Origin of the sequence: Streptomyces mangrovisoli, assembly GCF_000974985.2 — a bacterium.
GTDB lineage: Bacteria > Actinomycetota > Actinomycetes > Streptomycetales > Streptomycetaceae > Streptomyces > Streptomyces mangrovisoli.
In genome coordinates, this window is the sequence record NZ_LAVA02000090.1 from 1 (window position 1) to 114446 (window position 114446).

The window sequence follows — 114446 nt, forward strand, 5'->3', positions numbered from 1 at the left end:
AGATTCACCCTGGCGAGCCGAAGTCAGTAAACGTCGCACACCGCGAGCAGTTCGACCGCTGCCCCGGACGAATCCAGCAGCGGTGCGGCGGCGGCACGCCGGGGATCCGCCCGGTAGGCAGCGAGATCCTCGTCGCTGGGAAAGGTCATGAGGTGGGCCTCGACCTGTTCATCCAGCGTGCGCAGTCGGCGCTCCAGGCGACCGCCGTACTCGGCGAGGAGCGGCAGAACAGCGCTTTCATAGGCGTCGAAGTCACCCAAACCCCCTTCAGGCAGCCGCGCGATCATCAAATAGGTGACGGCCATCGCTCCCTCGAAGTGGTCCGTGAGCAGTGATCTGCCGAGCCTAATGGGCGTACATGCGCCCTCGACGCCGCCCGGGCGATGCCTGCCCGCGCCCGGTGACCGCCTGTCGACCGCCCGTCGACCACCGGGCGCGGCAGCCCGCTCCGAAAGAAGGTCCCATCGGTCCCGGTCCGGGCCTTTCGGCCACTGGCGGGAGACCGCATACCCGGCCCAGGGTGGAGGGGTCGGTGGGGTGCCGGGCGCGTCGCCCTCGGCGCGGACGCCGCCCGTCGCGGCCGAAGGGGCACCCCTTGGCGAAAGGAGGCCGCCGTGAACGCTCAAGCCGTCGACCTGTCCCTCCTCCAGTCGCTCGTCACGGATGCCACCGCGGCCCCCTCGCTGCACAACGCCCAGCCCTGGCGGTTCAGCTGTCCGCGCGGCTCCGATGTGCTGCGCCTGTACGCCGATCCGGATCGGGCGCTGCCGCACATCGATCCCGACGGGCGGGGCCTGCATCTGGGGTGCGGTGCGGCACTGTGCAACCTGCGCGTGTCCGCCGCCGCGGCCCGGCTCGCGCCGGAGGTGGCCCTGCTTCCGGACCCGGCCGACCCCGACCTCCTCGCGGAGGTACGGCTGCGCACCGCCGGGCCCCGCGACGAAGCCCTCGCCCTGCTGCGCTCCGAGATCGGCCGCCGGCACTCCAGCCGGGCGCCGTTCCGCGAGGACGACATCCCCGGCGCCGTACGCGACCACCTCGTCGAGGCGGCCCGCAGCGAGGGCACCCAGCTCACCTTTCCCGGGTCCTGGCACGTGCAGTCGATCCTGACCATGGTGCGCGACGCCGAGGAGGCTGAGTGGCTGGACGACGGGATCCGCGGCGAGACACAGCGGTGGGCGCACATCGATGCGCCGGACCCCGCGGGCGCCCCGGACACCCCGGGCGCCACGGACGGCATACCGGCCGCGGCGTTCGGTCCCGCCCCACGTCACGCCGGCGCCGCCGTACGCGACTTCGCCGCCGGTCGCCCGATGCCGGGCCGGGCGCAGAAGGAGTTCGAGCGGCTGCCGCACCTGGCCCTGCTGGGCACGGACGGCGACGGGCCCGTGCACTGGCTGCGCGCCGGGCAGGCGCTGCAACGGGTACTGCTGCAGGCCACCCGAGACGGTCTGGTGACCTCGATGGTCTCCCAGCCCCTGGAGCGGCCGGAGCTGCGGTGGGCGGTGCGTGCCCCGCTCTCGGCCATGGCCCATGTGCAGATGGTGATCAGGATCGGCTACGGACCCACGGGCGTACGGAGCCCGCGCCGGCCGGTCGAGGAGGTGCTCGACATCGTCTGAAGCCGCCCGGCGCCGGGACGCCGAAGCCACCCGAGCCGCCGCACCGTCCGTACCGTCAGGACCTTCCGGACCGTCCGGGGAATGGAGAGATGCCGTATGCGGGTGTCCGACATGATGGCCGCCCCCGCGGTGTGCGTCGCGCCGCGGACCCCGATGGAGGAGGTGGCCCGGCGGATGGCCGAGCACGGCGTCGGCTGTGTCCTCGTCGTGGAGAACGGCACCCTGCGGGGGATCGTCACCGACCGCGACCTGGCACTGCGCGGGCTGGGCGGTGGCCTGGCCCCGACGACACCGGTCCAGGAGGCGATGACCGCGCGGGTCGTCGCCGTCGACGCGGACGACGACGTCAAGGCGGCGTACCAGGCGTTCCGCCGCACGGGGGTGCGCAGGCTCCCGGTCCTCCACGCCGGACGGGTCGTCGGCGTACTGACGGTCGACGACCTCTTCCTCGACGTCTTCGGACGGCTGGGCGACCTGCTGGGCCCCCTGTCGTCGAGCGTGCTGCGGGAGCCACCCGGCCCGGCGTCGCGTCCCGAGAACCCGCGCGTGCCCTGAGCCGGGCTGCCGACGCCCGGCCGCTCCGCGTGACGGCGACCCGCCCGCCGGCACCGCGAGCGCGCCTGCCGCACCGACGGACGACCACATCGCCCCGGGCCGACCGCACCGCCGCGGGCCGACCACACCGCCGGGGGCCGTTCGTCACGTGCCCCGGACCCGGGCGAAGGGCCGTGGCCGAGCACCCGACGGTCAGGGGTGCGCGGCGCCACCGTCGAGGCTCCGGCGCACAGGGTCCTCGTGGACCGCTCGGCCGCCGCGGACCTCGTGGTCGTCGGCGCCCGGCACCCACACCGCCCGGTGGGTGCGCAGCTGGTCCGCGTCACGCACGCCCTGCTCCATCACGCGGACTGCCCGATGGCCGTCGTCCCGTGGACGAGGTGACGCGCTCGGAGCCTGTGAACCGCAGGCGACGCGGGCAGGACACCGGTTTCAGACCCGGTCCCGGCCCGAGTCCGACCACGAACCGCGCGGGCGACACGGGACCGTCGGCAGCCCGGGCGGCGCAGTCACCTCACGGACGGCGCCGCCCCGGACACCGCGGCACCGCAGCGCCGCGGCACCGACATGCGACGGCTTCCGGGCGGTGCTGAAATGGAAGCGGTGTCCGTTCGATCACCGTGAGCATCCAGGGGTGAAGCTGTGGGCGATGAAGAATTCGTCGAGATGGGACCGATCGACTACCTGGTCGTCGAATTTCCCGGCAACCGTATGACCGGCGAGGCATTTCCCATGCTGGTCGAGCTCGTGGACCGCGGCATCATCCGCATCCTCGACCTGTTGTTCGTCCGGAAGGAGGACGACGGATCGGTGGTGGGCATCGAACTCGCCGACCTCGACGCGGACGGCAGCCTCGACCTGACCGTGTTCGACGGCGCGTCGTCGGGGCTGCTCGCGGAGGACGACATCGAGGAAGCGGGCAAGGCCCTGCAGCCCGGAAACGCCGCCGGGATCCTCATCTACGAGAACGTGTGGGCGGCGCCCTTCGCCGGTGCCCTGCGCCGCAGTGGGGCTCAGCTGATCGCCTCGGGACGCATCCCGGTGCCGGCCCTGGTCGCCGCGCTCGACGAGACGGACGCCTGAGAAGCAACTCGCCTACGACGTTAGGAAGCCGCCATGCCAGGTCTACTCCGCGGGATGGCCCGTACCGCCGTGGTGGCGGGTACGGCCACCGCCGTGTCGAACCGTGTGTCGCGCCGGCAGGCAGGGCGCTGGGCCGAGCAGGACGTGCAGGCTCAGTCCCAGCACTACCAGTACGAGCAGCCCGCCCCCGCCCCTGCCCCCGCCGCCGCTCCGCCGGCGGACGACATGAGCAGCAAGATCGATCAGCTCAAGCAGCTGGGCGACCTGAAGGACCAGGGCGTCCTCACCGAGGCCGAGTTCGCGGAGCAGAAGCGCAGGATCCTCGGCTGAGCACGCGGTTCACCAACTGGGCGGCCCCGCACCTCCGAACGGGTCGGGGCTCGCCCGAGCCTCGATGCTCAGAACGTTGCCGACCGGAGCCTGACGGCGTGCGCCGCCCAGAGGTACGGCGGGCCGCCATCATGCCGTTCCGCTCCCTCCGTCCTGGTCTCACCCTGGGGCGAAGACGCGCGGCGTCACTCCGGGATCGTGCGCAGGTACCGGGTGAGGGTCCGGCCGGGAATCGACCCGGAGGGAACGCGGCCCGCGGGGACGCCTCCCATGGCCTCGTAGAACGGTTCGGCGTTCGGGTCCGCATCGATGGTGAACCGCGTGAACCCCAGCGCCCGGGCGGTCTCCACCACATGTGTGAACAGCAGACGGCCGACGCCCTGCCCGATCGCGTCCGGATCGACGAACATCATGCCGAGGACCCCCTGCGGCGGCTCACCTTCGAGGGTCGTGAAGCCCACGATCCTGCCGTCGCGCTCCGCGACAGCCGTCCGCCGACCGGCGAGCTCCGGACCGCTGAGGCTGAGTTCCTCGCGGCACGCGGCAAGAAACTCGGCGTCGTATCCCCAGTGAGCCTTCGACCGAAGCGCCAGATCGGACAGGAAGCCCGCTTCCCCGTCCCGAGCGGGCCGGATCGACATCGTCACTCGACACCTCCACGGAGCCGTCCTCTTCACTGCATGATCCACCCACGCGGTCTCGCACCACGGCCGATCCGGAGAAGGCACGTGCCCGCCGAACTCGGACGGACACGCTGCTCGTCCTTCAACTCCCGACATGGTCAGCTCAACAAGGCATCCGTGAACAGCTCTCGGTGAGCCACCAGCCACCCCTGAACGCGATCCCACCGTTGCCAACCGCCGCGCTCGGACCACGCCCGGACATGGACGGGGTCACCGTCCGCCACTCGGTCGGCGACGAAGGCCCGACAGGATGCCGTGGCCTGCTCGATGACCTCGGGCAGCTCAGCGCGGTCCTGCCGCGAGAGGCCGTAGCCGTCGGCGAGAATCCGCAGTCGCGTCGGCGCATCCAGCCCCGCGGGACAGGAGTGCGCCGCGGAGGCGGGATCGAGCATCGGCACCCAGTAGCGGGCGGTCATCGCGACGTCCCACACCGCTCGGCCGGGGGCCGCCAAGTCGAAATCGATCAGGGCCGCGGCTCGGCCGTCACGGAAGACGACGTTCTCCGGACACACGTCGTTGTGGCACAGCATCGTTCCTCCCGCCGGGTCGGCCAGGGACCGGGGCCACTCGACGGACGGGTCCACCGCGATGGCCGCGCCGGCATCGTGCAGGCGCCGCAGCAGGCTTCCCACCGACCTCAAGGCGGTCTCCGTCGACGCCCAGCGCGGAAAGGGCGGGAGAGCGACGTCACCGGGGACGAAGGTCAGCTGCTCACGGCCGTCCGCGGTGAGACGCACCGGCCTCGGCGCCGCGTCGAATCCATGCTCTGCGAGCGCGAGGAGATGGGCGTGCAGGGCGCGCGCGGTACGCGGGGCCGGGCGTTCCACCACGGAACCGCGACGGAAGACCGCGCCCGCGTTCGCCATGCCGCCGGACAGGGCCTCGCCGTCTTCCGTCTCGCCCTCAGCCGTCATGTCGATCACGCTACCGTCGGGTCATCCGTGCGGGCGACGGTCCCGGAACGTGCCGCGAGGCGCTGTCCGGGAGGGGGCATGCCTACGCTGGCGGCGTGACGTTGGTGTGGGTGACGGGCAATTCCGGCACGGGCAAGTCCACGGTCTGCAGCGTGTTGCGGGCGGGTGGCCATGTGGCGCTCGACGCCGACCACGACGGCTTCAACCGATGGATCGACCGCGTCCAGGGCGAGGTTGTGGTGGATCCGCCGGATCCGGTTCCTGAAGGATGGCTCGACCGGTACGGGTGGGCGATCGTCCGTGAGCGCGTCGAGGCCCTCGCCGAGGAATCCCGTTCCCGCGTCGCGTTCCTGTGCGGATCGGCGGAGAACGAGGCAGACGTCCGTGATCTCTTCGACCTCACCGTGTGCCTGGTGATCGACGAGGAAACCCTCCGCCACCGGCTCGCGACCCGCACCACGAACACCTTCGGTCGACATCCCGAGGAGCTCGCGGCGGCCCTGAAGTGGAACCCCCGTATGCGAGCCGTCTACGAGAGGCACGGCGCGACGATCATCGATGCGTCCAAGCCGTTGACCGAGGTGGTCGACGGTGTGCTCGGCGCGGTTCAGAGACTGCCCGGGGTGCGGGACCTGCGGTCCCCCTGACCTCCTGACCCGCGCCTTCGCTGCTACTGGGGCCTTCGTACGGCGAACTCGTTGCCGTCGGGGTCGAGCAGCAGCGCCTCGACGCCCTCGCTCGCACCGGTGCCCGTGCGCTTCGCGCCGAGCGACACCAGGCGGTCGACCTCCGCCTCCCAGTCGACGCCCGCGGGGACCGTAAGTTCGAAGTGCAGCCTGTTCGGGCCCGCCTTCGGCGCCACCGGAGGACCTCCCCACGTGATCTTCGTACCGCCGTCGGGCGACTGGATCGCGGTCTCCTGGTCCTGGTCCCAGACCAGCGGCCACCCCAGCGCCTCGCTCCAGAAGTAGCCGACCTCTTGCGTACCGTCGCACGCCAGCGCTCCGATGAAGCCGGTGTCGGCGAGGAACCTGTTGCCCGCCTCGATCACGCAGAACTCGTTGTCGTCCGGATCGGCGAGCACCACGTGCTCCTCTTCCGGGAGTTGGCCCACATCGATGTGGCGCGCGCCCAGTTCCAGCGCCCTGGCCACCGTCTGCTGCTGATGCTCCGCAGAGGTGCTCGTCAGGTCGAAGTGCGCCCGGTTCTGGCCGGTCTTCGGTACCCGGCCCGGCAGGAAGCGGATGCGGAACCCGGCGGAGTCAGGCGGCAGGAGCAGGGCGTCGCCGTCGTCACCCTCGGTCGACTCCCAGCCCAGGACGCCGGACCAGAATCGCGCAAGATCCGACGACCGGGTGGCGCGGAAACAGATCGCGAACAGCTGACTGCTCATACCCCGTGCATCTCCGATCCATCGACGGTCGATACGGCGCCTCGCCCTTCTCGCGGGCCCAGCCTAGGGGTCGGCGCGCGGCACCCGCATCCGAGTTTCCGGCGCGGGTCGGGATCGGCTCGGACCACCACCCGGGTCAACCAACCACGGCTCGGCGGGAAATGGCTGACGTCACACGCGATGCTGATGTCAGCACGCCGGCGGCTTGGCACATCACCGCCTGCCAGGATGGACGCATGGGGAAGAACACGGCGGTGCGCCGGCTCGACCTGGGGTACTTCGTGCGGCCCGCCTCGGAAACAGGCGGCCCGCAACCGCGAGTTGAACCCGTACTCGCCTATCTGGTGCGCCACGAACAGGGGTTGATCCTCTTCGACACCGGCATCGGCGCCGCCGATCCCGAAACCGAAGCGCACTACCGACCACGCCGCCGTGCACTGCGGCAGGCACTGTCCGCGGCCGGAGTCACCCTCGCCGACATCTCCCTGGTCGTGAACTGCCATCTCCACTTCGACCACTGCGGCGGCAATCCGCTCCTGGCCGGACGACCGATCCTGGTCCAGAAAGCCGAACTGGCCGCCGCCCGCCGGGGCAACCACACCATCGACGAACTGGTCGACTTTCCCGGCGCCGCCTACGAGGAACTCGTCGGCGAGGCCGAGATCCGGCCGGACGTCTGGATCATCCCGACACCCGGGCACACCGCAGGACATCAGTCCCTGGCGCTCCGTCAGGACGACGGGACCGTGATCCTCGCCGGGCAGGCACACGACTTCGCATCCCAGTTCGCGTCAGCCCAACTGGCCCGCCAGGCCGCGCTGGACGGCGTCGAACAACCCCTTCCCGCCTACGAGCCCTGGCTGGAGCGGCTCGCGGAATTCGACCCACGGCGTGTGCTCTTCGCTCACGACTGCTCGGTCTGGCAACCCGCAGAGAGCCCCTTCCACAGCGAGTCCCTCCATGCCGACCCTCGTCCGCCTCGGGAGCCGAGGACGCGTTAGACGACCGCGGCCCCATGGTGGCGGCGGCAGCCCCGGAACGGCGCGGGCGGTGCGCCAACGAGGCCGGCTGGGGCCGCCGGGCCGGATATCCCGGCGGCGGCCAGTCCGATGCCGTAGGGTGGAGGTACCGACGCGGGGTGGAGCAGCTCGGTAGCTCGCTGGGCTCATAACCCAGAGGTCGCGTGGTTCAAATCCCGCCCCCGCTACCACTATCCGGCCCCCTCCGGCATCACGCGGAGGGGGCCGGAGCCGTAGACGCGTAATTCGATGGCACACACGATTCAGTGTGTTCACCCTGGTCACCGTGACAGAACCCACGTATCAGATCCGCGCCCAATACACGGACTCCACAGTCACCGTCTACCAGGCGTACGCGCCGGAGATCGGTCTGCCAACAGCCCGCGAGGGACGCTTCCCGACGGCGTGGCAGCGGGACCGGATGACGTGGATCAAGCCGAGCTTTCTGTGGATGATGTACCGCTGCGGATGGGGCACGAAGGAGGGTCAGGAGACCGTTCTGGCTGTCGAGATCACGCGCGTGGGCTTCGACTGGGCGCTGCGCAACGCCTGTCTGTCGCACTACGCGCCGGGGATACACACCGACCAGGCCGCGTGGAAGCGGCAGTTGCGGCGGGCGCCGGCCCGGGTGCAGTGGGACCCTGAGCGCGACCTGCGGCTCGGTGCGCTGCCGTACCGTTCGCTCCAGCTCGGCGTTGCCGGCGAGGCCGCGCGGCGGTACGCGGACGAGTGGATCGTGCGGATCGAGGACGTGACCCCGCTCGCGACCGAGATCCACGGCCTCGTCCGCGCAGGCGAGTTCGACGAGGCCGGCGCTCTGCTGCCCGAGGAACGAAGCTATCCCGTCGATGCGGAGGCGCTCGCGCATCTGCGACGGTCGAGTGATCGATAGGTCCCGTCAGGCGCGATTTCCCGTCACGCGGGTTTGCCCGTCAAGCGGGCTTGTCCGTCGCGCATCGAGCCCCGGCGTCCGTGAGGGCCGGCCGTGCCGTCAGCCGGCGCGCAGCCCGGCGAGGTGGATGCGCAGGAAGCGGCGCCATGGGCCGTCGTCGCCGTCCGGTGAAGCGGCGACCACTCCGCGCACCGCGACGATGAGCGCCTTGATGTCGTCGGCCGTCACGTCCTGCGCGAGATACTCCGCGTCGACGGCGTTCCGCGTGAGTTGGCGGACCCGGTCCGCTGTCCGCGCGCTCACCTCGTCGTCCGCGGAGACCCGGTCGGTCAAGGCTGCCGCGTACCGGCGCTTCTCCGCATTGAAGACACCCACGAAATCGAGGAATCCCTCAAGGCCGGCGGCGGGGTCGGGATCCGTGAGCGCGGCCGCGGCGGCCTGGTCCAGTTCCTCGACGAAGAGCTGCGCGATGGCGTCGAGCAGGGCGTCCTTGCCGGCGAACCGCCGGTAGATCGTGCCGACGCCAAGGCCTGCACGGGAGGCGATGGCCTCCATGCTGGCCTGCGGTCCCTGCTCCGCGAAGACCGCGCGGGCGGCGCTGATGACGATCGCGTCGTTGCGCAGTGCGTCCCGGCGCGGAGCGCGGCGGGTGCTCGAAGGGGTCGGTCGTGGGCTCACGGGGCCAGTGTACTCAAAACGGAACCTGCATTCCGCAGCGTGTTAAGGTGAATGGAGATTCCGTTTTGATGAGGAGGACCTGCTCATGAGGACCACGACCGGCTGGCAGAGCCTTGACCCGGACAGCAACGCACTGACCCGCGTCACCATCGAGCGGCGCGACCTGCGCCCCGACGACATCGCCGTACGGATCGACTACTGCGGCGTCTGCCACAGCGACCTGCACCGCATCCACGGCCTGCTCGGAGAGAGGGACCTCGTCCCCGGGCACGAGGCGACCGGCGTCGTCGTCGCCACCGGAGCCGAGGTCACCGGGTTCGCCGTGGGCGAGCGCGTCGCCATCGGCACGATCATCGACTCGTGCGGCGAGTGCGCCATGTGTCTGGCCGGGCAGGAGAATTACTGCTACGACCACCCGACCACCACCTACGGCGGCACCGACCGCATCGACGCCACCCCGACCGTGGGCGCCTACAGCCGCGAGTACGTCCTGCGCGAGAAGTTCGCGTTCCACCTGCCCGACTCCCTGGCCCCGGCCGCCGCGGCGCCTCTCATGTGCGCCGGTGTCAGCGTCTGGGAGCCGCTGCGGGCCGCCGGTGTCGGCCCGGGCAGCCGGGTGGCCGTCGCCGGTCTCGGAGGGCTCGGCCACCTCGCGGTGAAGCTCGCCGCCGCGCTCGGAGCCGAGGTGACCGTGCTCAGCCGCAGCACGGCCAAGGAGCGGGACGCGCTGCGCCTCGGGGCGAGCGGGCTGGTCGTGACCACCGACGAGGCCCAGGTCGGCGCCGCACGGGGGCGCTTCGATCTCATCCTCGACACCATCTCGGCCGACCACGAATTCACGCCGCTCATCAGCATGTTGGGCCTGGACGGGACCCTGTGCGTCGTCGGAAACCCCCTGTTGGCCGGGCCGAAGCTCCGGGAACTCGGAACCGGCCGCAAGAAGCTCACCTCCTCCGGCACGGGAGGGCTGCGGCAGACCGCCGAAATGCTCGAATTCTGTGCCGCGCACGACATCACGGCGGACGTGGAGACCCTTCCCTCCAGCGAGGTCGAAACCGCCTTGAACCGCCTCGCCGACGGCGACGTCCGCTACCGGTTCGTGCTGGACCTTTCCGACCTCGACACGTAGCCGCACCCCCCACCCGAGGGGCCACCGTCGGGGCCGCCCTGTCGAGGCGTGGATCATGGCCCCATGACGAAGTGGACGAAGGAGACGTCAGCGGCCGGGCAGGCAGAGATCGAGCCGCAACTCTCCACCTACCAGCGGGCGATGCGGGAACGACTGCTCGCGGCCCCCGTGGTGCCCGCGCCCGGACCCTGGCGGCCCGTCTTCGCGTACGAGTACGGCATCCCCGTCGGCGGACTGCTGGGCATCGGCTTCGCGACCGCCCCCGCCCCAGACCCCGGCACCGGCACCGGCACCGGCACCGGCACCGGGCACGATCTGGTGATGGTCGTCTCCAGCGACGGGCACGGTCTCTTCGACGCCGTCACCGGCGAGAAGATCGCCCGGGACCGCGACCCCGACCCCCAACACAGCACACCTGACGCGGTCCCCGACCTGTCCTGCCCGGGGCTGGGGCCGATCACCGGAAGCCGCGTACGCATCGCCGGGCTCTTCGGCGGCGGACTGCACACCACCACCGCGGACGGCTGGACCCTGGAAGTCGTCACCCCGGCCTGGCCGAACGAACGCATCCTGCTGTCGACCGACGGCGGACTCCCCCACGCGGGTCCGCACGGAGAGCAGTGGTGGCACATCTTCCACGCGAACCGCTCCACCTTCCGTGCGGCCGGCTTCTCCCCCTCCGGGCGAACGATCGCCGTGGCGACGAGCAGTGACCTCTCCCTGTGGACCCGCGAGGGCTTGGGGGGCCGCGTGAGCCGCCGCGCTACATCGGCTCACGTGTCGTACAGCCCGTCCCGTGACTCCTCCCCCATCTAAAAAGGTGGGGGCTTCTCGCTATGCCGGGTTGGCGTCGCGACGGACCAGCCCGGCCCGTAGAACGTTCAGGGCGCCCACCGAGTGGACGTGCCGTCCTTCGAAGTCGAACCGGTGGAGCACGGCGTAGAGGCGCTGTCGCTCCTCCCACCCCTCACCGAAACCGCTCCCCCGGGGCGATGCGTAGGTGGCTGAGGCGAAGAACTGGCCTTGCGCGTACCGGCCGATGGTCGCCGTGCGGTGGCCGGGCTCGTGGGTGATCGGAACGATCTCGGGGACTGACATGGCGAGACCCTAGAAGCAGCCACTGACACCGCCGGTCTCGTGCGGGTCCGGGACGGCTGACCGGCGCCGCGCTCTCATGACACTCCCCCGTCGGCGACCGGTCGGGCGGCCCACCCCGGCAGCGGCTGCCTGCGGGCACGGTACGCACGTGCCAGGGCGTTCCGTGCGCGTTCTGCGCCGTCTTCGGTGATCCGGTAGAAGCGGCGGCGGGGACGGCCCGCTGTCTCGTGCACGGCCGGGTCCTCCCAGGTGCTGTCCACCCAGCCGACCTGCTCCAGGCGGGCCAGGATCGGATAGATCGTGCCCGACGGCAATCCCGCCAGCTCGCACAGCTCGAGGCCGTAGCGCTGCTTGGCGGGGTCCTCCAGCAAGGCCCGCAGGACCAGTTGGGTCTGCAGGGTCATACGCGGACTACCCATACTCGTACTCTACATAGCCCATATATGGGATATCCAGACGCGGAAATGGTCTGAGGGGTGCGCAAGCACCCTTGTCTGCGCAGCAGTTGGCGTCCGGTGACGCGTGATCTCCCTGTGCGAGGCCGTGGTGGCCCTGCCTGCCGGGACCCGCAGGGTTCACGGACACGGACAGGCCGCCCGGCGCCGCGAGGAAACCCCCGCGGCGGACCGCCGCCCCGCCCACCCCGACCGCGCCCGATTGCGCAAGGTGGAGCACATCACGCTCCCTTCACGTTGGCCGGCCCCCTCCGGAGGGGTAGGTTCCAGCGATCAAGGGAGACGGGCGTCCACGACGACCGCGAGCACGAGTCCTCCCCCGGGAACCCTCCTCAGACGAGAGATACAGGACATGTCGGCTCAAGCACCTTCGCATCACCCTCCTCAACTCATCGGCGTGGTGGCCGAGTCCGCCTCCGGGGAGACGCGCGTCGCCGCGACACCGGCGACCGTGCGTCTGCTCCTGAAGCTCGGCTACCGGGCCGTCGTCGAACCCGGCGCCGGTGAGGCGTCGGGCTTCGACGACCACGCGTACGCCGAAGCGGGCGCGGAGATCGGGGAAGCCTGGAACGCGGACGTCGTTCTGAAGGTGAACGCCCCCTCCCCCACGGAGATCCGCCGGCTGCGCAAGGGCACGACCGTCGTCGGTCTCCTCGCGCCCGCGCAGAATCCGGAGCTGCTGGAGAAGCTGTCGGCCGCCGGGGTGACCGCCCTGGCGCTGGACGCGGTGCCGCGCATCTCGCGCGCCCAGTCGATGGACGTGCTGTCCTCGATGGCGAACATCGCCGGATACCGGGCGGTCATCGAGGCGGCGCACGTCTTCGGCAGGTTCTTCACCGGCCAGGTCACCGCGGCCGGCAAGGTCCCGCCCGCGAAGGTCCTGGTGGCCGGTGCCGGGGTGGCGGGGCTCGCGGCCATCGGCGCCGCCTCCAGCCTCGGCGCCGTCGTACGGGCGACGGACCCGCGCCCGGAGGTCGCCGACCAGGTGAAGTCGCTGGGCGGCGAGTACCTGCCGGTGGACGTCGCCCAGGAGGCGAGCACCGACGGCTACGCGAAGGCCACGTCCGTGGACTACGACCGCGCCGCCGCCGAGCTGTACCACGAGCAGGCCCAGGACGTCGACATCGTCATCACCACCGCGCTGATCCCGGGTCGGCCGGCGCCGCGTCTGCTCACCGCGGCCGACGTGGCCGCGATGAAGCCGGGCAGCGTGATCGTCGACATGGCGGCCGCGATGGGCGGCAACGTGGAGGGCACCGTGCCGGGCCGCGCGGTCGTGACCGGCAACGGCGTGACCATCATCGGCTACACGGACCTCGCCTCCCGGCTGCCCGCCCAGGCGTCGCAGCTGTTCGGCACCAACCTGGTGAACCTGATCAAGCTGCTCACGCCCGAGAAGGACGGCCGGCTGACGGTCGACTTCGACGACGTCGTCCAGCGGGCCGTGACCGTGGTGCGCACCGGCGAGGTCACCTGGCCCCCGCCGCCCGTCGCGGTCTCGGCGGCGCCCGCCCCGCAGGCGGAGGCGGAGGCGGCGCCCGTCAGGATGGAGCCGGAGCAGCCGAAGCTGACGGCCGCGGGCCGCTTCGGCCTGATCGGGCTGGGGATGCTCGCGCTGTTCCTGCTGGTCGCGTTCGCTCCGGCGCAACTCGCGGAGAACTTCACGGTGTTCGCGCTGGCCGTGGTGATCGGCTACTACGTCATCGGCAAGGTGCACCACGCGCTGCACACGCCGCTGATGTCGGTGACCAACGCGATCTCCGGCATCGTCGTGATCGGTGCCCTGCTCCAGATCGGCCACGAGAGCACTCTGGTCACCACGCTGTCCTGCGTGGCGATCCTGCTGACGAGCGTCAACATCTTCGGAGGCTTCGCCGTCACCCGCCGCATGCTGTCCATGTTCTCGAAAGGCTGAGCCGAGATGACCTCTTTGACGGCCTCCCACGCGGCCGATCTCGTCGCCGCGCTGCTGTTCATCCTCAGCCTGGCCGGCCTGTCCCAGCACCGCACGTCGCGGGCCGGCGTCGTCTACGGCATCGCCGGCATGGCGCTCGCGCTCGTCGCGACCATCGTCGTGGCGGCGCAGAGCATCTCCGGCGGCGCGGTGGCGTTGATCCTGCTCGCCACCGCCCTGGGCGCGGCGATCGGCCTTCAGCGCGCGCGCAAGGTCGAGATGACGCAGATGCCCGAACTGATCGCGGTGCTGCACAGTTTCGTCGGACTCGCCGCCGTGCTGCTGGGCTGGAACAGCTACCTCGAGGTGGAGTCGCACGGCGACGCGCAGACCCGGATCACGTCCGATCTGCTGGGCATCCATCACGCCGAGGTGTTCATCGGCATCTTCATCGGCGCGGTCACCTTCACCGGCTCGATCGTCGCGTTCCTGAAGCTCTCGGCGCGCATCAAGTCCCGTCCGCTGGTGCTGCCGGGCAAGAACGCGCTCAACCTCGGTGCGCTCGGCGCCTTCGTCGCGCTGACCGTCTGGTTCACGATCACCCCGAACCTGCCGCTGATGATCGCGGTGACCGTGCTGGCGCTGGCGCTCGGCTGGCACCTGGTCGCCTCGATCGGCGGCGGCGACATGCCCGTGGTCGTCTCCATGCTGAACAGCTACTCGGGCTGGGCGGCCGCGGCGGCCGGCTTCCTGCTCGACAACAACCTGCTCATCGTCACGGGCGCGCTGGTCGGCTCCTCCGGCGCCTACCTGTCGTACATCATGTGCAAGGCGATGAACCGCTCCTTCCTCTCCGTCATCGCGGGCGGCTTCGGCATCGAGGCGCCGTCGGGCGGCGAGGCGGAGGAGGGCGAGCACCGCGAGGTGCGCGCCGCGGAGGTGGCGGAGATGCTCGCCCACTCCCGATCCGTGATCATCACGCCCGGCTACGGCATGGCCGTCGCCCAGGCCCAGCACCCGGTCGCGGAGCTCACCCGGCGGCTGCGCGAGCGGGGCGTCGAGGTCCGCTTCGGCGTGCACCCCGTCGCGGGGCGCCTGCCCGGTCACATGAACGTGCTGCTGGCCGAGGCGAAGGTGCCGTACGACATCGTCCTGGAGATGGACGAGATCAACGACGACTTCGCCGCCACCTCCGTCGTCCTGGTCATCGGCGCGAACGACACCGTCAACCCGGCCGCCATGGACGACCCGAGCAGCCCGATCGCCGGTATGCCCGTGCTGCGCGTGTGGGAGGCGGAGCAGGTCGTCGTCTTCAAGCGGTCGATGGCGTCGGGCTATGCCGGGGTGCAGAACCCGCTGTTCTTCCGGGAGAACAGCAGCATGCTCTTCGGCGACGCCAAGCAGAGCGTCGAGGCGATCCTGCAGGCCCTCGGGACCGACGGCCGCCACGAGGCGATCCCGGCCGCGTCCGGCACCACGATGGCCGACCGCTGAGGCTGCCGGTTCGTGGGGTGATTCCTTGAGCCCGCCGGGGCCGGTGACTGCGCACCGGGCCCGGCGGGTTCGTCATGTCGGCGACTCCCCGCCCACGGGGGCGGCACCGTGGGCCGTGGGCAGACGGCAGACGGCAGACGGCAGACGGGCCACTCCAGACAGCGAGCAGAGTCCGGCCGTACCTCGTTCGTGTGGATCCGGCGATCTCGGAAAGGCCGGGCGGCCGTGCCGGGAACACCCGGTCCGGTCGCCACGGTTGCATCGGAAGAGGACCGGCGCCACAGCGGCGGGGCACACGGGCACGCCACGTCGTCCGCCCGCCGGGATCCGGGCCTCGCGACGGCGGTACGCCCGCCGCCTGTTCGGACCACGAAGCAGTGCGCAGGAGGAAACCTTTCATGACCGACCGGCCCCTGACCCTCATGGCAGTGCACGCCCACCCCGACGACGAGGCCACCGGAACCGGAGGGGTGCTCGCGCAGTACGCGGCCGAAGGAATCCGCACGGTGCTCGTGACCTGTACCGACGGCGGTTGCGGTGACGGGCCGGGGGGCGTCAAGCCGGGCGACCCCGGGCACGATCCCGCGGCGGTCGCCTCGATGCGCAGGCGGGAACTCGAGGCCAGCTGCGAGGTGCTGAAGATCAGCGATCTGGAGATGTTGGACTACGCCGACTCCGGGATGATGGGCTGGGAGAGCAACGACGCCCCCAGTTCCTTCTGGCGGACCCCGGTGCAGGACGGCGCGGCCCGGCTCGCGGAGCTCATGCGGCACTACCGGCCCGATGTGGTCGTCACCTATGACGAGAACGGTTTCTACGGCCACCCCGACCACATCCAGGCGCACCGCATCACGATGGCGGCGCTGGAGATGACCGAGCTGACACCGAAGGTCTACTGGACCACGATGCCCCGCTCGGCGATGCAGCGGTTCGGGGAGATCATGCGCGAGTTCCACGAGGACATGCCGGAACCGGATCCCGCCGAGGCCGCCGCGCTCGCCGAGATCGGCCTCCCCGACGACGAGATCACCACGTGGGTGGACACCACGGCGTTCAGCGGTCAGAAGTTCGACGCGCTGGCCGCGCACGCCAGTCAGGGCGAGAACATCTTCTTCCTCAAGATGGGCAAGGAGCGGTTCGGCGAGTTCATGGGCATGGAGACGTTCGTACGGGTCCGGGACACGACCGGCGCGGCGACGCCCGAGAACGATCTCTTCGCCGGGCTGCGCTGACCCGCGGACCGTGCCGACCCCCCGCTCGGCCGCGGGGCGGTGCATCGGCGGCAGGCGGCGCGAGACCGGAGTTCCGCGTCACGTCGCCTCGGGAGGGTGGCTCCCGGCGTCTGCGGCATCCCGTGAGACCGTGGTGCGGAAGCGGGCCCGGTAGGCGCCCGGGGTGATGCCCAGGTTGCGCACGAAGGCCCGGCGCAGGGACTCGGGCGAGCCGAAGCCCGTGCGCCGGGCCACCGTCGCCATGGGGTCGTCGCCGAGTTCCAGCAGCGCCTGGGCCGCCTCCTGGCGGATCTCCTCCACGTAGCGGGCCGGTGTCGTGCCCAGCTCGTCGTGGAACAGGCGGGTGATGTGGCGCGAACTCACGCCCGCCCGGCGCGCCATGGCCGCGACGGTGTGGTTGGCCGAGGGGTTCCCGGCGACGGCGTCCAGGACCTGGCGCAGCGCCTCCTGCCGGACGTAGGGGGTACGGGTCCGGACGCTGAACTGGGACTGCCCGCCGGGGCGTTGCATGAAGACGACCATGTCCCTGGCCACCGTGCGGGCGGTCTCGGCGCCGAGGTGTTCCTCGACCAGGGCGAGGGACAGGTCGATGCCCGAACTGACCCCCGCCGAGGTCATGACGTGGCCGTCGCGGACGAAGAGCGCGTCGGGTTCCACGGTCACCGTGGGGTAGCGCAGGGCGAGTTGGTCGGCGAAGCGCCAGTGCGTGGTCGCCCTGCGGCCGTCGAGGAGGCCGGCCGCGGCGAGCAGGAACGCACCGGTGCAGATCGACACCGTACGGCGGCTGCGGGCGTCGAGCGCCCGGACTGCGTCGAGCAGGGCGTCGTCCTTGATCAGGGAGGGCCATTCCGGACCGCCGGGGACGACGACCACGTCGCTGTCGTAGGACACCTGCGCGGCGGGCAGGTCGACGCTCAGGCCCGTACCGGCGGCGGTGACCACGTCCGCGCCGTCCGGGGAGACGAGCCGGACGCGGTAGCGGCCGCCGAATTCGTCGGCCGTCGCGAACACCTCGATCGGCCCGGTGACGTCGAGGAGCCGTACTCCCGGGAAGACCAGGACCGTCACCAGCAGCGGATCACGGACGGACGGTCTGGCCTGCATCGCGTGCCTCCATGTCTGGCGGACACCCCTCAGGGTATCGCCCGGCAGGTCTGATGACTGAACTCACAGGGTCGGAGGGGTGGCGACACCTGTGTCCGGGCCGCTCGCCTCCCCCGTTCCCCCGCCCGTGTTCAGCGGCCCGCCGCCGCCCCCTCATGGCGGGAAAGAGGGACACGACACCCTCGGATCCGGACCTGCGCGGCCACGGCCGCTCCCGTAGCGGCGGTCGCGCGGCGCGGGTGTCCCGGAGTGAGGGCGTTGTGGCGCGTGACGGCCTGTGGCACGGCCCGCGCGCCCCATAGCTTCGTCGACGCCGACAGGCCGACGGTCTCGCCCGCGCCCCGCGAGCCGGCCCGGTGCCTGCCGGCCTTCCGTCGTTCACCGCCTGCGCTCACCGACCCGGCCACCGGGCGTGACCGGAGCCGGTGACGCCGCCTCACCAGAACAGAAGGCTCTCCGCACCGTGACATCCCACGCAGCTGCCGACCGGCCGGTCCCGGCCGAGACCGATCCGGGTCCGCGACGCCCCGAAGAAGCCCCAGCCCGCCCCGATGGGAGGCCGAGCAAGCACCGCGAACGGGGTCGGCTCGCTCCCGGCTGGTTCGCGGCCGTCATCGGCACGGGGATCGTCGCCGACGCCGGGGCCACCCTGCCGCGCCAGATCCCCGGGCTGCGCGACGCGGCCACGGTGCTCTGGGCGGCTGCCGCGGTGCTGCTGGTCGTCCTCGCGGTCGGCTATCTGCGACAGCGCACCCTGCGCGCGCACGCCGGCGATCCTGTGCAGGCCCACTTCCTGGGGACGCTGCCGATGTCCCTGCTCATCGTCGGCGCCGGAACCCTGCTGCTCGGCCACCGGCTGATCGGCACGCGGGCCGCCGTGGACGTGGACTGGGTGCTGTGGTCCGTCGGTACGGCGCTGGGGCTGGTCACCGCGTGCACCGTGCCGTATCTCATGGTCACCCGGCACCGCTTCGCGCCGGACGCGGCCTTCGGCGGCTGGCTGCTGCCGGTGGTGCCGCCACTGGTCGCCGCCGCGACCGGCGCGCTGCTCGTGCCGCACGCGCCCGCCGGACAGGCACGTCTGGCGCTGCTGCTGGGCTGCGCCGCGATGCTCGGGCTCGGGCTGATCGCCGTCCTGCTGGTCCTGGCCATGCTGTACAGCCGCCTGGTGCATCACGACGCGCCCGCCGGCGCCCTGGTGCCCACCGTGTGGATCGGCGTGGGAGCGCTGGACCAGGCGGTGACGGCTCTGGGCGCGCTGGCCACCGCCGCACCGAGCGGACTGCCCGCCCCCGACGCGCGCGGGGCCGCGGTCCTGGCCCTGCTGGGCGGCGTCGGGATGTGGGGGTTCGCGATGCTGTGGCTGGTGCTCGCCACGGCGCTGACCGTCCGGGCCGTACGCGGGGGGCTGCCCTTCACGCCGACCTGGTGGTCGTTCATCTTCCCCCTCGGCGCGTGCGTCACCGCCACCGGCGGCCTGGCCGTACGCTCCGGCTCGCGGCCGCTCGTGTGGATCACCGTCGTGGTGTACGTCGTACTCGTCGCCGCGTGGGCGGTCGTCGTCCGGCACTCGCTGCGACACGCCCTGCTCCGGGCGCGGGGCTCGGGGCGGAGCTGAGCCGACGTGAACGGAGCCGCTGCCGGGCCGCCGCGCTCGGCGGCGGCTACACGGCGCTCCCCGGGCCGGGTGCCCCCTCCGCCCGGGGACCCTGCCCGGGCGGCTTCGGGCGACGGAAACGCAGCAGGGTCACCGCCATCGCGGCGAAGGTGATCGCCCAGACCACGGCCGAGACCCAGATCTCCCAGCGGCCCGCGGTGGTCATCCAGGACGTTCCGCTCGCCCGTCCCAGTTCGTGGGTGGTGACCGCGTACATTCCGATCGGGAAGACCAGGTTCCACCAGCCGGTCTCGTACCGCAGCGGAATGCGGCGCACCACGTGCCGCCAGACGCCGAGGGCCAGCAGCAGCGGGATGAGCCAGGTCGAGAACGCCCACAGCACGACGCAGGATCCCATCAGGACGGACCTCGGCAGCAGGGTGGCGCTCGTCGGCAGGGCGGCGATGCGGACGCCCGCCAGCACGGTGATCGCCGCGGCCCCCATGAAGATCCAGACCGACGTCATGAGGCCTTCGGGCCGCACCGGGCGGGCGAGCAGTCGGGCCAGGACGATGCCGGCGGTCAGCAGGTACTGGACGATGCCGATGGCCCAGCACACCGCGGCAAGCACGGGGAGCATCTGTCCGGCGCCGGTACGGGCCAGGGAGGCCGCGCCCACCGCCACCGACTCGGATCCGACGGCCCACAGGAACCATGTGCCGTTGACCTGGTCGAACGACGGGTTCCGTCTCAGCGTGGTGATGAGCGCGAGCGGAATGCCGTAGTCGAGCAGCAGCCAGCCCACGGCGCCGAACGCCAGGAACGCGGCGGCAGCCGTGGTGTGACCGTCCGGCACCAGGCGGGCGGCCAGTACGTTCGCGGAGATGGCGACGGTGAGGAAGACGAAGGCACGGGGGCCGAGCAGTTCGGTGACGAAGCGCCGCCTTCGACGCGCGAGCCGCCAGCCCTGGGCGGCCAGGAGCACCGCGTACCCGGCCAGGGCTGCCCAGAGCAGCACCGTGGAGGCCGCCTCGGCGCCGTCCAGGTACAGGGCCGTGGAGACGATGCCGGTGCCCATGACGTAGGCGAGTGATCCGGCGTTGAGATCGGTGACCGCCGCCGCAAGAGCGGAGCGGAAGCCGGAAGGGGTCGACGCGGAGGCGGTGTCGGCCCGCGCCGCGTTCCCGGGGGCGGGAGTGGGCCGGTTGCCGTCGCCGCGGTGGGCCCGGGGGTCCTCGGCCCGGCGGGCGGGGCGAGGGTCCTCGGCCCGGCGGGCAGGGCGGGGGCCGTCGGCCTCGGCACCGGGGTGATCCGGGTCGGCGAGCCACTCGGCGAGAACGGCGGCGTGACTGTGCTCCGTGTCCTGGGTGGCGGTCAGCAGGGTCAGGCCGTGGTCCTGGGCCAGGTCGTGCAGTTTCGCCGCGGCCCGTCTGTGCCCCGGGTCGCCGAGTTCGGCGAGATAGCGGCGACGGAACTCGGCGAAGCGCTCCGGGTCGTATCCGTACCAGCGTTGGAGCTCCGGCGACGGGGCCACCTCGCGCAGCCATGCGTCGAGGGGCGCGCCGAGCCGGCGGATGCCGCCTGGCCAGGTCCGGTCGACCAGTACCCGCTCGTCGCCGTCGCCGCCGGCCCCGGCGGACTTCTGCTCGTAGATCCTGCGGTACGTGATCCGCTTGGTCATGAGATGCCTTCCACCCGCACGTGCGGTTCCCATATTTTATGGAATACGTCTTTTGTTCGCACGGGTTCTGGCCCTGGCGGGGACGGCCTCTCGTCTCCGATCACGCGAAGGCCCGGGTGAGCAGGGACTTCTGCTCCATGCGATGCCGACGCGCGGACCCCACGGCCGGAGCGGACGCCTCGGGCCGGCTGACGTGTTCCACGCCCCGCCCCGTCGATTCCATGAGACGCGGCGCGACGAACGACCAGGCGCCTTGGTTCTCCGGCTCCTCCTGCACCCACCGGACCCGGGCGCTCTCGGGGAAGCGGGCGAGCTCGGTGGCCAATTCCCGCCCCGGGAAGGGATAGAGGCGCTCCACGGCGACGATCGCCGTGTCCGTCAAACCCAGTTCGCGGCGGCGCGCGACAAGTTCGTGGCTGACCTTGCCGGAACAGACCAGGATGCGGGCGACCCCGACGGGGTCGGCGGTGGTGTCCGGCAGGATCGGACGGAACCCTCCCTGGGTGAAGTCGGCCAGTGCGGAGGTGGCCGCCCTGGAGCGCAGCATGGACTTCGGGGTGAAGACCAGCAGCGGGCGGCTTCGTTCGTCGAGCGCCTGCTGCCTGAGCAGGTGGAAGTAGTTGGCGGGCAGAGTGGGTTGGGTGACGGTCATGTTGTCCTGGGCGCACAGCTGCAGGAAGCGCTCGATACGGGCGGACGAGTGGTCGGGCCCCTGCCCCTCCAGGCCATGCGGCAGCAGCAACGTCACGCCCGAGCGTCTGCCCCACTTCTGCTCGGACGAGGCGATGTACTCGTCGACGACCGTCTGGGCGCCGTTGGCGAAGTCTCCGAACTGCGCCTCCCACAGCACCAAGGCCTCGGGGCGTGCCGTCGCGTAGCCGTACTCGAAGGCCAGGGCGGCGAGTTCGGACAGCATCGAGTCGTGCACCGCGAAACCGCCGCGCCCCGTGGCGAGGGAGTCCAGCGGAGTGTGCTCCGCGCCGGTGCGCCGGTCGGTCAGTACGGCGTGCCGCTGGCCGAAAGTGCCGCGCCTGGAGTCCTGGCCGGCCAGCCGCACCGACACGCCCTCCAGAAGCAGCGAGCCGAACGCCAGCCTCTCGGCGGTCGCCCAGTCGACGGCGCCGGTCTCGACCATCTCCATGCGACGGTGCAACTGGGGCAGCACGCGCGGATGCACCGCGAAACCCGGGGGGAGTTCGATCTGCGAGGCGACGACCCGACGGACGGTGGACTCGTCGACGGCGGTCACCGCCGGGCGGGCCGCGCGGGCCTCGGCCGGTGCCGTCCGCGCGGGGGCGTCCGTTGCGACGACGAGCGGCTCGGCCTCGGTCGGCCGCCCGGTGCGGGGCGAGGGCAGCGCCCGGGTCTCCGCGAACGCCCGCTCCAGGTGGTCCCGGTGACCGCGACGGGCGGCCTCCACCTGCTCCTCCTCCAGTTCACCGCGGCGCATCAGCGCGTCGGCGTACAGGCTGCGCACGGAGGCCCGCGCGTCGATGCGGTCGTACATCAGCGGCTGGGTGACGGACGGGTCGTCGACCTCGCTGTGCCCGTGCCGCCGGTAGCAGACCAGATCGACGACGACGTCCCGGTGGAACGTCTCGCGGTAGTCGAAGGCCAGTCGCGCCACCCGGTCCACGGCCTCCGGGTCGTCGCCGTTGACGTGGAAGACCGGGGCCCCGACGGCACGGGCCACGTCGGTGGCGTACGTGCTCGAACGACCGCCGACGGGCAGGGTGGTGAAGCCGACCTGGTTGTCGACGACGACGTGGACGGTACCGCCGGTGCGGTACCCGGGCAGCTGGGACATGTTGAGGGTCTCCGCGACGACGCCCTGCCCGGCGAAGGCGGCGTCGCCGTGCACGACCACAGGAAGGACGGGAAAGGCCCCGGCCGCCCCCGCGGACAGGTCCTGCTTGGCGCGCACGACGCCCTGGACCACCGGGCCCACGATCTCCAGGTGCGAGGGATTGGCCACGACCGAGACGGCGATGCCGCGGCCGTCGGGCGCCCGGTAGCTGCCCTCCGCGCCCAGGTGGTACTAGACGTCCCCGGAACCCTGCTCCGGTCTCGGGTCCTCCGCGTCCTCGAACTCGCCGAAGATCTGGGCGCAGGACTTGCCGACGACGTTGGCGAGGACGTTGAGCCGGCCGCGGTGCGCCATGCCGATGACGGCTTCCCCGAGCCCGCTGTCCATCGCGCGCAGGAGCAGGGCGTCGAGCAGCACGACGGCCGACTCGCCGCCTTCGAGCGAATACCGCTTCTGACCCACGTACTTGGTCTGCAGGAACGTCTCGAAGGCCTCCGCGGCCCCCAGCCGGTCGAGGATGCGCAGCTGTCCGGCGGGGTCGGGACGGCGCCAGGGACGCTCGACGCGCCGCTGGATCCACTCGCGCTCACGGGAGTCCTGGAGGTGCATGTACTCGAACCCCGCGGTACGGCAGTAGAACTCCCGCAGCGCGTCGAACACTTCACCGACGGTCATCAAGGACCGACCGGCGAACCCGTCCACGACGACCTTCTCCGCGCGGTCGGCCTCGTCGAGGCCGAAGGCGGCGACGTCCAGCTCCGCGTGGGCGGGCGGCTCGGGGGTGAGCGGGTCCGTGGCGGCCATCAGATGGCCTCGCACGCGGAAGGCGTGGATGAGTGCCGCCACCCGGACGGCCTTGAGCTGCGCCCCGTCGTCCACGCGTGGGGCGACCGCCGGCGCGGACGGCCCGGACCGCGCGGCCGGGACTCGCGGGGACGCGAAGAACTCCCGCCAGGTGCGATCGACCGAGCCCGGATCGCGCAGCCAGCGCTGCCGCTGCTCGTCCACGACCCATTCATTGATCCCGAACTCCGCTTCGTTGATCCCGCACTCCGTCCGGGGCGACACCACGCGTGCGGTGCCCGATTGCGACGTCATGACGCAGAACGCCTTCTTCCTCACTCGAAACTCGAACGCTTCGGATGCGACGCGGCCGCGGGCCGCCCCGCGTGTCCGGCCTCGGGGTTCGGCCCGGACCGCAGACTCCGGCGGAGCATGAGACCGACCGACCGGCCGCACCGGACCGACCGATTCGACCGCATCGCCCTGACGACGCTAGGACGACGGACGCCCGAGGGCGGACAGCCGGGCGGGCCACGACGACCTCGATCCCGGACATCCGCGCCCGACCCCGACCCCGCGCGGCGCGGCGCGGCGGCCCACACGACGGACGGTCCGGATCCGAGGGTCTTCTGTCCGCCCCTCCGGCGATCACCGCCGCGGACGGACGGGTTGTGAGCCTTGTGGTCGCGTGGTGCGGCCGAGACTCCGACTCCGGGACGGAACATGATCGACCGCGATCCGCCGGGCACGACCTGGCAAGAACCCCCGCGCATTCTGCGGACCTTGGGCCTCCTCCACGGCGAACTGCGGGTCCACCACGGGCTGTCGCTCCACGACTACCTGGTCCTCGGCGCGCTCGCCGAAGCCCCCGCACATCCCCTGCCCGTCGCCCACCTGACGGAGTTCCTGAGCGAGTCCGGAGACCGGATGTCGTACCTCCTCAGAGGACTTCAGGCGGCCGGGCTGATCGAACGCCGACGCCGTACCGCGGACCGGAGAACCGTCGAGGTCTCGCTGACCGAGGCCGGGCGCGCCAGGTTCGGCGACGCCGAGCGGACCGCGCGGACCCTGCTGGGCCGGCACCTCGGCCCCAGGAAGGAAGCGGCGTGAACCCGCACGACCACCCGGGGTGCTTCCGGCCGGAGCTCGTCGTCATCCCGTGCGGCAGCCGCAAACTGAGCCGCCCCGCGCGAGCCGCGGACATGTACGTCGGCTCGTACCACCGCGCCTGCCGCCGGACCGCCGAAGCGCTGCGGCCGGAACGCCTGCTCATCCTGTCCGCGCGATACGGACTGGTCGATCTCGACGACATGATCGAGCCGTACGACACTGCGCACGGCACGGCTCGGGCGACGACCAGGGAACGGATCCTGCGCCAGGCGCGGGACCGCGGCATCGTCCGGCTCGATCCGGTCGTCGCTCTCGGCGGCGGACGGCACACGGCATTGATCCGCGGCGTCTCGCCGCACGCGCACGCACCACTGGCCGGCGCGGGCTCCCTGGGCGCACAGATGGCCCGCCTGGCGGCGCTCCGCGAGGGGCGGTCCGGGCGGTGAGGTTCGGCCTTGCGCCGCTTCGAAGCCCATCCCGCCTCGGCTCAGTCGCGGGTGGCGACCAGGACGCGTACGCGAGGCACGGGGGCGGGCGATGCACCGCGACTGCGCGACAACGCAGCGACGCAGCCCGGCCCTCCGTCCCACCTCACATGCGCGCTTTCAGCACGTCGACCTCGCAGCCGGGTGCGAAGGGGTCGAAGCCGTGCTCGTTCAGCCAGCGGACGATGAGGAGGCTGCGCAGCGACCACCACGCGTGGATCACGTCGACGTCGACGTCGACGTCGGTGCCGTAGCCGGCGAGGACGCCGTCGAGGTGTTCCTCGTGTCCGAGGGTGAAGGTGGCGAGGTCGTAGAGGGGATCGCCCTGGCCCGCCTCGGACCAGTCGATGATGCCGGTGACCTCGTCGCCGTCGACGAAGACGTGCGCGATCTGCAGGTCACCGTGGGTGAACGCCGGGGTCCACGGACGGAGCGCGGCCTCGGCGACCTGCCGGTTGCGGGTGACGAGGTCGGCGGGCAGGACGCCGCTGGTCACGAGCGCCTCGCACTCGTCGTCGAGTGCCGCCGTCAGCACGGCGGTGTCGCGCCCGGCCTGGCCGGGCCGGGGCGGCAGCGGGGCTTCGTGCAGCGTGCGGATGGCGGCGCCCGCCGCGGCCCACGCCGTCGGGGTCCCGGTCGACGGCCCGCCGAGGCGCCCGAGCGTCGTCCCCGGGAGCGCGGCGATCGCGAGCACGGGCGGCTTGCACCACAGGATCCGCGGGGTCGGGACCGGCGCGAGGGCCATCGCCTCGACCTCGGCGTCGAGGCGCGCCTGGTCGGCATCCACCTTCAAAAAGACGTCACCGACGCGCAGGGTCGCGCGCTCGGAGTGGGCGACGACGACCTCGACCTCATCCATGGGCGACGAGTATCCCGGGGACGATCGCCGGTGTCGCCGGATTTGCCGCAGCCCGCCGCCCGTCTCTCTCCCGGCGGCTTCGGCCGCCAGGTGCTCGTCGCCCTCCGCGGGCAGCCCTTGGAGTTGATCGTCTAGCCGTCGGTCAGGTCGACCAGGAGATCGCAGTGCGGGTCGTCCGGCGCGGGCCGGCGATGCCGCTCTTGCGCGACGAGAGAGGGCAGCGCGGCGACGAGCGCGGTCGGGGGCGGCCCGACGACGCGCACGTCGACGCCGATGACGCCGGGCCGGTCGGGGCGCCGCACGTACAGCCGCAAGAGGCTCTCGCCGTGCAGCAGGAAGCCGATCAGGAAGGGGTTCTCGTCGTCGGCGGGGCCGGTCAGGGAGCGCAGGAACGCCAGTGCGCGGCCTTCTTCGGTCTCCGATGCCGGGCCGATGTCCCGCGGCCGTAGACGCAGCAACGTCATCCCCATGGCCTCACCGACATCGCTGCTGCTGTAGAGCTGGGGTCCGGCCAGGACGGTGCGCAGCAGCCCGGGGATGTCGTCCGGGGACACGGTGTCGTGGGGGATCTCGTACAGGAAGTCCCTCGTGTACGAGTCCTCTCCGGCGCGGACGGCGATCCGTACGGCGCCGGGCGCGGGCAGGACGCCGCGCAGCCGGCAGTGCGCGGCGAGCGGGGCGTCGAGGCGGTACAGCAGCGAGCGGGTGACCTTCGCCTGCTGCTCCCGGTCTTCCGGATCGGTCACGGACGCGTCCATGCGCGGCACTTGGTGCTGCGGTGGTCGGGGCGGAAGCCGCTGATGTCGTACGCCGGTCCGTCGTCCCTCGGCGGCATCACAGCGGCATCACAGCGGCAGGTGCTTGCCGTAGCAGATCTCGATGTACGGACCCGCGCAGTACGCCGGGATCTCACGGTAGCCGTGGCGGACATACAGCGAACGGGCCTCGACCAGGTCGAGGCGGGTGTTGAGGACCAGCCTGGACGCCCCGAGCAGGCGTGCCTCGCGCTCCAGCAGTTCCAGCAGGAGGTCGGCGCCCTTCTTGCCGCGGAAGGCGGGACGCAGGAAGACGCGGGTGAGTTCGGCGCGGCCGGAGTCCAGCATCAGCAGCCCGCCGCAGGCGGCGGCCTCACCGTCGAAACGGCCCACGACGAACTGGCCCGTGGGCGGCGTGAGCAGCTCGACGCCGTCACCGGCCAGGCCTTCGTCGATCTCCTCCGTGGTCGCGGGCCGCTTCCAGTAACGGCTGGCGACCTCGTCGTAGTAGTCGCGGCGCAGACCGGTCGCGGCCGCTGTGTCGAAGGCTTCGGGGGCCAGATGCCAGGTCATGTGAGTTCTATAGCCGGGGTGCACCGATTGCGCCAAAGGGTTTTCGGAGCGGAGCCGAGTGAAAGGCCCTCTCCGGGAGACGCACTCGATCTGGACGGGGCGACTCACGACGAACTTCGCCCGCTGATCGCCGCGTTCCCGCGGTGTCGGTGGCGGGTTGTTGAATGTGCGCCATGACCGTTCGTGACCTGGTGCCCCTGCTGCCCGAGCCCGCCGAGCTGCGCGCCCGCTGCCGGGCCATCGCTCTGCTCGACGCCATCCTCGGCCCCTACGCCCCCACCCACACGTACCGGCCGAACTGGCGGGACGGGGTTGATCTGGCGTGCATGGACAACGGCGGGGGCGACCAGTACGCCATCGTGTTCGACCCGGCCGGCGTGTTCCTCTACGGGTTCGACCACGAGAGCACGGCCACGCCGTGGCGGGAGGAGGAGCGCGCGCACTGGCCCGGTCTTCTCGACGGCCTGCCCGCCTCGCTCGCCGGCTATCCGGAGACACCGGAATTCCAGTGCGCCGGGTTCTTCGACGCCACGGTGTGCGTCTGGCGCGAGACCGGCGACACCGAATGGCGGTGCGGTCCCGTGGAGTTCGCCCCTGACGCGTCGGACGGCGCGGATTGGCTGTTCGACGTCGTCGTGGACCGAAGCCCCCGTGCCTACCTCCGCTTCGCCGAGCAGTATTTCGAACGTTCCGTGGACCCGGACGCGGTGGCGGCGATCCTCGCGGGCTCCCCGCTCACCCGCCGCACCGTCGCCTGCCTCTCTCCCACCGTGGACTACGGCGCCGTCGCCGAACGGGCCCGCGGACTGGGCCACCCCCTCCTCGACGACCCCCGGGACTGACCGGGAGGCAGCGGTCCACCCGTGGGCGAGCCGGACGGTCGCCGCTCTCCACGCCGTCACGGCTCGGAGCCACGGTGCGGCCCCGCGGCGATCGAGCTCCTGGCGGAATGCGGCACCGCTCCGGTGAACCCCGGCGCGCGGTGGTCTCGTACGATGCGCCGCGACGGCGGCCGCGTCCGGGCCGCCACTTCCGCACGATCCCCCGGAGTTCGCCATGCACGACGCATCCGCCCTGCCCGCACACGCCTCTTCCACGCGGCAGCCGCTCGCCCGCCCGGGTGCCACTCCGCAGGACGAGGCGGCCGTCTGGGCGGTCGTCATCGGCATGTACGCAGCGTACGAAGCGGGAGACCGGGCGCGGATCGACGCGCATCTCGACCCGGAGGCGACCGTGTGGGACTCGGCGGCCGAGCCGTTGCTGTTCGGCAAGGCGGATCTGGACCGGATCCGTGACGAGCGGCCGGGTGCCGGCGAGGGGCCGCGGGAGAGCGGGCTGCACGCCCACAACCCCGTCGTCGACGTCTTCGGAGACCTCGCCTTGCTGCGCTACCTGCTCCGCGTCGACTTCGACCCGGACGCCGACGGCCGCCCGCTGCGCGCGGAGATCGTCCGCAACACCGCCGTACTGCGCCGGGGCACGGACGCCGTCTGGCGCATCGTGCACCTGCACGAGGACGTCCGGCAGACCGGCGGTGTCCCCGAGCCGGGCACCGCCTGAGACACGCGCCTGTGCGCCGTGCACGGACGGACGGGCCACCCCGTGCGCCGTGCACCGCAGGCCGCCCGCCGACCCTGGCTAGCGTCCGCTCATCCCCGAAACAGCTGGGAGAGGGCATGACTTACAGGGTGGCCATGGACATCGGTGGGACCTTCACCGACGTCGTCGCCTACGACGAGACGAACGGCACCTGCGTGGCGGCGAAGGCGCCGACCACACCAGGTGACCTGGCGGAGGGCGTCTTCGCGGCGCTGGGACGCGTGGTGGACGACCCCGCCGCGATCTCCTTCTTCGTGCACGGCACGACCCAGGGGCTCAACGCCCTGCTGGAGCGCAAGGGTGCCCGCGTCCTGCTCCTGATGTCCGAGGGCATGCGGGACGTCTACCACATCGCCCGCGGCAACCGGGACCGCATGTTCGACCTGCACTACCGCAAGCCGGTCCCGCTGGTCGAGCGGTACGCGACGGCGGAGGCGGGCGGGCGGCTCGACTGGCGTGGCGAGGAGCTGCGCCCGCTCGACGAGGACGCCGTCCGCGCCGCCGCGCGGCGGGTACGCGCGGAGGGCTTCACCGCGGTCGCGGTCTCCTTCCTGTTCAGCTACGTCGACCCCGCGCACGAGCTGCGCGCCGGGCAGATCCTCGCCGAGGAGCTCGGCGACGACGTGATGGTCGTGCTCTCCCACCAAGTGGCGGGCGAATGGAGGGAGTACGAGCGGACGTCCTCGGCCGTGCTCGACGCCTACACCGGTCCGGTCGTGCGGAAGTACCTCGGGCACGTCACCGACCGGTTCGCCGAGCGTGGACTCGGTGTGCCGGTGCAGGTCATGCAGTCCTCCGGCGGGATCGTCAACGCCGGTCACGCGCGCAGCCGTCCGCTGCAGACGCTGCTGTCCGGGCCGGTCGGCGGCACGATGGGCGGAGTGGCGGCCGCCGCTCTGCTGGGCCGTCCGAACGCGATCTGCGTCGACATGGGCGGCACCTCCTTCGACGTCTCCTTGGTCATCGGCGGGCGGCCCGACATCTCCAACGAGGGGACGGCGGACGGCTTTCCGGTGCTGATGCCGCTGGTCAACCTGCACACGATCGGTGCGGGCGGCGGCTCGCTCGCCTACGCCGAGGGCGGCGGGCTGCGGGTCGGCCCCGAGTCCGCGGGCGCGGTTCCCGGTCCCGCCTGCTACGGCCGCGGCGGCGTACGCCCCACCGTGACCGACGCCAACGTGGTCCTCGGCCGGATCGATCCCGAGTGGTTCGCGGGCGGCCACATGACGCTCGACGTCCGCGCGGCCCACCGGGCGCTGGAGCCCCTCGCCCAGGAACTCGGCCTGAGCGTCACCGAGTTGGCGAACGGCATCTGCGAGGTCGCCAACGCCCGGATGGCGCAGGCCATCCGCACCCTCACCGTTGAACACGGCCTGGAGCCAGGCGAGTTCACGCTCCTCGCGTTCGGCGGGGCGGGCCCGGCGCACGCCGTCGAGATCGCCCGGGAACTCGGGGTGGGCGAGGTGGTGGTGCCGCGGTTCCCCGGCGCCTTCTCCGCCTGGGGCATGCTGGGCACGGAGGTCCGCCGCGACCTCACCCGCCAGTTCTTCACCCCGGGTGACGCGCTCGACGGCACCGCGATGGCCGCCGCCCTGGCCGCCCTCGGCGAGCAGGGGCTGGCCGCGCTCGGCGAGCAGGGTGTCGACGCCGTCCGCCGGCGCGTGGAGCACGCCGTCGACATGCGCTACGAGGGCCAGGACTACACCCTCACCGTGCCGCTGCACGATGCGGCCGAACCGTCCGCCGAGGGCTTCCTCGGCCGGGCCGCCGCCCGCTTCGCCGCCCTGCACGAACGCCGCTACGGGCACGCCACCCCCGACGCGCCGGTGGAGTTCGTGACCCTGCGCACCGCCGCGCTGGGCGCCCTGCCGGAGTCCGTGCCCGCCCCGTACACGCCGGACGGCGACGACGGCACGTGGGCCGGCCGGGTCGGCCGGGTCGTCTTCGACGGCGTACGCCACGACACGCCCGTCCTGCGCCGCGAACACCTGCCCGCGGGCGAGGAGTTCAGCGGCCCGGCGATCGTCGTCGAGGCCACCTCCACCACCGTCGTCCCGCCGGACGCGCACGTCACCGTCGACGCGAACGGCTTCCTCGTCATCAAGCTGGGAGAGAGCGCGTGAGCAAGCCCACCGAAGCGACCGGGCGACCGACGATCGACCCGGTCACCACGGAGATCATCCGCTGCGCCCTGCTGCAGGCCGCCGAGGACATGAACACCACGCTGATCCGCTCGGCGTACACGCCCACCATCTACGAGGCCAAGGACTGCGCGGTCGCCCTGCTCGACCGGGACCACCAGGTGCTCGGCCAGTCCTCCGGCCTGCCCATCTTCCTGGGCAACCTGGAGGAGTGCACTCGCGCCACCGAGCGGATGTACGGCCGCGACGTGTGGCGCGAGGGCGACGTGTGGGTGCTCAACGACTCCTACATCGGCGGCACCCACCTCAACGACGTGACGGTCTACGCGCCGATCCACGTGGCGGGGGAACTCATCGGCTTCGCCGCGTCCCGCGCGCACTGGATCGACATGGGCTCCAAGGATCCGGGCGGGTCGATGGACTCCACGACGATCCATCAGGAGGGCCTGCGCATGGGCCCGTTGAAGATCTACGAAGGCGGGCTGCCTTGCCTGCTCCAGCACGACCTGATCGCCCGTCAGGTCCGCTTCCCGCAGCCGACCCTCGGCGACATGCGCGCCCAGGTGGCCTGCGCGCTCACCGGGGCCAAGCGGCTCACCGAGATCGTCGAACGGTGGGGCACCGAGACCCTGGCGGCCGCCCGGGACGCGATCTTCGCGCAGACCGAACGGTTGGAGCGCAAGCAGATCGCGGCCATTCCCGACGGGGTGTACGAGGCGAGCGGCATGCTCGACAACGACGGCATCGACCTCGACACCCCGCTGCCGGTGACCGTACGGGTCACCATCGACGGCGACCGTATGACGATGGACCTCACCGACTGCGCGGACCAGGCGACCGGGCCGGTCAACTGCGGCGCGGCGCAGGCCGTCGCCGCCTGCCGCGTCGGGTACAAGCTGCTCGTCAGCGGTGAAGTGCCCCTCAACGGCGGCTCGTTCAAGCCGCTCGACGTCATCACCCGCCCCGGATCGATGCTCGCCGCGATCGAGCCCGCGGCCTGTCAGTACTACTACTCCCACCTCGGGCTGGTCATCGACCTCGTCGTGCGCGCGCTGGCCCCGGCGCTGCCGGAGCGGGCCGCGGCGGCGTCGTACGGCGACTCGATGATCGTGCAGTTCACCGGGCTCGACCCGCGCTCGGGCAAGCTGTTCGTCTCGCAGGAGGCCACGGTCGGCGGCTGGGGCGCCTGGGCCGCCGGGGACGGTGAGTCGTGCCTGATCAACAACGTGAACGGGTCGCTGCGGGACATGCCCGTGGAGGTGCTGGAGACCCTGTTCCCGGTGCGGGTGGAGGAGTACGCGGTGCGTCCGGACTCCGCCGGCGCAGGACGCACCCGAGGCGGCAACGGGGTGGTGCGCCAGTACCGCTTCACCGCCGACCAGAGCCTGTCGCTGTGGTGGGAACGGTCGGTGACGCCGGCGTGGGGCCTGTTCGGCGGCGCGGCCGGAGCGCCGCCCCGGGTCACGCTCAACCCCGGCGGCGCGGGCGCCCGTGAGCTGCTGAAGGCCAACGCGCTGGCGGTGTCGGAGGGCGACGTGTTGCGGTGCGAGAGCGGCGGGGGCGGCGGCTTCGGGCCGGCCGGCGAACGGACGGCGGTCCAGGTCACCGAGGACGTGCGCCAGGGCCTGCTCACCGCGGCGCGAGCCGCCGCCGACTATCCGTCCTGGTCGGGCGAGCGGACCGGCTGAGGCGGTCGGCCCGCCGGTCCCCCGGACGGTGGCACCTCGATCCGCCCGCCCGGAGCGCCCGCGGGGGCAAGGCCGGGCCCCCTGCCCTCCCGTCACCCGGAGTCCGTACCGCCGCCCGCGGTGGCGTCCGGAGGGGCATCCGGGTCGTCGAGCAGTACCCGGCACGCCAGGTGCATCGGGAGCCGCAGTGCGGGGTCGTCGGGGTCGCGGCCCAGCCCTCGCAGGCGCTCCAGGCGGGCGGTCACCGTGTTGCGGTGCACGCCCAGGCGCAGCGCCGCGGCCGACGGAGCGCCGCCCACGTCCAGCAGCACCGCGAGCGTCCGCAGCAGCGTGCCGTCGCGGTCCGCCGCCAGCACCGGTTCGAGAAGGGTGCGGGCGGGCCCCTGAAGCGCCTCGCGGGGCAGCGCGGCCAGCAGATGGGCCGGTCCGGTGCGGTCGGCCCGCACCACCTCGCCCGTCCGCGCGAGTGCCAGCGCGGCCACGGCGTCGTCGAGCGCCGCGCCCAGGTCCTCCAGGGTCGGCGCCGGGCCCGCCACCGCGGCCGTGAGCCGTGGCAGCCGCCCGGGCACCGCGAGCACGCCGCGCAGGTGACGCTCGGCATCCGCGACCGGATCCCGTCCGTGGGCCTCGTCCGGCCCGGTGCCGCGCCAGGAAACCCAGACGCCCGCATGGGCGACGAGCGGGCCGGAGTCCGGGCCGCCGCGTGCCCACCGCGCGGTGAGCAGCGGTCCGGTGTGCGGCTGAGGGGGTCCGTCCGGCCGTACCGCATAGACGACGAACGGACCGCGCAGGGGCCAGCCCAGGGCCGTCGCCCGAGCGAAGGCGCCGGCCCGGTCCCGCTCCGCTTGCGGAGCGCCGGGACCCGGGGCGCCGGAAGGCGGGGCGCCGGAACCCACGGTGCCGAGCAGGTCGAGCACATCGAGCAACAGCTGCGCCGCTTCGTGTCCGTCCCGCTCCGCCGCCAGCCGTTCGGTCGCCGCCCACGCGGTGAGCGGGGCGACGGCCAGGCCGAGCACCTCACGCACCGTGTCGTCCCAGCCGGCCGCGCGCGGCCGGAATCGCGCGGTGAGTCGTGCGAGGTCCTCCCCGTTCGGCGCCGGCACCGCCACCGTGACCCGCAGGGTGCCGGGCTTCTCCTCCAGCGCGGCCGCACGCCCTGCCGCGACCTCCCCCGACGGGGTGGTGAGCGCGACCGACGTCGCGGGCAGCGCGCCGTGCAGCGCCGAAAGGACGGCGGAGGGCCGCACCCCGGCGGCGGCCACGGCGCGTGCGGCCTCGGCGACGAGCGCGGTGCGGCCCGCCTCGGGCCGGGCCACCGCCGACGCGATCCGCACCGCCACGTCCAGCGCGTCGCCCTCCACCACCAGCAGCGCGATCCCGAGGCGTTCGGCGAGCTCGCCGACGGACCCCGTGCGCCCGCCGTCGCCGGCGACGACCACACAGGCCGCCGCGTGCTCCCAGGCCGCGCGCAGCGCCATCTCCACGGTCCACGCCGCCGACGCGGCGGAGGCGGTCAGCACGACGGCGTCGCCCGGCCGCAGCGCGTTCAGCGCGTCGAGCCGGTCGACGATCCGTACCGCCGTGATCTGCGTGTCGCGGCCCGCCGGACCGTGCACCGTGACGTCGGTGAGCGGGCCGTGGTGCAGGAGTTCCACGAGGGTCAGGGGAAGGCTGCCGCCGGACGCGCTCACAGGGATCTCCCCTCGTCCCGGGCGGCGGGAGCGCCGTGACCCGCGCGGGCGAGGGCACGTCCCCGCGCGGTGTGCCAGCGGACGTCCGCCTCGACGACCGCGATCTCGACCACCATGCCGGGCACGGCGCGTTCCACGTCCAGCACGCGCCGGTCGGCGGCGGACAGGATGAGGATCTGGTCGGGCACCGAGGCCAGCAGCGCGCCGTCGGCGAGGGCGAGGAGGATCTCGTTGTGCGCCTCCAGCCGGATCCGGCGGCGCAGACCCTCGTCCTCGTCGACGAGGACGCTGGTGGGACGCGACGGCAGGCCCGCGTCGTCGCCGGACGCCGCTGCGGGATCGAGGTGCCCGTAGGCACCGGCGGACTGCTCGACGGCCACGATCCGTCCCCGGCACAGCCGGCGCGGCCGGTACACCGCGAACGCCGGCTCGCCCTCGTCGGCACCGGCGGCCACCGCCCGGCCGACCGTACCGGCGACCAGGCCGCGGGCCAGGTCGGCCCCCGGCCAGGCGTAGGCGGCGACCACGCCCCAGCCGCCGCAGGCGAGGAGGAGGGGGCGTACGAGGTCCTCGACGCGGCCGTGCGCGGATTCCACCGTGACGACGTCACCACCGGGCGTCGCCAGCGCGAGGGGCGCCGGACTGTGGCCCGCGAGCGCGAACAGCGTCTGCTCCAGCAGGGGCAGTACGCGTCCGCAGCCGTCGCCGTCGACGAGCGGCAGTCCGCAGCGGGCGGCGGTGGCGATCGCGATCAAGGTGTTCTCCACGGCCGTGTTCAGGGGGACGATCGCCTCGGCGGCTCTGCCGCGCAGCCGTTCGACGGCACGGACCGCCCGCACGGGCTCCTCCCCCGTGGGCAGCTGCTCGGCCAGCGCGGCCGTGGCCCCGGCGAGGGTGACCGCGACGCACAGTCCCGCGCCGGGCAGTTCGTGCGCGGGCAGCAGGGGGACGGGGCCGTGCGCGTCGAGCTCGGCGGCCGCCCAGTCCAGGGTCACGCGGAAGGCGGACTCCTCCGTGCCGGCGGACAGCACGCGGGCACCGGCCGCGAGCCGCCGGAGGTGGTCGGGGGTCAGCGAGCCGGGTCGCCCGGGGCCGTCGGTCGGTGTGCCGGTCATCGGCCGGCTCCGTGGGTTTGCGTGCCGGACGTCTGCCGGCTCCGTGGGCCGGGGTGCCGGACATCGACGGGGCCGTCGGTCGGCGTGCCGCTCATCGGCCGACTCCGTGGGTCGGCGTGCCGCTCATCGGTCGGCTCCGTGGGTCGGCATGCCGCTCGTCGGCCGGGTCCGTAGGCCGGCGTGTCGGACATCGGCAGGTCCGTAGGTCGGCGTGCCGCTCATCGGCAGGTCCGTAGGTCGGTGTGCCGCTCATCGGTCGGCTCCGCCCAACGGCTGCCCGGCGGCCCGCACCGTCACCCGGTGGACGCCGGCGGGCAGGTAGGCGACCGGCGACTGGAGCAGGCTGTCGACGCGCACAGTGGCGGGGTCGGCGCCGGCCGCCACGCACCGGGACAGGGCGTGGCCACGGGCGGCGTCGAGCAACTGGTCGAGTTCGGCCCGGCCGGCGGAGGAGATCACCTCGTCGAGTTCGACCTGGCAGCGGGCCGTGGCCGCGTGACGGGCGGCGTCGGTCAGCCGCGCCGTCCGCTCGGCGGGATCGGCCGGTGGCGCGCCGATGACGTCGCCGCCCCCGCCCGTGTGCACGACGGGGGCGCCGGGCACCCGCGCCAGGAGCCGGGAGGTGAGTGTCCCGACGGTCTCGCCGGAAAGGGCACCCCGGACCACGACGGGCGATCCGAGGGCGACCCGGACGCCGAACGGGCCGGGCACCGGGCCCGCCGTACGCTCCGGCTCCCCCTCGCGCAGGACCAGGCAGCGCACCTCCCGGGCCCCCGCGTCCACCACGACCGCACGCTCGTGGCCCGTCCGCGCGGCCGCGCCGCGCGCCGCGCAGGCGGTTGCCGGAGAGGTGCCGAGGACCGGGTGGCGGCGGAAGTACTCGGCCACCACCAGACCTCCGTCGTCGCGGGCGAAGAACAGCGGCGCGGTGACGCCCGCCGAGCGCAGCGCGGCGCGGCAGTCCGCCACGAGGGTGTCGGCCCACGCGCCCAGCGCGGCGTTGAGAGCGGTGGCGTTCTCGCGCTCCCGAAGCCCCGGCGAGCCGATCTCGTAGGAGAGGCTGACGGCCGCGCCCGGCGCGGTGCGGGCCACGACGGTGGCCGCGGCCAGTTCAGGGCCCGGACGGGCCGGAGCACCGGCCGCGCACAGGGCGAACACCGACACACCCGCCCGGTGGGCGCGTGCCGCGAACGCGGCGAGGGCCTCCTCGTCGAGCGGGCCCGGCGCGCGGCCCGTGAGCGCGCTGCCGCCCGCGACGGTGGCCGTGAGCGCCCGGATCCGGTCCCTGGCGGCGGCGGGCCAGTCGGCCAGCGGCGCCAGGGCCGGATGCGCGTCGGGCGCGATGCGCACCACCGCGAGCGGGGGCGCGGCGTAGCGGCGGCGGTCCAGGTCGGTGACGACGGCGACCGTGTCCGGTGCGGCGGGCAGAGGGCCGAGGGAGGCGAGCACCCGCCGGACACAGGTCCCGATGCCGGGCGCGCTGTCGCTGACCGCCTCGGCGCGGACGCGGCCCGTCCGGTCGGTGAGTACGGCCGCGGTGTGCGCGCCTCCCACGTCGATCGCCAGCCTCACGCCCTCATCCTTCCACCGGGCGCCGCTGTCGCTACCCGAGGCTCCTGCCCCGCGGCCCCGGTCGGCCGGGCCCCGCACGACGGGCCGCCGCGGCCGCTCCTGCGCGAGGTCTTCGCCCTCGGCTACTCGAGGTCCTTACCCTCGGTCTCCGGCAGCGGGGCCGCGGCCAGCAGGGCGATGGCCATGAACGCCATGATGAACAGGATCGTCGAGGAGTACCCCGTGGCGCGGGCCAGCAGGTAGCCGACGACGGACGGCGCGAGGGAGGTCGCCCCGAGCTGGGCGGCGGTGGCCCACGAGTAGCCGGTGGCCCTCAGCGAGGTCGGATAGAACTCACCGTTCCAGGTGTTCCACACGCCCCAGGCGCCGAGACAGAAGAAGGACAGGGCGAAGTTCGCCACGTACATCGCCGCGAGCGAGTCGGCGTAGGCGAAGGCGACACCGGACACGGCGGCGAGGGCGACGTAGGGCAGGAAGACCTTCCGACGTCCGTAGCGGCCGGTCAGGAGCGAGGCCGACACATAGCCGGGGATCATGAAGACGGCGCTCAGCGCGACGAAGCCCAGGCTGGCGGACATGCTCAGGCCCTTGTCCTGGAGCAGGGTGGGCAGCCAGGTCTGCAGTCCCCAGTAGCCCCAGTTGAACGCGAAGTTGACGATGAGCATCAGCACGGTGAGGCGCAGCAGCCGGCCCCGGAACAGGTCCAGGGTCCGTCCGGCCCGCTCGTGCGCGTCCTGCTGCGACGGTACGAAGACTGTGCCGTCCGGTACGTCCGCGCCGAGCCGGCGCAGCACCGCGGCGGCGTCCTCGTGGCGTCCGCGCTCGGCCAGCCAGTACGGCGACTCCGGCACCCAGGCGTGGATGGCCAGCACCCACACGCCGGCGAGGCCACTCGCGAACGCGACGACGTGCCAGCCCAGGCCGCCGACGACCTGGGTGACGCCCACGGCGAGCAGCACGCCGATGGGCCAGCCGATGGAGAGGTAGACGGCCGCCCGGCCGCGCAGCCGCGACGGGAGCAGCTCCAGGAAGTAGGGGAAGGTCACCGTGTAGATGCCCGCCAGGGCGAGGCCGGACAGGAACCGGGTCACCATCAGCACGGTGAACGTCGGCGAGAGCGCGCTGGCCAGTGCGACGGCCCCGTACACGCCGAGGGACCACAGGCATACCGAGCGCCGACCGATCCGGTCGGATACCGGCCCCCACACGAGACTGCCCGGGATCATGCCGAGCGCGACCGCGGACAGCGCCCATCCGATGGCGCCTTCACCGATCCCGAACGCGTCGCCGAGGTCTCCCGACACATAGACGAGGGCGAGCTGTTCCCACGACTCGATCACGAACGCCATGAACAGGGCCACGGCCGCCAGCACGTGGGCCCGGCGCAACGGCATGTCCTCGAACCAGTGGGCCACGGGGCGGGGCCCGTCCACCACACGGGCCGGGTCCGGCCCGGTCCCGGGTACTGCATCTCGTACGGCGCTCATCGACTGTCCTCCCGGACGGCACAGGATACGAAGCCCCGATCGGGGTGGCGGCACAGTAGACAAGGCGCCCCACCAGGGCCTGTGCGCCGCGCACAGGCCCTGCGACAGCACTGGGCGGACCGCACAGACACGGCGGCGACGGGCTCCTGGCGCCGAGCGCCGCACGTCGGCTCCCGCGTCGAGGTGTCCGGCGCGCGGGACAACGGTGGTGTCCGTTCGGTGGAGCCGGTGCCGTCCGTCCGGCCAGGCCGATGCTGTGTGGGGCGGGCGCGTCCGGGACCGACGACTCTTGGCTCGTCCATGGCCGGTAGGCCACACTCTGGCCCGTGACGATCAACGACGGCGGCAGCAGCACGGCGAGCGACCCCCGGACGCTCCTCCTCGCGACGGACTGGAGCGGCGTCGACCACTGTTGCCCCGACCAGGCCCCGGAGACCCCCGTCATCCTGGCAGGGCTGCTGGACGACGACGAGGACGTCCAGCGGGCCGCTCTGTGCGACCTCGGTCAGGCGGTGACCCACCAGAACACCATCTACAGCGCCACGGCTCCGGCCGCACGCTTCGTCATCGCCGTACTCGGCCACCCCCGCACGGCGACCCCGGGCGTCTACTTTTACGACGAGCGTCGCCGGCCCCTGCGCGCCGCCCTCCTGACCTGGCTGGGCGATCTCGCCGACGACGCCACGTACACCGAGGAGGGCCCCGGAGAACCCGAAGACGTCGCGGCGGTACGGGCACTCCTCCCGCTCATCCACCGAGCGGCGCAGCCCTACCTCACCGATGCGGACCTGATGATCCGGGAGGCCGCGGTGCACGCGGCCGCCATGACGCTCGCCGCGCCCGAACTCGCCGTACACATCCCCGAACTCGTGCCCCTGGTCCGCACCGTCCTCGCCACCAGCGACTACCGGGGCTACCGCTACCTCGCCCAGCGGTGCCTGGTGACCTGGGGAGTCGAACCCGGCCCCCTGCCCAACCCGCGGACCTCGGAACCGGCGGACCGCTCCTGGGCGGGCGGCTGCGACGACGACCCGCCCTTCTGAGCCCCGCGGAGTGGGAGCCGTCCCGAAGCCACCCCGCCCCGGTGTGCGAGGCGGGGTGGGGTGTTCGGTGTGCAGCGGATGGGGTGGCGCGCGGCGGTTGCCGGAGTCAGCCGAGGTCAGACGGCGGCGGTGCCGGGGTCAGTCGGCGGCGATGCCTTCGCCGCCGACGGCTCCGGGCACGGTGACCGATCCGATGCGGGTGAGGGAGCCGTCGCGGTTGACCCGGAACTCGTTCACGTGGCCCTGCGCGCCGGTCTGCACGTACAGGTTGCGGCCGTCGGAGGAGACGGCGGCGTCGACCGTGCCGGGGTCGGTGGCGGTGTTGCCGAGGGCGGCCAGGGTGCCGTCGCGGCGCACGCGGTAGCCGGACAGGGTGGCGCTGCCCGCGTTGGAGGCGTAGAGCTTGTGGTCGGTGGCGACGATCCAGCAGGTGGCGGCCTGACCGGTGAGGACCTGGCCGAGCGAGGTGAGGGTGCCGTCGCGGTGGAGGACGAAGGTCTCCACGGCGTTGGGACCCGCCTCGGTGACCTGGAGGCGGCCCTCGGGGTCGAAGGCGAAGCCGAACGGCACGGCGCCGGGCACGGTGGTGACCACGGGCCGGACGGCGGGCGTGCCGCGGCGGTTCAGCCGGAAGACGTCGATGCTGTTGGCACCGGCCTTCGTGGTGACGACGAGGTTCGAGCCGTCGGGTGTGAAGGAGATCTGTCCGGGGGTGTGGGTGAACTGCGGGGTGGCCGCGGGGTCCAGACCGAGTCCGCGGTGCCAGGAGTCGATGCCCCTCAGTCGGTGGCCGGTGCGCACGAAGCCCTGGATGGAGCCGCCGTCGAGGGCGTTGAGCACCCAGACCCGGTTGCCGTGGAAGGTGACGCTGACCGGGAAGTCACCGCCGGTGGGAACGATCTGGAGGCGCTCGAGACGGTCGCCGTGCACCGCGAAGACGGTGAGGGTGTCGCTTCCGGCGTTGACCGCGTAGAGGAGGCCGGCCTCGCGGTCGTAGGCGAGCGACCCTTGGGATGCCAGATGGTCCACCACTGAGCCGTCCAGCACGCCGCCGCGTCCCCCCGTCGGGAACACGCCGCGTCGGCTGAGCGTGCCGTCGGGAGCGCGATGGTAGGCGACGACGGTGTTCGCGGTGGTGTTGTCGCTCTGCACGAACACCGCCCCTCCCCGCGGATGCGTCGTGCCGTGCGGGCCGGGGCGGGCGGACGCGCTCGCTCCCGGAGCGGCGAACAAGGCGGCCGCCGCGGCGGCGGCGGTGACGGCGGTGACGGCGACGGTTGCGAGACGGGACCTGCGGACGGTCATGGTGTTGCTCCTGGTGCGGGTAGCGCGGATGCGGGCAGCGAAGATCCGGGTGGCGCGGGCGCAGGCCGCAGGGATGGGCCGACGCTCGGCCCGGGCCGCCGCCGAACACCGCGACGGACGAAGGGAATTCGTGCACGTCGCCGGGCGGCCCTCACACCGGCTCGCAACACCCGACAATGACGCACCGAAGACGAACGCTGCCGCGACATGCACGGTCCGCCAGGCAATCCCATCCATACGGCCGCGCACGGGCACGGCCGCATCCAGCGGCGCGAATCTCCGCGACACCCCGTGGTTCAGACCTCGGACCCGAGGTCACCGCCGGCAGTCAGGAGGGGCGCGTGGCCGCGCTCGGACCCGGCGTGCGGCGGACCCGGTCGCGGCCGCCCGCCCACCCGCTTCGGCTGCTCAGGAGTCTTCCCCGAGCGCCGCTTCCAGACGGGCGACGTAGCGGGCGTCGGCGTCCTTGCGGACCGCGGCGAAGCGACGGTCGACGATCACCACCGGCAGCAGCCACAGATAGCCCCACAGGCTGAAGGACTGCACCGCACCGGACTGCCGCAGCAGCGTGTTGGTGAACAGGCTGAGCAGGATGCTCACGCTCCACACCACCGTGCGGTACCGGCCCACCAGACGCACGGGCGCGTTCCAGGGGCCGGACAGCGCCTCCAGCCTCGTGGCACGCACGACGGCCGCGCGGTCGGGGGAACCGTCGGCGCCGTCGACCGGCACCCCGTCGTCACCCGTGCGCCGCAGGTCCTCGGCGAGGTCCCAGGCCTGGGACAGCGTGTCCCGCCCGGCGACCACTCGGGCGGCGGCCTCCATCTGGAGGTCGTCCCAGTAGCCGGGCCGTGCCCAGCGCTCGGCGTCGGCGCTCTGCACCGCGAGTTCCTCGACCCGCCGTACCAGCCCGTCGGCCCGGGCGGCACGGCCGGGGTACTCGAAGGCGTCCGCGCGCCGACACAGCTCGGCGTAACCGGCGAGGAGTCCCCGGTGGTCGCCGTCGAGGGCGAGACCACGGCGGAAGGCCTCCTCGGCCCGGTCGTCGTGGTCGTCCTCGTCCTCGACCATGTGCCCCAGCGCCAACCAGCAGAACAGGTCGGCCTGGGGGCCGACCGCGTCCAGCCCTTCCTGCGCGGCCCGACGCACCGCGGCATGCCCTCCGGCCAGGAACAGCTGTTCGCAGCGGTCCTCGAAGACGGCGATTCCGGGCACGTCGGTCATGCTGCACTCCCCCTGTTTCCCGCTCCCCCGCCAGGAGGCGCCGGACTCCGATGCGCCGTGATCATGCCATGTCAGGGCAACCGTGCGGACAGCGGACGGGGTGGTGGCGGGCGTAGGACGGCCTCGGCTCGTTCGCGGCGAGGACGTCAAGCCGGGTGCCGCCGTGATCGACGCCGGATGCAACCCCGGCAATGTCGGCGACGTCGCCCCCTCATGGCATGAGGCCCTGTCCACGGATTCACTCACACAAGCCGGTCCACATTGCGTATTCGTGAGCGACTTGTGCCAGTTCGAGGACAGGGCGGCACGCCGTGTCCCAGAATGAGGCGTGGCACGGCGAGCGTCACCGCTCGCGGACCTTCGGAACGGGGACACCGGACGATGCCGCAGACCATTCGGAAGTACTGGGGGCCGTTCCAGGGCCGCGTGACGCTGAACTTCAACTGGGCCGCCATCAACCACGACTCCGTGGTGATCGTGACCGCGTCGGAGTACCTCGTGAGTACGCCGCCGAGCGCTGAACACCGGTTCATCGGCGCCGCGTCCATCACGGTGGAGAACATCGCCCCGCACGGGCCACCCTACGACCCGAACCACGGCGTCACCTTCGTGGTGAACGTCGCCTGGGGTGCGCCGCTGACCATCGTCACCGACATCACCGTTCTCGACAGCCCGCCGGTCGAGGTGGACTTCTAGCACCGGGACGGGGATGCCACCGATGCCACAGACCATCAGGAAGTACTGGGGCGCTTTCAAGGGCCGGGTCACCCTGAACTACAACTGGGGTGCCATCGACCACGACTCGGTGGTGATCGTCACCGTCTCCGAGTACACGCCGCAGAAGGTGCGCTTCATCGGCGCCGCGTCCATCGCCGTGGAGAACATCGCTCCGCACGGGCCACCCTACGACCCGAACCACGGCGTCACCTTCGTCGTGGACGTCGGCTGGGACACGCCCCTGAACATCGTCACCGACATCACGGTCCTGGATGGCAAGCCCCGCGAGACGCAGACCTATGTGCCCGACGTCAGCCACAACCTCGGTATGCGGATGCAGTACCAGGAGAGCGACGAATGGTGCTGGATCGCCGCGGCCACCAGCATCACCCACTTCTACAACCCGGCGAGCACCTGGACCCAGTGCCAGGTCATGACCGACATCGGGCACAGGATCAACGGGTTCCCCGCCAACACCGGGGCCTGCCCGTCCCAGGCGGCCCTCAACGCCAACCCCGCGCTCGCCAACCGCTACGCGAACCCCTACAACAACACTGCCCTGTACGTCCTCGACGATCCCCGCCTCGGAGTCGACCGGCGCTACCTCAAGTCCGGCGGCGTGACAGACGCCCTCAAGACTGTCGGAAACCACGCCAGTTATCAGGCCGCCAGCTTGTCTCTCTCCCAACTCGCCACCGAGATCAACGCCGGCCGCCCGGTCGCCGCCGACATCACCTGGAACTCAGGGGGTTCACACGTCGTCGTCATCGCCGGGGTCCAGGGTGAGGGACTGCTGATCCTCGATCCCGTCAACGGCCAGTCCCTCGTCGAGTTCGGGGCCTTCCCGCTGACCTACTTCGGCGGCGCGGTCCTGGACGGCTACGCGTTCACCAAGAGGTAGCAGGCGATTCCGCCCGCCCCCGAGGGCGCTTCACCGGGCTTCGGGGACGACGTCACGTGGCCAGTAAGTCGGGGCCGGTGTCCGCCTTTGCCGTATGCCGAAAGTGGCTCTCGGTTCGTGTCATGGCTAGAACTCGCAGTCCTGGGCCAGTCCGTCCCAGTCGATGCCGCGCAGGCCGGGATCAGCGTCTTCGCCCGCCGGTACCTGCGGTGCCGACTGGAACCACGCCACGACGAGGGTGGAAGCGTCCATCGACGGGTCGAGCGGCGCGGAGTCGAAGAGGCCCACGCAGGCCACGGAAGGCAGCACCTCAACGGGGCCGAAGGCACCGGCGGGCTCGTCCGGGCACTCGCGCGACGGCTCGACGAAATGGACCGGCGTAGAGGGGAACGCGCTCTCGGCCCACCGCTGGAACCAGCCGATCTTCAGGTCGTTGATGCGCTTGCAGGGGTAGCCCTCCAGCATCCCCCCGTAGGTCGAGGACATCCGCAGCTCGGTGAGCCGGATCGAACGACCGGACAAGAGGACTATGCGACTCAGTGACATGTCCACACTCTATGCACAAGATCCACTTTCGGGGCGCGACCTGACCGTCCCCTCCCCCCCACCAGGCCCGGCGACCTTGTTACGAGGCAGGGGGCGCCGACCTTCCTGATCTGTCCGGCCAGGGGATCTGCGCAAAAACCCGTTTGCCGGGCGAGGAAGGCCGCTGATACATTCCCGGAGGCCGTGCGAGAGATCAAGGAGGTGGTACCCGTGAACGCAGTAACGACATGGGTGCTCCCCTCCGGGGCCACGGTCGGGCGATAGACAGGTCGTCCGGGAGCGCCATCCCTGTGCACTCCCGAAAGGCACGACCATGCATTTCACTTCCGAGCAGAGCCTCGACGACGGCCTCCTCGAACGCGAATTCACCCTCGGTGAGATCCCCGGCATCCTGTGGACACCCGCATCGGCTTCCGCGTCGGCACCGGTGCCGCTGATCCTTCTCGGCCACCCTCCCCTCGGCCTGCGAAGGATGCACCCCCGACTGGTGGACCGGGCCCGGCGCTCCGCGGCGGACGGCTTCGCCACGGCCACGATCGAACTCCCGGGAAGCGGCGACCGGCCCCGTTGGCCGGCCATCGATCAGGCCCGCGCAGAGCTGCGCCGGGCGATGGAGGCCGGCGAACCGGTCAGCGACGAGATCGTCGACGCCCTCGTCCTCCCGCTGGTCGACAAGGCGGTCCCGGAATGGCAGGCCGCATTGGACGCTCTCCTCGCGCTGCCCGAGATCGGCGGGCCGGTCGGGTACTCGGGGGGAATCATCTCCATCGGTATCCGGCTGGCGGTGGTCGAGCAGCGCATCGCGGCCGCCGGCCTGTTCGCCGGGAGTCTGGTGCCTCGCGCGATGTTCGAGGAGGCCCGGCAGGTCACCGTTCCGCTGCATGTCCTGTTGCAGTGGGACGACGAGGGCAACGACCGCCAGGCGGCGCTGGACCTGTTCGACGCCTTCGGGTCCAAGGAGAAGTCCCTGCACGCCAATATGGGCGGGCACACCGGTGTGCCACAGTTCGCGGGGGACACTGCCGCCCAGTTCTTCACCCGGCATCTGAAGTGAGGCGGGGCCGTCCGCCCGGCGGCAAGGGGTGGCTGACGGCAGCCGGGAGGCCGACCGTGCAGAACAGATCCTGACCTGTCACAGCGCTCTGCCTCGCGGGCCCCTGCTGAACTCTCGGCGGGGGCCCGTGCCGCCCGAAGTCCGGAACGGATCGCGTTCTCAGTGAGCCGCGTCGATGCCGGGCCAGTGGCCGGAGACGACCGATGTGTCGAACTTCTTGTTGCTGGCGTACTGCTTGGCCACCGCGGAGTCCGGGATGTGCGGCTTGTTGTCGTACTGGGCGACCCAGTAGTTCGGCTCGGTGACCCGGGCGGCCCGGAAGGCGGCGCGTACGGTGGGCCAGGTGGACGTGTTGCAGTAGACCGTCAGCTCTTTGTTGGACGTGTGGGCCATGGTCTGCGTGCACCAGAGAACCGCTTCCCGCGCGCTCGAACAGCCCGGCTCGACGTCCAGTACCTGCGCCGCGGTGGTGTGGTGCACCGCGATGGAAACGACGGTGGCGTGCGGGAAACGAGCTTTCAGCTGCGGGATGTTGGCGTACTTTCCGTCGGCGTAGCCGGCGACCATGGTGGCGGTGGCCGGGATATTCGACGGCGTGACCGCGTCGTACATGATCCGAGACATGAGGATTTCCTCCACCCCGCGGATGTGGCGAGGCTTGTCGGGGTGCTTTGTCGGACGTTTTCCTTGGTTTCGTGCCGGTATCCGTCGCGAACGCGCCCGACCGCGTGGGGCCGGTCGAGAAAGGACTCAGTGTTCATGGTCCGACATCTCGGCCTCTTCCTCTTGGCCGTTCGGAGACGCCGCCTTCTGCACTTCATCACCCTTGGAGTCGATGAGCCGCGTGAACAGCTGTTGCGAATATCCGAACACGGCCGCGTAGGCGAGTATCTGCCACGACGTGTTCGCCTCGAATCCCGGGGTGGCGAACAGGAGGAGGAGTCCGAGGAGAGCCGTTATGCCGCCGAGCGAGACCTTCAATATCGCCTGACCGATCAGAACCATGTACGGGTTCTCGACCCGCTGCTGCCGGGCCAGTGAGTACACGGCCGACACCGTGGCCCCGGCCGCGCCGACGAGTTCGATGATCAGGATGTCGCTGGGGTTCGGCTCCCCGCCCAGCGGGCAGACCGTGTTGCCGGACAGGTGCCCGCACGCCAGATCGGTCCTCCAGTGTGCGTTCATGACCCCGAGCAGCACCGTGAGGGCTATGAGCACGAACGCCGCCACCAGGAGAATCTTGTTGTATGTGCGAAGTCGCCCACGCCTGTATCCGTTCGCAATGTACGCTCCCCGTAGCGCACTCTCTATTCTCTGGCGATCCGCGGATGAGATCCGTTCTCCGTCCTTATTCCTCCTCGCCGGATATCCATCTCCCGGGTTCCGGGTCGATGGTGCAGCTGCGCTTCGTCGCCGCCAGGGCAGCCGTGTTCTCCATCCAGTCCGAGCGGGTTTCGCAGCTGACCCGCCAGCGCGACTTCGCGACGGCCGACGACAGTATCTTTCCGCCACCCTCAGCCGCCGACCACGCCTCCGCGCCACCGACGGATTCATCGAATGTCGACGCACCCATGGCGTTCCTCCTCCTGTGTGCGTCAGGGGCCGGGTGGCCGAGGGAGGTGTCTCGCACTCCGTTCGCTTCGTACGTTCCGCGCACGACGCTACGGATGTCACGTCAGCCCGGCGTCACCCTGTCGTCATCCGAACCGGCGCGGGGTCCGTCCGGGGCGGAGCCGTACGGTGCTCACCCATGAACCCGGGTGATGGTCATGCCTTGCGGGCCAGCAGCTGCACCGCCCGGGACCGGTGGCCGTTCATCGTGGCCACCTCGATCCGCCGCTCGTCCACCGTGTCGAAGTCCGACAGCAGCCCGCGCAGCTCTGCGATGTCATGGTGGCGGCACACCGCACCGTCGTCCGTGGCGAAGACACCGTAGGGCGCGCCGAACTGCCGGGCATGCGCGGCGTAGCGGCCGCGGTTGCGTTCGTCGTCCTGCAGGAGCAGGTCACTGACGTAGAGCAGTCCGCCGGGCACCAGGACACGACCGAGCTCGGCGATCAGCGCCCGCTGGGCGGCTTCCTCGGGGACGCAGGTCAGCACGGCGAACAGCAGGACGACGTCGAAGCTCGCAGACGCGTACATCAGGTCAGGAGGAGATTCCAGGACGGCGAAGCTCAGGTCGGGCCTCAGCCGGCGGCCCCGCTCGACCAGCGTCGGGGACAGGTCCACGCCGGACAGGTCGGAGAAGCCGTGATCGCTCAACTCCGCCATGAGTCGGCCGTATCCACAGCCGTAGTCCAGGATCCGGGCGTCCGCGCTCACCCCGGCCAGCCGGTCGAGGCTCAACGGATGAGTGAACGTCTTCGTCGCGCCGACACCGTCCCAGTAGGCGATCTGGCTGCCAAGTCCCTTCATGCCTGGGCAGCATACGGTTCCGTCGGGGCCCAGCCGCGCCGCGTGACGCACCGCTGACAGCCGTGACAGACCCTGGTTCCCGTGCTCTCCTGCACATACCCGCGCCCGAGCGGACGAGAAGCAGACAAAATGGGAGGGCTTCCAAGAACGCGGTGGCACGGGTGACATGAAGGAGCACGTGATGAGACAGGTCCCGCCGTCGGGCCGGCCGACGCTCGACGAGGTGGCCGCGCACGCCGGGGTCTCCCGGTCGGTGGCGTCTCGGGTGCTCAACAACGCGCCTCACGTCAGCCGCGCGAAACGGGAGGCGGTCGAGCGGGCCGTCCGGGACCTGGGCTACGTGCCGAACCCGAAGGCGCGGGCGCTGGCCACCCGGCAGGCGGGGGCGGCGGCTCTGGTCATCTCGCAGCACGACCCCTCGGTGCTCGCCGATCCCTTCTTCGGGCAGGTCATCGCCGGTGTCTCCAGCGTCCTGGAGGAGGCCGAGCTTCATCTCATGCTGTGCCTGGCCGCGTCCGACCGGTCCCGCAAGCGGGTCGGGGACCTGCTGCGGTCGCGCGGCGTGGACGGCGTGATGATGATGGCGCTCCACGGCGACGACCCCTTGGCGCACATGGCGACGGAGACGGCGCTGCCGGTCGTCTTCGGCGGCCGGCCGGGCGGCGCGGACCCACGCTGGTACGTCGACATCGACAACGTCGCGGGCGCGCGCCACGCGACCGAACATCTCCTCGCGGGCGGGCGCAGGAACATCGTCACCATCTGCGGCCCGCTGGACACGGAGGTGGGGCGTGCCCGTCACCAGGGGTACCGGGAAGCGCTGCTGCTCGCCGGGCGGATCCCGCAAGCCTTCGAGGTCGGGGACTTCAACGAGCCCAGCGGGGCTGCCGCCATGACCCGGCTGCTGGCCCAACGTCCTGACATCGACGGCGTGTTCGCGGCCAACGACAACATGGCCGCGGGGGCGCTGCGGGCCCTGCGTGAGGCCGGCCGCTCCGTTCCGCACGATGTCGCGGTCGTGGGTTTCGACGATCTGCCGGTGGCGCGGATCACCGACCCGGCGCTGACGACGGTGCACCAGCCGATCCGGGACCTGGGCCGGGAGATGGCCCGCATGGTGGTCGGCGTCATCGAAGGCGGCGACCCGAGTCCGCTGCTTCTGCCCTCCCATCTGGTGGTGCGCTCCAGCGCCTGACCGGTGCGGGCCGCCGGGCCGCCGGGCCGCTTTCACAGCGCCGGCACCGAGCCGCACGGGCTACCGGCCCGCCCGCCCGGAATCGCGGCATTCCGGCGCGCACGAAGGGCGGCCGCCTCGAAGGACGCGGCCCCGCCCGAGCGGCGGCCGCCCCCGGAGGACGGCCGCCGCGTCACGTCACGTCACGTCACGTCACGTCACGGGTAGTACGGCGTGTACGTGATCGAGGAGACCTTCAGGTAGCGGGCGCCGTCCGCCGTCGCCCAGGTCGAGGCGTTCGGACTGCCCGGCCAGTCGCCTCCCACCGCCGTGTCGACGATGAAGTGCATCCCCGTGCCGGCCGGGGTGGTGTAGGGCTTCGAGCCCGTGATGGTGCCGTCCACGGCGAAGTCGACGTGGTCGGGCCACCACGTGAACGAATACGTGTGGAACGCGTTCGTCCAGCCGGAGGAGTTGTTCTTCGTGTACTGGGTCTGCGCGTTGTTCTGGTCGTGGAGGGTCTGGTACACGGTGTTCGGGTTCTGGCCGATGATCTCGGCGGCGTCGAACTCGGGCAGCCACGGGTTCAGGTAGGCCGCCCACACCGCCGGGAGCAGGCCCTGGCCGCTGGGCATGTTCGCGGTGAAGCTGTAGGTGCCGTAGCCGTAGAGCGCCTTCGACTCCACGCGGCCCGAGTAGTACGTGCCGTCGGCGGCCTTGTAGGTCTTGATCATCAGTGTGCCGCCGTCGTACCAGACGCAGTTCGGCGTGTACGTCTCCAGCTCGTTGTTGGCGGTCCACCTCCCGTTGATGGTGTTCCACGAGTTGACGACCTGGGGGCTGCCCCAGGAACTGGCGTGTGCCGGATGGGCGGTGAGGGGAAGCAGCAGGCACGCCGCCAACAGCGTGACCGCGCTCCTGATCGACTTGAAGACAGCAGCTGGCATGGTGAGCTCCATTGCTCGGCCGTGGGGGTTTTTGGAAGCGCTTCCAACAACAGGGGGCGCTTCTTCTCCAGCAGATGCGGCGCGGCCGTCAGCGCGATACGGGCCGACAGCCGCGCCTTCGACGGTGAACATGACAGCGCCGTAACACGCTGTCAATGGTTTTGACTTCACATGTCGAACAGGAGAGAGGCGGCCCTTTCACCTTGCCCGTCCGACGCAAGTCGGGTTTGGGATAAGCGACATGATGATTGATCAGGGGTTTCCACACCTGAAGAGCGACCGGTCCGGACCTGATCACCGATCGATCGGCCGACCTCGAACCGTCCGCGGGAACGGCGGTCCGTCCATCCGTTGTACGCATCGGCGCCGCGACTCTTGACACCGGCACGCGGCCGCTCAATCATCGCTCGAAACTGGAAGCGCTCCCAACTTGATGCCTCAACGGACGACCGCGCGACCCGCGGTGCCGTGCGCGCACTCGCCGAGAACCGCCCCCACACCCTCGCCGACAAGGAGACTCCGCCCCATGCTCATCGACAGACCGCTCCGCCGACTGGCCCTCGCGGCCTGCGCGGCGGCTGTCATGGTGACGGGCCTGTCCACCAGCGCCCAGGCCACGACGCATCCGACACCCGGCCGCGCACTGGACAGCGACACCCGCTTCTACGTCGATCCGCACAGCAAGGCCGCCCAACAGGCCCTCACCGACCTGAAGTCCGGTGACCTGACCGACGCCCGGACCATGGCCGAGCTCGCGACCTGGCCGGAGGCGATCTGGCTGACCGACGGAACCCCCGGCCAAGTGGCCACCAAGGTCCGGGGCCTGATGCGTTCCGCGCGAGCCGCCCACTCCGTGCCGGTGCTGGTCCTGTACAACGTCCCCGGCCGCGACTGCAGTTCCTACTCGGCCGGCGGCGCGGCCGACTCGGCCGCCTACCACGCCTGGGTGAACGCGGTCGCCGACGCCATCGGCGCGAGCAAGGCCGTCGTCGTCGTGGAACCCGATTCCCTCGCCCTGCTCCCCCGCGACTGCGGCCCCGACACCGACCCCACGGGCTCGCTCACCACCGCACGCATCGCCGACGTGAGATCCGCGGTCACCGCCCTGGAAGCCCAGCCCGCGACCTCCGTCTATCTGGACGCGGGCACGAGCAACTGGCAGCCCGTCGGCGAGATCGCCGGGCGGCTGATCGACGCCGGCCTCGGACAGGCCCAGGGCTTCGCCCTCAACGTCTCCAACTACCAGCCCACCGACCAGCTCAACCGCTACGCGACGTGGATCTCCAAGTGCGTCTGGTACGCCACGAAGTCACCCGACTCCGGCGGACGGACCACCCCGTGCGCCAGTCAGTACTACTCCTCGGCGGCCCCCAACGACGGCCTCCCGGGCGACGCCGTCACCTTCGACGACACCTCGACCTGGCACTGGACGGACGCCTGGTACGACAGCACCGTGGGCTCGCCACCCGCCGACGAGCTCACCCACTACGTCCTGGACACCAGCCGCAACGGGCGCGGCGCATGGACCGCCCCACCGGGCAAGTACACCGACGACGAACACTGGTGCAACGCTCCCGGCCGCGGGGTCGGCGACCGCCCCACGGCCGACACCCGCGCCCCCTTGGCCGACGCCTACCTCTACGTGAAGATCATCGGCGAGTCCGACGGCACCTGCCATCGCGGCACGGCCGGGCCCGGCGACCCCGAGTACGGCGGCGTCGAGGACCCACCCGCCGGTGCCTGGTGGCCGGACTTCGCCCACACCCTCGCCCGCAACGCCAACCCGCCCCTGACCTTCAACTTCCCGCACTGACACCGCCCCCGGACCCGCGCGGCCGTCCTCGCTCGTCAGTGCCGGTCGAGCGCGCCACCTCGACCGGGCGGCGGCCGACCGCGCGGGTCCGCACCCACCCCCCGGGTGAGCCGTGTCTCACCGGAGCGAGCGGTCTTGTCTATGCAACTCGTTGCATAGAAAGCTGGGCGGCATGGCGCTCGATCACGCGACCCCCGACTCCCCGCTGGAAAGGCCGGGTTCCTGCCATGAGCCGGTCCGGCGGTTCGAACGCTTCCGGCCCGTGCACCGCCACGCCCCGGCACGTCCGCGTTGTGCGACGCGGGCGGGACGACCGCGTGCTCACCGGCCCGGACGTGCGCACCGTCCCGGACGTGCGCGGCTCACCCGGGCCTGACGACGCCGCACACCGGTCGCCGGTCACCGGTCGCCGGTCACCGGTCGCCGGTCGCCGGTCGCCGGTCGCCATCGAGGCCCACCCGGCCTTCGTGCCGGACCGTCCGCCGGTGTCGTCGGCCTGCGTCACCATCCTCCACTCTCCGTTGCCGTACGGCACCGATCGACCCTCCCACCCTCGGAAGGCCCAGACCCTCATGAGCGACCCCTTGCTGTTCAACCCGCGCACCTACGACCCGGCGCACTTCGACGCCGAGACGCGCAGGCTCCTGCGCGCCACCGTCGACTGGTTCGAGGACCGCGGCAAGCGCCGCATCATCGAGGACTACCGCACCCGTGCCTGGCTCGGCGACTTCCTCGCCTTCGCCGCCAAGGAGCGGCTGTTCGCCACCTTCCTCACCCCCGCCTCCGCCGCGGGCGACGAGCACCAGCGCTGGGACACCGCCCGGATCGCCGCCCTCAACGAGATCCTCGGGTTCTACGGCCTCGACTACTGGTACGCCTGGCAGGTGACCATCCTCGGTCTCGGCCCGGTCTGGCAGAGCGACAACGCCACGGCGCGCACGCGGGCCGCCGACCTCCTGAACCAGGGCGAGGTCTTCGCCTTCGGCCTGTCGGAGAAGACCCACGGCGCCGACATCTACTCCACGGACATGCTCCTCGAACCGGTCGCCGACGGCGGATTCCGGGCCAGCGGCTCCAAGTACTACATCGGCAACGGCAACGCCGCCGGCCTCGTCTCCGTCTTCGGCCGCCGCACCGACGTCGACGGCCCGGACGGCTACGTCTTCTTCGCGGCCGACAGCCGCCACCCGGCGTACCACCTGGTGAAGAACGTCGTCGACTCCTCCAAGTTCGTCAGCGAGTTCCGTCTGGAGGACTACCCGGTCGCCGCCGAGGACGTCCTGCACACCGGCCGCGCCGCCTTCGACGCGGCGCTCAACACCGTCAACGTCGGCAAGTTCAACCTGTGCACCGCCTCGATCGGCATCTGCGAGCACGCGATGTACGAGGCCGTCACCCACGCGAGCAACCGCATCCTCTACGGCCGTCCCGTCACCGCCTTCCCGCACGTGCGCCGGGAGTTGGCCGAGGCGTACGTGCGTCTCGTCGGCATGAAGCTGTTCAGCGACCGCGCCGTCGACTACTTCCGTTCGGCCGGTCCGGAGGATCGCCGCTACCTCCTCTTCAACCCGATGACGAAGATGAAGGTGACCACCGAGGGCGAGAAGGTCATCGACCTCATGTGGGACGTGATCGCCGCCAAGGGCTTCGAGAAGGACAACTACTTCTCGCAGGCGGCCGTGGAGATCCGGGGCCTGCCCAAGCTGGAGGGCACGGTCCACGTCAACCTCGCGCTGATCCTCAAGTTCCTGCGCAACCACCTGCTGGACCCGATCGACGCGCCCGCCGTGCCCACCCGACTCGACGCGGCCGACGACGACTTCCTCTTCCGGCAGGGGCCGGCCCGCGGCCTGGGTTCCGTGCGCTTCCACGACTGGCGTCCGGCCTACGACGCCTTCGCGGAGCTCCCGAACGTCGCCCGCTTCCGCGAACAGGCCGACGCACTGTGCGAGTTCGTCGCCTCCGTCGCCCCCGACGAGGAGCAGAGCCGGGACCTCGACTTCCTGCTGTCCGTGGGGCAGTTGTTCGCGCTCGTGGTGCACGGACAGCTGATCCTGGAACAGGCGCGCCTGACGGACCTGGACGCGTCCGTGCTCGACGAGCTGTTCTCGGTCCTGGTCCGTGACTTCTCCGCGCACTGCGTCGAACTGCACGGCAAGGACTCGGCCACCGACGAGCAGCAGCGCTGGGCGCTCGGCGCGATCCGGCGCCCCGTCGTGGACGAAGGACGCTCGGAGCGGGTCTGGCAGCGGGTCGAAGCGCTGTCGGGGGCCTACGAGATGGCGCAGTAGCCGGTCGGCCGGTGGCGCCGTGCACAGGGTGGCGGCGCCACGGTCCGGACGGTGGGGCGGGGCGGGGCTCGTCAAGCGCAGGCGCCGAGGTCGCCGTCGCTTCAGTCCTGCCCGAGGATGTGCTCCAGCACGTCGACCGCGTGGCCCCGGTGCTCGTCGAGGAGGCGTACCGCGTCGTCGCTCCGCCCCGCCCGCAACGCCCGCAGAATTGCCCGGTGTTCGGTCAGTACGTGCTCGCGGCGGGCCGTGTCGGCGTAGTAGAGGGCGCGGTAGGCGTCGGTGGCGTCCCACAGAGTGGCGATGAGGCGGACCAGGCGGGGCATGTCGGACAGTTCGTAAAGGGCGAAGTGGAAGCGGCGGTTGGCCGCCGTCATGGCGGCCACGTCCTCGGCCGCCGCGGCGCTCTCGACGCGGAGCTGGGCGTCGTCCAGTTCGGCGAGCGCCGCGTCGTCGAGCCGGGCCGACGCCTGCCGTACGGCTTCGGCCTCCAGGATCTCCCGCAGCCGGTAAACCTCCCGCAGGTCCGCCAGGGACAGCTCGGCCACGAAGTAGCCCCGGTGCGCCTCGTGCCGCACCAGGCCCTCGGCCTCCAGGGTCTTGAGCGCCTCGCGCAGCGGCAGGCGGCTGACGCCCAGGCGTTCGGCCAGGGAGTCCTGCCGTACGGGTGCGCCCGGCTTGAGTTCCCCGCTCGTGATGGCCGCTCGCAGCTCCCCCAGCACGAACTGCTGCGTGGTCGGCGGGCGCCGCCGCGGGGTGGGGCCGGTCATGGCAGGTCTCTCCAACGGTGCGGGAAGGGGGTGGGTGGGCCGGTGCGGGCGGGCTGCCTCATCCTAGGGTGCCGTCCGCGGGCCGCCCTCGGGGGCCGGGCGCCGCAGTTCGGCAAGGACCTCGTCGGTGTGTTCGCCGAGCCGGGGCGGGGCGCTGCGGTAGGCGGCCGGGGTGGCGGTCAGGCGGATGGGGTTGGCGACCTGCCGCGCGGGCCGGTCGCGCCGTGGGTCGGCGATGCCGACGCGCGGGTCGAGGCCGAGGCGGTCGGCGAGGTCGAAGGCCGCGGCGAGGTCGTTGATCGGGCCGCAGGGCACGCCGACCGCGGTCAGCGTCTCGAACCAGGCGTCGGCCGTGCGCCCGCGCAGCGGTTCCTCGAGTGCGGCGAGGAGTTCGTCGCGGTGGGCCACGCGTGCGGGGTTGGTCGCGAAGCGGGGGTCGGTGGCAAGGCCCGGGGCGCCGAGTTCGCGGCAGAGCGCCGCGAACTGCTTGTCGTTGCCGACCGCGAGGGCGAGCGGCCGGTCGGCGGCCTCCACGACCTCGTACGGCGCGATGGAGGGGTGGCGGTTGCCCATGGCCCTGGGGACGACTCCTCCGGCGACGTAGGCGGATGCCTGGTTGCTGAGCGCGGAGAGCAGCGAGCCGAGCAGGGAGACCTCGACGCGCTGGCCCTGCCCGGTGCGGTCGCGGTGGCGCAGTGCGGCGAGCACCCCCATTCCCGCGTGCAGGCCGGTGATGACGTCGACCAGGGCGACCCCGGCCTTGGTGCCGGGGCCGTCGGGCTCGCCGGTGACGCTCATCAGGCCGCCCATGGCCTGGACCAGCAGGTCGTAGCCGGGCAGAGTCGCTCCGCCGTCGGTGCCGAACCCGGTCACCGAGCAGTACACCAGGCCGGGGTTGACGGCGCTGAGGTCGTCGTAGCCGAGGCCGAGGCGTTCCATGGTGCCGGGCCGGAAGTTCTCGACGACGACATCGGCCCCGGCGGCGATCTCCCAGGCGGCGCGCCGGTCGTCCGCGTCGGTGAGGTCGAGCGCGACGGAGCGTTTGTTGCGGTTGACGCCCAGGAAGTAGGTGGCCTCGCCGTCGGCGTGCGGCGGCCCCCAGGCGCGGGTGTCGTCGCCGGTCCCGGGGCGCTCGATCTTCACGACCTCGGCGCCCAGGTCGGCCATCAGCATGGTCAGGTACGGCGCCGCCAGCACCCGGCCGAAGTCGGCGACCACGACGCCGGACAGGGCGCCGGCCGGGGGCGTGGGGTGGGTGGGCATACCGGTTCCTTCCTTGCGCGCCTTGGCAGGCAGCGGACGCGGCGCTACGATCCAGATCGGATCCTGGATTGGATCCAAAATCCGAGATCCAGGCACATGCTAGACCCACCCTTCAGCGTTGTCAGCACGTCAGGAGAGATCGTGTCCGCCCAACCCGCGCACCCCTTGGACCTGTTCGCGATCGACACCCTGCTCAGCGAGGAGGAGCGCGACATCCGCGCCACCGTCCGCGCCATGGGCGACCGCGACCTGCGCCCGCACGTCGCCGAGTGGTTCGAGGAAGGCACCATCCCCGCCCGCGAACTCGCCCGCTCCCTCGGCGAACTCGGCGTCCTCGGCATGCACCTGGAGGGCTACGGCTGCGCGGGCACGAGCGCCGTCGCCTACGGCCTCGCCTGCCTGGAACTGGAGGCGGTCGACTCCGGCCTGCGCAGCCTGGTCTCCGTCCAGGGTTCGCTGGCGATGTACGCGATCTGGAAGTACGGCTCCGAGGAGCAGAAGCAGCAGTGGCTGCCCGGCATGGCCGCCGGCGAGCTCATCGGGTGCTTCGGGCTGACCGAGCCGGACGCCGGCTCCGACCCGGGCGCCATGCGGACCCGGGCCCGGCGGGACGGCTCCGACTGGATCCTCGACGGCACGAAGATGTGGATCACCAACGGCTCGGTGTCCGACGTCGCGGTCGTCTGGGCCCGCACCGACGACGGCGTGCGGGGCTTCCTCGTCCCGTCCGGCACGCCCGGGTTCACCCGCAACGAGATCAAGCGCAAGCTCTCCCTGCGCGCGTCGGTGACCAGCGAACTGGTGCTGGAGAACGTCCGGCTGCCCGCGTCGGCGATGCTGCCCGAGGCCCGCGGCCTGTCCGGCCCGCTCGGCTGCCTGAACGAGGCCCGTTTCGGCATCGTCTTCGGCGCGCTCGGCGCCGCACGCGACTGCCTGGAGAGCGCACTCTCCTACGCCGCCGACCGCGAGGTCTTCGGCCGCCCGCTGGCCGGCTTCCAGCTCACCCAGCAGAAGCTGGCCGACATGACGCTGGAACTCGGCAAGGGCATGCTGCTCGCCCTGCACCTGGGGCGTCTGAAGGACCAGGGGCTCATCACGCCGGAGCGGGTCAGCACCGGCAAGCTGAACAACGTCCGCGAGGCCCTGCGCATCGCCCGCGAGTGCCGCACCATCCTCGGCGCCAACGGCATCACCCTGGAGTACCCGGTGCTGCGCCACGCCAACAACCTGGAGTCGGTCCTCACCTACGAGGGCACGAGCGAGGTCCACTCCCTGGTCATCGGCGGCGCGGTGACCGGGATCGCCGCCTTCCGCTGATCCCGTACGGCGGAGACAACGCCGGGGCGGCTTCTCGAGCCGCCCCGGCGTGCGCGTTCGGTCTGCCGGCGCAAGCCGGCCCGGCCCGCGCCGGCCCGCGCCGTCCCCCGCGCGGACCGGGCGCCGGGACCGGCGGGCCTGATCAGGCGCGCAGGATCGTGCGCACCCCGCTGTTGGACTTCAGGTCGTCGAAGGCCGCGGCGGCCTCGCCGAGCGGCCGGACCGTGCCGATCAGGTCGTCCATCGGCAGACGGCCCGACAGGTACAGGCGGGCCAGCTTGGGTATGTCGATCTCGCCCACGCTGGAGCCGTAGTTGCAGCCGAGGACCCGCTTGCCCTGGTCGGCAAGGTCGAACAGGTCGAAGGCGCCGGTGGCCCCGGTGGGGGCCATGCCGACCAGTACCGCGGCGCCACCCGAGGTGAGCATGGCGGGCAGCGTCTCGATCACCTTGGGGCTGCCAATGGCCTCGAAGGCGTAGTCGGCGCCGCCCAGTTCGTCCCGGCACCAGCGCGCGACGTCGGTGGAGGCGCCGTCGAGGGTGTGGGTGGCCCCGAACCGCCGGGCGACGGCGAGGCGTTCGGGCGAGAGGTCCACGGCGACGATCGGATCGGCACCCACCAGGCTCAGTCCCATCACCACGGACAGCCCCACCCCTCCAGTGCCGATGACGACCGCGGACTCGCCGGGGCGCACCCGCGCGGTGTTGACGACCGCGCCGACGCCGGTGGTGATGGAGCAGCCGAGCAAGGCCCCGACCTCGAAGGGGAGTTCTGCCGGTACCTTCACCACGGCGGACTCCGGGACGACCAGGCGCTCGGTGAACGCGCCCAGTCCCAGGTAGGGCCACACCTCCTTGCCGTCGGCGTCGGTGAAGGGGGTGGTGCCGTCGGGCAGGGTGTTGGCCACGGCGGCCGTGCCGGTGCACAGCCACGCCTGGCCGGCCACGCACTTGCGGCAGCGGCGGCACGGCGCGAACCAGGAGAGCACGACGTGGTCGCCGGGCCGGACGGTGGTGACGCCGGGTCCGACGGAGGTGACCACACCGGCCGCCTCGTGCCCCAGGACGAGGGGTCGGTCGCTGGGCCAGTCACCGGTGAGGATGTGCAGGTCGGAGTGGCACACCCCGGCCGCGCGCACGTCGATCTCCACCTCGCCGGGCCCGGCCGGCCGGAGCGCGACCTCCCGCTCGGAGAGGCCGGTGGCGGGGTCGAAGACGATCGCGGGAGCAAGCTTGGACGACATCAGACCGTCTCCATCGTCTCGGCGGCCGGAGCCGCGGCCGGGGCGAGCTTGGTGTGGGGCTTGGCGACCACGACGTAGCCGAGGCCGATCACGAACAGCGCGGAGAAGACGAGGACCACGGCCCAGACCTGGATCCAGCTGCCGCCGACGGGCGCGAGTTCGGTGCGGGGCCATGCCACGTTGACGGACTCGAACATCAGCCAGAGCACGGCCAGGACATTGACGACCAGACCCGTCCGGCCCAGGTTCAGCTCACCCGCGGACGGCTGCCAGCGGCCGGTCAGCCGGGCGACGAGGGCCACGACGGCGACGTAGAGGAAGATGAAGTAGAACCCGCCGGAGCCGAAGGAGATCAGGGTCGCCGCGGCGTTGCCGTTCAGGCCGAGCAGCAGTCCGAGCGCCGCGAGCACGGCCGTCACGACCAGCGAGACCCAGGGGATCTGGCGGGGGCCGACGGTGGCGAGGGTCGGAGAGAACGGCAGCTGCCGGTCCCGGGCGAAGGCGTACACGGCCCGCCCGATGTACGTCTGGATCGAGATCGCGCAGGCGAAGAAGGCCACCAGCACCACGAGGATGAACGGCTTCTCGGCCCAGTCGCCGAGTCCGCTGGTCACGGCGGTGAAGACGGGGTCGGCGATCTTCCCGGAGACCGCCTGGTCCGGGTGGGCGAGGGCCAGGGTCACGGCCATTCCGGTGAGCAGGACGGTGAAGGCGACGAACAGGTAGGCGCGTATCAGGGCCCTGGGCACGCTGCGCCGGGGCTGCTCGGTCTCCTCGGCCACCTGCGTGGTGGCGTCGAACCCGAGGAAGGCCCAGCCCGCCACGGCGAGACAGGTCAGGAACCCGGCCGTGGCGGAGCCGCCGGAGGCCGTGCTCGCGCCCAGTGTGTGGAAGAGAAGGCCGAAGCCGTTGTGGCGCGCGAAGACCAGCAGCACGAGGCTGACGGCGATGGAGGCGACGCCCTCGGCGATGATGCCCGCGTCCAGGAAGCGCTTGACCGGGTTGACGCCGAGCAGGTTGATGCCGAGCGCCACGGCGACGAAGACGACGCCGAGCAGGACGTGGGCGGTGGGCGACATCGCGGCGTCGCTGAAGAGCAGGTACAGCCAGGCGGCGCCCAGATAGGCCACCGTGGTCAGGGAGGCGACGGCCGAGGCGAGGTAGAGCCAACCCACCAGCCAGCCCTGCCGCGGGCCCGCGAGCCGGCGCACCCACTGGTAGACCCCGCCCGTGACGGGGAACTGGGACGACAGCTCGGCGTAGACGCAGGCCACCAGCAGCTGCCCGACGAAGGCCGCCACGACCGCCCAGATCCATGAGGCCCCGGAGAACATGAACCCGAGCTGGACGACGGCGTAGATGCCGACCACGGGCGAGATGGTGGCGAAGCCGATGGCGAAGACGGACCACGCGGAGAGACTGCGTCGCAGCTCTTGCTTGTAGCCGTATTCGGCGAGGTCACCGGCGTCGGTGCGGACTTCTGCGTCCACGGGGGTCTCCTGACAAAGGTGCGGGCCGAATCCGCCGCCGGCCGAGGCGGCTGCGGGGGGATCCGGGCATTCGACGACAGGGTCTGCGGTCCGCCGGCTCGGCGAGGGCCGGGACCGGGGCGTTATTGGTCGCATGAACAATTGCTTATTGGCTGCACACTCAATAACATTCGGCCCATGACGTCAAGAGCCACGGTCAAGCGCGTGCGCAAAGCCCCCGCCGAACGGCGCAGCGAGATCGTCGCTTCGGCGGCGACGCTCGGACTGACCGAGGGGCTGGAGTGCATCACCCTGCGCCGGGTCGCCGACGAGCTCGGCGTGCGGCCGGGGCTGGTCAGCCACTACTTCCCCGTCGCCGAGGAACTCGTGGCCGAGGCGTTCGCCGACGCCACCACCGACGAGCTCGACGGACTGCTCCCGAGCGATGCCGGAGCACACGACGACGGGGGGGTGCTGGGCATGCTGCGCCGGTTCCTGGCCCTGACATCGGGCGAGGAGTTCGACGACATCAGCCGGCTGTGGCTCAACGCCCGCCACCTGGCCCGCTATCGCCCGCTCCTGCACGAACAGGTGGTACGGCAGGAGCTCCTTTGGTGCCGCCGCATCGAGGCGATGATCGACCAGGGAGTACGGTCGGGTGCGTTCACCTGCGCCGACCCCTGGGCCGCCGCCGTACGCATCCTCGTCGCCGTCGACGGCACCAGCGCGTACATCAACACCAGCCTCCAGCAGCGCCTGGCGCCGATCCGCGACGTGGTACGCACAGTGATGGAGACCGAGCTGGGCCTGACCGCGGGCACCTTGTCACCGGCCGCCGGAGACTGAGCGCGTCCGGACAGGGGCGGGAACGCTCAGCCACCGTCCACGAGGCCGTCCAGGCCGTGCGCGCGGGCACCCAGCACCCGCCGCGACACGGCAGCCTCCGTCGGCCCGGTGCACACGTCGCCGCCGGGGCCCACGACACGGGAGGCGGCCGCACGACCGGCATCGGCCATCACCAGATCCGCGTTGATCGCCGCGGCCGCCCCCACTCCGGCGGCCATGGCCTGCGGAACACCCGCCAGCACGTCGCTGACGTTGCCCGCCGCCCACACCCCCGCGACCCCGGTGAAGCCGGAGCCGTCCACCACCACCTGCTCGCCGATCCCCATCGGGTGCTCCCGCACCGTCAGGCCCAGCCCGTCGAGGAAATCGGCGCGCGCCACGAACCGCGGGGCCACCACCAGCTCCTCCACCGGCACCACCACGCCCGACACCAGCCGCATCCCCGCCAGCCTGTCCTTCTCCTCGTCGACCACGAGACGTTCGACCGCGCCCTCGACCACGCTCACGCCCAACCCGGCCAGTTGCTCCCACTGCTCCTCGGTCGGCTCCGCGCCCTCGTGCAGGAACAGGGTGACGTCCTTGGACAACTGCCGGAACAGCAGCGCCTGATGGACGCTGCCGAGCACCCCGATCGCGCGGTCGCGGACCTCCCACCCATGGCAGTACACGCAGTGCAGGACATCGCGCCCCCATCGCTCGGCCAGGCCCGGCAGCTCCGGCAGTTCATCGACCAGCCCCGTCGTCACCAGCACCCGCCGCGCCCGCACCCGCTGCCCGTCCTCGGTGGCCACCGAGAACTCCTCGCCGTCCCGGCGCACGTGCGCGACGCGGCCGGAGACGACACGGCCGCCGAAGGCAGCAACCTCCTCACGCCCCAGGCGCAACAGCTCCAGCGGCGAGACGCCCTCCCGTCCCAGGACACCGTGCGCACCGACGTCGACGGCCGGAGCGTTGCGCGGCTCACCCGAATCGATCACCAGCACCGACCGCCGCACCCGGCCCAGGGTCAGCGCGGCCGACAGACCCGCCGCGCCACCCCCGACCACCACGACGTCCCAGCACGTTCCGTCCCTCTGCGTCATCGCTCGCTCGCCCATGCCCCCACCGTGCGGCCGGCGACGCCATTCCGGCAAAGCAACATGCCGTTTCGGCAAAATGCTCGATCACGGATGCCTGCGGACCGTCGGCGCGGGTGAGGAGTCAGAGAAGATCCCGCCAGAAGGGAGCCGTCGCCCGGGGGCTCCAGGTCTCATCGACCTCGCCCCGCGCCTCGTCGAACTCCTGGTGCATGTAGTCGACCAGGTCCAGCCCGTAGTAGATGATGTCGGTCTGCCACATCGAGAGCACGGGATGTCCGAAGCCTCCCCGACCGGCGGGCAGGTACCGGTGGGCGTACACGGGCACCAGCACCGGCACTTGGCGCAGGTGATGCCGGGCCGTATCCAGCGCCGCGGCCCTGTCAGCCGGACGCGCACCCCAGCCGTCGTACCAGAACGCGTTGCGCTCGACATCGAGCAGAACACCCTCGACCGGCCAGTCGAGCTGCCGTCGTACGCTGTCCAGGTCGCCGCCGCGCCATTCCGGCCAGGGCCTGGACCAGGTCTGCCCGTCCTCGGGAGGCACGTTGACCGGAAGACCCGCCGCGAGGAACGCCCGGTGATCGTCCGCGAACTCGAAGCCGTACTCGCGCTCGATGCGCTCGAACTCGGCGTCCGTCAGCCCCGGTTCGAACTCATAGAGACCTGTCTCCGCCAGACGACGTGCGGCCACCGCACCCAGACGCGTTCCCTCGAAGCTGATCACCGCCGCACGCTAGCGCCCACCGTGGCCCTCCGTCATCCGAGTTCCGCGCCTTCCTTCTCCGGGTGCCGGTGCGGACGTCAGTAGCCGGTGCCGCGCTTGACCTGGGCCCGCTCGTGCCCGTGCGTCGCGCCCTTGGCGTCCAAGGTGCTGCACGCGTCGGCGATGTCCTGGCTCAGGCGGTCGATCTGCTCGCGGCTCAGGGTCTCCTTGACCAGGGCACGCATGATCTTCACCCGCTCCGCGTTGGGCGGGAGCGTGTACGCCGGCACCATCCAGCTCCGCTCCGCCGAGAGCTGCCAGGCGACATCGGACTCGTCGTAGGCGTGGTCACCGACGAGGCGGAAGGCGACCAGCGGCAGTTGCTCGAGGTCGCTGCCGATCACTTCGAAGCGGCCGCTGTCGCGCAGGTTGTCCGCCAGGGCCCGGGCGTTCTCCTGCATCGTCTTCATGACGTAGGTGTAACCCTGACGGCCGAGGCGTACGAAGTTGTAGTACTGCGCGAGCACCATCGACGCACCGGTGGAGAAGTTCAGGGTGAACGTCGCGTCGGTCTTGCCCAGGTAGTTCTCGTAGAAGACGAGGTCCTTGGCCAGGTCGGACTCCTCGCGGAAGACCAGCCAGCCGATGCCGGGGTAGACCAGGCCGTACTTGTGGCCCGAGACGTTGATGGAACGGACCTGTTCGAGCCGGAAGTCCCATTTCGAGTCCGGGTAGAGGAAGGGCCACACGAAGGCGCCGCTGGCTCCGTCGACATGGATCGGGATGTCGAGGTCCCGCTCCTTGCGGACGTCCCGCAGGAGCTTGTCGATCCCGACGACGTCGTCCTTGTGGCCCGTGAACGTGGTGCCGAGGACGGCGACGACGCCGATCGTGTTCTCGTCGAGGTGGGGTGCCACGTCCTCGGGGCCGATCGTGTACTTGCCCTCGGACAGCGGTACGATCCGCGGCTCGACGTCGAAGTAGCGGCAGAACTTCTCCCATACGACGTGGACGTCTCCCCCGAAGATCAGGTTGGGCCGGTCGGTGGACAGACCGGCCGCCTGGCGGCGCTCGCGCCACTTCCACTTCAGCGACAGCGCGCCGAGCATGATCGCCTCGGACGATCCCTGGGTCCGGCAGCCGGCTGTCGGGCCCGGAGCGTGGAAGAGGTCGGCCAGCATGCGCACGCATCGCTGCTCGATCTCGGCGGAGATGGGGTACTCCGCGTGGTCGATGAAGTTGCGGTGGAGGTTTTCGGCGATCAGCCGTTGCGCCTCCGGCTCCATCCACGTGGTGACGAACGTGGCGAGATTCCGCTGCGGATCACCCTCCATGGCGAGATCCACGTCCACGAGCCGCATGGCGTCCGTCGCCGTCATGCCCTCCTCGGGAAACTTCTCCGCAGGGGCGGGCACGGTCAGGAAACGGTTGCCGAACAGATCCGCAGCGTCACTCTTGGTCATACCGGTGACTCAACCACGGCCGGGCAGGGAGCCGTGCCCAGGACCTGTGGACGGGGCTCGGGATGCACGCGAACGGCGTACCTTCCCGGGCCACGTCCGTGGTCGAAATCCTGAGGGCGAGGCCGGAGCCCGCCGGGATCAGAGGGTGTCGGTAACCGCCGGTACGTCGGGGGCGATGTGGGCGCCGAGGGCCTCGCGGTACAGGGCGACCTCGGCCAGGAGGGAGCGGCGGACGCTGTCCGCCTTGCGGAAGCCGTGGCCCTCGCCCTCGAAGAGGAGGAAGCGGTGCCACACGCCGCGTTCGGCGAGGTGGTCCACGATCCGGGTGGCCTGGTCCGGGCGGCAGATGAAGTCGTCCGCGCCCTGGAGCATGACCAGGGGTGCGGTGATGCGGTCGGCGTGGGCGGCGGGTGAGATCTTCTCGAAGCGGGCCCGGTCCTCCGGCAGGACGCCGACCAGTGTGTCGACGTACCGGGACTCGAAGTCGTGGGTCTGCTCGGCCCGCCAGCTCGCCGGGTCGCTGATGGGGTAGTAGACGGTGCCCGCGCAGAACGCGTCGGTGTGGGCCAGGCAGGCCAGCGTGGTCCAGCCGCCGGCCGAGCCGCCGCGCACCGCCGTACGGTCCGGGTCGGCCAGGCCCTCGGCGGCCAGGGCGCGGGCGACCGTGACGCAGTCGTCGACGTCCACGACGCCCCACCCGCCGCGCAGGCGGTCGCGGTAGGCCCTGCCGTAGCCGGTGGAGCCGCCGTAGTCGACGTCGGCGACGACGAAGCCGCGGCTGGTGAAGAAGGAGTACTCCAGGTCGGCGGTGAGGCCGCAGGTGCTGGTGGGGCCGCCGTGCACCTGCACCAGCAGCGGCGGGAGTTCGCCGTCGGGTGCGGTGGCGGTGGGGTGGCTCGGGCGGTGCAGTACGTAGTGCACCGGGCGGCCCTGCGCGTCGTGGACGGTACGGCGTTCGGGCAGCGGCTGCCACGCGGCCAGCGGGTCCTCCGACTCGGGCCGCACGCGCAGGGCCGGTCCGGCGCCGGGCGCGAGGGGGACCGACAACAGGGCGGAGCCGAGGGCGGGATCGGCGGATCGGACCAGGACCCGTTCGCCGTCCGACCACAGGTCGCCCTGGAACCTGCTCCAGCCTGGGGCGAGTTCGCTCAGGCTGCCGTCCTCGGGGCTCCAACGGGAGAGTTTCTGCGGCCCGTTGCCGTGCGCGAACACCACGCCGTACGGGGACACGGTGAACCAGGCGGGGCCCACCCGCCAGACGGCGCCGGCGCAGTCCTCCTCCAGGGGAAGGACGTTGGCGATCTTCAGCGCCTCGGGCCGGTCCGCCGCGAGGTCGACACGGTGCAGGTTCCACCAGCCGTCGGGGTCGGCCATGGCGTAGAGGGTGTCGGGGTCCGCCCACTCCGCCTGGGAGACGGAGACCTCGGTGCCGTCGTGGCTGCCGCCGCACAGCCGTACGGCCTCGCCCGCGACGCCGTCGCGCAGTTCGGCGACCATCAACTCGGAGCTGTCCCACGGCATATGGGGGTGGTCCCAGCCGATCCAGGCGAGCCTGCGGCCGTCCGGGCTGGGGCGGTGTCCGGAGAGGAAGTGGTGCGAGCGGGCGACCACGCGCAGGGCCTCGGGGTCGTCCGCGGCGGCGCCCGACAGCGGTACGGCCACGATGTCGCGGGTGGTGCGGGCGGCCGGGTCGGCGTCGTCCGGTCCGGTCGCGGCGCGGGTGGTCTCGCGCACGCACCACACCTCGGTCCCGTCGGGTGACGGCACCGGGTCGGCCCAGCAGGTCTCCCGGCCGGGCGGATCGGCCGGGGTGAGCGGCGCGGTCGCCGGGAAGGCCGTCTCCGACGCCGTCCCGATGCGGGGTACTTCGGCGCGGTGGAGCCGCTGGTCGCGGTGGTCGGTGAAGACCAGCAGGTGGCTGTCGGCGCCGGGCGCGGCGGGGCGCACCCAGTACGGCTTGCCGCCGTAGCCGAGCGAGCGGTTGCGGACCGAGATGCCGGGGGCGAGCACGGGCACGGGCTGCTCGTGGCCGGGGGCGTTGCGCAGCAGTCGTACGGTCGCGGTGGCCGGGTCGGAGGCGCACCACCAGTTCTCCTCCCCTGCCCCGGAGGGCCAGGCGGTGGACCCGGAGGCGTCGGCGACCGCCTCGGCGGTGATCGGTGACGGCCAGGTGCCGTAGGGCAGGTGGGACGTGCTGGGCATGAGTGGACACTCCGGGTGCGGGGCGGAAGGCGGGACGGGGCAGGGGGTCGGCGCCGTCACGGGACGGGCGGGGGTCCGGGCCGGCCCGGGACGGATCGGGGTCGGCCCGGACGAGACGCCGTAGGACCGGCGTCCGCGAGAGACGGGCGCGGCGGACGGGCGCGGCGGCCCGGTCCCGCGGATCACACCGTGTTCAGTTGCACCGGTTCGCCGTGGGCGTCGCGGCGGCGCAGGTCCTCCGGGGTCTCCCGGCGGACCATCAGGCGCGCCTCGCCGTCGCGTACGGCGACGACGGCGGGCCGGGGCTGGGCGTTGTAGTTGCTGGCCATGGCGTGGTGGTAGGCGCCGGTGGCGGGGACCGCGAGGAGGTCGCCGGCGGCGATGTCGTCCGGCAGGGCGATGTCGGGCACGACGACGTCCCCGCTCTCGCAGTGGCGGCCGACGACCACGGCGTGCACGGGCCCGCCCTCGGCGGTCCGGTTCGCGGTCCAGGCGGTGTAGCGGGCCAGGTAGAGGGAGGGCCGCAGGGCGTCGCTCATGCCTCCGTCGACGGAGACGAACCGGCGGCGCAGGCCGTCCTTGACCGCACCCACGCGGTAGAGCGTCACGCCGGCGGTGCCGATCATCGAACGGCCGGGTTCGACGGCGAGGCGGACCGGCGCCCCGGGCAGCGCCCGGTCCAGTCCGGCGCGCAGCGCGGCGGTGAACTCGGTCGGCTCCAGGCGTGGTTGGCCGGGCAGGTAGGGGATGCCAGCGCCGCCGCCGAGGTCGATCTCGTCGACCGTGATGCCGTGCCGTTCGGCGAGCGCCGCGACGAAGGCGCCGACCCGCTCGGCGGCGAGGGTCAGCCCCTCGGTCGCGGTGATCTGTGAGCCTATGTGGGAGTGCACGCCCGCCAGTCGCAGCGCGGGGCGGTCGGCGACGGCGAGGACGGCGCGTTCGGCGTGGCCGCCGCGGACCGGGAAGCCGAACTTGACGTCGTCGCCGCCGGTGGCCATGTAGTCGTGGGTCTCGGCGGCGACGCCGGGGGCGATGCGGACGTACACGTCCTGGACGCGGCCGGCCGCCGCGGCGGCGGCCGCGAGCCGGTCGATCTCCTCCAGGCAGTCGACGACCACGACCCCGACGCCGTGGGCGACTGCGGCCTCCAGTTCGGCCACGGACTTGTTGTTGCCGTGGAAGACGATCCGGGCGGGGTCGAAGCCGGTGTCGACGGCCATCCGGAGTTCGCCTCCGCTGCACACGTCCAGGTGGAGTCCTTCGGAGTCGACCCAGCGGACCATCTCCGCGCACAGGAACGCCTTGGAGGCGTAGTGCACCCGGTCCGCGCCGGATGCCCGCCAACTGCGGGCGCGGTGGCGGAAGTCGGCCTCGTCCACGACGTACAGCGCGGTGCCGCAGGCCGCGGCCAGGTCGTCCAGGGCCACGCCTCCCACGTGCAGTCGGCCGTCGACGGTCCGGGCGGTCAGCGGCCACACCTCGGGGGCGGTCTCCGGGGAGGCCGCGGGGGCCAGTCCGTCGGGCAGCTCGGTCCCTGCGGGGGCGGGCAGGGATGCGGCGGTGGGCACGGGCTACTCCTCGGTGAGGACGACCAGCATGAGCAGGTCGTCGCTGGGGTCGGTGAAGTGGTGTTCGTCGGTGGCGGCGAAGTGGCAGCTGTCGCCGCGGCGCAGCAGCCGTACGGCGCCGCCCACCGACACCCGGCAGGAACCGGCGAGGACGTGTGCGAACTCCTCGCCGGGGTGGGCCGTCGGGTGGTCGTGGTCGCCGAGGTCGGCGTGGAGCAGCCGGGCTCCGAGCCGGGTCGCGCCGGGGGCGGTGAGGTCGAAGATGCCGCGGTGCCCGTCGGCCTGGGCGAGCAGCGGTGCCGGGGCGAAGCGCGGCGGGAAGCCCGGGGCGGCCGCCGGGGCGACCGGCGTGGTGCCGCCGAGGAGTTCGGCGGGGGTGGCGCCGAGGGCGTCGGCGATCTGACCGAGGGTGCGGACCGTGGGGTTGGCGGCGCCGGACTCCATCTGGGAGACGTACGCCGGGGAGACGCCGGCCCGGGTCGCCACCGCGCTGAGCGTGAGTCCGGCGGCGCGGCGCACACGGGCGACGGAGGCGGCGAGCACGTCGCCGGTGTCCGCCCGGTCGGGGGGCGTGCTGCCCTTCGGGGGCGCGGGCGCCGCCTCCGCGCCCGAACCCGTGTCCGGGCCGCGACGCAAGTTCTGTTCCGGGTCGGGGGGATCGGCCGAAGAGTTTTCCGCGCCGGTGGCTCTTGACGAGGTCATGCGGCGACAGTAAGACTCACGCATCGCTTAGATCAAGCAATCTGACACCGCCGTTTAACTGTCAGCAGAGACGCAGTTCAGCAGCCGGACTCTCGGGTGTGGGCTGCCCTGAACCGGAGGGGTGAGCAGTGACCGGACCGCTGGCGCCGACGCCGACCCTCGAGTTGCTGCGGGCGGCCGCCGTACTGTGCGGGCCCGCGGCGCAGCGCCTGTTCGAGGTGGTTGCGGAGGACTACCCGGCCTCGCTGGAGCGCCGTCCCGGTCAACTGCTGCGGGCGGCCGACGCGAGCGCCGCGGACCTCGACGGCCTGCTGGCGGCGGCCGGGGTCGCCTCGACCGACGACCTGCGCCTGCTCGCGGCCCGGGAGAGCGGTCTGCGCCTGGCGGAGCCGGATCTGCGGTTCACCAGCCGCGACCCGGAGTCCGAGCCGCGGGAGCGGTCGGCGCTGCGCCGGATGATCACCGCGGAGGAGGGCAACCTCCGCCGCACGCTGGCCGATCTCCAGGCCAACGGCGCCCTGGAGTTGGCGGCCGCGGCCCTGCTGCGGGCGCGGCGGCGGTGGGTGCTCGGCGACCTGAAGTCCGCCGGGTACGCGTCGCTGCTGACCAGCGACCTCACCAGCAGCATGCGGGACGTGTTCCTCGTACCGCCAGCCACGGGCGCCGCGGTCAACGCGATCAGCGACGCGCACACGGAAGACGTCCTGGTCGTGTTCAGCTTCCGCAACTACAGCCGGCTGACGGTGGACGTGGCCCGGGAGTTCCACGCGCTGGGCGCCTCGGTGATCGCGCTGACGGACAGTTACACCAGTCCGGTGTGCGCCTTCGCCTCGCACGTACTGGCGGTGGACACCCGCAGCGAGTCGCCGCACCACTCTCCCACGGCGGTGGCGGCGGCGGCCCATGTGCTGGCGGCACTGGCCGCCGCGGGCGCCAAGGGGGCGGCCCGGCGCAGCCGGCGCCGAGCGGAGCTCTTCCGCTCCCTGGGCAGCTACGGCCTGGGCGAGACGCCGTCCGCCGCGACGGAGGGCGGGGCGGCGGGCGCGCCGGATCTCCCGGGACACGGCATCCGGGCCACGGACGCCCCGTCCACCCGCGCCACGGACGCCCCGTCCACCCCCGCCACAGACCGCGCCACGAGCGACCCGTCCGCCCGCGCCACGGACAACCCCTCCGGCTTACCGGCCGTCCCCGGGGACGAGCCGCCGCACACGCGGTGACCGCCCCGCCTCCCGCACCCTCCCCCGTCCCGTCTGTTCCCCGTTTCCGCGAGTCCTTCTCGCTGAGCCATCGGCGGCAGAGGCCCCGTCCTCGCGCCCTGTCGCCGGGAAAGCACGTGGTGGTTCCCCCTATGAACGACTCCTCCCTCGACCAGGGCGGCGGCGCTCCCGCCCCCGCCGAGGACGCCGCACTGATCTCCGAAGTCACCGAGCTGTGCGCCCGGTTGATCCGTTTCGACACCAGCAACTACGGCGGTGGCGACTCCCGCGGTGAGCGGGAGGCGGCCGAGTGGACCGCCGGGCTGCTCGCCGAGTCCGGCTACGAGCCGGTCGTGCTGGAGTCGGCCCCGGGCCGGGCCAGCACCGTGGTCCGCATCCCCGGCGAGGACCGCGACGCCCCGGCGCTGCTGGTCCACGGCCACCTCGACGTGGTTCCGGCCGCGCCCGCCGACTGGAGCTTCGACCCGTTCTGCGGGGAGATACGCGACGGCGCGATCCTCGGTCGCGGGGCGCTGGACATGAAGGACATGGACGCGATGATGCTCGCGGCCGCCCGGTCCTGGGCGCGCCGCGGGGTACGGCCGGCGCGCGACATCGTGATGGCGTTCGTCGCGGACGAGGAGGACACCGGCGAGCTGGGGGCGGGCTTCCTCGTCGACCGGCACGCGGACCTCTTCGAGGGCGTCACGACCGCGATCGGCGAGTCCGGCGGCTATTCGGTCCATCTGCCGGACTCCTCCCGGCTCTACCCGATCGCCGTCGGCGAGCGCGGCAGCGCCTGGATGGACCTGACGGCGCGGGGCGCGGCGGGCCACGGCTCCCGGCCCGGCTCGGACAACGCCGTCGCCACCCTCGCGGCGACGCTCGCCGCACTGGCCGCGCACCGCTGGCCCGTGCGGGTCGTACCGCCCGTGGCCGCGCTGCTGGAGGGGCTCTCGGCCCGGCTGGGCGTCACGGTCGACCCGGCGGACCCGGCGTCCCTCGCGCAGCTGGGCGAGGCGGCCAGACTGGTCGAGGCCACCGTCGCCAACACGCTCAACCCGACCATGATGAAGGCGGGTTACAAGCACAACGTCATTCCGAGCGAGGCGACGGCCGCCGTGGACGGCCGGATCCTGCCGGGCGCGGAGGAGGACTTCTTCGCGACCGTGGACGCCCTGCTCGGCGAGAAGGTCTCGCGGTCCTTCCACAGTTTCGCCGCGCCGGTCTCCGCGGACCACACCGCGCCCGCGTTCGAGGAGATGGCGGCGGCGCTGCGCCGCGCCGATCCCGGGGCGCTGGTGCTGCCGTTCATCATGTCGGGCGGCACCGACGCCAAGGCGTTCACCCGACTGGGCATCCAGTGCTACGGGTTCGGCCCCGGCCTGACCCCGCCCGGCTTCGACGCGTGGCGGTATGTGCACGGTGTCGACGAGCAGGTCCTCGTCAGCAGTCTGGAGTTCGGCGTACGGGTGCTGGAGGACTTCCTGCGCACCGGCACCGGCGTGAACACCGCCACGAGCACCGGCACCGGCCTCGGCGTCACCGCGAACACCGGCGCCTAGCCCCGCAGTCCCGCACCCCGCACCCCGCACCCCGCACCCCGCACACCCATATGCATGCATACACCAATGCATGAACCAATGTGCGCACCAATGTATGTACCAATAAATGCATCCCACGGTCGCCCGCGTCCCCAGGAGAAGTCCACGATGATCACGCCCGCCCCCCTGCGCAGAACCGGCCGCAAGGCCGCCGCGCTCGCCACCTCAGTGCTGCTCGCCACCGCCGCGGGGCTCGCACTCGCCCCGGCCGCCTCGGCCGAGGACGGCAGCAGCACCCTGCGGATGCCGATCACCGGGATCGGCATCGACTCCCTCAACCCGTTCCTCGCCTACTTCGCCGGCAGCCTGGACGTGTTCTCCGGCATCTACCCGGCGCTGGACCGGGTGGAGCAGGACGGCACCGTCAAGCCCTACCTGGCGGACTCCTGGACCACCTCCAGCGACAAGCTCACCTGGACCTTCAAGATCCACAAGGGTCTGAAGTGGAGCGACGGCAAGCCGATCACGGCCGAGGACGCCGCCTGGACGTTCAACCTGATCATGACCAACTCCACGGCGGCCACCGCCAACGGCTCCCTGGTGAGCAACTTCGCCTCCGTCACCGCGCCGGACGCCACCACGCTGGTCGTGAAGACCAAGAAGCCGCAGGCCACCATGTTGTCGGTCAGCATCCCGGTCTCGGGCATCCCGATCGTGCCGAAGCACATCTGGGAGTCCCACGTGAAGGACCTCAAGAACTACAAGAACGACAGCTTCCCGATCGTCGGCTACGGCCCGTGGACGCTCACGGACTACAAGCCCGAGCAGTACGCCAAGTTCGACGCGAACAAGGACTTCCTGCTCGGCGCGCCCAAGTACGACCACATGATCGAGCAGTCCTTCAAGAACACGGACGCCGCCGTGGCGGCCCTGCGCTCGGGGCAGTTGGACTACGTCAGCGGCCTCAACCCCACCCAGTACCAGGCGCTCAAGGGCCAGTCCGGCATCAAGGCCTACGAGCAGGTCGGCAACCGCTGGAACGGCATCGAGGTCAACGGCGGCGCCCGCACCCGCGACGGCAAGAAGATCGGCACCGGTCACCCGGCACTCGCCGACTCCAAGGTGCGTGAGGCGCTCGCGCTCGCCATCGACCGGGCGACCATCGTGAAGAAGGTCCGCGACGGCCTGGCCGAGGTCGGCGGCAGCTACCTGCCGCAGTCGCTGCCGCAGTACGCGTGGCAGCCCTCCGCCTCGGAGAAGTTCGACTACGACCCCACCAAGGCCAACTCCGTGCTGGACGAGGCGGGTTACAAGAAGGGCAAGGACGGCATCCGCGTCGACCCGAAGTCGGGCCGCAAGCTGGAGTTCCGCCTGGGCATCCACTCCGACGACGACGCCGACGCCAAGGTCTCCACCTATCTCTCCGGCTGGTTCAAGGAGATCGGCGTCAAGGTCGACATCCAGTCGATGAGCTCCGCCAAGCTCAACGCCGACCTGGCCAAGGGCGACTGGGACATCCTGATGGACTCCTGGTCGACCGGCCCCGACCCGACGTACCTGCTCGGCATCCAGACCTGCTCGGCCCTGCCCGACAGCAAGGGCGAGGGCGGCAGCACGGACTCGTTCTTCTGCGACAAGGACTACGACGACCTGTTCCTGCGTCAGCAGAGCGCCTTCGACGACAAGGAGCGCGCGGACCTGCTCCGGCAGATGCAGGCCATCCTGTACAAGGCCAACGAGAACATCATGATCTACAACGCCAGCGGTCTCGCCGCCTACCGCACCGACAAGGTGAGCGGCATCGTGTCCGGCAAGGCGAACTCCGCCGGCGCCTACCCCGCGCAGGACTCCTTCCACCAGTACCTGAACGCGGCCCCCGCCAACGCCTCGTCCTCCTCCTCGGGCGGCAACTCCGGCACGGTGATCGGCGCTTCGGCGGCCGTCGTGGTCGTACTGGCCGCGGGCGGAGTGCTCATCGCGCGCCGCCGTTCCTCCTCCGACGACCGCGAGTAGACCGTGCCAGAGACCCTCGACGCCACCGTCACCGGCGCCGTCACGGCCGAGCCCGCCGCCCCGCGCGGCGGGCGCCGGCCCGGCTCCGGATTCGCCCGCTACCTGGCCACCAAGCTGGTGGCCGCGGCCATCAGCTTCCTGGCCACCCTCGTCATCGGGTTCGTCCTGTTCAGCCTGATGCCGGCCGACCCGGTGCAGTCCATCACCCGCGGCCGGCCCACCAGCGACGCACAGATGGCGCAGCTGCGCCACCAGCTCGGCCTGGACCAGTCGGTGCCCGAACGCTTCCTCCACTTCGTCACCGACACCCTGACCGGCCACCTCGGCACCTCCTGGGAGTTCCAGCAGCCGGTCAGCTCCCTCATCGGCGACCGCTTGTGGCCGACCCTGCTGCTGATGGGCACGGCCACCGCCATCTCGGTGGTGCTCGGTCTCTGGCTGGGCATCAGATCGGGCTGGAGGCACGGGAGTTGGCTGGACCGCATCGCCACCGGCGCCTCACTGACGCTGTGGTCGGTGCCGACGTTCTGGCTGGGCATGATCCTGCTGATCACCTTCAGCGTCGGCATCGGCCCGATCCCCGGCTTCCTGCCCGCGGGCGGAATGAGCGACCCGGCGATCACCGGCGGCCTCGACCACGTCCTCGACGTCGCCAAACACCTGGTCCTGCCCTGCCTGACCATGGTCCTGGTGATCTTCGCCCAGTACGTCGCCGTCATGCGCTCGTCGATCATCGACGAGCTGGGCAGCCCGTACCTGCTCACCGCGCGGGCCAAGGGCCTGCGCGACGACGACGTACGGCGCAGGCACGCGGTGCCCAACGCGCTGCTGCCCTCGGTCACCATGATCTTCATGCACGTGGGCACGCTGCTCGGCGGCGCCATCACCGTGGAGACCGTGTACTCCTGGCCGGGCCTCGGCCAGCTCAGCTACCAGGCCCTGAAGGTGCCCGACCTGCCGCTGCTGCAGGGCACGTTCATCGTCTTCAGCGCGTCGGTGATCCTCATGAACCTGCTCGCCGACGTGATCTACCGCTTCCTCGACCCCCGGGTGCGTGCCCAGTGACCGACCACGAACCCCTCACCCTGGCCGTCGCCCCGCCGCAGGCTGAGGCCGACCCCGCGCCGCCGGTGGCCCCGGCCGCGCCGAAGCCGCGCCGCAACGGACTCGCCGGCTTCGTCCGCTCCTTCGTCCGCATCCGCTCCGGCGTCGCCGGCCTCACCATCCTGGTCGTGTTCGGCCTGCTGGCGATCTGCGCGCCGCTGTTCATCTCCGACAACGACCTCGACGTCATCAAGGTCGACGGGCCCTCCCTGCACTCCCCCACCGGCGGCTACCCGCTCGGCACCGACCAGGAGGGGCGCTCCATCCTCCTGCTGGTCATCTGGGGAGCGCGCTCCTCGCTGTCCATCGGTCTGATGGCCACGGTGCTGACGGTGGTGCTGGGCAGCGCGATCGGCCTGGTCGCCGGGCACTACGGCGGCTGGATCGGCAAGGCGCTGATGCACCTCACCGACTGGTTCATCGCGCTGCCGAGCCTGCCGCTCGCCATCTCCCTGTCGGCGGTGATCGGACAGGGCACCGCGTCCATCACGATCGCCATCGCGGTCACCAGCTGGTCCTCCACGGCCCGGCTGGTGCGGGCGCAGACCCTCGCGGTGGAGGCCAAGCCCTTCATCGAGCGGGCCAGAGCGCTGGGCGCGGGCGGCCCGCAGGTGATGCTGCGGCACGTCCTGCCGAACGTCACCCCGCTGATCCTCGTCTCCTCCACCCTGACGGTGGCCTCGGCGATCCTGTCCGAGGCGACCCTGACCTTCCTCGGTCTGGGCGACCCGACGGGCATCTCCTGGGGCGCGATGCTCAACTCGGCGCTCAGCGGCGGCGCCGTCACCTCCGGCGCCTGGTGGTACCTGTACCCGCCGGGCATCGCCATCCTGATCGTCGTCCTCGGCTTCACCCTGACCGGCCGCGCCGTGGAGACCATTCTCAACCCGAGGTCGGTGAAGACGCGTTGAACCCGATGCTGGAGGTCAAGGACCTCGCGGTCACGTATCGCGGCGGCGGGCGCACGGTGCCCGCCGTGCGCGGGGTGGACCTCACCCTGGACGCCGGGCAGACGCTCGGCCTGGCCGGCGAGTCCGGTTCGGGCAAGTCCACGCTGGCGATGAGCCTGCTGCGGCTGCTGCCGGCCGCCGCGAAGGTCACCGGCCAGGTTCTCTACCAGGGCGAGGATCTGCTCACCGCCAAGTGGAGCCGGATGCGCGCGGTGCGCTGGGCGGAGGCCTCCGTGGTCTTCCAGGGCGCGATGACCGCGCTCAACCCGGTGCACACCATCGGCGACCAGCTCGTCGAGCCGATCCTGCTGCACGGCCGCAGGGCCGGCGAGGACGGCGGCCGGATCACCGACAAGCAGGCCCGCACCCGCGCGGCCGAACTGCTGGAGTCGGTGGGCGTCCCGGCCCGTCGGATGCGCAGCTACCCGCACGAGTTCTCCGGCGGCCAGCGCCAGCGCATCATGATCGCGATGGCGCTCGCCTGCCGCCCGAACCTGATCATCGCGGACGAGCCCACGACGGCGCTCGACGTGATGGTGCAGGCCCAGATCCTGGACCTGCTGTCGGACCTCGTACACGAGGAGGGCATCGGCGTCATCATGATCAGCCACGACCTGTCCGTCCTCGGCCAGATGTGCGACCGGCTGGCCGTGATGTACGCCGGTGAACTGGTCGAGTCCGGCCCGTCCCGCCAACTCCTGGACGACCCGCGCCACCCCTACACCCGGGCGCTGTCCCGCGCCTTCCCCACCATCGGCGACCCCGCCTCCCGCAGGGCCCCAGCCGGCCTGCCCGGCGACCCGCCCGACCCGGCCGCCCTCGGCACCGGCTGCCCGTTCGCGGCCCGCTGCCCCGACGTGCACGAGATCTGCGCGACCACGCCCGCACGTCTGGTGCAGGCCGGTCCGGACCGGCTGTCGGCGTGCCTGCGGGTGCTGCCCGGTTTCCCCGACGTCGCCACGGCCCCGCCCGTGCCCGAACCCTCCGCGGAAGGAGCGCGCTCATGACCGCCACCACCACCGGCACCGTCACCGGACCCACCGCGGCCACGGCGCCCGCGCTGGAGGTCCGCGACCTGCACATCACCTATCCGCCGCGGGCCGGCCGCGGCCCCGCCCGCGCGGTGGACGGCGTCGACCTCGAACTGGGCCGCGGCGAGATCCTCGCGCTGATCGGCGAGTCCGGCTGCGGCAAGTCCACCCTGGCCCGCGCGCTGACCGGACTGGTGAAGCCGACGTCCGGGCAGGTGCTGTGCGACGGCGAGCCGCTGCGCTACACGAGCGCCGCGCTCAAGGCGCACCGCCGCAAGGTGCAGTTCGTCCTCCAGGACCCCGGCGGCGCGCTGAACCCACGGCAGAACGTCTTCGACGCCGTGGCCGAGGGGCCACGGCTGCACCGGATGCGGGACGGCCTCGAACAGCGGGTGCACACCGCGCTCTCCAAGGCGGGGCTGCGTCCGCCGGAGCAGTTCCTGTCGCGCTTCCCGCACGAGATGTCCGGCGGTCAGCAGCAGCGCGTCGTGATCGCGGGCGCGCTGGCGCTGGAGCCGTCCGTGATCGTCGCCGACGAGCCGGTGGCCTCGCTGGACGCCTCGGTGCGCGGCGAGATCCTGAAGCTCGTCCTCGACCTGCGCCGCGATCTCGGCCTGTCGTCCCTGGTGGTCAGTCACGACCTGGGCCTGGCCTGGAACATCGCCGACCGGGTGGCGGTGATGTACCTGGGCCGGATCGTCGAGGTCGGCACCGTCGAGGAGGTCCTGCTCGCGCCCCGCCACCCGTACACCAAGGCGCTCCTGTCCGTGGTGTCCGCCGAGGGCGCGCGCGGCGGGCGGCCGCAACTGCTCCAGGGCGAGCCGCCGGACCCGACGGCCGTGCCCGAGGGCTGCCGGTTCCATCCGCGCTGCCCGCTGTGGGCGGGCCTCGATGCGGCGGACCGCGCGGAGGCGGGCTGCGACCGGCGTACCCTGCCGGTGCTGCCGGCGCAGGCGCCGGCCGGCGGTCAGGCCGCGTGTCACCTCGCGAGCGTCTCGTGAACTCGACGGCGACACCCAGGACGGCACGCCGGTCCCCGCACGGCCCGCCGCTGGTCGTGCGGGACGTGGACGGCCCGCGCGAGATGGCCGACTGCGTCGCGCTGTACGAGCGGGTCATGGGCCTGCGTCCCGGCGACGGCAGCCTCAACCCGCGCCTGCTCACCGCGCTCCAGCACAACAGCGGCCTGGTCGTCGGCGCCTATCTCGACGACGACCTGGTCGGATTCACGTACAGCTTCCTCGCCCGCGAGCACGGCACGGACCGCACGAACGGCATGGACTGCTACGGGCCGCGCCTGTACCAGTACTCGCAACTCGCCGTGGTCGCGCACGAGCGCCAGGGCCTCGGCATCGGACGCCTGCTCAAGCTCGGCCAGCGCGACCGCTGTCTCGCGGAGGGCACCACGCTGATCCGCTGGGCGTACGATCCGATGCAGACCCGCAACGCCCACTTCAACCTGGACGTGCTCGGCGCGGTCGTGGACTCCTTCAAGCCCGCGATGTACGGCACCGCGGGTTTCGGCGCCGCCACCGGCGAGTCCACCGACCGCTTCATCGTCTCCTGGCACCTGGACGGCCCGGCACGCCCGGCCTGGCCCGCACCCGCCGCGCCGCCCGGCGGCCACCGCGCCGGCGAGGTCTACGACGACGGCGACGACCGGATCGTGGTCCTGCCCGACGACTGGGACCGGCTGCGGGCCGAGACCGGCCCGGAGCACGCCGCCCTGCTGCGCGCCCGGCTCACCCGCACGTTCGCCCGGCTGCTCGCCGACCGGTCGGCCGTCTCCTGCGTACGGCTGCGGGGCGGCCTCGCCGCGTACCGCTTCACCCCCAGGCCGCCGCACATGCCACGTTTCCCCGCCCCTGACCGGGCCCCGCACGGTAGGACGACCCACCCATGACCGTCACTCTCGCCGAGATCGAGCTGGCGCTGGTCCGGCTCGACCTCGTCCACTCCTTCGAGACCAGCTCGCACCGCAAGTCCCACCTGGAGCACATCGTCGTCCGCGCCACCGCCACGGACGGCAGCGTCGGCTGGGGCGAGTGCGCCTCGCCCAGCGACCCGTACTACTGCGGCGAGTCCACCTGGAGCTGCTGGCAGGTGCTCGGCGAGCACCTGGCCCCGATGCTGCTCGGCCGGCCCTGGGAACACCCCGGTGAGGCGGCCCGCCTCACCGCGAAGGTGAGCGGCAACCACTTCGCCCGCGCGGGCCTCGACATGGCCTGCTGGGACCTGTACGGGCAGCGGCAGGGCGAGCCCCTCGCGGACCTGCTCGGCGCCGAGGCCGACGCGGTGCCCGCCGGGGTGAGCCTCGGCATCGAGCCGACGATCGACGCGCTGCTCGCGCAGGTCTCCCGGCATGTCTCCGACGGCTACCGCCGCATCAAGCTGAAGATCCGTCCCGGCTGGGACCTCGAACCGGTCCGCGCCGTCCAGGCCGCCTTCCCCGGCGTCGCTCTCCAGGTGGACGCCAACACCGCCTACCGACCCGAACAGGAGGCGGTGCTCGCCGAGTTGGACGGCCGTGGACTGCTGATGATCGAGCAGCCGTACGCCGCCACCGATCTGCTCTCGCACGCCCGCCTCGCCGCGCGGCTCGACACCCCGGTCTGCCTCGACGAGTCCGTCACCACCGCGGACGTGCTGCGCACCGCACTGCACCTGGGCGCCGCCGACGTCGTCAACATCAAGGTGTCCCGGCTCGGCGGGCTCGGCCCGTCCAAGACCGTGCACGACCTGTGCCTCCAGGCCGGTGTGCCGGTGTGGTGCGGCGGAATGCACGAGTTCGGCATCGGCCGGGCCGCCAACCTCGCCCTCGCGGGCCTGCCCGGGTTCACCCTGCCCTCGGACGTCTCCGGCTCCGACAAGTACTACCGGCGCGACATCGTCACACCGCCGATCCGCGCCGTGGACGGCATGGTCGCCGTGCCCCGCTCCCGCCCCGGCATCGGCCTGGACGTCGACGTCGAGGAACTGGCGCGGCACACCGTGCGCACCTGGAGGATCCGTCCGGGCGCCCACCTCACCGCCCCGAAGGAGCAGGCAGCATGAAGGTCCTGATCTCGGCCGACATGGAGGGCGTCACCGGCGTCACCTTCCCCGACGACTGCGAGCCCGGCCACCCCAGATGGGAGTACCACCGGCGCTTCCTCACCGACGACGTCAACGCCGCGATCGCCGGTCTCGCGGCCGCCGGCGCCACGGAGATCCTCGTCAACGAGGCCCACGCCGACCAGCGCAACCTGCTGCTCGACCGGCTCGACAGGCGGGCCACGCTGCTCATCGGCACCCACAAGCCGCTCGGCATGATGGAGGGCGTCGACCGCTCCCCCGACGCGGTCGCCTTCGTCGGCTACCACACCGGAGCAGGCCAGCCCGGCGTCCTCGCGCACACCTATCTGCCCAACACCATCACCGCGGTCCGCATCAACGGCGAACCGGCCTCCGAGGGCCGCATGAACGCGCTCCTCGCCGACGAGTACGGCGTCCCGGTGATCCTCGTGACCGGTGACGACCTGGCCTGCGAGGACGCCCGCGGCTGGGCGCCGCACGCCGCGCACGCCGTGGTCAAGACCTGCGTGGACCGCTACTCCGCGATCTGCCTGCCGCCGGAGCTGAGCGCCGCCCGGATCACCGAGGCCGCCCGCGAGGGCCTCACCGCCCTGCCCGCCCCCACCGGCGCGATCGCCCCGCCCGCCGAGGGCTACACCTACGAGGTCTCCTTCGACGCCGCCCACCTCGCGCCCGCCGCCTGCTACATCCCCGGAATCGTCCAGACCGACCCGCTGACCGTGCGGTTCACGCTGCCGACGATGTACGAGGCGATCCGCTGCTTCCGCGCGCTGACCCGGGTCGTCACCTCGGCCGTGGAGAACTGCTATGGCTGAGCCGACCGAACTGCTCGCTCTCTCCCGCACGTTCGGCGACCCCGTCCTCGAACGCTGGGAGCGCCTGGTCTCGTTGGAGACGCCCTCGGCGGACGCCGACCGCACGGCCGTGTTCGGCAGGGAACTCGCCGCGGGCCTCGCCGCCACGGCGGACCGGATCGAGCACCCGCCGGGGCCGGGCGGCGACCACCTGGTGGCGCACTGGAACGGCCGCGGGACACCGTCCCCGGACGACGGTGCGCCCCCCGGGCACACCCTCCTGGTGGCCCACAGCGACACCGTCTTCCCGGCCGGCACGGCCGCCCGGCGGCCCTTCACGCTCGCCGAGGACGGCGACACGGTCACCGGCCCCGGCGTCTTCGACATGAAGGGCTCCCTGGTCGCGGTCGAACTGGCCATGGACCTGCTCGCGCGCACCGGTGCCGCGCCGAGACGCCCGGTCCGCATGGTGGTGGTCAACGACGAGGAGATCGGCAGCCCCGACGGCAGCCGTCTGGTCGCCCGGCACGCCGAGGGCGCCCGTGCGGTGCTCGGCCTCGAACCGCCGCTGCCCGGCGGCGCGTTGAAGATCGGCCGCCGGGGCGTGGCCCGCGTCCTGCTCAGCGTGCGGGGGGTCAGCGCCCACGCCGGGCTCGACGCCGCCCTCGGCGTCTCCGCGATCGACGAACTCGTCGACCAGCTCGCCGCGTTGCGGGCCACGGCCGCCTCCTTGCCGGACGCCGCGCTGAACGTCGGCACCGTCACGGGCGGCACCCGGGCCAACGTGGTCGCCGACCACGCCGAGGCGGAGATCGGCCTGCGGTACGCCACGCCCGAGACCGAACAGGCCCTGCTGAAGGCCGTACTGGAACCGACGCCGGTCCGGCAGCGGGCCCACCTGTCCACCCGGAGACTGTCCCACCGCCCGGCCTGGGCGATGGACCCCGGCAACCCCCTGGCCGCCGAACTCGTGGCGCTGGCGGGCACGTTGGACCTGGAACTGCCGCTCGGTTCCTCCGGCGGCGCGGGCGACACCAACCTCACCGGCGCGCTCGGCATCCCGACCGTCGACGGGCTCGGACCGGCGGGCGCGGGCGCACACGGCGAGGACGAACACGCCTCGCTGTCGTCCTTGCTGGAGCGGGCGGCCCTCATCGCGGCCTTCCTCCAGTCGCACTGACCGACGGCCTTCGTCCGCCCCGTCGCCGCCCGCAGCCGCAGGGGGCGTGAGAACCCCGCGCCCGCCCCACACCTCGGCCCGCCCGCCGGGCCGCACCCTTCACCTTCACCCCCAAGGAGTCCCATGCCCACGCTCACCCTGCCCCCGGCGGGACTCGTCCGCCCCGCGGCACCCCGTCCCGGTGACCGTGTCGCCGTCATCGCCGCCAGCGGCCCGCCCAACCAGGAGAACCTGGAGGTCGGCCTCGAATCGCTGCGCGGGCTCGGCCTGAAGCCCGAGGTCTTCGCCTCGGCGCGGGCGGGCGGCGAGTACCTCGCCGGAGACGACGCCCTGCGCGCCCGCGACCTCACCACGGCGCTCACCGATCCGGCGTTCACGGCCGTCTTCTGCGCGTCCGGCGGCTACGGCGCCCAGCGGACCCTCGAACTGGTCGACTGGGACGCCGTCGGCACCCCCACCCCGCGCACCGTCATCGGCTTCTCCGACGTGACGGCGCTGCTGGAAGCGGTGGCCGTGAAGCTGGGCTGGACGGGACTGTTCGGCCCGATGCCCGCCATCCGCGGCTTCCACCCCGGGCGGGCCGACTTCGACGCACTCGCCGCCCTGCTCACCGACCCCGCCTCGGTGAAGGAGCTGCGCTTCCCCGACTCCCGTCCGCTGGTGGGCGGTTCGGCCGAGGGCGTCACCCTGGGCGGCACGGTCACGCTGCTGGCCTGCTCGCTGGGTACCGGGACGTCGCTGCCGGCGCGCGGCGGCATCGTCCTGCTGGAGGACGTCGACGAGGAGACCTTCCGCCTCGACCGCTTCCTCACCCAGCTGCGCCGCGCCGGCTACTTCGACGGCGCCGCCGGCATCGTCTGCGGCACCTTCACCGACTGCGGCACCCGCGAACGCGTCGAGGAACTGCTGCACGACCGGCTCGGCGACCTCGGCATCCCGGTCCTGGCCGGCGCGGACATCGGCCACGGCGTCCCGCAGCAGACGTTCCCGGTCGGCACCCGGGCCCGCCTCGACGCGGACGCGGGCGTCCTGACGTTCCTGGACCCGGTGCTCGCCTGACCGGCCACGCGAACGGAACCGACAGGGCGGGGAGCGGGCCAAAGGGTCCGCTCCCCGCCCTTTTCGCACCTCCGACGGGCCGCCGACCACCATCACCCGGGCGACGGCGCCGTGTTCAAGAGTTGACGCCATCTCAGGTCGGCGGCGAGCCCGCAGTTCGCGTCCGCGTACGGCAAGCGGATACCTCTTTCTCGGCGAACCCAGAGCCGCGGGACACCCCGCCCTCGAAGCACCCGGGACCGCGGGACACCCCGGCCAAGCGCCCGGTCCGACCCGCCGGATCGGTCCGACCCGGCCACCCAGGTCAACCTCTCCCGCCCGTCCTCGCAGGCCATCACCCTGCATGGACCGATCAAGGCGAGGCTCCAGAACACCACCACCGCGCACCGGGCACACCCCGCCTGCCGCACTCGCTCGCCCTCACCGCCGTACCCCGGCGGCCGTGATCCCACGCGACCCGCGGCGGGACTTTCGCATCTGCGATCCTTCCGTGACGCGGCCCGCCGCCCCGCTCCGTCGAGGGAGACCCACCCTCGCGCATTTCCCTCGACGACGGGCGACACCCGACGGCCCCTCAAATCCCCTTTGCTGCACGCTCATTGACGCCCCCCACCCGCGGTGATTCACTTCGTGGCTGAGAGCGCTCTCAGAGATCGGGGGCCAGTTGACGGCCCCGTCCATTCACCCTATGCAGGGAGAGCCGTGTCCATGATTCCCTCTCGTCGTGGTGTGCTGCGCGGGGCGGCCGCCGCGTCGGTGCCGCTGATCAGCGGTATCTGCTCAGGACCGGCGTTCGCGTCGACCACCGCCGACTCGCACGGGTCCGGCGGAGGCCCCGGCGGGGCCCACGCCACGCTCGGCCCGAACGTCATCGTCTTCGATCCGTCCATGAGCGACGCGTCGATTCAGGCCAAGGTCGACGCCGTGTTCGCCGTCCAGGAGTCCAACCAGTTCGGCGACGAACGCTTCGCCCTGGCCTTCCTGCCGGGCACCTACACCGTCGACATCAACGTCGGCTTCTACACCCATGTCCTGGGCCTGGGCGCCAGCCCCTCCGACGTGGTGATCAACGGTCATGTCACCGTCGACGCCCAGTGGTTCGACGGCAACGGCACCCAGAACTTCTGGCGGGCCGCGGAGAACCTGACCATCGTGCCGCCGGACGGACTGGAGCGCTGGGCGGTCGCCCAGGCCGCCCCGATGCGCCGCGTCCACATCAAGGGCAACATCACCCTGTGGCCGAGCCCGCCCGGCAACCAGTGGTCCAGCGGCGGCTTCCTCGCCGACAGCGTGGTCGACGGGTACGTCGAGTCCGGCTCCCAGCAGCAGTGGCTCTCCCGCAACGACACCTTCGGCAGCTGGAACGGCTCCAACTGGAACATGGTGTTCGTCGGGACCCAGGGCGCCCCCGCGCAGTCCTTCCCGACGCCGCCGTACACCACCGTCGACCGCACCCCCGTGATCCGGGAGAAGCCGTTCCTCACCGTGGACCGCCACGGCTCCTACCAGGTGTTCGTGCCCGCGCTGCGCACCAACAGCACCGGCACGACCTGGGCCGGCGGCCCGGCCAAGGGACACACCATCCCGCTCTCGCAGTTCCATGTCGCCTCCCCCGGCGACTCGGCCGCGACGATCAACCGCGCCCTCGCGTCCGGCAAGCACCTCCTGTTCACGCCGGGCATCTACGACATCTCCGCGCCGCTGCGCGTGAACCGGCCCGGCACCGTGGTCCTCGGCCTCGGCCTGACCACCCTGCGCTCCACGCACGGCAACACCGTGATCGAGGTCGCCGACGTCCCCGGCGTCACCCTCGCCGGGCTGCTCTTCGAGGCGGCCTCCCGGCACACCCCGGTCCTGCTGCGGGTCGGCGACGGCTGCGGCCGGCGCCGGCACGACACCGACCCGACCGTGCTGTTCGACATCGTCGCCCGGATCGGCGGCGCGCTCGCCGGGGGCGCCGGCGTCAGCGTCCAGATCGACAGCAACGACGTGGTCCTCGACCACCTCTGGCTCTGGCGCGCCGACCACGGCCTGGACGGCACCGTGGGCTGGACGGTCAACCCCGCCGACAGCGGCATCGTGGTCAACGGCGACCACGTCACGGCGTACGGGCTGTTCGTCGAGCACTTCCAGAAGTACGAGGTGAACTGGCAGGGCGAGCACGGCCGCACGTACTTCTTCCAGAACGAGCACCCCTACGACGTCCCCACCCAGACCGCGTGGCGGCACGGCTCCACCCTCGGCTACGCCGCCTACAAGGTCGGCGACCACGTGCGCGACCACCACGCCTGGGGCCTGGGCAGCTACTGCTACTTCAACCTCAACGCGGACATCTACACCGACTGCGCGTACGAGGTCCCCGACACCCCCGGCGTCGTCTTCACCGACCTGATGACGGTCTGCCTCAACGGGGCCGGTGGCGGCGGCATCCTGCACGCCATCGACAAGGCCGGCGACCCGGTCCAGAACGGCTTCGCCACGTACTACATGAAGTCGTACTCGAACGGCGTCGCCGGCGCCTGACATCCGGGAACACGACAGGCGCCCGGGTGGCGACGTGGCCACCGGACCGTGCACGGCGGCGGGTACGCCGGCGCCGGGCGGGCCGTGCGACGGTCCGCCCGGTCGGTCCGGGGCCTCCTCGTCACCGTGTACACACGAAGGCGGAGGCACTGTCCGGGTCGCCGGTGCGGTAACGGGGCCACCGCGGATAGGCGCACAGGGGACGGGTCCGGTCGTGGAGCGTGTCCGTCACGACCGGGTTCGTCGGCGCCTTTCCCTGCTCGGACCAGTCTTCGAGCGCGGAGACCGAGTCCCATGCGGCCGCGAACGCCGGCGTGCCGAAGTTCGCGTGGTTCGCCCCGGGAACGACGTAGTACCGCAGGAACGTGCCCGTCGTCCGGGGGCCCAGGAGGCCGCGTACCCGCGCGTAGTAGTCGGTCGTGGAGAGCGGGGAGACGAGTTCGTCCGCGGCGCCGTGGAGCAGGATCAGCTTCCCGCCCGCGCGGGCGAACGGCCCGAGATCCGTGTCGTTGCGATCCTCGACCGTGGACAGACGGCTGATCCGGTCGAGCCATTCCCCAGGGTGGCGGGGGTCCACGTCGAGGCCGCTGTGGTCCGGGTCCCGCGTCAGGAAGTACTTGACCCACTGGTCCCAGTACTGGAACCCGTAGCCGCTCGTCACCGGCATGGGATCGGCCGGCGCGGTGGTGCCGAACCCGAGGAACGGGGTCCGCATGTCCGCTCCCGCGAGGAACGGGAACCCCGGGTACCCGGTCTCACCGCTGGCGATCCGGTACGGCCACCTGAACGGTGAGGACAGGGCGACGACCGCGCCGATCTGGGGGTCCGACAGGCAGCCCGGACCGGTGTCGGTGCCGCCGGGGCAGCGCAGGACGTGCGGATCGAAGTGGCAGCCGGACGGGTCCGAGACGACGCCGTCCTCGACCCCGTCCAGACCGTCGCAGGCCCTCACGACACGGTCGTGGAGGAGAGTCTGCTTCTCCGGGCCGGGGAAGGCGCCCGGGCGGGACAGCACCTGCGCCAGATACCCCAGGTCCAGGCCCTCGCTGAGGTTGTTCCAGGCGGGAAAGGCCGAGATCACCCCGTCGAACGCCCGCGGCCACCGCTGTGCGACGACGAGACCCTCACGGCCACCGGTCGAGCCTCCGGAGAAGTAGACCTCGGCGGGGTCCGTTCCGTAGGCGTGCCGGATGAGGAACAGGCTCGCGTCGCGCGTCTTCTTGAGCGCGTCACCGGCGGCGAAGTTGTCCAGGGCCTCGTCGTTCACGCCGAACGAACCGTCCAGGGACGGAGGGGAGGCCGGGTTCTGCCGATGGCCCGAGTCACTGGCGAAGGTCGCGTAGCGCCGGGCCAGCGGAACCGGCTGGTCCGCGGGGCCGAACGGCACGTTCTCCGCCAGGTCGGGAATCGTGCCGTCGAAGCCGCCGCCACCGAACATCATCGCCTTGCGGTTCCAGTCGTACGGCAGGTCGACGCGCATCCTGATGTCGGGCGCGGACGGGTCGACGGGGAAGAGGTCGGCGTCGGCCCGGCAGTACGTGACCGTCCGGCCGCTGACCTGAGCGGTCTCGACCGAGACCGACTCGACGAGGCCGCCGGTCGTCGGCAGGCTCATGGCCGAGGCGGGAATCCGCATCCCGGCCAGTGCGGCGCACTGCGGAACGGTCGCCGCGCGGCCGGGCACGGGCGGGCTCCCGGCGACGGGTCCCGCCCCGAGCAGGGGCAGCACGCCCGCCAGCAGAATCAGGGTGCTCGGCACGCCGGACCGGCGGGTCCTGGTGCCCTGTGCCGGTGTTGCGCTCACGGTCACTCCTCGGCTGTTCGGAGCTCTGCAGCTCGTCGGCGGGGACCGCCGCCGCTCACGCGGTCCCCTCGGGTCGCCCGGCACCGGTCCTTTCCGTACGGCCGCACCGCGTCAGCGGTAGAGATGGGTGCCCGGGACGGCGTCCGGATCGGCACGGACCTCGGCGGTGTTCGTCTCGGGCAGGAACCACGCGCAGAGGGTGGTGATCAGCCCCATGCACGCGATGTAGCCGGCCACCGGCAGGGTGCTTCCGGTCCTCGCGATCAGCGCCGTCATGAGAAACGGTGTGCTGCCGCTGACGGCGATCGCGGAGAGCTGGTAGGCCAGCGACGCGCCCGAGTAGCGGACGCCGGGCGGGAACAGCTCGCCGAGGAAGCCTGCGATGGGGCCGTAGGTGAGGCACTGGAACAGGAATCCCACCGTGATCGCGATGAAGATCAGCGGCAGGGACGCGGTGTCGATGAGCCCGAAGTAGGGGAAGGCCCAGACCACGACCCCGAGGCCGCCGACCAGGATCAGGGGCCGGCGGCCCATCCTGTCCGACAGGTGGCCGGACCAGGGGAGGACGACGAGCATCGCCACCGAGCTGGTCAGCACCACCGCGAGGAGCGGGTTGCGCTCGATGCCCAGCGTGTCCGTGCCGTAGCTGAGGAGTCCGGAGATGCTGACGTAGAAGAGGCTGTTGGTGGCCGAGAGGAGGCCGCAGCCGAGCAGGATGGTCCGCCACCGCTCGCGCACCACCTGGACCAGCGGGGCCCGGACCACCGCGTCCTGCGACTGTGCCGCCTCTCGCTGCAGTTCGCGGAACTCGGGCGTGTCCTCCACCTTGGTCTGGATGTGGAGAACCACCAGGAACATCACGGCGCTGGCCAGGAAGGGTATGCGCCAGCCCCAGCCGAGGAACGCGTGGTCCGGCAGCAGACCGCTCGCGGTCACGAAGATCAGGTTCGAGACGATCACGGCGACGGGGACGCTGGTCTGACCGAACGTCCCCGCGAAGCCCCGCCGTTTGGGACCGGCCGACTCGGTGAGCAGGAGCATGATGCCGCCCCACTGGCCGCCCGCTGCGAGCCCCTGCACGAAGCGCAGGAGGACCAGCAGGGCCGGTGCCCACGCACCGATGGTCGCCGCGCCGGGAAGACACCCGATCAGGAACGTGGCGGCCCCCATGACGGCCAGGCAGGTCACCACGACCGGCTTGCGTCCGTGCATGTCACCGAGGTGTCCGGCCAGCACCCCGCCGATCGGACGGGCCACGAACCCCGCCCAGAACGTGCTGAAGGCGAGGAGGGTCCCCGTCACGGCCGAGGAGTGCGGAAAGAAGACATGGGGGAACACCAGCGCGGCCGCGGTGCCGTAGAGGAAGAAGTCGTACCACTCCATCGAGCTGGCGATGAGACCGGCGGCCAGCAGCCTGCGGGAGACCGGGCGTCGGGGGGTGTGCGTTCCGGCGCCGGGGAGGCTGCCGGACTGCCCTTCGGGTTGTGCGAGCGGAGTTGCCATGGGTGCCGCCTTCGTCCATAGCGGTGGCAGGGGATCGCCGTTACATTAGGGCGCCGTTGAGCTGTGGTTGAGGTGTGCTTCCCCCACACCTCACGCCGATGCGGTGGGTGTTTTCTCCACCTCGTGCCGAGGAGGGATGGCGCTGTGTTCAGCGACCCCGGTGGCGGAGCAGGGCTGTGTTCGCTCGCGCGTCGCGAGCGCGAACTGGCGTCGTTGTACGAGACCGCCAAGTCGCTGACCGCGCTGGGCGAGCCCGACGAGGTGCTCCAGTCGATCGTCCGTCACGCCTACGACCTGATCCGTACGGAGTTCACCTATCTCTCGCTGGTCGGCGCCGACGGCCTGCTGTCGGTCAGGGCGTCGCAGGGAGCGGTGTCGGCCGCCTTCCTGGAGGGGGGCATACCGACCGACGTGGGGCTGGCCGGGAAGGTGCTGGCCTCCCGGACACCGCACTGGGTGCGGCACTACGCGACCGCGACCGTCATCGATCACGATCCGGACCTCGACCGCGTGATCACCACCGAGGGAATCGTCGCGCTGCTCGGCGTGCCCCTGGTCGTCCGAGGGCGGGCGGTGGGCGCCCTGTTCGCCGCGGACCGGTCCGAACGGGCCTTCCACGCCGACGAGATCGCGCTGCTGGGCGCGTTCGCCGATCACGCCGCGGTCGCCCTCGACAACGCCCGCCTGTACGAGGCGAGCCGGACGGCTCTGCGGGAGCTGCAGATCGCGTACGGGCGGATCGAGGAGCACATGACCGTCGTGGAGCGTGCTCAGGCGATCCACGAGGCCCTGACCGGTGTGGTCCTGCGGGGCGGGACGCCGGGCGACGTGACCCAGCTTCTCGCCGATCAGCTGGGCGGGAGCGTGACCCTCCTCGACCCGTACGGCGCGGCTCGGGTGCGCCGGGAATCGGCGTCGAGCCCGTGCCCGACCGCGACGGGGACCGGCCTGGCCGACGCCGTGGAGGACGCGCGCCGCTCGGGCCGCAGCACGACGACGGTGGACGCCGCCGCGGTGGCCCACAGCGTGGCGTCGATCCAGGCGGGCGACAGCTACCTCGGCGCGCTGGTGTGGACCCGGGAGCCGGTCCCCGGCCACGGAGTCCCGCACGAGACGGACCTGCGGACGCTGGAGCGGGCCACGCACATCCTCGGGCTGCTCATCCTCAAGGAACGGGCCGTCGCCGAGGCGGGCGAGCGCCTGAGCGGAGAACTCCTGACCGAACTCATGGTCGCAGGCCCCGGGATCAGCCCCGCCCAGCGGGCCCGCGCACAGGCCCGTGACATCGACACCGAGCGGCTGGACCTGGTGCTGGTCGCGGACTCGGCAACGTTGTCATCGACCGAACTCGCGCGTCGTCTGCACGACTTGGCGCGGGCCCGCTGCGGTCTGGCCGGCGAGCATCTGGGCCGGGCCACGATGATCCTGCCGAGCACCGACGACGAGCGCACCGCCGAGGAGGTCCACCGTGTGCTGCGCCGGACGCTGGGCGGCCCCGTCGCCGTCGTCGCGGAACGGGTGGTCCGTCAGGACTGGGCCCGCGCCTTCTCGCTGGCCGGCCGCTGCGGCGCCGTGATGCGGGCGATCGGGCACACCGACCTGGGCGCCACGACGGGCCGGTACGCCCTCTACGCCATGATCTTCGACTCCGAACGGGCGGGTGAGCTCGACCGCTTCATCTCCGACTCCATCGGCCCGCTGCTCGAATACGACCGTCGGCGCGGCACCGACCTGGTGGACACCCTCAGCACTTACTACGTCCATCGCGCCAATGTGGCCGCGACCGCAAGGGCGTTGTACGTGCACGTCAACACGCTGCTCAAACGGCTGGATCGCGCCGACAGCGTCCTCGGCCTCGACTGGCGCCGCGCGAACGACCTGGAACTCCAGCTCGGGCTCCGGCTGCACCGGCTCAGAGGGATCGCGACCGGTTGAAGACTTGACCGTATTGGTCTGGTCCAATAATCTCTGGCCCGCACAGAACTACACAGGGCTCAACACCCCCAGCCGTCAACCCAGTTGATGATGCAGCCGCCGGCTGGAGGAGAGCCCGGCCGTCCACCGAGGACCCGCCCGGCCGTGGCGGCCCCCGGTCGGCGGCGCCTTCGCCCCGCTCGTCGCCATCCAGGAACCACACACGCACCTGCGTTTCCCACCGCCGACACCGATCACTGCAGGCGACGGGGCGAACGACGCGATCATGTCTCTTCTCCGGAGGCCACACCCATGCAACTGATCCCCCCACGAGAGCCGCGCGCGTGGAAGAGAGCGCTCTCACTGATTCCCGTGGTCCTGATGACGGTGGCGGCCACCGTCACGACGACCCTCGAAGCCCAAGCGGCGGTGCCCGCCACGCCCTCGGGCTTCACGCTCACCTGGAGCGACGACTTCAACGGCGCGTCCGGCACCGGCATCGACCAGAGCCTGTGGAAGTACGACACCGGGCCGGGCAGCAGCTTCGGCACCGGTGAGATCGAGACCATGACCAACAGCACCTCGAACGTCTACTACGACGGTCAGGGTCATCTGGTGCTGCAGGCGCTGCACTCGGGCTCCGACGCGAAGAGCGGCTGGACCTCCGGGCGTGTGGAGACCCAGTCGGCCTCCTTCGGCGCCGACGCCGGCGGTGTCGTACGCATCGAGTCCGTGCTCCAGCAGCCCGACGTCAGCACCGCGAACGGCGCCGGGTACTGGCCGGCGTTCTGGATGCTCGGCGCGCCGCTGCGCGACGGAGTGACCTGGCCCAAGTCGGGCGAGGTCGACATCATGGAGGACATCAACGGCCGCAGCTCCGTCTTCAGCACCCTGCACTGCGGCGTGAACCCGGGCGGCCCGTGCAACGAGTCGACCGGCATCGGCTCGGGCGAGCGCGCCTGTTCGGGCTGCCAGACCGGCTTCCACGACTACGCGGCGGAGATCGACCGCTCGGTGTCGCCGGAGCAGATCCGGTTCTACCTGGACGGGACCAACTTCTTCACCATCAGCGCCAACCAGGTGGACGCCACGACCTGGTCCGACGCCGTCGACCACCCGTTCTTCATCATCTACGACCTGGCCATGGGCGGCGGCTTCCCCGACGCCTTCGGCGGCGGGCCGACCTCGTCCACGGTCTCCGGCGGCAAGCTGGTCATCGACTCGGTGGCCGTCTACAACAAGGCCGCGGGCTCCGGGGGCGGCAGCGGTTCGGTGACGGGCCAGACCATCACCGGTCCGGGCGGCAAGTGCGTGGACGTGTCCGGTGACGACACCGGCGGCGACGGCACCGCGGTCCAGCTCTGGGACTGCCAGTCGGCGGCCAAGGACCAGCACTGGACCTGGAGCGGCCAGACCCTGCAGACCCTGGGCAAGTGCCTGGACATCGCCGGCGGCGCCAGCGCCAACGGCACCAAGCTCCAACTGGCCACCTGCAACGGCGGCGGCTACCAGAACTGGGTGCGCCAGAGCGACGGCTCCCTGCGCAACCCGACCACCGGCCGGTGCATCGACTCCCCGTCGGGTGCCACCGCGAACGGCACCCGCCTGCAGATCTACGACTGCAACGGCTCCACCGCCCAGCAGTACGCCATCGGGACCCCGATCTACGGACCGGGCAGCAAGTGCGTGGACGTGGCGGGCGACGACACCGGCGGCGACGGCACCGCGGTCCAGCTCTGGGACTGCCAGCAGGCCACCTCGCTCGACCAGAAGTGGACCTGGAACGGCCAGACGCTGCGCACGCTGGGCAAGTGCCTGGACATCGCCGGCGGGGTCAACGCCAACGGCACCAAGCTCCAGCTGGCGACCTGCAACGGCGGCGGCTACCAGAACTGGGTCGCCAACTCCGACGGTTCGATGTCCAACCCGACCACCGGCCGGTGCATCGACTCCCCGTCGGGCGCCACCGCGAACGGCACCCGCCTGCAGATCTACGACTGCAACGGCTCCGCCGCGCAGAAGTTCGCGCTGGCGTGAGCATGGCTCCGGGCGCCGCGTGCACCGCGGCGCCCGGGGTGACGTGAGAGGGGCCCGGCTGATGCCGGGCCCCTCTTTCGCGACGGGGGGCAGCGGGTGGACCGGCGGCCTGCGGACCATGAGTCCGGCGAGCCGCCGATCCGCTCCACCCCGCGTCGGCGATGTCACGGCGCACAGGCCCCTGCGGGCCGGTGGCGGACGTCAGCCGCGGACGATGTTCTCCGCCTGGGGGCCCTTCTGGCCCTGCGTGACGTCGAAGGTGACCGGCTCGCCCTCGATCAGCTCGCGGTAACCGTTGCCGGAGATGTTCGAGTAGTGGGCGAAGACGTCCGGGCCGCCGCCGTCCTGGGCGATGAAGCCGAAGCCCTTCTCGGAGTTGAACCACTTCACGGTGCCGCTGGCCATACTGCGTCCTTCGATCTTGCCGGGTTTGCCGGCCGGGATGATAAGCGGGTTTTCCCTTGACGAGAAAGGCCCGGCGTCCGTCCTACCCCGACAAGGGTGGCTCTATTCGATCATCCTTAGACGAGTCCGGCAAGGCCCCGGGAGCACGGCCTGCCGACACCGCCGACTTCGCACCCGTGACCGTGGGCGCGCCTCGGGGCGGCGGACGGCGCCGCACGGAGGGTCAGGCGGGGCGCTTCTCGCCCACTCCCGCGTACACCCAGTACTGCGACGGGTTCTCCGGAATCTCGTCCTGCGGGCCGGGGCGCCACAGGGGGACGTAGACGAGTCCGGGGTCCACCAGGTCGAAGCCGTCGAAGAGTTCGCCGATCTCGGCCCGGGACCGGGCGGTGACCGGGGAGGTGGCCCGGGAGCTGTACAGCTGCCCGACGGCCGCCGCCGTCTCCGGGCGGTCCTCGTCGGTGGCGTGGGTCAGCGCGAGCCAGCTGCCGTCGGGGACCGCGTCCCGGTAGGCCGCCACGATCTTCGCCGGGTCCTCCTCACGGGTGATGAAATGCATGATCGTGATCATCAGGACCGCGACCGGCTGGTCGAAGTCGATGAGTTCACGCACCTGCGGTGCGGACAGCACGTCCGCGGGCCGGCGGATGTCCGCCGCGACGATCGCCGCGTCCGGGTTCCCGGCGAGCAGGGCCTCGCTGTGCGCGACCGCGACGGGGTCGTTGTCCACGTAGACCACTCGGGTACCGGGACTGAGCGACTGAGCGGCCTCGTGGACGTTGCCCTGGGTGGGGATGCCGGAGCCGAGGTCGATGAACTGGCGGACCCCACGCTCGACGAGGAAGCGCACCGCGCGCTGGAGGAAGGCCCGGTTGGCGCGGGCCAGCGTGCGCACCTGCGGATCGATCGCGGTGAACGCGGCGACCGCCTCGCGGTCTATGGCGAAGTTGTGCTCGCCGCCCAGCATGGCGTCGTACATCCGGGCGACACTCGCCTTGTACGGATCGACGCCCTGCGGCAGTCCGGCCTCGTCCTGCATCACAACTCCCGTAGGTTACGGCTGACTTGACTATGCATCATATAGTTGCCGATGGCACGATCCGCCGCACCCGGCTGCTGCCGAACGCCCCACGAGCCCGACACCCCGGCCGGCTCCCCCCGGAAGGCGACGAACACTGCGGAACACAGAACGCGGCACGCCCGACGAACCGCCTCCCCCTGCCTCGTCGCCTTCCCCCGGCGTATCGCCTCCCCCTGCCTCATCACCCCTCCTGGCCCGCTTCTCCCCCGCGGCCGACGCCATCGGATCCGAACTGGACCTGCACCTCACCGGCCGCCATGTCGTCCACGCCCTCACCCCGGGCTTCAGCGACGCGGCCTCGGTGTACCTGCTGCAGCACTGGCTGCGGGAGGAGAGCGCGAGCGCCCCGCTCGACCCGCCGCAGATCGAGGCGCGCCGGCTGGCCCTGCGGATCGGTCTCGGCAGCTCCGAGGAATGGGACCACCTGCTGCCCATAGGGGAGACGATCGTGTTCCCCAAGGACACGCCCTACGCCCGCGCCGTCGCCGACGGACGGACCCAACTCCTCGACTCCGTGGACCCGCACACGTTCGACCGGCTGCGGCTCACCGATCCCGACGACCCTGGGCTGCGCGGCCTGCTGCGCACCGCCTCCTTCCTCATCGTCCCGCTGCACCTGCGCGGCGCGGCGATCGGGTTCATCGCCTGCACCCGGGGGCCGGACCGCGCCCCGTTCAGCCACGGCGAGGCCGTCGCCCTGGAGTCGCTCGCCGCGCGTACGGGCGTGGCCCTCGACAACGCCCGCCGCTACGAGCGGGAACGCCGCACCGCGCTGTCCATCCGCCGAAGCCTGCTGCCCGAGACCGGCCAGTCCTTCGACGGATGCCGGGTCGCCCACGCCTGTCGCCCGGCCGGTGAGGACAACGTTATCGGGGGCGACTGGTACGACGTGGTGCCCCTCGCGGGCCGCAGGCTCGCCATGATCGTCGGCGACGCCATGGGACACGGCCCGGAGGCCGCCGTCGCGATGATCCAACTGAGGACCGCCGTACGGACGCTGGCCACCCTGGACATCGAACCCGCCGAAATGATGCGCCGGCTCGACACGGTCGCCTCGGACACGCCCGGCGCGTCCTTCGCGACCTGCGTCTACGTCGAGTGGGACGCCGACCGGCAGACCTGCACCCTCGTCGGTGCCGGCCATCCCCCGCCGCTGGTACGCCCGTTGAAGGGTCCGGCCGTACCGGTGTCGCTCAAGAGCGCGGGACTGCCCCTCGGACTGGGCACCGCCCGCTACGAACCCACGGTGCTCCACATCACCGAGCCGACGCTGCTCCTCCTCTACAGCGACGGGCTGGTGGAGTCCCGCACCCATGACATCGACGAGGGCATCGACCGGCTCGCCGCCGCCCTCGACGCGGCCGTCGCACTCGATGCAGCTGTCGCCCTGGACGCCGCGCACGCCGTCGCACCCGCCGCCCTGTCCGCCGTGTGCAGCCAACTCCTGGGCGACGTACAGCCCATGCAGCGGACCGACGACCGGACGCTGCTTCTCGCCGCACTGGGGCCGGACGGACCCCCACCGGCCGCGCGGGCCCGGCGTCCCGCGGTCGCCGCAAGGAACCGGGAGGCGGATCCGCCGGAGTGAGCCGGTGCTACCTGATCGAGGGGGCGACCGGCCCCTGGGCGATCAGGACGTCGGCCGCGTGGTGCCAGCCGAGTGACGCGTAGAGGCGCCGGCCCTCCTCGCTGGCGATGAGCAGACCGGTACGGGCGCCCTGGGACACGGCGCTCTCCGCCAGAGCACTCATCATGGCGCGGCCCAGGCCGCGGCGGCGGTGCGCCGCGTCCGTCTCGATGCGGTCGGCGATCGCGTGGGCGCCGACCACGGCCATGGTGCCGCGCGCCGCGAGCTCTCCGGAGGCGTCATGGAGGGAAACAACGGTGACCGGCCCGTCCGTGCGGACCTCACGCTCGTACGGCGCCGCGGGCCCGTACTTCGGGTGCTCGGTCAGATCGGTCGTCATGAAGCACTCGGAGCGGAAGACCAACTCCAGTCCAGCGGCGGCGACGACGGCTTCGACGGCGACCGGGCGCAGGGTGGGGACCGTGAGCCAGGTGGTCCGTGTGGCGGCGGCCACGCCTGCCGCCAGCCGTGCCACGGACTCGGGCTGCTCATCCGCTCGGAGCGCGAACACCTGCACGTCCCGGCCGGGTTGACGGCACTCGGACCGCAGGCCGTCCCCGGCCGGCTCGATCGCCTCGGCCTCGGGCAGGGAGCGGGCCTCGGTCCAGCCGTTCACCCAACGCCGTATCAGCTCTGGTTCGATCTTCGTCATCCGGCGATTAGACCATGACCGCGTACGGTGGGGGGTGAGCGGCCATCCCCCGTCGAGGGCTGCGCCCCGGCACCGCGGTCCGCAGACTGGGACCATGCCGAAGCCCGACGTACGAGCGCTTTTCGATGCCACCGGCGTCGTCCGTCTCTCTGGTGCGTTCACCGCGGACGAGGCGTCCGCCATGCGCCACGCGATGTGGCGGCACGCCGAACACCAGGCGGGGCTGCGGCCCACCGACCCCGCCTCCTGGGCGGACTCGCCCGTACTGAACTGGCGGGGTCTCACCCGTGATCCGGTGTTCACGCCGCTCGCGGACAACCCGCCGGTGAGCGACGCCCTGGACGCGATCTTCGGGACGCCGCTACCGCAACGCCTTGCCGGCGCCGGTCGGCGCGGGCAGGGAGAACTGGCGCGCGTTCATGCGCCATCAGCCCTGGCCGGCCCGCCTTCTCGACGGCGCCGGCCTCCCGGACGGCGGTCGGCCGCTGGTCGGCGAGGCGGGTGTGATCGACGGAGTCCCGGTCGAGGTCATCGAGTTGACCGGACTGCCGGGTGACGTCGTGATCACCCACTCACACGTGTTTCACGCGCGCTCGCCCAACACCGGCGCGACTCCCCGCCTGATGCTGGGCAAGGAGATCCGCCGCGCCCGGACTCACGGGGCGGAACTTCACTGACAGAAGATGTCAGCGGAGCTCCGGATAGTGGTGCCATGATCTTCCGTCACCCCTCCCCGCGCGCCGAACGGCTGCTCGTCTCCGCCGCCTTCGCGACCGCCCTCGGCAACAACGTCCAACTCATCGTCGGGGCGCTGCTCCTGGTCCGGGAGCAGCAGACCATGCTGGCCGTGGGCTGGCTGTTCATCGCCGTCGCCGTACCGCAGGCGCTGCTGTCGCCCTTTTTCGGCCGGATGGCCGACCGCCACGACCGGCGCGCCCTGTGGATCGGCTGCGATGCCACGAGCGCGGCCCTGGCCCTGGCGCTGCCGCTGTGGCTCGCCTGCGGCGGCGCCCCGGGGCGTGGGATCTACGGAGCCAATCTGGCGCTCGCCGTGGTCGGTGCGCTGTTCCTTCCGGCCAGTTCCGCGCTGATCAAGGAGCGGATCCCGGTGGAGCGGCTGCGGCGGTTCAACGCCCGCTACGAGATGGGGACCCAGGCGGGCATGCTGCTGTCGGCGACCATCGGCGGGCTGTGCGTCCAGGCGTTCGGCAGCGTGCCGCTGCTGGTGTTCAACGCCGGGACCTTCGCGGTCTCCGCGCTCTGCGTCGTCGCGGTCGGGCGCCGCCCGGACCGGGTGCCGACGTCCGCCGTCACCCCGGAGCCGACCCCCCTGCGGACGGCCGAGCGCCGACGGCTGCGCCTGCGCAGCTTCATCCTGCTCTACGCCCAGGGCAGTGTCGTCGTGACGGTCTTCAACGCGCTGATGCCCACCGCCGTCATCGGTGAACTCCATTTCAGCGCGGCCACGTTCGGTGCCGTGGACGCCCTCGGGGGCCTGGGCTTCCTGGCCGCGGCCGGCTGCTACCGGATCGTCGGCAGGCGCAGTCCGGACCTCCGGATCGCCGTCACGGGTTTCCTGCTCTGCAGCGTCGGCCTGGTGCTCCAGAGCCAGTTCGGGATCGCCGGATACGTCGTCGGCGTGCCGCTGGGGGCCTTCGTCTTCGGGCAGGCGCGGATCGCGTCCCGCACCATGCTGATGGCCTCCGCCGACGAGGCCTCGGTGGGCCGGGCCTTCGGACTGGCGAACGGTGGCGGGCTGCTGGCCACGGTCGGCGTGATGTTCCTCGTCGCGACGGTCACCGACCACAGCGACACGCGCTACGGCTTCGGGGTCCTCGCCGCGCTCCAGCTGCTGGCCACCGTGACCGCCGGAGTGCTGCTGCGGTCGCCGGCATCCTCGAGCGGCGCGGCGGCGTCCGCGGGACGGTACCGGTCGAGCACGGCCGCCGCGGTCTTCGCGATCTTTCGGCGCAGCTCCTCGGGCGACAGCACCTCGATCTCCGGACCCAGTGACAGCAGCGCGGGCACGGCCAGGTCGACCGACTCCAGCGGCAGCGTCGCCGTCACCCAGCCGTCGCGGTCCGGCGGTCCGGCCGAGGCTTCGACGGCCCGGACCAGCGCCGCGTCCAGCCGGTCCGGCAGTGCGGCCAGCAGCGACGGCGCGATCCGCACGCAGGCCTGAAGCCGCAGCCTGCGGGCGTCGTAGGCGGCGAGGTAGTCCTGCCAGTGGGCGGTGAGGTCGAAGCCGTCGGGGCGTTCGAAGCCGTCCTCGCCGACGTCGAGGCGGAGGATCGACGAGACCCGGTAGGTGCGCACCGTCCCGTCCACCGCCGCGACCAGGTACCAGACGCCCGCCTTGAGCACCAGACCGTACGGGTCCAGCTCGCGTTCGACCTCCTGCGGCTTGGCCCAGCGGCGGTAGCGCACCTGGATGCGCCGCTGGTTCCAGACGGCCTCGGCGAGCGCGACCAGGACGGGCGGCGAGTCCTTCTCCCGGTACCAGCCGAGCGCGTCGAGGTGGAAGCGCTCACGGATCCGGCCGTCGCGTTCCCGCAGCGGGGCCGGGAGCGCCGCGGTGAGTTTCAGCTGGGCCGCCGCGAGCACCTCGCCCAGCCCCAGGTCGTCCGCGGCACCGGGCAGCCCGGCCAGGAACAGCGATTCGGCCTCGTCGGCGTGGAGTCCGGTGAGCCGGGTCCGGTAGCCGCCGACCAGTTGGTAGCCGCCACCGTGCCCGGCGTCGCCGTAGACCGGGACGCCGGCGCTGATCAGCGAGTCGACGTCCCGGTAGACGGTCCGGGCCGAGACACCGAGCTCCGCAGCGAGCTCGTCGGCCGTCAGCCTGCCCCGGTTCTGCAGCAGGAGCAGCAGGGAGAGGAGCCGGGCCGCACGCATGGCCCGATCATTCCAGGTCCGAACGCCCTTGCGCGCGGGCACCGGTCGTCCGACGCACGACGCGTTCCGTGTACGGCGCCGTCGCCCGCGCCGCTGGTCTGCGGGGGCAGGTCACCTGACGTCGACGTAGTCACCGGTGGCCGTGGCCGCGTCGGTGGCCTTGGTCCCCGCGTACAGGAAGCGGTAGTAGCCGTCGTACGTGGCCTTGGTCGTGGCCGACAGGCTGCCGCCGGTGCCGCTCGTGACCGTCTTGAGCGTGCTGTAGGTGGTGCTGCCCTTCTTGCGGAACTGCAGCTTCACGGGCTGGCCCTTGTACCCCGGGTAGGTGCCCTTGGCCCAATCGGCCTGCGTGAGCTTGCCCTTGACCGTGATGGTCCGGCCCTTCTTGACGGGCTCCGGAGTGGCGTCGGCGGTCAGCTTGGCGGCGCGCTTGATCAGCGTGGTGGTGACGTCGTCGTCGGTGCTGGCGTCCGCGTACAGGTCCCAGGCGCCCAGCAGCAGCTTCCACGTGCCCGGCACGCCGTTGCCGGCCAGGTCGTGCTTCGGGTCCACCGAGAAGGCGGCCGTGCAGCTGTAGTGGCCCTGCTGAGTCGCCGACTCCGTGCAGTCCGAGACGTCGGACGCCTCCAGCGCACCAGTGATGCCGTCCTCGGTCGTCGAGTCGGTGCCCTGCCACAGGTAGGCGACCGAGAGGGCGACACCGCCCGCGTAGTAGACGTCGTAGCTGACCTTGAACGACTTCTTCGCGGTCGCGCCGACGACCACGCTCTTGCCGCCGTTGATGACCGCGTTGCTGAACTTGGCGTTGCCGATCACGGTGTCCGGGCGGGCGGCGAGGGACTGGAGGTCGGCCGTGACGCCCGGCCGGGATTGCGCCTGGGCCTGCGTCTGTGCGTGCGCCTGTGTCTGTGCGTGCGCCTGTGCCGCGGACGACAGGGCGATCGGGCTGAGCAGGGCAAGACCGGCGGCGACGCCGACGGCGGCACGTATACGCATGTGGGATCCCAACGCAGAGTGGTACGGCGGGAGACCCCGTGTCGGCGGCCCCCCGCGTGGTCCACTTCAGGCTGTCATCCGCCGGCCCGCCCGCGGATCCGTGGAACTACGTATCCTCAGTCGCCGGCCCGGGTGACCTCGGCTCCCTGGCGCAGGGCTCGGGGAATCTCCGCAACCTCCCCGACGGTCGCGATGAGCGCGGTGACGACGGCCTCGGGCGCGTCGCCGTCGACCTCGACGCCATAGGTGATCCCGGTCGATCGCCACGTCGCCGTGTCGAAGCCGCCCTCCGCCCGGACCCGGACGCCACGGAGTTCGAGTCCGCGGGCCGCGGCCTCGCGGTAGAGGTCGTTCAGCACGCACGCGGCCACGGCCAGATTCAGGACGTGTCCACCAGTGAACGCCGATCGCACCTCGACGCCGCCGGACGTCCACCGGTGCGGCCAGCGCAGGACGTACTCGGCGTCGCCCTCGGCCTCGGTGCGGAACGACCCCGCCTGCGCCACCACTTCGAACCGCTCGTCCATGCCCTGTCTCCCGCCTGGCCGCTGGTGAATGCAGCCATCATCGAGCAATTCCGGAGCGAGGGCGTGCCCCGCGCCGCACCGGCCCGCGCGGGGGATGATGGCGACGCACACGACGGAGCACGAGGTCAGGAGCTTTCATGGCGAAGCGGGTTCACCAGCCCCGCGAGGACGCGGAGTTCGATTTCATCCTCGGGATGAGCCCGGTCCCTGTCCTCGCCTACTTCATCGGCACCTGGCCCAAGGCGATCGAACCCTGCCGGGCGGTGGATCTCGTGATGGCCGCCGTCGCCGACGAGTACGCGGGCCGGCTGACCGCCGTCCGCACCGACATGACGCGCTGTCCGGCCGCCACCCGGCGCTACGCGATCACCCAGGCCCCGTCCCATGTCCTGCTCAAGGACGGGGAGGCCGTGGCACACGGCACCGGACCGGTGACCGACGCCGAGGTGCGGAACCTACTCGACAGCCACCTCTGAGCGGCCGCCCCGGGCTCGCGGGGCTCCGGGGCGGCCGTCCAGTCCGGCCGGTCTGATCGGGTTTTGGTCGGCTCGGGTCCGGTCGGATCGGGTCGGGTCCGGTGGGGTCCGGTCGGGCCGGATCCCGTCCGGTCGAGTCGGGCTGGTCTATTCGTCCACGCCGAGCGTGAGTGTCCCGGTGTAGCCGGAGGACGCCGAACTGCCGAGTGCCGTCAGGGTCAGCAGCCCGGAGGAGGCGCCCCCGCCGTCGTAGACCGAGTCCTGGCTGAGCGTGGTGCGGGTGACCTTGTTGGTGGAGTACGGCGAGATCTTCGCGACCGCCGTGGTGACCGTCTCGCTGAAGAACAGCTGGCCGGTGTGCAGGGTGGTGCCGCCGGTGAAGGAGCCGTCGGAGGTGAGCGTGACACCCGTGTGCACCTTGACGTGCACGTGGATGCAGCGACCCCGGTACCAGCCCGGGTAGATCGAGGTGAGGGCGGCGAGGCCGGAGCTGTCGGTGAGCACACCGCCGCGCAGGAACGTACCGTCGTCGCTCTCGCTGTGGCCGTTGTTGCCGACGTAGCCGGAGTACTCGCCGAGGGCGTCGCAGTGCCAGATCTCCACGAGCGCGCCCGACAGGGGCGTGCAGGCGGAGTCGACGACGGTCAGGGACAGCTTGAGCGGGACACCCGCCTTGCCCTCCGTCACATCCGACCGGACGAGGGCTCCGTCCAGGTAGTAGGGACCTTCGGTCATCTCCTTGGTGAGGGAGCACACGGCGGCCGCGGCCTCGGCGGCGGCCGGAGTCATGCGCGGGGTCTGCTGGGCGGTCGCGGTCTGCGGTGCGGCCGCGGCTCCCACGGCCAGCGCGGCTGCCGTGGTTCCGGTGGCGATCAGTACGGTGCGGCGCCCCGGGGCGCGGCCGTTCGAGGTGTCTGTCATGGACACCGCAACCTAGGAGCGGGACCTGAAGCGGAGCTGTGCCGCCGGCAAAGTGCGCCGCCGTCAAGACCTTTGCGCGCCACGTTGCGCGGGGCGCGACGGGCGGGCACCGAGAGGCATGACGAAACTTTCGACGCCATCGAACGTTTTCGCGCACCCGCTCACCCTTGGCGTGACTTCTAGCCGAGTCTCGAAGTCGAAGCAGGCGCATTCACCTGCGGCGACACGAGCACTTCGCACCCGCTCACCTCTTCGCAGCTTTCGAAACAATTACCGAAAGGATTGACAGTTGACAGGGGCAGACCAAAACTGACGCCGACTCACCACCCCCACAAGGAGGGTTCATGACCCTGAACGCCTTCGTACATCCGCGCCGTGTGCGGCACGGCCGTATCGCATTCCTCGTCAGAGGCGCGTGGGCCGTCGCGCTCGCCGCCCTCGCGGCGCTGCTGCTGCCGGCGTCGGCGGGTGCCGACACCACCATCACCAGCAACCAGACGGGCACCGACAACGGGTACTACTACTCGTTCTGGACCGACGGCGGCGGCTCCACGTCCATGACCCTCGGGTCCGGCGGCAGTTACAGCACCTCGTGGACCAACAGCGGCAACTTCGTCGCGGGCAAGGGCTGGGGCACCGGCAGCCGAAGGAACGTGAACTATTCGGGCAGCTTCAACCCCTCCGGCAACGCCTACCTGTCGCTGTACGGCTGGACCACCAACCCGCTCGTCGAGTACTACGTCGTCGACAACTGGGGCACCTACCGGCCGACCGGGACGTACAAGGGCACCGTCACCAGCGACGGCGGCACCTACGACATCTACGAGACGACCCGCGTCAACGCCCCCTCCATCGAGGGCACCCGGACCTTCAACCAGTACTGGAGCGTCCGCCAGTCCAAGCGCACCGGCGGCACCATCACCACCGGCAACCACTTCGACGCCTGGGCCCGGTACGGCATGAACCTCGGCACCTTCAACTACCAGATCCTCGCCACCGAGGGCTACCAGAGCAGCGGCAGCTCCACCATCACCGTGGGCGACGCGGGCAGCGGTGGGGGCGGCGGTTCCGGCGGATCCACCGGCAGCTGCACCGCGACGCTCTCCGCGGGCCAGCAGTGGAGCGACCGCTACAACCTCAACGTCACCGTCACCGGCTCCTCCAACTGGACCGTCACCATGAACGTCCCCAGCCCCGAGAAGATCACCGCCACCTGGAACACCACGGCCACCTACCCCAGCGCACAAGTCCTCACCGCCAAACCGAACGGGAACGGCAACACCTTCGGCGTCACCCTCCAGACCAACGGCACCTGGACCTGGCCCACAGTCACCTGCGCCACCGGCTGACCGTCACTCGCGCCACCGGCTGACCGTCGGGCGCGTAACCGGTTGACCATCGGGCGCGCCGGCAGTCGACCATCGGACGCGGTCGACACCAGCACCAGCACCACCTGCGCGGCACGGCGGGCACACCGCCGTGCCGCTGCGGCACGACGGTCAGGCCCCGCTGTCGTGGGGCACCGTTCCGGCGGCGACGCGAAGGGGTCCCCCGAGCCAGTGCGCCGTCTCCGCCCGGTCGCGCAGCCGGACCACCATCAGCTCCGGCCGGGCGTCGAGCACCGCGCTCACCCTGGCCGCCGTCTTGGCGTGGGTGTTCCACGCCCAGCGCACGATGTGCTCGCGGTCGGTGAAGATCGTCCACAGGGGTGGCTCCACGTTGCCGTTCCACAGCCGCTCACGGCGCAGACGGCGCCTGAGGGTGCGACGGACCACCTGACGCATGACCCGCGTGCGGGGCAGGTCCAGCCAGATCAACAGGTCGGCCCGTTCGGCGAGATGGGCGCGGACCAGGCCGTACTGCCACTCCGTCACCCACCCCTGCTCGGCGCTGAAGCGGTGGACGTCCGTCTCGAACGTGGGGCGCGGGGTCCAGTCGGGGCCGTGGTAGAGCGCGTCGATCTCCACGTGCGGCACGCCGAGCTCGGCGCCCACACGCGCGGCGAGGGTCGTCTTGCCGGATCCGGACGTACCGGCGACAAGGACGCGACGGGGCAGGTCGGGCAGCGGGTCGTTCGGTCCTAGCAGGGGCACGTGGGTCAGGTTAGAGCCTGCCGCTCCGTCACGGCTCGATCGTCGCGGCTCGTACGGCCGCGTGCACGGCCCGTGCCAGGCGCGCGCCCCACACGGACCGGGGGCCGGCGAAGGCGTGGGCCTGCTCGCCGACGCGCACCGTCCGTGCCGCGACGCAGACGGCGTCCGTCGGTGTGCCGGAGCAGTCGTAGCCGGATTCGAGGAGTGCCTGCACCTTCGCCTCGGTGGCCGTGGCCACCGCGTTGACCAGCGCCGCGTCCGTCAGCGGCACCGGGAGCGCGGCCACGATGTTGATCGTGCCCGGGGCGGGTGGCAGCGCGCTGCCCGCGATGGGGGTCGCCGCCCATCCCCGTACCCCGAGTCCCGCGGTGGCGACGACGTCGACGCCTCCGTCCCGGGCCCGGCCGTGTGCCGTGACGTCGGCCGCCGTCATCAGCCCCACCCCGGCGCCGCGCGCGCCCGCGGCCTCGGCCAGTTCGGCGAGATGGCGGTCGGGGTCGGTGCGCCGGTATCCGTGGGACACCTGCGCGTTCAGGACCCACGCGCGTTCGCCGAGTCCGCCGCCGAGGACGGCGCTGGAGACCATGCGCCAGCCGTCACCCGCCCTCCACAGCAGCGCGTGCAGGCGCTCGCCGTTCTCGGTACGGGTGAGCTGCTGCACCCGCAGCAGCTCACCGACGGGACGGGGCGGCGGTACGACGACGGTCACGTGGGCGGACTTCCTGCGAGGCGGACACCGGCTGAGCCTACGTCAGCGGGCCGGCGCGTCCGTGACCGTCGCGGTCGTGCGGCGGGGCACGCGGGTTCCGTCCCGGGTGGCCGGAGTGGGCCGCGCGCCGGGAATCGTGAATGGCCTTGTGCATCCCCTAGGCGTACCGACTAGTCGGTACTACCCTCTGGCCACGTTCTCGGAGCCGGGCCGTCACGCACCCTCGTCGCACCGACGCAGGCGCCTGGTTCACGGGGTATTCCTGGGAGGAGCCGTATGTCCGCCACTACGACGCCGTTCGACGCCGGCAGACCCGAGCCCGACGCATCGACCGCGAACGCCCGTGGCCCGCTGGCCTGGTTGTACCGTCGCGAACTGACGGACTATCCGCCCACCGGTCGCCGCATGGCGTATCTCGCGATCGTGGTCGTCACCACGGTCGTCCTCTACTACATGCTGTACATCCAGTACGCGGTGGCGACGTCGATCATCACGCACTTCGGCATGACGTACCGCTACTTCATCTGGGTCTCGGTGATCGGCAACGCGATCGGGGCCTTCGCCTCGCTCGTGGCCGGTCTGGCGGACCGCTGGGGCCGGGCGAACCTGGTGGTCTACGGGCTGCTGATCGCCTCCCTGCTCGTCTTCTTCGGACTGCCGAACGCGGCGAACAAGACCACCTATCTGGTGCTCTTCGCGCTCGTGAGCTTCATCGAGGGCATCGTGCTGGTCGCGACCCCCGCGCTGATCAGGGACTTCTCCCCGCAGCTCGGCCGGGCCACCGCGATGGGGTACTGGACGATGGGCCCGGTCATCGGCTCCCTGGTGGTCACCACCGTCACCAGCAACACCCTCGACAGCGCCACCTGGCAGGACGAACTGCGCTATTCGGCGATCGCCGGGTTCGTCGTGTTCCTCGTCGCGATCTTCGCGCTGCGCGAGCTGTCCCCCGCGCTGCGCGACCAGATCATGGTGACGCTGCGGGACCGGGCGCTGGTCGAGGCACGCGCCAAGGGGCTGGACACCGAGGCGCTGCGGCGCGGCGAGTGGCGGCAGATGATGCGCCTGGACGTGCTGGGCTCGGCCTTCGCCATCGCCGTGTTCCTGCTGCTGTACTACGCGGCGGTCGGCAACTTCGTCGTCTACTTCTCGACCGTCTTCGGCTACAGCGAGCAGCGCACGAACGCGCTGGCCAACTGGTACTGGGGCGCGAACGCGATCGCCCTGGTCCTGGTCGGCCTGCTCTCCGACCGGCTGAAGGTACGCAAGCCCTTCATGATCGTCGGCGCGGTCGGCTCGATCGTGGTGACGGCGGTGTTCGCCACCCGCGCCACCCATCTGACGACCGACTACTACACCTTCGCCTGGCTGTTCGTCGGCATCGGCGTCTTCAGCGGCATCGCCTACGCGCCCTGGATGGCGAGCTTCACCGAGACGGTCGAGAAGCACAACCCGGCGGCGACCGCGGCGGGTCTGGCGGTGTGGGGATGGACGGTGCGGATCGTCGTCGCCGTCTCCGCGGCCTTCATCCCGGTGCTGGTCACCTCGGTGACCCCGCTGGTGGAGCACGGCGCCGAGGTCAAGGTCGCCTCGGCGCAGGCGGCGCCCGCGCTGGCCATCGTCAACGCGCACCCGGACCTGTTCGCCGAACTGAACAAGTACACCGCGGCCGACACCCCGCCCGCGCTGAGCGCCCGCGCCGTCAAGGAGGTCGGCGCGGCGGACCTCGCCGTGGTGCAGAAGGCGGCACCGCAGCTGAAGGTGCTGCAGGAGTACGGCACCAAGGTGCAGAAGGCGTCGAAGGACGGCCCTGGGCAGTGGCGCGACTGGTGGTGGATCTGCGTCGGCGGCCAGGTGCTCTTCCTGCCGTTCGTCTTCGTGATGGCGGGCCGCTGGAGCCCGAAGAAGGCGCGCACGGACGCCGAGGAGCACCAGGCCGCGGTCGACCGCGAACTGGCCTCGCTCGCCGCTGCCGCGGAGTGAGCCGGACCCGTCTCCGGCCGTCTGCAGACGGGACGGCCGGAGACGGGTACCTGGTTGCCTTGGGGGCGGTGTGCCGTAGGTGGCACGGGGCGCGGGCTGGCGCCCGGGCCCCCTCTCACCCTCGCGAGAGCCCCGCGGCTACCCGTTCCTCTCCATCCCTGTCAGTAGCCGGCGGATCGCCAAAGTGTCGGGATGGTTTTCGCCCAGCAGCCGGCACCGGCGGGACAGCGTGTCCTCGGCCAGTGCCTGGGCTTCTTCCGCCCGCCCCGACCTGGCCAGGACATAGGCGAGCCGGTGCGCAGCCTTCAGAGTGTCGATGTCGTCGTCGCCCAGGATCCGCCGACTGAGCTCCAGCGCCTCCGTGCCCAGCTCGCGTGCCTCGTCCCACCGTTCCAGACAGCCCAGGCTGTAGGCGTAGTCGTAGACCGCGCTGATCGTGCCGGCGTGATCCTCGCCCCACACCCGGCGACTGCGCTCCAGCGTGTCTTCGTCCAACGCAAGAGCCTCCTCCCACCGCTGCTCCTTGGTCAGGGAGTAGCCCAGGCCGGATGCCCTCCGCAGCGTGTCGGTGTGGTCCTCGCCCAATACCCGCCGACTACGCTCCAGCGTGTCCTCGTCCAACGCCCGGGCCTCCTCCCACCGCTCCAGCACACACAGAGTGCTGGCCAAGTGCTCGGCGACGATCAGCGTGTCAGGGTCGTCCTCGCCCCGTACTCGACGCCACTGATCCAGCACATTCTCGTACAGCGCGCAGGCGCCCTCCGGCCGTTCGAGGCCGACGAGGTCGTTGGCCAAGTTGACCGCGGTGCGAAGGGTTTCGGCGTGATCCTCACCCAGCACGCGACGCCTACGGGCCAACGTGTCCTCGTACAGCACGCACGCATCCTCGACCCGCCCCGACCTGCTCAGGAAATAGGCCGTGTTGTGGGCGATGCGCAGTGTGCCGGGGTCGTCCTCACCCACCACACGCCGCCTGCGCGCCAACGTGTCCTCGTAGAGCGGGCAGGCCTCATCCAACCGGCCCAACTTGCCGAAGAGATAAGCGGTGTTGTCGGCGCTGGCCAGCGTGCCGGGGTCGTCCTCACCCAACACACGCCGCCTACGCGCCAACGTGTCCTCGAACAACACACAAGCCTCGTCCAACCGCTTGAGCCCCAGAAGGCTGTTGGCCATATCCATGGCAGTGCGCAAGGTTTCCGCGTCATCCTCACCCAGCACCTGACGCCTACGGGCCAACGTGTCCTCGAACAACACACGGGCCTCATCCAACCGCCCCAGGCCCACCAGCTCGTTGGCCAGGTTCGTGGCGGTGCGCAAGGTTTCCGCGTCATCCTCACCCAGCACGCGACGCCTACGGGCCAACGTGTCCTCGTACAACACGCACGCATCCTCGACCCGCCCCGACCTGCTCAGGAAATAGGCCGTGTTGTGGGCGATGCGCAGTGTGCCGGGGTCGTCCTCACCCACCACACGCCGCCTGCGCGCCAACGTGTCCTCGTAGAGCATGCGGGCCTCATCGAACCGGCCCAACTTGCCGAAGAGATAAGCGGTGTTGTCGGCGCTGGTCAGCGTGCCGGGGTCGTCCTCACCCAACACACGCCGCCTTCGCGCCAACGTGTCCTCGAACAGCGCACAGGCCTCGTCCAACCGCCCCAGGCCGAGAAGGCTGTTGGCCGTGCTCATGGCGGTGCGCAAGGTTTCCGCGTCATCCTCACCCAACACCCGACGCCTACACGCCAAGGTGTCCCCATAGAGCACACAGGCCTCATCCAACCGCTGCAGGCCCACCAGCTCGTTGGCCAGGTTCGTGGCGGTGCGCAAGGTCTCCGCGTCATCCTCACCCAGCACCCGACGCCTACGGACCAATGTGTCCTCGTACAGCACGCAGGCTTCCTCGACCCGTCCCAACCTGCTCAGGCAGTACGCCATGTTGTGGGCGGTGGTCAGTGTGCCAGGGTCGTCCTCACCGAATACACGTCGGCTACGAGCCAACGTGCCTTCGTACAGGGCATGGGCCTCATCCAACCGCCCCACTTCGTCCAAGTGGTAGGCGGTCCGGTGAGCCGTGCTCAGCGTACGGGCGTCGTCCTCACCCAGTACTCGGCGTCTACGCGCCAGCGTATCCTCGAACAGCACACAGGCCTCATCCGACCGCCCCAGCCTCGCCAGGACGCGCGCCAGGTTGGTGGCAGTCCTCAGCGTGCTGGCGTGGTCCTCGCCCAACACCCGGCGTTGGTCCATCAACACCGCTTCGAGCTGTGGAAGCGCGAGTTCGGCGCTGTCCGTGACTACATACACGCTCCAGGCCAGGTTCGAGCGAATGGTCAGTGTCAGACGGTGCTCGGGGCCCAGCACCGTCTCGGCTTGGATGTGTACGCGTTCGCACAATTCCTTCGACGCCGCTGGGTTCAGGTCCCAGAGCGCGAGGAAGCTGACGTGTCCCAGCGAGATGGATTCGGGATGTTCCTCGCCGAGAACACGGCACGCGTCCGCGTAGGCGCTTTCCGCCAGTTCGGCAGCTCCGTTGTGATCTCCGGACGACCAAGTGACGCCGGCGTGCCTGCCCCTGATGGCCAACGTCAGGACGTGGTCGTCACCGAGGTGTTCTCTTGCCGTGGTGACCAGCTCGTCGAGCAGTGTCAATCCGCGCCCGGGTTCGCCCGCGTGTTCGTAGGCGAAGGCTTCCTCCGCGCGAGCGGTGAGAACGGTGGGGTGCCGGGCGCCGAAAGTGCGCTCCAGGGCGGGGACCAGAAACCTGATCTGTGCGGCTGCCTCGGTTGCGTCTCCCGCGTCGACGAGCGCGGTGGCACTGCCCAGGCGGGCAACCAGGCTGATGGGGTCGTCGATTCCGGTGACCAGGCGGCGGAAGAGGCGACGGCTGCCGTTGAAGTCGCCGCAGCGCAGGGTCCAGGTTGCCTGACGCAGGAGGGCGAGACGCGTGAGGGGGTGGTCGGGCACGAGATGCTGCTCGCAGTCACGGGCGAGTTGGGAGGTGAGGTCGCGTGCCTGGCGGACGTCCCCGGCCTCACCGGTCCAGTAGGCGCAGATGTGCCGGGCTGCCAGCGCTCCTTCCGAGGCCGGTGGGAGTTGTTGTTGGACGGTGTGGAGAAGCTGGTGACCGATGCGTGCGGCTTCTTGCGGCAGCCCGGCGTCACGGAGGCTTTCGATGATGCCGGCGAGACGGGCGTGCTGCGGGTGGGGAAGCCATTCGGATGCGGAGAGGTTCAACGCTTCCACCGCGCCGTCCCAGCCCAGCAGGCCGTCGGCCGGCGCGAACAGGGTCCGTCCCTCTTCCACGGGAGGCGTAGGAGGCTGCTGGGCGACGGGCGTCGCTTCATGGAGGCGGTACCAGCGCTGGTACCAACTCTTGTCATTCATCCATGGCCTGGCCGCACGAAGCTCCTCCGACACCAAGGAACGCAGGAAGTGCACGAGGGGTTTCAGACGGTCCGGGCCGGTACCGACCGCATGATTGATCGAAGTGTCGAGCATCCTCTGGACCGTCGACAGCGGTATCCCGGAGTGCTTCGCTATGGCGCGCAAAGCCGGAGGCTTCTCCGCGGCCTTGCGCAAGCCCTGCAGATCGCCGCGGAAGGCCAGCCACGAATCCCGCTCGCCGTGTACGGGCCCCTCTTCACCAGCTGTGATCGTCATACCCGCCCCCCGATCCGGCGTCCGTCCCGAACACCGTCGGCGGCGTCCTGGACAGCCTTTGCCCGAACTATGGTGACGTACCGGACACGCATACAGGGCGTCCTGGTCCGAATTGCCGTACCGGACACGGTCGATGACACGCATGGGACAGGCAGGGTGGTGCTCTCGACAGCCGTCACCCGCTGCTTCAGGGGTACGGCCGCCCGTGACGATCCGGGAGGTCACCATGCCCACGCCCCGCCGCCGCTCCGATCCCGACCGCGTCCCGTCCGGTCGGCGCCTGGCGGACAAGGTCGTCGACCTTGTCGGGCTGCTGGCACTGCTGCTCGGCGCGGCCGTGGTCTACCGCGTGACGGGTCCGGGAGCGTTCACCGGGGTCCTGGGCGGAGTCACGGCCCTGTACGCCCTCCTCCAGGGCGGTCGCGGCAATCGTCGCCGGTAGGGTCCGCGAACGCAGGCACCGTGACGCCTCTGCGGACCATCGCCACGGCGTTGCCGGCCCCACTCAAGGACCACCGTCAGCGGCCCATTCGGCGCTGCTCGTCGAACCGGCGCAGCACCCGCACCAGACGCCACAGTCCAGCCGCCCCTGCGAGCAACGCACCTCCGACCGACACGCCCTTCCTCGCTGAACCAGAGACGCCAAAGGCCAGCGCGGGAGTCAGAACGACCGCGAAGACCGCCGCGGCCAGCGCGACGGCGGTCACCAGTGCGAAGACAATCTCCACCGTCATCGCATCCTTCTCCCACCGCGACTCACGCCCCATGTCCATGCCGCAAGTCTGGCATCGCGGTCACGTCTCGGAGCCGGCTGGTGGCCGGCAGGTCCCGGCGCGCTTCGGCGGACCAGAGCGGGGGGAAAGACGGACAGGCCCAGCGGCCACGAGAGCCAGGCGCTTCATCCGGCGCCCAATGCCTCCCAGCGGAGCGAATCGGGAGCGAAGTACACCATCTCGCCGGGCCCGTCAGGACGTCCCGCCGCGCCGGGGTCCGCGTTGTTCACGGCGAAGACGCCGCCCAGCACGTCGTAGGCCACGACCAGGCCGCCGTCGGGTCGCCGGGCGGCGTCGGGGCCGACCGGGAACCGATTGACGGTCGCCAGGCCGGGGAGGGCTCCCGGGGTGACCGGTGTCGAGCTCCTGTTGCAGCACGGGCCACGCCGGGTCGTCGACCTCGATCAGCTCGGACAGATCACGCACCGCCGCGTCCTCGCACCAGCCTCACGCATCGTGCACCATCGGTGTCCCGCCCGTGGATGGTGCAAGACGTCGCACGCCGGAAGCGAATATCTGCAGTCGCGACAGGAGATATCCGCGCGGGTCTCGACCATTATTTTTGTGGCCGCGACCGGTACGGAATTGTTCCCTCTCCGTGATCGACATCGACGTGATAGTGTCGTCATCAGTTGCAGTTGTGGTTGCCAAGGTTTTTTCCGACGGTCGATCATCGCGGCGACACGGAATACGCACACGGCGTGTTCCTGACACCGTCTCCGAAGGAGAAACAAATGGCTACCGGCACCGTGAAGTGGTTCAACTCGGAAAAGGGCTTCGGCTTCATCGAGCAGGACGGCGGCGGCCCCGACGTCTTCGCCCACTACTCGAACATCGCCAGCCAGGGCTTCCGCGAGCTGCAGGAGGGCCAGAAGGTGTCCTTCGACATCGCCCAGGGCCAGAAGGGCCCGACGGCCGAGAACATCGTCTCCGTCTGACGCAGCCACGCGCAACGCGTACTTCGCAGCTGGGGCCCGCACCTGGAGGTGCGGGCCCCGGCTCGCTTCGTTTTCAGGGCTGTTCCGCCCTGCATTTCCCGGCCCGTTCTCGCGATTCCTGCGCTGCCCATTTCGCTGCGGAAATTCCTTGATACGCGCCCGCATCGAGGAAGGTTCCCCGTGAACCGCAACCGCCCCACTCGTTCACGCGCCACGGGCGCCACCGGCGCCAGTCGCGCCTCCAGCCGATTCGCGGACCGCTCCGTCGCGAACCGCTCCGGCGGTCCCCGAAAGCGACAGGCCCCGCCCAGCGAGTTCGCGCTGCCGGAAACGGTCACGCCCGCACTGCCCGCCGTCGAGTCGTTCGCCGATCTCGCCATGCCGAAGGCGTTGCTGACCACACTCGGCCGGGAAGGGGTGACCGTACCGTTCCCCATCCAGGCGGCGACACTGCCGAACGCGCTGGCCGGCCGTGACGTGCTCGGCCGGGGCCGCACCGGGTCGGGCAAGACGCTGGCCTTCGGCCTGTCGGTGCTCGCCCGCACGGCGGGCCGACACGCCGAACCGCGCCGCCCCCTGGCCCTGATCCTCGTCCCCACCCGCGAACTGGCCCAGCAGGTCACCGACGCGCTCACGCCCTACGCCCGCCCCGTGCGGCTGCGGCTCGTCACGGTCGTCGGCGGCATGCCGCTGGGCCGGCAGGCCAGTGCGCTGCGCGGCGGCGCCGAGGTGGTCGTCGCCACGCCAGGGCGGCTCAAGGACCTCATCGACCGGGGCGACTGCCTCCTCGACGACGTCGGCGTCACCGTGCTCGACGAGGCCGACCAGATGACCGACATGGGCTTCATGCCCCAGGTCACCGCCCTCCTCGGCCTGGTGCGTCCGGAGGGTCAGCGGATGCTGTTCTCCGCCACCCTGGACCGCAATGTCGATCTGCTGGTGCGCCGCTACCTGACCGATCCGGTCGTCCACTCGGTCGACCCGTCGGCCGGCGCCGTCAGCACGATGGAGCACCACGTACTCCACGTGCACCACGCGGACAAGCACCGCACCATCACGGAGATCGCCGCCAGGGACGGCCGGGTCATCATGTTCCTGGACACCAAGCACGACGTGGACCGGCTGACCGAGCACCTGCTCAGCAGCGGTGTCCGCGCCGCGGCCCTGCACGGTGGCAGGTCCCAGCCGCAGCGCACCCGGACCCTGGCCCAGTTCAAGGACGGCCACGTCACCGTCCTGGTGGCCACCAACGTCGCGGCCCGCGGCATCCACATCGACAACCTCGACCTGGTCGTCAACGTCGATCCGCCCTCCGACCACAAGGACTACCTGCACCGCGGCGGACGCACCGCCCGTGCCGGCGAGTCCGGCCGGGTCGTCACCCTCGTGACCCCCGGTCAGCGCCGCGGCGTCACCCGGCTGATGTCGTCGGCCGGGATCACCCCGCACATCACGCCGGTCCACTCGGGCGGGCCGGAACTGAGCCGGATCACGGGCGCGCAGGCGCCCTCCGGTGTTCCCGTGGTGATCAGCGCGCCGGTCGTGGAGCGCCCGCGCCGCACGCCTTCGCGGTCCCGGAGCCGCCGCTCGGCCGTTCGGTCGCCGCGCGGATGATCGCGCCGGACCAGCACGGACCGCGGAGCGGGTGGCCGTCCTCGTAGCGTCTCGCTTCGCCGACGCGTGCGGCGCCGCGCGGCCGGAGGCCGGCTCGACGGTGGAAACCGCCGAGCCCCCGATGGTGTTGAATCTCTACGGGGCCCCGGTGCCGAACGGCGCCGGGGCCCCTGGACGCGCTGCACGACGAGGGTGACATGACATCGGACAACCCATCGGACAACCCGCTCAATGATCGGCTGGACGACGACGACTACCCCGCCTACACGATGGGCCGGGCCGCCGAGATGCTCGGTACCACCCCGGCCTTCCTCCGCGCCATCGGTGAGGCCCGGCTGATCACTCCGCTCCGCTCGGAGGGCGGCCATCGCCGCTACTCCCGCTACCAGCTGCGGATCGCCGCCCGCGCCCGCGAGCTCGTGGACAAGGGGGCCCCGATCGACGCGGCGTGCCGCATCGTCATCCTCGAGGACCAGCTCCAGGAAGCGCAGCGCATCAACGCGGAGTACCGCCGCGCCGCCGGCGAGAAGAGCGGTGACACCAAGGAGAACGCCGACGGCGAGGACGGTCGCGACTCCGGCTGAGACCACGCTCTGTTCCGCCAGGCGCCGCCGGAGGAGCGGCAGCGCCTGGCGGTGGGTGGGGTGGTCAGCGCCCGGCGATCTCTCGGGCGACGGGGTGGCAGTGGCGCACGGCGATGCTGTCGGGGTTGGGCACCGCCACGGACATGCCCGTGTCGGTGAGGCCGCCCGACGCGGGGTCGACGCCGAACAGGTTGACGGTGCTGCTCGTCTCGTTCGCCACG

Annotated in this window: 101 protein-coding genes, 1 tRNA gene and 4 pseudogenes (1 of these 106 running past the window's edge); 56 read left to right on the plus strand and 50 right to left on the minus strand. The window is 71.7% G+C overall.

Annotated elements, in window-relative coordinates:
* Positions 1–23 precede the first annotated feature (23 nt).
* Positions 24–305 carry a hypothetical protein gene (locus WN71_RS30995; RefSeq protein ID WP_046583920.1) on the minus strand — a complete coding sequence of 94 codons (282 nt, stop codon included), beginning with the start codon at positions 303–305 and terminating at the stop codon, positions 24–26.
* A 309-nt stretch (positions 306–614) separates the two neighbouring features.
* Between WN71_RS30995 and WN71_RS31000 the strand changes: the two genes are divergently transcribed.
* From WN71_RS31000 to WN71_RS31015, 5 genes are all read left to right on the plus strand, one after another.
* Complete coding sequence (locus WN71_RS31000; protein WP_046583919.1) at positions 615–1622, plus strand: Acg family FMN-binding oxidoreductase; 1008 nt, start codon at positions 615–617, stop codon at positions 1620–1622.
* A gap of 96 nt (positions 1623–1718) precedes the next feature.
* Entirely contained in the window at positions 1719–2177 is a 459-nt protein-coding gene (locus WN71_RS31005; RefSeq protein WP_046583918.1) for a CBS domain-containing protein, read from the plus strand.
* Between the two features lie 267 nt (positions 2178–2444).
* The gene (locus WN71_RS43530; RefSeq protein ID WP_420856547.1) at positions 2445–2561 is read left to right on the plus strand and encodes an adenine nucleotide alpha hydrolase family protein; all 117 of its coding nucleotides are present in this window, start codon (positions 2445–2447) and stop codon (positions 2559–2561) included.
* A gap of 282 nt (positions 2562–2843) precedes the next feature.
* Positions 2844–3260 carry a DUF6325 family protein gene (locus WN71_RS31010; protein ID WP_046583917.1) on the plus strand — a complete coding sequence of 139 codons (417 nt, stop codon included), beginning with the start codon at positions 2844–2846 and terminating at the stop codon, positions 3258–3260.
* A 33-nt stretch (positions 3261–3293) separates the two neighbouring features.
* Complete coding sequence (locus WN71_RS31015; protein ID WP_046583916.1) at positions 3294–3590, plus strand: SHOCT domain-containing protein; 297 nt, start codon at positions 3294–3296, stop codon at positions 3588–3590.
* A 185-nt stretch (positions 3591–3775) separates the two neighbouring features.
* On the opposite strand, the gene WN71_RS31020 is transcribed toward WN71_RS31015, so the two are convergent.
* A complete protein-coding gene (locus WN71_RS31020; RefSeq protein ID WP_046583960.1) occupies positions 3776–4231 on the minus strand; it encodes a GNAT family N-acetyltransferase in 456 nt (151 codons plus the stop codon).
* Between the two features lie 140 nt (positions 4232–4371).
* Entirely contained in the window at positions 4372–5187 is an 816-nt protein-coding gene (locus WN71_RS31025) for a phosphotransferase (RefSeq protein WP_046583959.1), read from the minus strand.
* A 110-nt stretch (positions 5188–5297) separates the two neighbouring features.
* Between WN71_RS31025 and WN71_RS31030 the strand changes: the two genes are divergently transcribed.
* A complete protein-coding gene (locus tag WN71_RS31030; RefSeq protein ID WP_338058714.1) occupies positions 5298–5834 on the plus strand; it encodes an AAA family ATPase in 537 nt (178 codons plus the stop codon).
* A gap of 23 nt (positions 5835–5857) precedes the next feature.
* Here the strand turns inward: WN71_RS31030 and WN71_RS31035 are convergent, their stop codons facing one another.
* Entirely contained in the window at positions 5858–6580 is a 723-nt protein-coding gene (locus WN71_RS31035; RefSeq protein WP_046583915.1) for a VOC family protein, read from the minus strand.
* Between the two features lie 236 nt (positions 6581–6816).
* Here WN71_RS31035 and WN71_RS31040 point away from each other — a divergent pair, with 236 nt between their 5' ends.
* The 3 genes from WN71_RS31040 (at position 6817) to WN71_RS31050 (ending at position 8491) form a co-directional block, all read left to right on the plus strand.
* The gene (locus WN71_RS31040; protein WP_046583914.1) at positions 6817–7581 is read left to right on the plus strand and encodes an N-acyl homoserine lactonase family protein; all 765 of its coding nucleotides are present in this window, start codon (positions 6817–6819) and stop codon (positions 7579–7581) included.
* 131 nt (positions 7582–7712) lie between these two features.
* Positions 7713–7790: transfer RNA gene (locus tag WN71_RS31045), tRNA-Met, on the plus strand.
* Between the two features lie 95 nt (positions 7791–7885).
* Positions 7886–8491, plus strand: a complete 606-nt coding sequence (locus WN71_RS31050) for a DUF4291 domain-containing protein (RefSeq protein WP_079178262.1) — start codon at positions 7886–7888, stop codon at positions 8489–8491.
* Positions 8492–8590: 99 nt separating this feature from the next.
* Here the strand turns inward: WN71_RS31050 and WN71_RS31055 are convergent, their stop codons facing one another.
* A complete protein-coding gene (locus tag WN71_RS31055) occupies positions 8591–9169 on the minus strand; it encodes a TetR/AcrR family transcriptional regulator (protein ID WP_046583912.1) in 579 nt (192 codons plus the stop codon).
* Positions 9170–9254: 85 nt separating this feature from the next.
* On the opposite strand from WN71_RS31055, the gene WN71_RS31060 reads away from it, so the two are divergent.
* Positions 9255–10298 (plus strand): NAD(P)-dependent alcohol dehydrogenase, encoded by a 1044-nt coding sequence (locus WN71_RS31060; RefSeq protein WP_046583911.1) that lies wholly within the window; start codon positions 9255–9257, stop codon positions 10296–10298.
* 63 nt (positions 10299–10361) lie between these two features.
* On the plus strand, positions 10362–11114 hold the full coding sequence (locus WN71_RS31065) for a hypothetical protein (RefSeq protein ID WP_046583910.1): 753 nt from the start codon (positions 10362–10364) through the stop codon (positions 11112–11114).
* A gap of 18 nt (positions 11115–11132) precedes the next feature.
* Here the strand turns inward: WN71_RS31065 and WN71_RS31070 are convergent, their stop codons facing one another.
* Both WN71_RS31070 and WN71_RS31075 read right to left on the minus strand, forming a co-directional pair.
* Positions 11133–11396: a hypothetical protein gene (locus tag WN71_RS31070; RefSeq protein ID WP_052742947.1), complete on the minus strand. Its 264-nt coding sequence runs from the start codon at positions 11394–11396 to the stop codon at positions 11133–11135.
* A gap of 74 nt (positions 11397–11470) precedes the next feature.
* Positions 11471–11815, minus strand: a complete 345-nt coding sequence (locus tag WN71_RS31075) for a PadR family transcriptional regulator (RefSeq protein WP_240529827.1) — start codon at positions 11813–11815, stop codon at positions 11471–11473.
* Positions 11816–12203: 388 nt separating this feature from the next.
* Between WN71_RS31075 and WN71_RS31080 the strand changes: the two genes are divergently transcribed.
* The 3 genes from WN71_RS31080 to WN71_RS31090 all read left to right on the plus strand — a co-directional run bounded on the left by WN71_RS31080 (position 12204) and on the right by WN71_RS31090 (position 16471).
* A complete protein-coding gene (locus tag WN71_RS31080; protein ID WP_046583908.1) occupies positions 12204–13766 on the plus strand; it encodes a Re/Si-specific NAD(P)(+) transhydrogenase subunit alpha in 1563 nt (520 codons plus the stop codon).
* Positions 13767–13772: 6 nt separating this feature from the next.
* A complete protein-coding gene (gene pntB / locus WN71_RS31085) occupies positions 13773–15239 on the plus strand; it encodes a Re/Si-specific NAD(P)(+) transhydrogenase subunit beta (RefSeq protein WP_046583907.1) in 1467 nt (488 codons plus the stop codon).
* A gap of 398 nt (positions 15240–15637) precedes the next feature.
* The gene (locus WN71_RS31090) at positions 15638–16471 is read left to right on the plus strand and encodes a PIG-L family deacetylase (protein WP_046583906.1); all 834 of its coding nucleotides are present in this window, start codon (positions 15638–15640) and stop codon (positions 16469–16471) included.
* Positions 16472–16549: 78 nt separating this feature from the next.
* Here WN71_RS31090 and WN71_RS31095 read toward each other — a convergent pair whose 3' ends face one another.
* Positions 16550–17575: a GlxA family transcriptional regulator gene (locus WN71_RS31095; protein WP_206300187.1), complete on the minus strand. Its 1026-nt coding sequence runs from the start codon at positions 17573–17575 to the stop codon at positions 16550–16552.
* A gap of 463 nt (positions 17576–18038) precedes the next feature.
* On the opposite strand from WN71_RS31095, the gene WN71_RS31100 reads away from it, so the two are divergent.
* On the plus strand, positions 18039–19193 hold the full coding sequence (locus WN71_RS31100; protein ID WP_079178246.1) for a TDT family transporter: 1155 nt from the start codon (positions 18039–18041) through the stop codon (positions 19191–19193).
* 46 nt (positions 19194–19239) lie between these two features.
* Here the strand turns inward: WN71_RS31100 and WN71_RS43370 are convergent, their stop codons facing one another.
* The 3 genes and pseudogenes from WN71_RS43370 to WN71_RS43580 form a co-directional block, all read right to left on the minus strand.
* Positions 19240–20853, minus strand: coding sequence for an SLAC1 family transporter (locus WN71_RS43370; RefSeq protein WP_338058711.1), 1614 nt, complete (start codon positions 20851–20853; stop codon positions 19240–19242).
* Between the two features lie 100 nt (positions 20854–20953).
* Positions 20954–23518: pseudogene (locus WN71_RS31110) on the minus strand (multifunctional oxoglutarate decarboxylase/oxoglutarate dehydrogenase thiamine pyrophosphate-binding subunit/dihydrolipoyllysine-residue succinyltransferase subunit); the annotation flags it as partial.
* Positions 23519–23605: 87 nt separating this feature from the next.
* Positions 23606–23758 (minus strand): annotated as a pseudogene (locus tag WN71_RS43580) (hypothetical protein); the annotation flags it as partial.
* Between the two features lie 468 nt (positions 23759–24226).
* Between WN71_RS43580 and WN71_RS31120 the strand changes: the two are divergent.
* Together WN71_RS31120 and WN71_RS31125 are read left to right on the plus strand one after the other, a co-directional pair.
* Positions 24227–24553, plus strand: coding sequence for a MarR family transcriptional regulator (locus WN71_RS31120; RefSeq protein ID WP_167382971.1), 327 nt, complete (start codon positions 24227–24229; stop codon positions 24551–24553).
* A complete protein-coding gene (locus WN71_RS31125; RefSeq protein ID WP_046583905.1) occupies positions 24550–24999 on the plus strand; it encodes a DUF6884 domain-containing protein in 450 nt (149 codons plus the stop codon). The genes WN71_RS31120 and WN71_RS31125 overlap by 4 nt, the downstream gene beginning before the upstream one ends.
* A 145-nt stretch (positions 25000–25144) precedes the next feature.
* On the opposite strand, the gene WN71_RS31130 is transcribed toward WN71_RS31125, so the two are convergent.
* The 3 genes from WN71_RS31130 to WN71_RS31140 form a co-directional block, all read right to left on the minus strand.
* Positions 25145–25897 (minus strand): phosphotransferase family protein, encoded by a 753-nt coding sequence (locus WN71_RS31130; RefSeq protein ID WP_046583904.1) that lies wholly within the window; start codon positions 25895–25897, stop codon positions 25145–25147.
* Between the two features lie 131 nt (positions 25898–26028).
* Positions 26029–26643, minus strand: coding sequence for a hypothetical protein (locus tag WN71_RS31135; protein ID WP_143074891.1), 615 nt, complete (start codon positions 26641–26643; stop codon positions 26029–26031).
* Positions 26644–26742: 99 nt separating this feature from the next.
* Entirely contained in the window at positions 26743–27225 is a 483-nt protein-coding gene (locus WN71_RS31140; RefSeq protein WP_046583902.1) for a GNAT family N-acetyltransferase, read from the minus strand.
* A 173-nt stretch (positions 27226–27398) separates the two neighbouring features.
* On the opposite strand from WN71_RS31140, the gene WN71_RS31145 reads away from it, so the two are divergent.
* The 4 genes from WN71_RS31145 to WN71_RS31160 all read left to right on the plus strand — a co-directional run bounded on the left by WN71_RS31145 (position 27399) and on the right by WN71_RS31160 (position 32653).
* Positions 27399–28067 carry a hypothetical protein gene (locus WN71_RS31145; protein WP_206300188.1) on the plus strand — a complete coding sequence of 223 codons (669 nt, stop codon included), beginning with the start codon at positions 27399–27401 and terminating at the stop codon, positions 28065–28067.
* A 214-nt stretch (positions 28068–28281) separates the two neighbouring features.
* Positions 28282–28785, plus strand: coding sequence for a YybH family protein (locus WN71_RS31150; RefSeq protein ID WP_046583900.1), 504 nt, complete (start codon positions 28282–28284; stop codon positions 28783–28785).
* Positions 28786–28901: 116 nt separating this feature from the next.
* Positions 28902–30947: a hydantoinase/oxoprolinase family protein gene (locus WN71_RS31155; RefSeq protein WP_046583899.1), complete on the plus strand. Its 2046-nt coding sequence runs from the start codon at positions 28902–28904 to the stop codon at positions 30945–30947.
* Positions 30944–32653 (plus strand): hydantoinase B/oxoprolinase family protein, encoded by a 1710-nt coding sequence (locus tag WN71_RS31160; RefSeq protein WP_046583898.1) that lies wholly within the window; start codon positions 30944–30946, stop codon positions 32651–32653. The genes WN71_RS31155 and WN71_RS31160 overlap by 4 nt, the downstream gene beginning before the upstream one ends.
* Before the next feature lie 92 nt (positions 32654–32745).
* Here WN71_RS31160 and WN71_RS31165 read toward each other — a convergent pair whose 3' ends face one another.
* The 4 genes from WN71_RS31165 to WN71_RS31180 form a co-directional block, all read right to left on the minus strand.
* Positions 32746–34344, minus strand: coding sequence for a helix-turn-helix domain-containing protein (locus WN71_RS31165; RefSeq protein WP_046583897.1), 1599 nt, complete (start codon positions 34342–34344; stop codon positions 32746–32748).
* Positions 34341–35459: a DUF917 domain-containing protein gene (locus tag WN71_RS31170; protein WP_046583896.1), complete on the minus strand. Its 1119-nt coding sequence runs from the start codon at positions 35457–35459 to the stop codon at positions 34341–34343. The genes WN71_RS31165 and WN71_RS31170 overlap by 4 nt, the downstream gene beginning before the upstream one ends.
* A 249-nt stretch (positions 35460–35708) precedes the next feature.
* The gene (locus WN71_RS31175) at positions 35709–37031 is read right to left on the minus strand and encodes a hydantoinase/oxoprolinase family protein (protein ID WP_046583895.1); all 1323 of its coding nucleotides are present in this window, start codon (positions 37029–37031) and stop codon (positions 35709–35711) included.
* Positions 37032–37153: 122 nt separating this feature from the next.
* Positions 37154–38518: an MFS transporter gene (locus tag WN71_RS31180; protein WP_240529828.1), complete on the minus strand. Its 1365-nt coding sequence runs from the start codon at positions 38516–38518 to the stop codon at positions 37154–37156.
* Positions 38519–38844: 326 nt separating this feature from the next.
* Here WN71_RS31180 and WN71_RS31185 point away from each other — a divergent pair, with 326 nt between their 5' ends.
* A complete protein-coding gene (locus tag WN71_RS31185) occupies positions 38845–39561 on the plus strand; it encodes a hypothetical protein (protein ID WP_052742943.1) in 717 nt (238 codons plus the stop codon).
* 138 nt (positions 39562–39699) lie between these two features.
* Here WN71_RS31185 and WN71_RS31190 read toward each other — a convergent pair whose 3' ends face one another.
* Both WN71_RS31190 and WN71_RS31195 read right to left on the minus strand, forming a co-directional pair.
* Positions 39700–40866 carry a lactonase family protein gene (locus tag WN71_RS31190; RefSeq protein WP_046583894.1) on the minus strand — a complete coding sequence of 389 codons (1167 nt, stop codon included), beginning with the start codon at positions 40864–40866 and terminating at the stop codon, positions 39700–39702.
* Positions 40867–41274: 408 nt separating this feature from the next.
* Positions 41275–42090: a hypothetical protein gene (locus tag WN71_RS31195; protein WP_046583893.1), complete on the minus strand. Its 816-nt coding sequence runs from the start codon at positions 42088–42090 to the stop codon at positions 41275–41277.
* A gap of 76 nt (positions 42091–42166) precedes the next feature.
* Between WN71_RS31195 and WN71_RS42990 the strand changes: the two are divergent.
* The 3 genes and pseudogenes from WN71_RS42990 to WN71_RS31205 all read left to right on the plus strand — a co-directional run.
* Positions 42167–42295, plus strand: a pseudogene (locus tag WN71_RS42990) (bifunctional 5,10-methylene-tetrahydrofolate dehydrogenase/5,10-methylene-tetrahydrofolate cyclohydrolase); the annotation flags it as partial.
* 176 nt (positions 42296–42471) lie between these two features.
* Positions 42472–42786, plus strand: coding sequence for a hypothetical protein (locus tag WN71_RS31200; RefSeq protein WP_046583892.1), 315 nt, complete (start codon positions 42472–42474; stop codon positions 42784–42786).
* A gap of 22 nt (positions 42787–42808) precedes the next feature.
* Positions 42809–43708, plus strand: a complete 900-nt coding sequence (locus WN71_RS31205; RefSeq protein WP_063777680.1) for a papain-like cysteine protease family protein — start codon at positions 42809–42811, stop codon at positions 43706–43708.
* A gap of 126 nt (positions 43709–43834) precedes the next feature.
* Here the strand turns inward: WN71_RS31205 and WN71_RS31210 are convergent, their stop codons facing one another.
* Complete coding sequence (locus WN71_RS31210) at positions 43835–44254, minus strand: hypothetical protein (RefSeq protein WP_046583891.1); 420 nt, start codon at positions 44252–44254, stop codon at positions 43835–43837.
* Positions 44255–44567: 313 nt separating this feature from the next.
* Here WN71_RS31210 and WN71_RS31215 point away from each other — a divergent pair, with 313 nt between their 5' ends.
* Entirely contained in the window at positions 44568–45308 is a 741-nt protein-coding gene (locus WN71_RS31215) for a dienelactone hydrolase family protein (RefSeq protein ID WP_046583890.1), read from the plus strand.
* A 159-nt stretch (positions 45309–45467) separates the two neighbouring features.
* Here WN71_RS31215 and WN71_RS31220 read toward each other — a convergent pair whose 3' ends face one another.
* From WN71_RS31220 to WN71_RS31235, 3 genes are all read right to left on the minus strand, one after another.
* Positions 45468–45932 (minus strand): hypothetical protein, encoded by a 465-nt coding sequence (locus WN71_RS31220; protein WP_052742942.1) that lies wholly within the window; start codon positions 45930–45932, stop codon positions 45468–45470.
* A 126-nt stretch (positions 45933–46058) separates the two neighbouring features.
* On the minus strand, positions 46059–46538 hold the full coding sequence (locus WN71_RS31225) for a hypothetical protein (protein WP_052742941.1): 480 nt from the start codon (positions 46536–46538) through the stop codon (positions 46059–46061).
* A 537-nt stretch (positions 46539–47075) separates the two neighbouring features.
* Entirely contained in the window at positions 47076–47723 is a 648-nt protein-coding gene (locus tag WN71_RS31235; protein WP_046583888.1) for a class I SAM-dependent methyltransferase, read from the minus strand.
* Between the two features lie 181 nt (positions 47724–47904).
* Here WN71_RS31235 and WN71_RS31240 point away from each other — a divergent pair, with 181 nt between their 5' ends.
* Positions 47905–48918 (plus strand): LacI family DNA-binding transcriptional regulator, encoded by a 1014-nt coding sequence (locus WN71_RS31240; RefSeq protein WP_046583887.1) that lies wholly within the window; start codon positions 47905–47907, stop codon positions 48916–48918.
* A 197-nt stretch (positions 48919–49115) separates the two neighbouring features.
* Here WN71_RS31240 and WN71_RS31245 read toward each other — a convergent pair whose 3' ends face one another.
* Positions 49116–49844 (minus strand): glycoside hydrolase family 16 protein, encoded by a 729-nt coding sequence (locus WN71_RS31245; RefSeq protein ID WP_046583947.1) that lies wholly within the window; start codon positions 49842–49844, stop codon positions 49116–49118.
* A 526-nt stretch (positions 49845–50370) separates the two neighbouring features.
* On the opposite strand from WN71_RS31245, the gene WN71_RS31250 reads away from it, so the two are divergent.
* A complete protein-coding gene (locus WN71_RS31250; RefSeq protein WP_046583886.1) occupies positions 50371–51657 on the plus strand; it encodes a glycoside hydrolase family 6 protein in 1287 nt (428 codons plus the stop codon).
* A gap of 572 nt (positions 51658–52229) precedes the next feature.
* Positions 52230–53948: an acyl-CoA dehydrogenase family protein gene (locus WN71_RS31255; protein WP_046583946.1), complete on the plus strand. Its 1719-nt coding sequence runs from the start codon at positions 52230–52232 to the stop codon at positions 53946–53948.
* A gap of 101 nt (positions 53949–54049) precedes the next feature.
* Here WN71_RS31255 and WN71_RS31260 read toward each other — a convergent pair whose 3' ends face one another.
* Both WN71_RS31260 and WN71_RS31265 read right to left on the minus strand, forming a co-directional pair.
* Complete coding sequence (locus WN71_RS31260; protein ID WP_046583885.1) at positions 54050–54715, minus strand: GntR family transcriptional regulator; 666 nt, start codon at positions 54713–54715, stop codon at positions 54050–54052.
* 63 nt (positions 54716–54778) lie between these two features.
* Complete coding sequence (locus WN71_RS31265) at positions 54779–55978, minus strand: CaiB/BaiF CoA transferase family protein (RefSeq protein WP_046583884.1); 1200 nt, start codon at positions 55976–55978, stop codon at positions 54779–54781.
* 141 nt (positions 55979–56119) lie between these two features.
* Here WN71_RS31265 and WN71_RS31270 point away from each other — a divergent pair, with 141 nt between their 5' ends.
* A complete protein-coding gene (locus WN71_RS31270) occupies positions 56120–57295 on the plus strand; it encodes an acyl-CoA dehydrogenase family protein (RefSeq protein ID WP_420856545.1) in 1176 nt (391 codons plus the stop codon).
* A 142-nt stretch (positions 57296–57437) separates the two neighbouring features.
* Here the strand turns inward: WN71_RS31270 and WN71_RS31275 are convergent, their stop codons facing one another.
* Both WN71_RS31275 and WN71_RS31280 read right to left on the minus strand, forming a co-directional pair.
* The gene (locus tag WN71_RS31275; RefSeq protein ID WP_046583883.1) at positions 57438–58538 is read right to left on the minus strand and encodes an alcohol dehydrogenase catalytic domain-containing protein; all 1101 of its coding nucleotides are present in this window, start codon (positions 58536–58538) and stop codon (positions 57438–57440) included.
* Positions 58538–60028: an APC family permease gene (locus WN71_RS31280; RefSeq protein ID WP_046583882.1), complete on the minus strand. Its 1491-nt coding sequence runs from the start codon at positions 60026–60028 to the stop codon at positions 58538–58540. The genes WN71_RS31275 and WN71_RS31280 overlap by 1 nt, the downstream gene beginning before the upstream one ends.
* Positions 60029–60205: 177 nt before the next feature.
* Between WN71_RS31280 and WN71_RS31285 the strand changes: the two genes are divergently transcribed.
* Positions 60206–60853, plus strand: coding sequence for a TetR/AcrR family transcriptional regulator (locus WN71_RS31285; protein ID WP_046583881.1), 648 nt, complete (start codon positions 60206–60208; stop codon positions 60851–60853).
* A gap of 26 nt (positions 60854–60879) precedes the next feature.
* Here the strand turns inward: WN71_RS31285 and WN71_RS31290 are convergent, their stop codons facing one another.
* The 6 genes from WN71_RS31290 to WN71_RS31315 form a co-directional block, all read right to left on the minus strand.
* Positions 60880–61950: an NAD(P)/FAD-dependent oxidoreductase gene (locus tag WN71_RS31290; RefSeq protein ID WP_046583880.1), complete on the minus strand. Its 1071-nt coding sequence runs from the start codon at positions 61948–61950 to the stop codon at positions 60880–60882.
* A 103-nt stretch (positions 61951–62053) separates the two neighbouring features.
* A complete protein-coding gene (locus WN71_RS31295) occupies positions 62054–62656 on the minus strand; it encodes a hypothetical protein (protein WP_046583879.1) in 603 nt (200 codons plus the stop codon).
* A gap of 77 nt (positions 62657–62733) precedes the next feature.
* The gene (gene gad, locus WN71_RS31300) at positions 62734–64098 is read right to left on the minus strand and encodes a glutamate decarboxylase (protein ID WP_046583878.1); all 1365 of its coding nucleotides are present in this window, start codon (positions 64096–64098) and stop codon (positions 62734–62736) included.
* A gap of 138 nt (positions 64099–64236) precedes the next feature.
* Positions 64237–66300 (minus strand): prolyl oligopeptidase family serine peptidase, encoded by a 2064-nt coding sequence (locus WN71_RS31305; RefSeq protein WP_046583877.1) that lies wholly within the window; start codon positions 66298–66300, stop codon positions 64237–64239.
* Positions 66301–66482: 182 nt separating this feature from the next.
* Positions 66483–67868, minus strand: coding sequence for a diaminopimelate decarboxylase (lysA, locus tag WN71_RS31310; protein ID WP_167382972.1), 1386 nt, complete (start codon positions 67866–67868; stop codon positions 66483–66485).
* A gap of 3 nt (positions 67869–67871) precedes the next feature.
* Positions 67872–68570, minus strand: a complete 699-nt coding sequence (locus WN71_RS31315) for a helix-turn-helix domain-containing protein (protein ID WP_206300189.1) — start codon at positions 68568–68570, stop codon at positions 67872–67874.
* A 128-nt stretch (positions 68571–68698) separates the two neighbouring features.
* Here WN71_RS31315 and WN71_RS31320 point away from each other — a divergent pair, with 128 nt between their 5' ends.
* From WN71_RS31320 to WN71_RS31380, 13 genes are all read left to right on the plus strand, one after another.
* Positions 68699–69790, plus strand: a complete 1092-nt coding sequence (locus tag WN71_RS31320) for a MurR/RpiR family transcriptional regulator (protein ID WP_052742940.1) — start codon at positions 68699–68701, stop codon at positions 69788–69790.
* Positions 69791–69921: 131 nt separating this feature from the next.
* Complete coding sequence (locus WN71_RS31325) at positions 69922–71334, plus strand: M20/M25/M40 family metallo-hydrolase (protein ID WP_079178250.1); 1413 nt, start codon at positions 69922–69924, stop codon at positions 71332–71334.
* 147 nt (positions 71335–71481) lie between these two features.
* On the plus strand, positions 71482–73326 hold the full coding sequence (locus WN71_RS31330) for an ABC transporter substrate-binding protein (RefSeq protein ID WP_046583875.1): 1845 nt from the start codon (positions 71482–71484) through the stop codon (positions 73324–73326).
* 3 nt (positions 73327–73329) lie between these two features.
* Complete coding sequence (locus WN71_RS31335; RefSeq protein WP_046583874.1) at positions 73330–74391, plus strand: ABC transporter permease; 1062 nt, start codon at positions 73330–73332, stop codon at positions 74389–74391.
* Positions 74388–75341, plus strand: coding sequence for an ABC transporter permease (locus WN71_RS31340; RefSeq protein WP_063777679.1), 954 nt, complete (start codon positions 74388–74390; stop codon positions 75339–75341). Before WN71_RS31335 ends, WN71_RS31340 begins: the two co-directional genes overlap by 4 nt.
* Positions 75342–75346: 5 nt before the next feature.
* Positions 75347–76387 (plus strand): ABC transporter ATP-binding protein, encoded by a 1041-nt coding sequence (locus tag WN71_RS31345; protein WP_046583873.1) that lies wholly within the window; start codon positions 75347–75349, stop codon positions 76385–76387.
* Positions 76384–77412, plus strand: coding sequence for an ABC transporter ATP-binding protein (locus WN71_RS31350; protein WP_046583872.1), 1029 nt, complete (start codon positions 76384–76386; stop codon positions 77410–77412). The genes WN71_RS31345 and WN71_RS31350 overlap by 4 nt, the downstream gene beginning before the upstream one ends.
* Positions 77409–78314: a hypothetical protein gene (locus WN71_RS31355; protein WP_143074892.1), complete on the plus strand. Its 906-nt coding sequence runs from the start codon at positions 77409–77411 to the stop codon at positions 78312–78314. Before WN71_RS31350 ends, WN71_RS31355 begins: the two co-directional genes overlap by 4 nt.
* Positions 78311–79465: an o-succinylbenzoate synthase gene (gene menC, locus WN71_RS31360; protein WP_046583871.1), complete on the plus strand. Its 1155-nt coding sequence runs from the start codon at positions 78311–78313 to the stop codon at positions 79463–79465. Before WN71_RS31355 ends, menC begins: the two co-directional genes overlap by 4 nt.
* Positions 79462–80301, plus strand: coding sequence for a M55 family metallopeptidase (locus WN71_RS31365; RefSeq protein WP_046583870.1), 840 nt, complete (start codon positions 79462–79464; stop codon positions 80299–80301). Before menC ends, WN71_RS31365 begins: the two co-directional genes overlap by 4 nt.
* Positions 80294–81460: a M20/M25/M40 family metallo-hydrolase gene (locus WN71_RS31370; RefSeq protein ID WP_046583869.1), complete on the plus strand. Its 1167-nt coding sequence runs from the start codon at positions 80294–80296 to the stop codon at positions 81458–81460. Before WN71_RS31365 ends, WN71_RS31370 begins: the two co-directional genes overlap by 8 nt.
* 123 nt (positions 81461–81583) lie before the next feature.
* Positions 81584–82519, plus strand: coding sequence for a S66 peptidase family protein (locus tag WN71_RS31375; RefSeq protein ID WP_046583868.1), 936 nt, complete (start codon positions 81584–81586; stop codon positions 82517–82519).
* Positions 82520–83227: 708 nt separating this feature from the next.
* Positions 83228–85042, plus strand: coding sequence for an adenylyl cyclase (locus WN71_RS31380; protein WP_167382973.1), 1815 nt, complete (start codon positions 83228–83230; stop codon positions 85040–85042).
* A 121-nt stretch (positions 85043–85163) separates the two neighbouring features.
* Here the strand turns inward: WN71_RS31380 and WN71_RS31385 are convergent, their stop codons facing one another.
* Positions 85164–86846, minus strand: a complete 1683-nt coding sequence (locus WN71_RS31385; protein WP_240529829.1) for a tannase/feruloyl esterase family alpha/beta hydrolase — start codon at positions 86844–86846, stop codon at positions 85164–85166.
* A 111-nt stretch (positions 86847–86957) separates the two neighbouring features.
* Positions 86958–88349: an MFS transporter gene (locus tag WN71_RS31390; RefSeq protein WP_046583867.1), complete on the minus strand. Its 1392-nt coding sequence runs from the start codon at positions 88347–88349 to the stop codon at positions 86958–86960.
* A gap of 144 nt (positions 88350–88493) precedes the next feature.
* On the opposite strand from WN71_RS31390, the gene WN71_RS31395 reads away from it, so the two are divergent.
* Both WN71_RS31395 and WN71_RS31400 read left to right on the plus strand, forming a co-directional pair.
* A complete protein-coding gene (locus tag WN71_RS31395; RefSeq protein WP_107469825.1) occupies positions 88494–90284 on the plus strand; it encodes a helix-turn-helix domain-containing protein in 1791 nt (596 codons plus the stop codon).
* A gap of 360 nt (positions 90285–90644) precedes the next feature.
* Positions 90645–92300: a ricin-type beta-trefoil lectin domain protein gene (locus tag WN71_RS31400; protein WP_240529837.1), complete on the plus strand. Its 1656-nt coding sequence runs from the start codon at positions 90645–90647 to the stop codon at positions 92298–92300.
* A 201-nt stretch (positions 92301–92501) separates the two neighbouring features.
* On the opposite strand, the gene WN71_RS31405 is transcribed toward WN71_RS31400, so the two are convergent.
* Positions 92502–92705, minus strand: a complete 204-nt coding sequence (locus WN71_RS31405; protein WP_046583865.1) for a cold-shock protein — start codon at positions 92703–92705, stop codon at positions 92502–92504.
* Positions 92706–92928: 223 nt separating this feature from the next.
* Positions 92929–93744: an SAM-dependent methyltransferase gene (locus tag WN71_RS31410; protein WP_046583864.1), complete on the minus strand. Its 816-nt coding sequence runs from the start codon at positions 93742–93744 to the stop codon at positions 92929–92931.
* A gap of 343 nt (positions 93745–94087) precedes the next feature.
* Here WN71_RS31410 and WN71_RS31420 point away from each other — a divergent pair, with 343 nt between their 5' ends.
* On the plus strand, positions 94088–95374 hold the full coding sequence (locus tag WN71_RS31420) for a PP2C family protein-serine/threonine phosphatase (RefSeq protein WP_338058712.1): 1287 nt from the start codon (positions 94088–94090) through the stop codon (positions 95372–95374).
* 7 nt (positions 95375–95381) lie between these two features.
* Here WN71_RS31420 and WN71_RS31425 read toward each other — a convergent pair whose 3' ends face one another.
* Entirely contained in the window at positions 95382–96065 is a 684-nt protein-coding gene (locus tag WN71_RS31425; protein WP_046583862.1) for a GNAT family N-acetyltransferase, read from the minus strand.
* Positions 96066–96439: 374 nt separating this feature from the next.
* Here WN71_RS31425 and WN71_RS31430 point away from each other — a divergent pair, with 374 nt between their 5' ends.
* A complete protein-coding gene (locus WN71_RS31430) occupies positions 96440–96742 on the plus strand; it encodes a hypothetical protein (protein WP_046583861.1) in 303 nt (100 codons plus the stop codon).
* A gap of 35 nt (positions 96743–96777) precedes the next feature.
* Positions 96778–97707, plus strand: a pseudogene (locus WN71_RS40315) (MFS transporter); the annotation flags it as partial.
* A 176-nt stretch (positions 97708–97883) separates the two neighbouring features.
* On the opposite strand, the gene WN71_RS31435 reads toward WN71_RS40315, so the two are convergent.
* From WN71_RS31435 to WN71_RS31445, 3 genes are all read right to left on the minus strand, one after another.
* The gene (locus WN71_RS31435) at positions 97884–98957 is read right to left on the minus strand and encodes a helix-turn-helix transcriptional regulator (RefSeq protein ID WP_046583858.1); all 1074 of its coding nucleotides are present in this window, start codon (positions 98955–98957) and stop codon (positions 97884–97886) included.
* A gap of 111 nt (positions 98958–99068) precedes the next feature.
* Positions 99069–99953, minus strand: coding sequence for a hypothetical protein (locus WN71_RS31440; RefSeq protein WP_046583857.1), 885 nt, complete (start codon positions 99951–99953; stop codon positions 99069–99071).
* A gap of 116 nt (positions 99954–100069) precedes the next feature.
* The gene (locus tag WN71_RS31445) at positions 100070–100480 is read right to left on the minus strand and encodes an OsmC family protein (RefSeq protein ID WP_046583856.1); all 411 of its coding nucleotides are present in this window, start codon (positions 100478–100480) and stop codon (positions 100070–100072) included.
* Between the two features lie 137 nt (positions 100481–100617).
* Between WN71_RS31445 and WN71_RS31450 the strand changes: the two genes are divergently transcribed.
* Positions 100618–100956, plus strand: a complete 339-nt coding sequence (locus tag WN71_RS31450; RefSeq protein ID WP_046583855.1) for a thioredoxin family protein — start codon at positions 100618–100620, stop codon at positions 100954–100956.
* A 147-nt stretch (positions 100957–101103) separates the two neighbouring features.
* Here the strand turns inward: WN71_RS31450 and WN71_RS31455 are convergent, their stop codons facing one another.
* Complete coding sequence (locus WN71_RS31455; protein ID WP_046583854.1) at positions 101104–101877, minus strand: intradiol ring-cleavage dioxygenase; 774 nt, start codon at positions 101875–101877, stop codon at positions 101104–101106.
* Positions 101878–102227: 350 nt separating this feature from the next.
* Between WN71_RS31455 and WN71_RS31460 the strand changes: the two genes are divergently transcribed.
* Positions 102228–103226, plus strand: coding sequence for a glycoside hydrolase family 11 protein (locus tag WN71_RS31460; protein WP_046583935.1), 999 nt, complete (start codon positions 102228–102230; stop codon positions 103224–103226).
* A 150-nt stretch (positions 103227–103376) separates the two neighbouring features.
* Here WN71_RS31460 and WN71_RS31465 read toward each other — a convergent pair whose 3' ends face one another.
* Both WN71_RS31465 and WN71_RS31470 read right to left on the minus strand, forming a co-directional pair.
* The gene (locus WN71_RS31465) at positions 103377–103970 is read right to left on the minus strand and encodes a P-loop NTPase family protein (RefSeq protein WP_046583853.1); all 594 of its coding nucleotides are present in this window, start codon (positions 103968–103970) and stop codon (positions 103377–103379) included.
* A 28-nt stretch (positions 103971–103998) separates the two neighbouring features.
* Positions 103999–104679, minus strand: coding sequence for an adenosylcobinamide amidohydrolase (locus tag WN71_RS31470; protein ID WP_046583852.1), 681 nt, complete (start codon positions 104677–104679; stop codon positions 103999–104001).
* A 276-nt stretch (positions 104680–104955) separates the two neighbouring features.
* Between WN71_RS31470 and WN71_RS31475 the strand changes: the two genes are divergently transcribed.
* The gene (locus WN71_RS31475) at positions 104956–106662 is read left to right on the plus strand and encodes an MFS transporter (protein WP_046583851.1); all 1707 of its coding nucleotides are present in this window, start codon (positions 104956–104958) and stop codon (positions 106660–106662) included.
* A gap of 138 nt (positions 106663–106800) precedes the next feature.
* On the opposite strand, the gene WN71_RS31480 is transcribed toward WN71_RS31475, so the two are convergent.
* Positions 106801–110316, minus strand: coding sequence for a tetratricopeptide repeat protein (locus WN71_RS31480; RefSeq protein ID WP_052742937.1), 3516 nt, complete (start codon positions 110314–110316; stop codon positions 106801–106803).
* Between the two features lie 226 nt (positions 110317–110542).
* Between WN71_RS31480 and WN71_RS31485 the strand changes: the two genes are divergently transcribed.
* Positions 110543–110758: a hypothetical protein gene (locus tag WN71_RS31485; RefSeq protein ID WP_079178254.1), complete on the plus strand. Its 216-nt coding sequence runs from the start codon at positions 110543–110545 to the stop codon at positions 110756–110758.
* 76 nt (positions 110759–110834) lie between these two features.
* On the opposite strand, the gene WN71_RS31490 is transcribed toward WN71_RS31485, so the two are convergent.
* Together WN71_RS31490 and WN71_RS42995 are read right to left on the minus strand one after the other, a co-directional pair.
* Positions 110835–111089, minus strand: coding sequence for a DUF6332 family protein (locus tag WN71_RS31490; protein ID WP_206300190.1), 255 nt, complete (start codon positions 111087–111089; stop codon positions 110835–110837).
* Positions 111090–111214: 125 nt separating this feature from the next.
* Positions 111215–111418: a DUF2625 family protein gene (locus tag WN71_RS42995; RefSeq protein ID WP_240529838.1), complete on the minus strand. Its 204-nt coding sequence runs from the start codon at positions 111416–111418 to the stop codon at positions 111215–111217.
* 405 nt (positions 111419–111823) lie between these two features.
* Between WN71_RS42995 and WN71_RS31495 the strand changes: the two genes are divergently transcribed.
* From WN71_RS31495 to WN71_RS31505, 3 genes are all read left to right on the plus strand, one after another.
* A complete protein-coding gene (locus WN71_RS31495; RefSeq protein ID WP_046583849.1) occupies positions 111824–112027 on the plus strand; it encodes a cold-shock protein in 204 nt (67 codons plus the stop codon).
* Between the two features lie 180 nt (positions 112028–112207).
* Positions 112208–113641 carry a DEAD/DEAH box helicase gene (locus WN71_RS31500; RefSeq protein WP_206300191.1) on the plus strand — a complete coding sequence of 478 codons (1434 nt, stop codon included), beginning with the start codon at positions 112208–112210 and terminating at the stop codon, positions 113639–113641.
* A 197-nt stretch (positions 113642–113838) separates the two neighbouring features.
* Positions 113839–114225, plus strand: coding sequence for a helix-turn-helix domain-containing protein (locus tag WN71_RS31505; RefSeq protein ID WP_046583848.1), 387 nt, complete (start codon positions 113839–113841; stop codon positions 114223–114225).
* Between the two features lie 64 nt (positions 114226–114289).
* Here the strand turns inward: WN71_RS31505 and WN71_RS31510 are convergent, their stop codons facing one another.
* Positions 114290–114446 carry the final stretch of a lactonase family protein gene (locus WN71_RS31510; protein ID WP_063777677.1) on the minus strand. The gene runs 1076 nt beyond the window's last position, so 157 of the gene's 1233 nt are visible here — the last part of the coding sequence; its start codon lies beyond the right edge, outside the window; it ends in the stop codon at positions 114290–114292.

Coding starts and splice junctions, on each gene's coding strand:
- WN71_RS30995 (WP_046583920.1), bottom strand. CDS start 305: ATGGCCGTCACCTATTTGATGATCGCGCGGCTGCCTGAAGGGGGTTTG.
- WN71_RS31005 (WP_046583918.1), top strand. CDS start 1,719: ATGCGGGTGTCCGACATGATGGCCGCCCCCGCGGTGTGCGTCGCGCCG.
- WN71_RS31010 (WP_046583917.1), top strand. CDS start 2,844: ATGGGACCGATCGACTACCTGGTCGTCGAATTTCCCGGCAACCGTATG.
- WN71_RS31015 (WP_046583916.1), top strand. CDS start 3,294: ATGCCAGGTCTACTCCGCGGGATGGCCCGTACCGCCGTGGTGGCGGGT.
- WN71_RS31020 (WP_046583960.1), bottom strand. CDS start 4,231: ATGTCGATCCGGCCCGCTCGGGACGGGGAAGCGGGCTTCCTGTCCGAT.
- WN71_RS31025 (WP_046583959.1), bottom strand. CDS start 5,187: ATGACGGCTGAGGGCGAGACGGAAGACGGCGAGGCCCTGTCCGGCGGC.
- WN71_RS31035 (WP_046583915.1), bottom strand. CDS start 6,580: ATGAGCAGTCAGCTGTTCGCGATCTGTTTCCGCGCCACCCGGTCGTCG.
- WN71_RS31040 (WP_046583914.1), top strand. CDS start 6,817: ATGGGGAAGAACACGGCGGTGCGCCGGCTCGACCTGGGGTACTTCGTG.
- WN71_RS31060 (WP_046583911.1), top strand. CDS start 9,255: ATGAGGACCACGACCGGCTGGCAGAGCCTTGACCCGGACAGCAACGCA.
- WN71_RS31065 (WP_046583910.1), top strand. CDS start 10,362: ATGACGAAGTGGACGAAGGAGACGTCAGCGGCCGGGCAGGCAGAGATC.
- WN71_RS31070 (WP_052742947.1), bottom strand. CDS start 11,396: ATGTCAGTCCCCGAGATCGTTCCGATCACCCACGAGCCCGGCCACCGC.
- WN71_RS31075 (WP_240529827.1), bottom strand. CDS start 11,815: ATGGGTAGTCCGCGTATGACCCTGCAGACCCAACTGGTCCTGCGGGCC.
- WN71_RS31080 (WP_046583908.1), top strand. CDS start 12,204: ATGTCGGCTCAAGCACCTTCGCATCACCCTCCTCAACTCATCGGCGTG.
- pntB (WP_046583907.1), top strand. CDS start 13,773: ATGACCTCTTTGACGGCCTCCCACGCGGCCGATCTCGTCGCCGCGCTG.
- WN71_RS31090 (WP_046583906.1), top strand. CDS start 15,638: ATGACCGACCGGCCCCTGACCCTCATGGCAGTGCACGCCCACCCCGAC.
- WN71_RS31095 (WP_206300187.1), bottom strand. CDS start 17,575: ATGCAGGCCAGACCGTCCGTCCGTGATCCGCTGCTGGTGACGGTCCTG.
- WN71_RS43370 (WP_338058711.1), bottom strand. CDS start 20,853: ATGACCAAGCGGATCACGTACCGCAGGATCTACGAGCAGAAGTCCGCC.
- WN71_RS31130 (WP_046583904.1), bottom strand. CDS start 25,897: ATGGATGAGGTCGAGGTCGTCGTCGCCCACTCCGAGCGCGCGACCCTG.
- WN71_RS31140 (WP_046583902.1), bottom strand. CDS start 27,225: ATGACCTGGCATCTGGCCCCCGAAGCCTTCGACACAGCGGCCGCGACC.
- WN71_RS31145 (WP_206300188.1), top strand. CDS start 27,399: ATGACCGTTCGTGACCTGGTGCCCCTGCTGCCCGAGCCCGCCGAGCTG.
- WN71_RS31150 (WP_046583900.1), top strand. CDS start 28,282: ATGCACGACGCATCCGCCCTGCCCGCACACGCCTCTTCCACGCGGCAG.
- WN71_RS31155 (WP_046583899.1), top strand. CDS start 28,902: ATGACTTACAGGGTGGCCATGGACATCGGTGGGACCTTCACCGACGTC.
- WN71_RS31170 (WP_046583896.1), bottom strand. CDS start 35,459: ATGACCGGCACACCGACCGACGGCCCCGGGCGACCCGGCTCGCTGACC.
- WN71_RS31180 (WP_240529828.1), bottom strand. CDS start 38,518: ATGAGCGCCGTACGAGATGCAGTACCCGGGACCGGGCCGGACCCGGCC.
- WN71_RS31190 (WP_046583894.1), bottom strand. CDS start 40,866: ATGACCGTCCGCAGGTCCCGTCTCGCAACCGTCGCCGTCACCGCCGTC.
- WN71_RS31195 (WP_046583893.1), bottom strand. CDS start 42,090: ATGACCGACGTGCCCGGAATCGCCGTCTTCGAGGACCGCTGCGAACAG.
- WN71_RS31200 (WP_046583892.1), top strand. CDS start 42,472: ATGCCGCAGACCATTCGGAAGTACTGGGGGCCGTTCCAGGGCCGCGTG.
- WN71_RS31205 (WP_063777680.1), top strand. CDS start 42,809: ATGCCACAGACCATCAGGAAGTACTGGGGCGCTTTCAAGGGCCGGGTC.
- WN71_RS31210 (WP_046583891.1), bottom strand. CDS start 44,254: ATGTCACTGAGTCGCATAGTCCTCTTGTCCGGTCGTTCGATCCGGCTC.
- WN71_RS31215 (WP_046583890.1), top strand. CDS start 44,568: ATGCATTTCACTTCCGAGCAGAGCCTCGACGACGGCCTCCTCGAACGC.
- WN71_RS31220 (WP_052742942.1), bottom strand. CDS start 45,932: ATGTCTCGGATCATGTACGACGCGGTCACGCCGTCGAATATCCCGGCC.
- WN71_RS31235 (WP_046583888.1), bottom strand. CDS start 47,723: ATGAAGGGACTTGGCAGCCAGATCGCCTACTGGGACGGTGTCGGCGCG.
- WN71_RS31240 (WP_046583887.1), top strand. CDS start 47,905: ATGAGACAGGTCCCGCCGTCGGGCCGGCCGACGCTCGACGAGGTGGCC.
- WN71_RS31245 (WP_046583947.1), bottom strand. CDS start 49,844: ATGCCAGCTGCTGTCTTCAAGTCGATCAGGAGCGCGGTCACGCTGTTG.
- WN71_RS31250 (WP_046583886.1), top strand. CDS start 50,371: ATGCTCATCGACAGACCGCTCCGCCGACTGGCCCTCGCGGCCTGCGCG.
- WN71_RS31255 (WP_046583946.1), top strand. CDS start 52,230: ATGAGCGACCCCTTGCTGTTCAACCCGCGCACCTACGACCCGGCGCAC.
- WN71_RS31260 (WP_046583885.1), bottom strand. CDS start 54,715: ATGACCGGCCCCACCCCGCGGCGGCGCCCGCCGACCACGCAGCAGTTC.
- WN71_RS31265 (WP_046583884.1), bottom strand. CDS start 55,978: ATGCCCACCCACCCCACGCCCCCGGCCGGCGCCCTGTCCGGCGTCGTG.
- WN71_RS31275 (WP_046583883.1), bottom strand. CDS start 58,538: ATGTCGTCCAAGCTTGCTCCCGCGATCGTCTTCGACCCCGCCACCGGC.
- WN71_RS31285 (WP_046583881.1), top strand. CDS start 60,206: ATGACGTCAAGAGCCACGGTCAAGCGCGTGCGCAAAGCCCCCGCCGAA.
- WN71_RS31290 (WP_046583880.1), bottom strand. CDS start 61,950: ATGGGCGAGCGAGCGATGACGCAGAGGGACGGAACGTGCTGGGACGTC.
- gad (WP_046583878.1), bottom strand. CDS start 64,098: ATGACCAAGAGTGACGCTGCGGATCTGTTCGGCAACCGTTTCCTGACC.
- WN71_RS31305 (WP_046583877.1), bottom strand. CDS start 66,300: ATGCCCAGCACGTCCCACCTGCCCTACGGCACCTGGCCGTCACCGATC.
- WN71_RS31315 (WP_206300189.1), bottom strand. CDS start 68,570: ATGACCTCGTCAAGAGCCACCGGCGCGGAAAACTCTTCGGCCGATCCC.
- WN71_RS31325 (WP_079178250.1), top strand. CDS start 69,922: ATGAACGACTCCTCCCTCGACCAGGGCGGCGGCGCTCCCGCCCCCGCC.
- WN71_RS31330 (WP_046583875.1), top strand. CDS start 71,482: ATGATCACGCCCGCCCCCCTGCGCAGAACCGGCCGCAAGGCCGCCGCG.
- WN71_RS31345 (WP_046583873.1), top strand. CDS start 75,347: ATGCTGGAGGTCAAGGACCTCGCGGTCACGTATCGCGGCGGCGGGCGC.
- WN71_RS31350 (WP_046583872.1), top strand. CDS start 76,384: ATGACCGCCACCACCACCGGCACCGTCACCGGACCCACCGCGGCCACG.
- menC (WP_046583871.1), top strand. CDS start 78,311: ATGACCGTCACTCTCGCCGAGATCGAGCTGGCGCTGGTCCGGCTCGAC.
- WN71_RS31365 (WP_046583870.1), top strand. CDS start 79,462: ATGAAGGTCCTGATCTCGGCCGACATGGAGGGCGTCACCGGCGTCACC.
- WN71_RS31370 (WP_046583869.1), top strand. CDS start 80,294: ATGGCTGAGCCGACCGAACTGCTCGCTCTCTCCCGCACGTTCGGCGAC.
- WN71_RS31375 (WP_046583868.1), top strand. CDS start 81,584: ATGCCCACGCTCACCCTGCCCCCGGCGGGACTCGTCCGCCCCGCGGCA.
- WN71_RS31380 (WP_167382973.1), top strand. CDS start 83,228: ATGATTCCCTCTCGTCGTGGTGTGCTGCGCGGGGCGGCCGCCGCGTCG.
- WN71_RS31390 (WP_046583867.1), bottom strand. CDS start 88,349: ATGGCAACTCCGCTCGCACAACCCGAAGGGCAGTCCGGCAGCCTCCCC.
- WN71_RS31400 (WP_240529837.1), top strand. CDS start 90,645: ATGACGGTGGCGGCCACCGTCACGACGACCCTCGAAGCCCAAGCGGCG.
- WN71_RS31405 (WP_046583865.1), bottom strand. CDS start 92,705: ATGGCCAGCGGCACCGTGAAGTGGTTCAACTCCGAGAAGGGCTTCGGC.
- WN71_RS31410 (WP_046583864.1), bottom strand. CDS start 93,744: ATGCAGGACGAGGCCGGACTGCCGCAGGGCGTCGATCCGTACAAGGCG.
- WN71_RS31425 (WP_046583862.1), bottom strand. CDS start 96,065: ATGACGAAGATCGAACCAGAGCTGATACGGCGTTGGGTGAACGGCTGG.
- WN71_RS31435 (WP_046583858.1), bottom strand. CDS start 98,957: ATGCGTGCGGCCCGGCTCCTCTCCCTGCTGCTCCTGCTGCAGAACCGG.
- WN71_RS31440 (WP_046583857.1), bottom strand. CDS start 99,953: ATGCGTATACGTGCCGCCGTCGGCGTCGCCGCCGGTCTTGCCCTGCTC.
- WN71_RS31445 (WP_046583856.1), bottom strand. CDS start 100,480: ATGGACGAGCGGTTCGAAGTGGTGGCGCAGGCGGGGTCGTTCCGCACC.
- WN71_RS31450 (WP_046583855.1), top strand. CDS start 100,618: ATGGCGAAGCGGGTTCACCAGCCCCGCGAGGACGCGGAGTTCGATTTC.
- WN71_RS31455 (WP_046583854.1), bottom strand. CDS start 101,877: ATGACAGACACCTCGAACGGCCGCGCCCCGGGGCGCCGCACCGTACTG.
- WN71_RS31475 (WP_046583851.1), top strand. CDS start 104,956: ATGTCCGCCACTACGACGCCGTTCGACGCCGGCAGACCCGAGCCCGAC.
- WN71_RS31480 (WP_052742937.1), bottom strand. CDS start 110,316: ATGACGATCACAGCTGGTGAAGAGGGGCCCGTACACGGCGAGCGGGAT.
- WN71_RS31485 (WP_079178254.1), top strand. CDS start 110,543: ATGCCCACGCCCCGCCGCCGCTCCGATCCCGACCGCGTCCCGTCCGGT.
- WN71_RS31490 (WP_206300190.1), bottom strand. CDS start 111,089: ATGGACATGGGGCGTGAGTCGCGGTGGGAGAAGGATGCGATGACGGTG.
- WN71_RS31495 (WP_046583849.1), top strand. CDS start 111,824: ATGGCTACCGGCACCGTGAAGTGGTTCAACTCGGAAAAGGGCTTCGGC.
- WN71_RS31505 (WP_046583848.1), top strand. CDS start 113,839: ATGACATCGGACAACCCATCGGACAACCCGCTCAATGATCGGCTGGAC.